Origin of the sequence: Winogradskyella immobilis (genome assembly GCF_021887715.1) — a bacterium.
Taxonomy (GTDB): domain Bacteria; phylum Bacteroidota; class Bacteroidia; order Flavobacteriales; family Flavobacteriaceae; genus Winogradskyella; species Winogradskyella immobilis.
On record NZ_JAIQXX010000009.1, the window covers coordinates 1 to 115,343 of the forward strand.

General features: G+C 31.7%; 96 protein-coding genes (1 of these 96 running past the window's edge). 61 read left to right on the plus strand and 35 right to left on the minus strand.

Annotation, left to right across the window (positions count from 1 at the left end):
- The coding region (locus K8Z87_RS08115; RefSeq protein ID WP_227476999.1) for a T9SS type A sorting domain-containing protein at window positions 1–2,190 on the plus strand (2,190 nt) is incomplete at its 5' end.
- A gap of 398 nt (window positions 2,191–2,588) precedes the next feature.
- On the opposite strand, the gene K8Z87_RS08120 is transcribed toward K8Z87_RS08115, so the two are convergent.
- Window positions 2,589–5,141 carry an ATP-dependent Clp protease ATP-binding subunit gene (locus K8Z87_RS08120; RefSeq protein WP_227477000.1) on the minus strand — a complete coding sequence of 851 codons (2,553 nt, stop codon included), beginning with the start codon at window positions 5,139–5,141 and terminating at the stop codon, window positions 2,589–2,591.
- Between the two features lie 260 nt (window positions 5,142–5,401).
- Between K8Z87_RS08120 and gyrA the strand changes: the two genes are divergently transcribed.
- Together gyrA and K8Z87_RS08130 are read left to right on the plus strand one after the other, a co-directional pair.
- Complete coding sequence (gyrA, locus tag K8Z87_RS08125; protein WP_227477001.1) at window positions 5,402–7,933, plus strand: DNA gyrase subunit A; 2,532 nt, start codon at window positions 5,402–5,404, stop codon at window positions 7,931–7,933.
- Between the two features lie 18 nt (window positions 7,934–7,951).
- Window positions 7,952–9,238 carry a tetratricopeptide repeat protein gene (locus K8Z87_RS08130; protein ID WP_227477002.1) on the plus strand — a complete coding sequence of 429 codons (1,287 nt, stop codon included), beginning with the start codon at window positions 7,952–7,954 and terminating at the stop codon, window positions 9,236–9,238.
- A gap of 58 nt (window positions 9,239–9,296) precedes the next feature.
- Here the strand turns inward: K8Z87_RS08130 and K8Z87_RS08135 are convergent, their stop codons facing one another.
- Complete coding sequence (locus K8Z87_RS08135; RefSeq protein ID WP_227477003.1) at window positions 9,297–10,049, minus strand: C40 family peptidase; 753 nt, start codon at window positions 10,047–10,049, stop codon at window positions 9,297–9,299.
- Window positions 10,050–10,058: 9 nt separating this feature from the next.
- Window positions 10,059–11,237 (minus strand): acetyl-CoA C-acyltransferase, encoded by a 1,179-nt coding sequence (locus tag K8Z87_RS08140; RefSeq protein ID WP_227477004.1) that lies wholly within the window; start codon window positions 11,235–11,237, stop codon window positions 10,059–10,061.
- Window positions 11,238–11,351: 114 nt separating this feature from the next.
- Between K8Z87_RS08140 and K8Z87_RS08145 the strand changes: the two genes are divergently transcribed.
- Window positions 11,352–13,403, plus strand: a complete 2,052-nt coding sequence (locus K8Z87_RS08145) for an HD family phosphohydrolase (protein ID WP_227477005.1) — start codon at window positions 11,352–11,354, stop codon at window positions 13,401–13,403.
- A 57-nt stretch (window positions 13,404–13,460) separates the two neighbouring features.
- On the opposite strand, the gene K8Z87_RS08150 is transcribed toward K8Z87_RS08145, so the two are convergent.
- On the minus strand, window positions 13,461–14,612 hold the full coding sequence (locus tag K8Z87_RS08150) for a TlpA disulfide reductase family protein (RefSeq protein ID WP_227477006.1): 1,152 nt from the start codon (window positions 14,610–14,612) through the stop codon (window positions 13,461–13,463).
- A gap of 138 nt (window positions 14,613–14,750) precedes the next feature.
- Between K8Z87_RS08150 and mnmE the strand changes: the two genes are divergently transcribed.
- The 7 genes from mnmE (at window position 14,751) to K8Z87_RS08185 (ending at window position 31,459) form a co-directional block, all read left to right on the plus strand.
- Entirely contained in the window at window positions 14,751–16,142 is a 1,392-nt protein-coding gene (mnmE, locus tag K8Z87_RS08155) for a tRNA uridine-5-carboxymethylaminomethyl(34) synthesis GTPase MnmE (protein ID WP_227477007.1), read from the plus strand.
- 187 nt (window positions 16,143–16,329) lie between these two features.
- A complete protein-coding gene (locus K8Z87_RS08160) occupies window positions 16,330–16,770 on the plus strand; it encodes a hypothetical protein (protein WP_227477008.1) in 441 nt (146 codons plus the stop codon).
- A 306-nt stretch (window positions 16,771–17,076) separates the two neighbouring features.
- Complete coding sequence (locus tag K8Z87_RS08165) at window positions 17,077–18,402, plus strand: hypothetical protein (protein ID WP_227477009.1); 1,326 nt, start codon at window positions 17,077–17,079, stop codon at window positions 18,400–18,402.
- Between the two features lie 183 nt (window positions 18,403–18,585).
- Window positions 18,586–20,022: a T9SS type B sorting domain-containing protein gene (locus K8Z87_RS08170; protein WP_227477010.1), complete on the plus strand. Its 1,437-nt coding sequence runs from the start codon at window positions 18,586–18,588 to the stop codon at window positions 20,020–20,022.
- 1 nt (window position 20,023) lies between these two features.
- Entirely contained in the window at window positions 20,024–22,237 is a 2,214-nt protein-coding gene (locus tag K8Z87_RS08175) for a PorP/SprF family type IX secretion system membrane protein (RefSeq protein WP_227477011.1), read from the plus strand.
- 66 nt (window positions 22,238–22,303) lie between these two features.
- Complete coding sequence (locus K8Z87_RS08180; protein WP_227477012.1) at window positions 22,304–30,445, plus strand: T9SS type B sorting domain-containing protein; 8,142 nt, start codon at window positions 22,304–22,306, stop codon at window positions 30,443–30,445.
- Between the two features lie 21 nt (window positions 30,446–30,466).
- Window positions 30,467–31,459, plus strand: a complete 993-nt coding sequence (locus tag K8Z87_RS08185) for a PorP/SprF family type IX secretion system membrane protein (protein ID WP_227477013.1) — start codon at window positions 30,467–30,469, stop codon at window positions 31,457–31,459.
- 142 nt (window positions 31,460–31,601) lie between these two features.
- On the opposite strand, the gene K8Z87_RS08190 is transcribed toward K8Z87_RS08185, so the two are convergent.
- The gene (locus K8Z87_RS08190) at window positions 31,602–32,237 is read right to left on the minus strand and encodes a peroxiredoxin (protein ID WP_227477014.1); all 636 of its coding nucleotides are present in this window, start codon (window positions 32,235–32,237) and stop codon (window positions 31,602–31,604) included.
- A 157-nt stretch (window positions 32,238–32,394) separates the two neighbouring features.
- Here K8Z87_RS08190 and K8Z87_RS08195 point away from each other — a divergent pair, with 157 nt between their 5' ends.
- On the plus strand, window positions 32,395–32,757 hold the full coding sequence (locus tag K8Z87_RS08195; protein WP_227477015.1) for a DUF4870 domain-containing protein: 363 nt from the start codon (window positions 32,395–32,397) through the stop codon (window positions 32,755–32,757).
- Between the two features lie 74 nt (window positions 32,758–32,831).
- Here the strand turns inward: K8Z87_RS08195 and K8Z87_RS08200 are convergent, their stop codons facing one another.
- From K8Z87_RS08200 to K8Z87_RS08230, 7 genes are all read right to left on the minus strand, one after another.
- The gene (locus K8Z87_RS08200; RefSeq protein ID WP_227477016.1) at window positions 32,832–33,890 is read right to left on the minus strand and encodes a proline iminopeptidase-family hydrolase; all 1,059 of its coding nucleotides are present in this window, start codon (window positions 33,888–33,890) and stop codon (window positions 32,832–32,834) included.
- Window positions 33,891–33,991: 101 nt separating this feature from the next.
- Window positions 33,992–35,110 carry a DNA polymerase III subunit beta gene (dnaN, locus tag K8Z87_RS08205; RefSeq protein WP_227477017.1) on the minus strand — a complete coding sequence of 373 codons (1,119 nt, stop codon included), beginning with the start codon at window positions 35,108–35,110 and terminating at the stop codon, window positions 33,992–33,994.
- A gap of 188 nt (window positions 35,111–35,298) precedes the next feature.
- On the minus strand, window positions 35,299–36,972 hold the full coding sequence (gene gldG, locus K8Z87_RS08210) for a gliding motility-associated ABC transporter substrate-binding protein GldG (RefSeq protein WP_227477018.1): 1,674 nt from the start codon (window positions 36,970–36,972) through the stop codon (window positions 35,299–35,301).
- The gene (locus K8Z87_RS08215; protein ID WP_227477019.1) at window positions 36,953–37,453 is read right to left on the minus strand and encodes an outer membrane protein assembly factor BamE; all 501 of its coding nucleotides are present in this window, start codon (window positions 37,451–37,453) and stop codon (window positions 36,953–36,955) included. The genes gldG and K8Z87_RS08215 overlap by 20 nt, the downstream gene beginning before the upstream one ends.
- A 1-nt stretch (window position 37,454) precedes the next feature.
- A complete protein-coding gene (gldF, locus tag K8Z87_RS08220) occupies window positions 37,455–38,177 on the minus strand; it encodes a gliding motility-associated ABC transporter permease subunit GldF (protein ID WP_227477020.1) in 723 nt (240 codons plus the stop codon).
- 50 nt (window positions 38,178–38,227) lie between these two features.
- Window positions 38,228–38,524 (minus strand): putative quinol monooxygenase, encoded by a 297-nt coding sequence (locus K8Z87_RS08225; RefSeq protein WP_227477021.1) that lies wholly within the window; start codon window positions 38,522–38,524, stop codon window positions 38,228–38,230.
- A 44-nt stretch (window positions 38,525–38,568) separates the two neighbouring features.
- On the minus strand, window positions 38,569–39,405 hold the full coding sequence (locus K8Z87_RS08230) for an SAM hydrolase/SAM-dependent halogenase family protein (protein ID WP_227477022.1): 837 nt from the start codon (window positions 39,403–39,405) through the stop codon (window positions 38,569–38,571).
- A 110-nt stretch (window positions 39,406–39,515) separates the two neighbouring features.
- Here K8Z87_RS08230 and K8Z87_RS08235 point away from each other — a divergent pair, with 110 nt between their 5' ends.
- Window positions 39,516–40,469 carry a PhoH family protein gene (locus tag K8Z87_RS08235; protein WP_227477023.1) on the plus strand — a complete coding sequence of 318 codons (954 nt, stop codon included), beginning with the start codon at window positions 39,516–39,518 and terminating at the stop codon, window positions 40,467–40,469.
- A gap of 14 nt (window positions 40,470–40,483) precedes the next feature.
- Entirely contained in the window at window positions 40,484–41,434 is a 951-nt protein-coding gene (locus tag K8Z87_RS08240; protein ID WP_227477024.1) for a phosphoribosylaminoimidazolesuccinocarboxamide synthase, read from the plus strand.
- On the opposite strand, the gene K8Z87_RS08245 is transcribed toward K8Z87_RS08240, so the two are convergent.
- A complete protein-coding gene (locus K8Z87_RS08245; protein ID WP_227477025.1) occupies window positions 41,431–42,324 on the minus strand; it encodes an alpha/beta hydrolase in 894 nt (297 codons plus the stop codon). The genes K8Z87_RS08240 and K8Z87_RS08245 overlap by 4 nt on opposite strands.
- 23 nt (window positions 42,325–42,347) lie before the next feature.
- Window positions 42,348–43,442, minus strand: a complete 1,095-nt coding sequence (locus K8Z87_RS08250; RefSeq protein WP_227477026.1) for a heparan-alpha-glucosaminide N-acetyltransferase domain-containing protein — start codon at window positions 43,440–43,442, stop codon at window positions 42,348–42,350.
- A gap of 93 nt (window positions 43,443–43,535) precedes the next feature.
- On the opposite strand from K8Z87_RS08250, the gene K8Z87_RS08255 reads away from it, so the two are divergent.
- The 5 genes from K8Z87_RS08255 to K8Z87_RS08275 all read left to right on the plus strand — a co-directional run bounded on the left by K8Z87_RS08255 (window position 43,536) and on the right by K8Z87_RS08275 (window position 49,865).
- On the plus strand, window positions 43,536–44,912 hold the full coding sequence (locus tag K8Z87_RS08255; protein ID WP_227477027.1) for an alanine/glycine:cation symporter family protein: 1,377 nt from the start codon (window positions 43,536–43,538) through the stop codon (window positions 44,910–44,912).
- Window positions 44,913–45,074: 162 nt separating this feature from the next.
- Window positions 45,075–45,791, plus strand: a complete 717-nt coding sequence (locus K8Z87_RS08260; protein WP_227477028.1) for a sulfite exporter TauE/SafE family protein — start codon at window positions 45,075–45,077, stop codon at window positions 45,789–45,791.
- 84 nt (window positions 45,792–45,875) lie between these two features.
- The gene (acs, locus tag K8Z87_RS08265) at window positions 45,876–47,783 is read left to right on the plus strand and encodes an acetate--CoA ligase (RefSeq protein WP_227477029.1); all 1,908 of its coding nucleotides are present in this window, start codon (window positions 45,876–45,878) and stop codon (window positions 47,781–47,783) included.
- A gap of 9 nt (window positions 47,784–47,792) precedes the next feature.
- A complete protein-coding gene (locus K8Z87_RS08270) occupies window positions 47,793–48,452 on the plus strand; it encodes an HAD family hydrolase (protein WP_227477030.1) in 660 nt (219 codons plus the stop codon).
- Between the two features lie 51 nt (window positions 48,453–48,503).
- Entirely contained in the window at window positions 48,504–49,865 is a 1,362-nt protein-coding gene (locus K8Z87_RS08275; RefSeq protein WP_227477031.1) for a serine hydrolase, read from the plus strand.
- Between the two features lie 12 nt (window positions 49,866–49,877).
- Here K8Z87_RS08275 and K8Z87_RS08280 read toward each other — a convergent pair whose 3' ends face one another.
- The 3 genes from K8Z87_RS08280 to prfB all read right to left on the minus strand — a co-directional run bounded on the left by K8Z87_RS08280 (window position 49,878) and on the right by prfB (window position 51,868).
- Window positions 49,878–50,375 (minus strand): hypothetical protein, encoded by a 498-nt coding sequence (locus tag K8Z87_RS08280; protein WP_227477032.1) that lies wholly within the window; start codon window positions 50,373–50,375, stop codon window positions 49,878–49,880.
- A gap of 12 nt (window positions 50,376–50,387) precedes the next feature.
- Complete coding sequence (arsC, locus tag K8Z87_RS08285) at window positions 50,388–50,729, minus strand: arsenate reductase (glutaredoxin) (RefSeq protein ID WP_227477033.1); 342 nt, start codon at window positions 50,727–50,729, stop codon at window positions 50,388–50,390.
- A 40-nt stretch (window positions 50,730–50,769) separates the two neighbouring features.
- A protein-coding gene (gene prfB, locus K8Z87_RS08290) for a peptide chain release factor 2 (protein WP_227477034.1) occupies window positions 50,770–51,868 on the minus strand; the annotation gives its coding sequence in 2 pieces (ribosomal slippage) (window positions 50,770–51,804 and window positions 51,806–51,868; 1,098 coding nt in all).
- 105 nt (window positions 51,869–51,973) lie between these two features.
- Here prfB and K8Z87_RS08295 point away from each other — a divergent pair.
- Together K8Z87_RS08295 and K8Z87_RS08300 are read left to right on the plus strand one after the other, a co-directional pair.
- A complete protein-coding gene (locus tag K8Z87_RS08295) occupies window positions 51,974–54,370 on the plus strand; it encodes a zinc-dependent metalloprotease (RefSeq protein ID WP_227477035.1) in 2,397 nt (798 codons plus the stop codon).
- Window positions 54,371–54,397: 27 nt separating this feature from the next.
- Window positions 54,398–55,417 (plus strand): threonine aldolase family protein, encoded by a 1,020-nt coding sequence (locus tag K8Z87_RS08300; protein WP_227477036.1) that lies wholly within the window; start codon window positions 54,398–54,400, stop codon window positions 55,415–55,417.
- A gap of 29 nt (window positions 55,418–55,446) precedes the next feature.
- Here K8Z87_RS08300 and K8Z87_RS08305 read toward each other — a convergent pair whose 3' ends face one another.
- A complete protein-coding gene (locus tag K8Z87_RS08305; RefSeq protein WP_227477037.1) occupies window positions 55,447–55,758 on the minus strand; it encodes a YbaB/EbfC family nucleoid-associated protein in 312 nt (103 codons plus the stop codon).
- Window positions 55,759–55,836: 78 nt separating this feature from the next.
- Here K8Z87_RS08305 and K8Z87_RS08310 point away from each other — a divergent pair, with 78 nt between their 5' ends.
- From K8Z87_RS08310 to K8Z87_RS08320, 3 genes are all read left to right on the plus strand, one after another.
- Window positions 55,837–57,897 carry a S9 family peptidase gene (locus K8Z87_RS08310; RefSeq protein ID WP_227477038.1) on the plus strand — a complete coding sequence of 687 codons (2,061 nt, stop codon included), beginning with the start codon at window positions 55,837–55,839 and terminating at the stop codon, window positions 57,895–57,897.
- Between the two features lie 70 nt (window positions 57,898–57,967).
- A complete protein-coding gene (locus K8Z87_RS08315) occupies window positions 57,968–59,005 on the plus strand; it encodes a PLP-dependent cysteine synthase family protein (RefSeq protein WP_227477039.1) in 1,038 nt (345 codons plus the stop codon).
- Between the two features lie 206 nt (window positions 59,006–59,211).
- Window positions 59,212–60,471 carry an aminotransferase class I/II-fold pyridoxal phosphate-dependent enzyme gene (locus K8Z87_RS08320; RefSeq protein ID WP_227477040.1) on the plus strand — a complete coding sequence of 420 codons (1,260 nt, stop codon included), beginning with the start codon at window positions 59,212–59,214 and terminating at the stop codon, window positions 60,469–60,471.
- Window positions 60,472–60,523: 52 nt separating this feature from the next.
- Here K8Z87_RS08320 and K8Z87_RS08325 read toward each other — a convergent pair whose 3' ends face one another.
- Window positions 60,524–61,645: a GNAT family N-acetyltransferase gene (locus K8Z87_RS08325; RefSeq protein ID WP_227477041.1), complete on the minus strand. Its 1,122-nt coding sequence runs from the start codon at window positions 61,643–61,645 to the stop codon at window positions 60,524–60,526.
- Between the two features lie 78 nt (window positions 61,646–61,723).
- Window positions 61,724–62,629: a transporter gene (locus tag K8Z87_RS08330; RefSeq protein WP_227477042.1), complete on the minus strand. Its 906-nt coding sequence runs from the start codon at window positions 62,627–62,629 to the stop codon at window positions 61,724–61,726.
- A gap of 84 nt (window positions 62,630–62,713) precedes the next feature.
- On the opposite strand from K8Z87_RS08330, the gene K8Z87_RS08335 reads away from it, so the two are divergent.
- The 4 genes from K8Z87_RS08335 (at window position 62,714) to K8Z87_RS08350 (ending at window position 68,355) form a co-directional block, all read left to right on the plus strand.
- Window positions 62,714–63,001: a DUF4834 family protein gene (locus tag K8Z87_RS08335; RefSeq protein WP_227477043.1), complete on the plus strand. Its 288-nt coding sequence runs from the start codon at window positions 62,714–62,716 to the stop codon at window positions 62,999–63,001.
- 80 nt (window positions 63,002–63,081) lie between these two features.
- The gene (locus tag K8Z87_RS08340; protein ID WP_227477044.1) at window positions 63,082–65,508 is read left to right on the plus strand and encodes a YfhO family protein; all 2,427 of its coding nucleotides are present in this window, start codon (window positions 63,082–63,084) and stop codon (window positions 65,506–65,508) included.
- Window positions 65,509–65,584: 76 nt separating this feature from the next.
- Complete coding sequence (locus K8Z87_RS08345; protein WP_227477045.1) at window positions 65,585–66,877, plus strand: glycosyltransferase family 4 protein; 1,293 nt, start codon at window positions 65,585–65,587, stop codon at window positions 66,875–66,877.
- 20 nt (window positions 66,878–66,897) lie between these two features.
- The gene (locus K8Z87_RS08350; RefSeq protein ID WP_227477046.1) at window positions 66,898–68,355 is read left to right on the plus strand and encodes a lipopolysaccharide biosynthesis protein; all 1,458 of its coding nucleotides are present in this window, start codon (window positions 66,898–66,900) and stop codon (window positions 68,353–68,355) included.
- 87 nt (window positions 68,356–68,442) lie between these two features.
- Here the strand turns inward: K8Z87_RS08350 and K8Z87_RS08355 are convergent, their stop codons facing one another.
- Window positions 68,443–69,675, minus strand: coding sequence for a hypothetical protein (locus K8Z87_RS08355; RefSeq protein ID WP_227477047.1), 1,233 nt, complete (start codon window positions 69,673–69,675; stop codon window positions 68,443–68,445).
- Window positions 69,676–69,906: 231 nt separating this feature from the next.
- Between K8Z87_RS08355 and K8Z87_RS08360 the strand changes: the two genes are divergently transcribed.
- Complete coding sequence (locus tag K8Z87_RS08360; RefSeq protein WP_227477048.1) at window positions 69,907–71,010, plus strand: DUF3667 domain-containing protein; 1,104 nt, start codon at window positions 69,907–69,909, stop codon at window positions 71,008–71,010.
- On the opposite strand, the gene aroB is transcribed toward K8Z87_RS08360, so the two are convergent.
- On the minus strand, window positions 71,007–72,080 hold the full coding sequence (gene aroB / locus K8Z87_RS08365) for a 3-dehydroquinate synthase (protein WP_227477049.1): 1,074 nt from the start codon (window positions 72,078–72,080) through the stop codon (window positions 71,007–71,009). The two genes, K8Z87_RS08360 and aroB, sit on opposite strands and share 4 nt — an antisense overlap.
- 100 nt (window positions 72,081–72,180) lie before the next feature.
- Between aroB and K8Z87_RS08370 the strand changes: the two genes are divergently transcribed.
- Window positions 72,181–73,347 carry a proline dehydrogenase family protein gene (locus K8Z87_RS08370; protein WP_227477100.1) on the plus strand — a complete coding sequence of 389 codons (1,167 nt, stop codon included), beginning with the start codon at window positions 72,181–72,183 and terminating at the stop codon, window positions 73,345–73,347.
- Window positions 73,348–73,425: 78 nt separating this feature from the next.
- Here the strand turns inward: K8Z87_RS08370 and K8Z87_RS08375 are convergent, their stop codons facing one another.
- The 6 genes from K8Z87_RS08375 to porX all read right to left on the minus strand — a co-directional run bounded on the left by K8Z87_RS08375 (window position 73,426) and on the right by porX (window position 78,076).
- Window positions 73,426–73,797, minus strand: a complete 372-nt coding sequence (locus K8Z87_RS08375) for a hypothetical protein (RefSeq protein WP_227477050.1) — start codon at window positions 73,795–73,797, stop codon at window positions 73,426–73,428.
- 77 nt (window positions 73,798–73,874) lie between these two features.
- Window positions 73,875–75,068 (minus strand): alanine dehydrogenase, encoded by a 1,194-nt coding sequence (locus K8Z87_RS08380; protein WP_227477051.1) that lies wholly within the window; start codon window positions 75,066–75,068, stop codon window positions 73,875–73,877.
- 96 nt (window positions 75,069–75,164) lie between these two features.
- Window positions 75,165–75,698: a hypothetical protein gene (locus K8Z87_RS08385; RefSeq protein WP_227477052.1), complete on the minus strand. Its 534-nt coding sequence runs from the start codon at window positions 75,696–75,698 to the stop codon at window positions 75,165–75,167.
- Window positions 75,661–75,804 carry a hypothetical protein gene (locus tag K8Z87_RS08390; RefSeq protein ID WP_227477053.1) on the minus strand — a complete coding sequence of 48 codons (144 nt, stop codon included), beginning with the start codon at window positions 75,802–75,804 and terminating at the stop codon, window positions 75,661–75,663. The genes K8Z87_RS08385 and K8Z87_RS08390 overlap by 38 nt, the downstream gene beginning before the upstream one ends.
- A gap of 161 nt (window positions 75,805–75,965) precedes the next feature.
- On the minus strand, window positions 75,966–76,424 hold the full coding sequence (tsaE, locus tag K8Z87_RS08395) for a tRNA (adenosine(37)-N6)-threonylcarbamoyltransferase complex ATPase subunit type 1 TsaE (RefSeq protein WP_227477054.1): 459 nt from the start codon (window positions 76,422–76,424) through the stop codon (window positions 75,966–75,968).
- A gap of 98 nt (window positions 76,425–76,522) precedes the next feature.
- Window positions 76,523–78,076, minus strand: coding sequence for a T9SS response regulator signal transducer PorX (gene porX / locus K8Z87_RS08400; protein ID WP_227477055.1), 1,554 nt, complete (start codon window positions 78,074–78,076; stop codon window positions 76,523–76,525).
- A 36-nt stretch (window positions 78,077–78,112) separates the two neighbouring features.
- Here porX and K8Z87_RS08405 point away from each other — a divergent pair, with 36 nt between their 5' ends.
- The 20 genes from K8Z87_RS08405 (at window position 78,113) to K8Z87_RS08500 (ending at window position 97,938) form a co-directional block, all read left to right on the plus strand.
- Complete coding sequence (locus K8Z87_RS08405; RefSeq protein ID WP_227477056.1) at window positions 78,113–79,342, plus strand: HD domain-containing protein; 1,230 nt, start codon at window positions 78,113–78,115, stop codon at window positions 79,340–79,342.
- Window positions 79,343–79,394: 52 nt separating this feature from the next.
- Complete coding sequence (gene lpxD, locus K8Z87_RS08410; protein ID WP_227477057.1) at window positions 79,395–80,423, plus strand: UDP-3-O-(3-hydroxymyristoyl)glucosamine N-acyltransferase; 1,029 nt, start codon at window positions 79,395–79,397, stop codon at window positions 80,421–80,423.
- The gene (locus K8Z87_RS08415) at window positions 80,410–81,822 is read left to right on the plus strand and encodes a bifunctional UDP-3-O-[3-hydroxymyristoyl] N-acetylglucosamine deacetylase/3-hydroxyacyl-ACP dehydratase (protein WP_227477058.1); all 1,413 of its coding nucleotides are present in this window, start codon (window positions 80,410–80,412) and stop codon (window positions 81,820–81,822) included. Before lpxD ends, K8Z87_RS08415 begins: the two co-directional genes overlap by 14 nt.
- Window positions 81,823–81,824: 2 nt before the next feature.
- Complete coding sequence (gene lpxA / locus K8Z87_RS08420; protein ID WP_227477059.1) at window positions 81,825–82,610, plus strand: acyl-ACP--UDP-N-acetylglucosamine O-acyltransferase; 786 nt, start codon at window positions 81,825–81,827, stop codon at window positions 82,608–82,610.
- Between the two features lie 19 nt (window positions 82,611–82,629).
- On the plus strand, window positions 82,630–83,196 hold the full coding sequence (gene efp, locus K8Z87_RS08425) for an elongation factor P (RefSeq protein ID WP_227477060.1): 567 nt from the start codon (window positions 82,630–82,632) through the stop codon (window positions 83,194–83,196).
- Between the two features lie 3 nt (window positions 83,197–83,199).
- Window positions 83,200–84,135, plus strand: coding sequence for a UDP-3-O-(3-hydroxymyristoyl)glucosamine N-acyltransferase (locus tag K8Z87_RS08430; protein ID WP_227477061.1), 936 nt, complete (start codon window positions 83,200–83,202; stop codon window positions 84,133–84,135).
- 134 nt (window positions 84,136–84,269) lie between these two features.
- On the plus strand, window positions 84,270–85,142 hold the full coding sequence (gene sucD / locus K8Z87_RS08435; RefSeq protein ID WP_227477062.1) for a succinate--CoA ligase subunit alpha: 873 nt from the start codon (window positions 84,270–84,272) through the stop codon (window positions 85,140–85,142).
- Between the two features lie 136 nt (window positions 85,143–85,278).
- On the plus strand, window positions 85,279–86,025 hold the full coding sequence (fabG, locus tag K8Z87_RS08440; RefSeq protein WP_227477063.1) for a 3-oxoacyl-[acyl-carrier-protein] reductase: 747 nt from the start codon (window positions 85,279–85,281) through the stop codon (window positions 86,023–86,025).
- Window positions 86,026–86,049: 24 nt separating this feature from the next.
- A complete protein-coding gene (locus tag K8Z87_RS08445) occupies window positions 86,050–88,083 on the plus strand; it encodes a VWA domain-containing protein (protein WP_227477064.1) in 2,034 nt (677 codons plus the stop codon).
- Between the two features lie 11 nt (window positions 88,084–88,094).
- Window positions 88,095–88,910: a prohibitin family protein gene (locus tag K8Z87_RS08450; RefSeq protein WP_227477065.1), complete on the plus strand. Its 816-nt coding sequence runs from the start codon at window positions 88,095–88,097 to the stop codon at window positions 88,908–88,910.
- A gap of 252 nt (window positions 88,911–89,162) precedes the next feature.
- Window positions 89,163–90,020, plus strand: coding sequence for an ATP phosphoribosyltransferase (gene hisG, locus K8Z87_RS08455; protein WP_227477066.1), 858 nt, complete (start codon window positions 89,163–89,165; stop codon window positions 90,018–90,020).
- A 38-nt stretch (window positions 90,021–90,058) separates the two neighbouring features.
- Entirely contained in the window at window positions 90,059–91,345 is a 1,287-nt protein-coding gene (gene hisD, locus K8Z87_RS08460; RefSeq protein ID WP_227477067.1) for a histidinol dehydrogenase, read from the plus strand.
- The gene (hisC, locus tag K8Z87_RS08465; RefSeq protein ID WP_227477068.1) at window positions 91,342–92,379 is read left to right on the plus strand and encodes a histidinol-phosphate transaminase; all 1,038 of its coding nucleotides are present in this window, start codon (window positions 91,342–91,344) and stop codon (window positions 92,377–92,379) included. The genes hisD and hisC overlap by 4 nt, the downstream gene beginning before the upstream one ends.
- 151 nt (window positions 92,380–92,530) lie before the next feature.
- Window positions 92,531–93,667 (plus strand): bifunctional histidinol-phosphatase/imidazoleglycerol-phosphate dehydratase HisB, encoded by a 1,137-nt coding sequence (gene hisB, locus K8Z87_RS08470; RefSeq protein ID WP_227477069.1) that lies wholly within the window; start codon window positions 92,531–92,533, stop codon window positions 93,665–93,667.
- Between the two features lie 118 nt (window positions 93,668–93,785).
- Complete coding sequence (gene hisH / locus K8Z87_RS08475; RefSeq protein WP_227477070.1) at window positions 93,786–94,367, plus strand: imidazole glycerol phosphate synthase subunit HisH; 582 nt, start codon at window positions 93,786–93,788, stop codon at window positions 94,365–94,367.
- A gap of 62 nt (window positions 94,368–94,429) precedes the next feature.
- Window positions 94,430–95,146, plus strand: a complete 717-nt coding sequence (gene hisA / locus K8Z87_RS08480) for a 1-(5-phosphoribosyl)-5-[(5-phosphoribosylamino)methylideneamino]imidazole-4-carboxamide isomerase (RefSeq protein WP_227477071.1) — start codon at window positions 94,430–94,432, stop codon at window positions 95,144–95,146.
- A gap of 48 nt (window positions 95,147–95,194) precedes the next feature.
- Window positions 95,195–95,950: an imidazole glycerol phosphate synthase subunit HisF gene (gene hisF / locus K8Z87_RS08485; RefSeq protein WP_227477072.1), complete on the plus strand. Its 756-nt coding sequence runs from the start codon at window positions 95,195–95,197 to the stop codon at window positions 95,948–95,950.
- Window positions 95,951–96,039: 89 nt separating this feature from the next.
- Window positions 96,040–96,654 carry a bifunctional phosphoribosyl-AMP cyclohydrolase/phosphoribosyl-ATP diphosphatase HisIE gene (gene hisIE, locus K8Z87_RS08490; protein WP_262905862.1) on the plus strand — a complete coding sequence of 205 codons (615 nt, stop codon included), beginning with the start codon at window positions 96,040–96,042 and terminating at the stop codon, window positions 96,652–96,654.
- Between the two features lie 93 nt (window positions 96,655–96,747).
- Window positions 96,748–97,116 carry a hypothetical protein gene (locus K8Z87_RS08495; protein ID WP_227477074.1) on the plus strand — a complete coding sequence of 123 codons (369 nt, stop codon included), beginning with the start codon at window positions 96,748–96,750 and terminating at the stop codon, window positions 97,114–97,116.
- Between the two features lie 36 nt (window positions 97,117–97,152).
- Window positions 97,153–97,938, plus strand: a complete 786-nt coding sequence (locus tag K8Z87_RS08500) for a tRNA pseudouridine synthase A (RefSeq protein WP_227477075.1) — start codon at window positions 97,153–97,155, stop codon at window positions 97,936–97,938.
- 55 nt (window positions 97,939–97,993) lie between these two features.
- On the opposite strand, the gene K8Z87_RS08505 is transcribed toward K8Z87_RS08500, so the two are convergent.
- On the minus strand, window positions 97,994–98,431 hold the full coding sequence (locus K8Z87_RS08505) for a DUF4293 family protein (RefSeq protein ID WP_227477076.1): 438 nt from the start codon (window positions 98,429–98,431) through the stop codon (window positions 97,994–97,996).
- Between the two features lie 130 nt (window positions 98,432–98,561).
- Window positions 98,562–98,783 carry a hypothetical protein gene (locus K8Z87_RS08510; protein WP_227477077.1) on the minus strand — a complete coding sequence of 74 codons (222 nt, stop codon included), beginning with the start codon at window positions 98,781–98,783 and terminating at the stop codon, window positions 98,562–98,564.
- A 159-nt stretch (window positions 98,784–98,942) separates the two neighbouring features.
- Here K8Z87_RS08510 and K8Z87_RS08515 point away from each other — a divergent pair, with 159 nt between their 5' ends.
- Entirely contained in the window at window positions 98,943–99,620 is a 678-nt protein-coding gene (locus tag K8Z87_RS08515) for a DUF2461 domain-containing protein (RefSeq protein WP_227477078.1), read from the plus strand.
- Here the strand turns inward: K8Z87_RS08515 and K8Z87_RS08520 are convergent.
- Window positions 99,617–100,033 carry a glyoxalase gene (locus K8Z87_RS08520; RefSeq protein ID WP_227477079.1) on the minus strand — a complete coding sequence of 139 codons (417 nt, stop codon included), beginning with the start codon at window positions 100,031–100,033 and terminating at the stop codon, window positions 99,617–99,619. The genes K8Z87_RS08515 and K8Z87_RS08520 overlap by 4 nt on opposite strands.
- Window positions 100,034–100,188: 155 nt before the next feature.
- On the opposite strand from K8Z87_RS08520, the gene K8Z87_RS08525 reads away from it, so the two are divergent.
- The 4 genes from K8Z87_RS08525 to K8Z87_RS08540 all read left to right on the plus strand — a co-directional run bounded on the left by K8Z87_RS08525 (window position 100,189) and on the right by K8Z87_RS08540 (window position 103,891).
- Complete coding sequence (locus K8Z87_RS08525; protein WP_227477080.1) at window positions 100,189–101,076, plus strand: DUF72 domain-containing protein; 888 nt, start codon at window positions 100,189–100,191, stop codon at window positions 101,074–101,076.
- A 104-nt stretch (window positions 101,077–101,180) separates the two neighbouring features.
- Window positions 101,181–101,573 carry an acyl-CoA thioesterase gene (locus K8Z87_RS08530; protein WP_227477081.1) on the plus strand — a complete coding sequence of 131 codons (393 nt, stop codon included), beginning with the start codon at window positions 101,181–101,183 and terminating at the stop codon, window positions 101,571–101,573.
- 132 nt (window positions 101,574–101,705) lie between these two features.
- Complete coding sequence (locus K8Z87_RS08535; RefSeq protein WP_227477082.1) at window positions 101,706–102,830, plus strand: hypothetical protein; 1,125 nt, start codon at window positions 101,706–101,708, stop codon at window positions 102,828–102,830.
- Entirely contained in the window at window positions 102,830–103,891 is a 1,062-nt protein-coding gene (locus K8Z87_RS08540; protein WP_227477083.1) for a hypothetical protein, read from the plus strand. Before K8Z87_RS08535 ends, K8Z87_RS08540 begins: the two co-directional genes overlap by 1 nt.
- Here the strand turns inward: K8Z87_RS08540 and K8Z87_RS08545 are convergent.
- Together K8Z87_RS08545 and K8Z87_RS08550 are read right to left on the minus strand one after the other, a co-directional pair.
- A complete protein-coding gene (locus K8Z87_RS08545) occupies window positions 103,878–105,125 on the minus strand; it encodes a mechanosensitive ion channel family protein (RefSeq protein ID WP_227477084.1) in 1,248 nt (415 codons plus the stop codon). The two genes, K8Z87_RS08540 and K8Z87_RS08545, sit on opposite strands and share 14 nt — an antisense overlap.
- 1 nt (window position 105,126) lies before the next feature.
- Window positions 105,127–105,408: a DUF3817 domain-containing protein gene (locus K8Z87_RS08550; RefSeq protein ID WP_227477085.1), complete on the minus strand. Its 282-nt coding sequence runs from the start codon at window positions 105,406–105,408 to the stop codon at window positions 105,127–105,129.
- Window positions 105,409–105,554: 146 nt separating this feature from the next.
- On the opposite strand from K8Z87_RS08550, the gene K8Z87_RS08555 reads away from it, so the two are divergent.
- The 4 genes from K8Z87_RS08555 (at window position 105,555) to K8Z87_RS08570 (ending at window position 109,675) form a co-directional block, all read left to right on the plus strand.
- Complete coding sequence (locus tag K8Z87_RS08555; RefSeq protein ID WP_227477086.1) at window positions 105,555–108,032, plus strand: zinc-dependent metalloprotease; 2,478 nt, start codon at window positions 105,555–105,557, stop codon at window positions 108,030–108,032.
- A 201-nt stretch (window positions 108,033–108,233) separates the two neighbouring features.
- The gene (locus K8Z87_RS08560) at window positions 108,234–108,695 is read left to right on the plus strand and encodes a cold-shock protein (protein WP_227477087.1); all 462 of its coding nucleotides are present in this window, start codon (window positions 108,234–108,236) and stop codon (window positions 108,693–108,695) included.
- Window positions 108,696–108,764: 69 nt separating this feature from the next.
- On the plus strand, window positions 108,765–109,202 hold the full coding sequence (locus K8Z87_RS08565) for a DUF1801 domain-containing protein (protein ID WP_227477088.1): 438 nt from the start codon (window positions 108,765–108,767) through the stop codon (window positions 109,200–109,202).
- A gap of 2 nt (window positions 109,203–109,204) precedes the next feature.
- Window positions 109,205–109,675: a GyrI-like domain-containing protein gene (locus K8Z87_RS08570; RefSeq protein WP_227477089.1), complete on the plus strand. Its 471-nt coding sequence runs from the start codon at window positions 109,205–109,207 to the stop codon at window positions 109,673–109,675.
- Between the two features lie 3 nt (window positions 109,676–109,678).
- Here K8Z87_RS08570 and K8Z87_RS08575 read toward each other — a convergent pair whose 3' ends face one another.
- Window positions 109,679–110,380: a LytR/AlgR family response regulator transcription factor gene (locus K8Z87_RS08575; RefSeq protein ID WP_227477090.1), complete on the minus strand. Its 702-nt coding sequence runs from the start codon at window positions 110,378–110,380 to the stop codon at window positions 109,679–109,681.
- The gene (locus K8Z87_RS08580) at window positions 110,377–111,171 is read right to left on the minus strand and encodes a sensor histidine kinase (RefSeq protein ID WP_227477091.1); all 795 of its coding nucleotides are present in this window, start codon (window positions 111,169–111,171) and stop codon (window positions 110,377–110,379) included. Before K8Z87_RS08580 ends, K8Z87_RS08575 begins: the two co-directional genes overlap by 4 nt.
- 208 nt (window positions 111,172–111,379) lie before the next feature.
- Between K8Z87_RS08580 and K8Z87_RS08585 the strand changes: the two genes are divergently transcribed.
- A complete protein-coding gene (locus K8Z87_RS08585) occupies window positions 111,380–112,267 on the plus strand; it encodes an ABC transporter ATP-binding protein (protein WP_227477092.1) in 888 nt (295 codons plus the stop codon).
- A gap of 2 nt (window positions 112,268–112,269) precedes the next feature.
- Window positions 112,270–115,343, plus strand: the 5' portion of a protein-coding gene (locus K8Z87_RS08590) for a M1 family aminopeptidase (protein WP_227477093.1). 232 nt of this gene lie beyond the right edge of the window; 3,074 of the gene's 3,306 nt are visible here — the first part of the coding sequence; the start codon lies at window positions 112,270–112,272; its stop codon lies beyond the right edge, outside the window.

The window sequence follows — 115,343 nt, forward strand, 5'->3', positions numbered from 1 at the left end:
GTGCCAGTATTTACATTAACAGAGGCATGTAGCCCAGGCGATATAGTAATAACTGATACAGGTGTTGTTGCAGATGCAGAAGGTTGTGGTGTAAGTCAAACTTGGACAGCAAACTTCACAGATGATTGTGGAAATGTAGCAGAGGAAGTAAGTATCACTTACACATGGACAGTAGATGAAGAACTACCAACAGTATCAATATCAGGACATGGACTAGGTGGAGATCTAGGATGTAATCCAACAGCAATACCAGATGGTCAGAGCTTAATAATGTATGAAAGAATCATAGCAGATGATAATTGTGGAGTAGCTTCAATAGAGTTTGAAGCAGGAGATATTGAAATTGATGATTGTGGTAGAAGTATAACGTATACATATTTTGCAATAGACAACTGTGGTAATGAGACAGCTGAAGAAGATAGAATAGATGTTACATACACATGGACAGTAGATACAGAAAGACCAAGTATTTGGGTTTCTGCAGACGAAGAAACTGACTTAGGGTGTAATCCAGAAACAATACCAAGTGGAGAGAGCCTAATAGCGAAAGGGAAAGTTGCAGGAATGGATAATTGCGGTATTATGGCAGTAGATTTTACAACAGAAGGTGATTATGAAGGATGTGATAGAAGTGTTACGTATACGTATTTCGCTAAAGATAACTGTGGCAATAGAACAGCAAGACAAGACAGAATAAGTGTAACTTATAGATGGACTGTTGATGAAGATGGACCAGAGTTAATACCATACTGTTCAGAACCAACATTAGATTTATATACTAGTGATGGTGCTGTTTGTCCTGATGAAGCGACTACAGATGTTAAAGCAGGTGATGTTATAGACTTAGATGATTTATTCTCTGTTGCAGGTATAGATTTAGGAGCTATAGACGGATTGGAATTACAATTATGTTTTGAAGATGGTTGTTCTGAAGATTTAACTTATAGAGTAAGATCTGTGAATAATAGTGATTCTGACGGATGTGAGCGTATAATCTCTATACGTATAGAAGCAGTTGATGCATGTGGTAACGTATCAGAAGATACTATGCTATGTAAGTTTAGAATTAATGATGATATAGCACCAGTAATAGCATGTCCATCAACAGATGAAGGTTCAGATTCTATATTCTTGGGTTGTGATCCAGTAAGTACAAATGGAATTCCTAATGCTATTATTACAAGTGTAGATTATACCGATAATTGTAGTGAAAGCGGAACTACATACGATTTCTATGATGGAGAAGGAGTTACTTTTAATGAAGAAACACACGAGTATAGTTTAACAAGAACATTTAGCGCGGAGGATCGCTGCGGAAACGAAGGTAATTGTAGTATTACCTATACATGGAAAATACCAGAAACAGAAACTGCTTATGGTGTGTTTGTTGATAATGATAGGGTTTCTTCAGAGTTTAGTCAATGCTTTATTCCAGACTTTAGTCGTTGGGGATGGACTAATAGTATTTATTTTGATGCAGAACAAGGACTTACTAGTTATGCTATGGATATCTATGCAGGAGCATCTGGTTGTAACATAGCTAACGGCGACGATGCTGGTACAGTTAATATAGAATATAATGAATATGATAGTTCAATTACATTCAACTATAATTTAGAAGGATTTGCATTAAGCCAAGCACATATATATGTTGGCCCATGTGAACAACCATATCCTACTAATGGTGGTTCAGAAACGGTGGCACCAGGACAATATACATTTGTAGATGAGAATATTGGTTTTGTTGAAAATTACTCTGTAACTATACCAGTAACAGGTAAAGCATTTAGTGTTATTGTTCATGCAGTGACATCAGAATCGAAAGCTTCTTGTTTAACAGAAACAAGTGCAGATAATCCATTAGTAGGTAACTACGATGGACCTACAATTGAAGGATGTGAATATCAAGATGCTGAAGCTACTAGTAGTGTTGACTTTAGTGCGTCTCCAGTGCCTTTTGAAGATACTTTAAATGTTAATTATAGATTCGATTATAATACCGATGTAAAAATAGATGTTTATGATATGAGAGGATCGTTAGTATCTACAACTACTAATTATAAATATCTAGCAGGTAGAAATGGCAGAACAACTTTAGATATGAGTCGTTTGCAAAACGCAGTATATTTAGTTCGTGTGACTACAAATAAAGGTACTCTTGCTAAAAAAGTAATCTCTGCAAAGAAGTAAATAGATTAATAGATGATTAGCTGATAGATAGCTAACAATTAAAAGAAGAAGACTCGTAAAATTATTTTACGAGTCTTTTTTAATAATTATAAATGAAATGAATATACAATCTGTTATTACTAATATAGATATCAACAAAAAGTGCAACTACCACTTTGAACACAGTCGAAAGCGTTTAATAATAAAATTTAGATTTTGCTTGTGAACATGTGAGTTCGCCTTGTTCAATTTCTCGAACTAAATCTAACTTAAAAGACATAGGATAGTCCTTCTGAGTACGCTTTACATAATTGTTTTTCATTATACTTAAGTTTTAGTGTAACACTATTTCAGGATGAGACAATATAAAAAGAGCCTCTTATATAAGAGACTCTTTTTTATAAAGGATAATAAGAGGTTTATGATTCTGTCTTTTTATTAGAAGATTTCACGGTTACCTTTAGGCTGTCAGACTTAGCGTCAAAATCCATAGAAATAGTATCACCTTCTTGAATTTTAGAACTAATAATCTCTTCTGCCAGGGCATCCTCAATGTACTTTTGTATCGCTCTATTTAAAGGACGCGCACCATATTGTTGATCGAAACCTTTATCTGCAATATAATCTTTAGCTTTTGCAGATAGTTTAAGGGTATAACCTAGGTTTTTAATACGCTCAATAAGCTTTACCAATTCTATGTCTATAATCTTATTAATATCTTCTTTTTCAAGTGTATTAAAGACAACAACATCATCTATACGATTTAAAAATTCAGGTGCAAATGCTTTTTTAAGTGCATTTTCAATAACTCCTTTTGCATGGTCAGAGGCTTGTGCTTCTTTAGCAGAAGTACCAAAACCAACTCCTTGACCGAAATCTTTTAATTTACGAGCGCCAATATTAGAGGTCATAATAATAATTGTATTTCTAAAATCAATTTTACGACCAAGACTATCTGTTAAATAGCCATCGTCTAATACTTGAAGTAACATATTAAACACATCTGGATGCGCTTTTTCAATTTCATCGAGTAAAACTACAGCATAAGGTTTACGTCTTATTTTTTCTGTAAGTTGACCACCTTCTTCATACCCAACGTACCCTGGAGGTGCGCCAATTAAACGAGATATAGCAAATTTTTCCATGTATTCACTCATGTCTATTCTTACAAGAGCGTCATCATTATCAAATAACTCATTAGCTAAGACTTTAGCTAATTGTGTTTTACCAACACCTGTTTGCCCTAAAAATATAAACGACCCAATTGGCTTATTAGGGTCTTTAAGTCCAGCTCTGTTTCTCTGAATGGCTTTTACGACCTTAGCAACAGCTTGATCTTGACCAATAACACGTCCTTTAATAAGATTTGGTAGTTCTGCCAGTTTATTAATTTCTGTTTGCGCAATTTTATTAACAGGAATACCTGTCATCATAGAAACGACATCAGCTACATTATCTTCAGTAACCACTTCACGATGCTGTTTGGTTTCTTCTTCCCATTTTTCTTGCGCAGTAGCCAATTCTTTTTCTAAACGTTTTTCATCGTCTCTAAGCTTTGCAGCTTCTTCATACTTCTGTTTTTTAACAGCAGAATCTTTAACACTTTTTATGTCTTCAACTTTCTTTTCTAATTCAAGAATCTGTTTAGGAACATCAATATTTGTAATATGAACACGAGAACCGGCTTCATCTAAAGCATCAATAGCTTTGTCTGGCAGAAAGCGCTCAGTCATATATCTGTTGGTTAACTTTACACAAGCTTCAATAGCTTCATCTGTATATTCAACATTATGATGTTCTTCGTATTTGCTTTTAATATTATTTAGAATTTCAATAGTTTCTTCTACAGAAGTTGGTTCAACGATAACTTTTTGAAAACGACGTTCTAATGCTCCATCTTTTTCAATATATTGTCTGTATTCATCTAATGTAGTAGCTCCTATACATTGTATTTCGCCTCTTGCTAAGGCAGGTTTAAACATATTTGAAGCATCTAAACTTCCTGTAGCTCCACCAGCTCCAACAATTGTATGAATTTCATCAATAAAAAGAATGATATCGTCATTCTTTTCAAGCTCATTCATTACTGCTTTCATGCGTTCTTCAAATTGTCCTCGATACTTTGTGCCAGCAACTAAACTTGCTAAGTCTAAAGTGACTACACGTTTGTTAAAAAGTGTACGCGACACTTTACGTTTAACAATTCTTAAAGCTAAACCTTCAGCAATGGCAGATTTACCTACACCAGGTTCACCTATTAATAAAGGGTTATTCTTTTTTCTTCGACTTAGTATTTGCGAAACACGCTGTATTTCAGCTTCTCGACCCACTACAGGGTCTAATTTACCGTCTTCGGCTAAGACTGTTAAATCTCTTCCAAAGTTGTCTAAAACAGGTGTTTTAGACTTTTTATTGGTTTTAGAAGTTTGACTACCAAAAGGATTTTGCTTGTCATCTTCTTCATTTTCGTTTGTATCATCATCAGAAAAAGATTCTGCTTTTGGTGTTTCTAAATAATCATCTTCGCTTGTAATCATAGATTTAAATTCTTCTTTTACATTATCATAATCTACTTTAAGTTTATTTAAAAGCTTAGTTGTAGGATCATTCTCGTTTCTTAAAATACACAATAATAAATGTGCAGTATTAATCGAGGTACTCTGAAAGAGTTTAGCTTCTAAAAATGTTGTTTTTAAAGCACGCTCAGCTTGGCGTGTTAAATGCAAGTTTTTTTTATCATTAGAAACTATTGAGACATTTGGATTTGCTGGGCTTAAAATTTCAACTTTTCGCCTTAAATGATTTAAGTCTATATCTAAAGAACTTAAGATGTCAATAGCTTTGCCATTTCCATCTCTAAGTAAGCCTAGCATTAAATGCTCGGTTCCTATAAAATCATGACCTAGACGTAGCGCTTCTTCTTTGCTATAAGCAATTACATCTTTAACTCTTGGGGAAAAATTATCATCCATAATAAACTCCTTTCTGCATTAAAAATAATAAATTCAAAGTATACTTATTCAAAAACTATACCTAATTAATATGTATTTAACGAATAGAATAAAAATGCATTGTAAATCAAAATGAAATAGCACATACTTATTAACGAAAATAGCCTTAAAATTTGTTAATAAATACTGCGAAATAGGCTGTTTTAAAATAGAGTAAAACTTGGTAAAATACTTATATTAGCACGTTATGAAAAACCTACAAAAATCTAATTAAATATAATATGGCAGAAGGCGAAAAATTGATCCCTATTAACATTGAAGACGAAATGAAATCCGCTTACATCGATTATTCGATGTCAGTCATTGTGTCACGTGCCTTACCAGATGTTAGGGATGGTTTAAAACCTGTGCATAGACGTGTTTTATACGGTATGCACGAACTTGGTGTTAGAGCAAATACTGCTCATAAAAAATCAGCAAGAATAGTTGGTGAAGTATTAGGTAAATATCATCCACATGGGGATACATCTGTTTATGATACTATGGTACGTATGGCTCAAGAATGGAGTTTACGTTATATGTTAGTAGATGGCCAAGGAAATTTTGGATCTATCGATGGTGATAGTCCTGCAGCTATGCGTTATACTGAAGCTAGAATGCGTAAGATATCTGAAGATATGTTGGCAGATATTGAGAAAGATACAGTAGACCATAAACTAAACTTTGATGACACCTTAAAAGAACCAACAGTTCTTCCGACTAGAATTCCTGGTTTGTTGGTAAATGGTGCGTCTGGTATAGCAGTAGGTATGGCAACAAATATGCCTCCACATAATTTGAGTGAAGTTGTAGATGGTACTGTTGCGTATATAGAGAATAGAGACATTGATATTGATGAATTGATGACCTACATTAAAGCGCCAGATTTTCCTACTGGAGGAACAATTTACGGCTATGATGGTGTTAAAGAAGCTTTTCATACAGGGAGAGGACGAGTTGTGCTAAGAGGAAAAGCAAATATTGAAGAAGTAAATGGGAGAGAATGCATCATAGTTGAAGAGATACCTTATCAAGTTAATAAAGCAGATATGATTAAAAAAACTGCTGATTTAGTAAATGATAAAAAAATCGATGGTATTTCTACAATTAGAGATGAATCAGATAGAAATGGTATGCGTATCGTTTATGTTTTAAAGCGCGATGCAATACCTAATATAGTATTAAATAAACTGTATAAATACACAGCATTACAGTCATCTTTTAGTGTTAATAATATTGCACTGGTAAATGGTAGACCAGAAATGTTGAATTTAAAGGATTTAATTCATCATTTTGTAGAGCATAGACATGATGTAGTTGTAAGACGTACAAAATATGAATTAAAGAAAGCAGAAGAGCGTGCTCATATATTAGAAGGTTTAATTATAGCTTCAGACAATATAGATGAAGTTATAGCTTTAATTAGAGCATCTTCTAATGCAGATGAAGCAAGAGCCAAATTGATAGAACGTTTTGAGTTAACTGAGATTCAAGCCAAGGCTATTGTAGAAATGCGATTACGTCAGTTAACTGGTTTAGAACAAGATAAGCTTAGAGCTGAATATGATGAGTTAATGAAAACGATTGAAGATCTAAAAGATATTTTAGATAAAGAAGATCGAAGAATGGATATTATTAAAGAAGAATTACTTGTTGTAAAAGATAAGTATGGAGATGATAGACGTTCTCTTATAGAATATGCTGGAGGTGATTTAAGTATTGAAGATATGATTCCGGATGAAAAAGTAGTCATTACTATTTCGCATGCTGGTTATATTAAAAGAACATCGCTTACAGAATATAAAACACAAAATAGAGGAGGAGTTGGACAAAAAGCATCAACAACACGTAATGAAGATTTCTTAGAACATTTATTTGTAGGAACCAACCACCAATACATGTTATTTTTCACACAAAAAGGAAAATGTTTCTGGATGCGTGTTTATGAAATTCCAGAAGGTGCTAAAACATCAAAGGGAAGAGCAATACAAAACCTTATTAATATAGAACAAGACGATAAGGTAATGGCATTTATTTGTACCCAAGATTTAAAAGATGAAGATTATATTAATAATCATTATGTAATCATGGCAACTAAAAATGGTCAAGTAAAGAAAACATCTTTAGAACAATATTCTCGACCTAGAACAAATGGTATTAATGCAATTACCATTAGAGAAGAAGATGAATTACTTGAAGCTAAATTAACGACAGGAGAAAGCCAAGTGATGTTAGCACTTAAATCTGGTAAAGCTATTCGTTTTGAAGAAGCTAAAACTAGACCAATGGGGCGTAATGCATCTGGTGTAAGAGGAATTACACTTCAAAGTAAAAATGACGAAGTTATAGGTATGATTGCTGTTGATGATATGGAAAGTAATATACTTGTAGTTTCTGAAAACGGTTACGGAAAACGTTCTAGCCTCGAAGATTATAGAGTTACAAATAGAGGTGGTAAAGGTGTAAAAACCATTTCTATTACAGAAAAAACTGGTAACTTAGTGGCCATAAAAAATGTAACTGATGAAGATGATTTAATGATCATTAATAAGTCAGGTATTGCAATTAGAATGGCTGTTGCTGATTTAAGAGTTATGGGAAGAGCAACTCAAGGAGTAAAATTAATTAACCTTAAAGGAAACGATTCTATAGCTGCGGTAGCAAAAGTAATGAAGGATGATGAAGATCCAGAATTAGAAGACGAAAACATTGATAATGAGAGTGCTACTGAAAACGGCACAACTCTTGATAATACTACTAAAAACGAAGATTAACTAAAATTGATTATAAAAATGAGAAAATTAATAACTTTAATGTGTGCTATTTTAATTAGCTCAATGTCTTATGCTCAAAAAAACGAGATTAAGGCACTAGAAAAGGCGCTGAAAAGTAACAACTTTGCTGCGGCTAAAACATCTGTTGCATCTGCAGATGCTTTAATAGGTAATATGGATGATAAAACTAAGGCCAAGTTTTATTTTCTAAAAGCTCAAGCTTTGTATGCTAGTGGTGCAGGAACAAATGATGATATAAGTAAGGCAATAAAAAGCTTAGACGATCTTAAAGATTTAGAATCTAAGGTAGGTAAGTTAAAGTATACTGAAGAAGCAAATACAATTAAAGCTTCAATGCTTCAAAATTTCTTACAACGAGCAGACAAAGCACTTACAAATAAAAATTATTTAATTGCTTCTAAAAATTTTGAAACAGCATATAAGCTTTCTCCAAAAGATACAACATATTTATATTATGCGGCATCTACTGCAGTAAATGCGCAAGATTATGAGACTTCTTTAGCACAATACCTTCAGTTAAAAAATATGGGTTATACAGGGATAAAAACCAATTATTTAGCTACAAATAAAGAAACTGGTGTGGAAGAAAATTTTTCTGACAAGAAAACGAGAGATATAGCAATAGTCTCTAAGACATATATTAATCCAAGAGTAGAATTATCTAAATCTAAATCTGCAGAGATTATAAAGAATATTGCATTAATTTATGTTGCTCAAAATGAAAATGAAAAAGCTATAGCAGCTATGGCGGATGCTCGTAAAGAAAACCCTAACGACTTAGGTTTAATATTATCTGAAGCTAATGTGCAATTAAAAATGGGAAATAGGGATAAGTTTAAGGATTTGATGGAAATTGCAACAACAATGGATCCTGAAAATGCAGAGTTGCAATTTAATTTGGGAGCTTTAGCAGCTGAAGGAGGAAATGTTGATTCTGCTAAAAAATATTATAAGAAAGCAATAGAATTAGACCCAAACTATGCTGATGCATACACTAATATGGCTGTAGCAATATTAAATGGTGAATTAGCAATTGTTGAAGAAATGAACGGATTAGGAAGCAGTTCGGCAGATAATGAGCGATATGACACTTTATTAGAAAAGCGTAAAGGTCTGTATAGTGAAGCTATCCCTTTTTTAGAAAAAGCATTGGAGTTAAATAAGACTAATGTTGAGGCAGCTAGAACTTTGATGAATATTTACAGTACATTAGGTGAAACTGATAAATTTAAAGCTATGAAAGCAAAAGTTGCTGAATTAGATGCAAAAGCTTCAGGTAATTAAACATAGAAAAGTAATAAGTAGTATAAAAAAGCGAATCGTATTGATTCGCTTTTTTATTTTAAAATATTTTTTTAATAACTCTTAACTTATGAGTATGTAAGCCAGATTCTATATTGTAAATACCACTATGATCTATACGGTCTATCCGTACTTTACCATGCGCATGAATAATATAATTATTCTCTAAAATAATACCTACATGTATTATGTGCCCTTCATTATTGTCAAAAAAAGCTAAATCTCCAGGCTCACTTTCTTCAATAAAACTTAAGGCTTCTCCTTGAGTAGCTTGTTGCGAGGCGTCTCTTAATAATTGATGTCCGTTAAGTTTATAAACCATTTGGGTAAATCCAGAACAATCAATACCAAAAGGGGTTTTTCCTCCCCATAAATAAGGAGTGTTTAAATACAAATAAGCGGTTTTGATTAACCCTGCTTTTTCATTTTTAGAATTTACAGAATTACCATCAAAAACATGATTTAAAAGATGCAAACCATTAATGCAAGATCCTAGGGGTATTGTATAAATGGCGTGGTTAGAGTCATCAGAAACAAACTCAACTAAATCAGTTGACAATACGGGTTCAGAATTAGATAGAAACGTATAGTGTTTTTCATCTATTTCTTTATACTGCTTATTATCTAACCAACCTTCATAATTATCAAAAGCAATACGAATACGACTCCATTTTTTTCGTTGTTCTAAAACCTTAAAATGTTCGCCATATAAGACTTGAGATACCATCTCAGAGTCATCGTTAGGTTCTAATCGTAATGGTACAATTCCAAGATTGCAAATTCCGTATTGCATAAAAAGATTTTATGAACGCTCTAACACCATTGCAGAAGCTCCGCCACCTCCATTACAAATAGCTGCAGCACCTAGCTTAGCATCATTTTGTTCTAATACATTTATTAATGTAACTAATATCCTAGCTCCAGAGCAGCCTAAGGGATGACCTAACGAAACAGCGCCACCATTGACATTAACATTACTATCATTAAGTCCTAAAATTTTCATATTAGCTAAACCAACTACAGAGAACGCTTCATTAAACTCAAAGAAATCAATGTCGTCAATAGAAATTCCAGCTTTAGATATTGCTTTTGGTAATGCTTTTGCAGGTGCAGTTGTAAACCATTTAGGTTCTTGAGCAGCATCAGCATAGCTTTTAATTGTAGCAATAGGTGTTAAGCCTAATTCTTCGGCTTTATCTCTACTCATTAATACCATAGCTGCAGCGCCATCATTTATAGTAGATGCATTAGCTGCAGTAACAGTACCTTCTTTTGTAAAAGCCGGCCTCAATGCAGGGATTTTTTCCATTTTAACACTAGTATATTCTTGATCTTTATCAACAATTATAGCGTCACCACGTCTCTGTGGTACTTCTACAGGTATAACTTCGTTATTAAATTTTCCGGAATCCCAAGCTGCGGTAGATCTATTATATGATTGAATGGCATATGCATCTTGGTCTTCTCTAGAAAACTTATGTTCTATTGCACAAGCGTCTGCACAAACTCCCATGGCATTTTTATCGTAAGCATCTACTAATCCGTCTTTTTGCATACCATCTTCAAATGTGGCAGATCCAAATTTTGTGGATGTTCTAGCATGATAGTAATGAGGGATTAAACTCATGTTTTCCATACCACCAGCAACTATAATATTTGCATCACCCAATTGAATCGACTGTGCAGCTTGCATTACAGCTTTCATGCCAGAAGCACAAACTTTATTTATAGTTGTACAAGGCACCGAATCAGGAATGCCAGCAAAAATGGCAGCTTGTCTTGCAGGTGCTTGACCAGTACCAGCTTGCACCACATTACCCATTAATACCTCTTCAACTAATCTTGGTTCTAAATTTATTTTATTTAAAGCTGCTTTAATCGCCATAGCACCTAATTTTGGAGCTGGGATTGTAGATAATGCTCCCATAAAACTTCCTATAGGAGTTCTTACAGCAGAAACAATTACGACATCTTTATTCATTATAATTTATTTTAAATTTCTAGTAGCGAAATTAATCAATTTTTGAGAGAATTTAGAGTGAAATAAAAATTATACAAGTCTTAAAATTTATATATTTAGTACTTTTGGTTATATATGAAAGAACTTATTAATAAATGGTACCGCAATCATGCGTTAATTTATAAACTGCTTTTATTTTTAGCGACGACTTTATTCATTGTCTATCTATTCCCTAAAACAGGGAAATTTAAATATTCTTTTGAAAAAGGGAAACCATGGCAATCAGAAAATTTATATGCTCCTTTTGATTTTGCCATTAAAAAAACAGATCAAGAGCTAAATCTCGAAAAGGCACAGATTACTCAATCTAGCGAGATATACTTTAATATAGATTCAGAAATAAAAAATGAAGTCCTAGATAATTATTTAGAAACATTTAATATCGTTTTTAAAGACTCTGTTTCAGTACTAAATGAAAGATTCTCACTCTTTGAAAAAGGACAAAACGCTATAAATGAATATTATAAATATGGAATTTTAAATTCAGTATATGCATATGATAGTGAACGTACCGTAATTTTAATTGAAAATAACATTCAAAAAGAAAAAATTCAATTTAAAGATTTATATAAGCAAAGTGAAATAAGGTCTAGTATAGAAAACATACTGAATGATGGATCTCTTTATATATATAAAGATGATTTTGTGTCTTTATTTTTTGATATAATAAAACCTAACATAACTATAAATAAATCGTTAACAGACAATTTACTTGAAGAAGAACTTTCAAAAATATCACCTACAAGAGGCAGTATAATTAATGGAACACTTATAATCTCTAAAGGGCAAGTTGTAGAAGATGAGCAATTTAATATTTTATCATCCTTAAAAACAGAATATGAATCTCAAGTATGGAATACTGCAAATTATAATTGGGTTTTATTTGCTTACACGCTTTTGGTTGCGTTAACACTATTGATGTTATTACTGTTTTTAAAAAAATATAGATTAGATGTGTTTTCGAACAATACTAAAGTAACATTTATATTTTTCAATATAGTTGTTATGATAGTATTGACAACGTTAGTTATTAATTATAATTCTCAATACCTATATGTTGTTCCTTTATGTATACTTCCACTAGTTTTAAAAGCTTTTTTTGATGCTAGATTAGGTCTTTTTGCTCATGTACTTACGGTGTTGCTTTTAGGGTTTATTGTGCCTAACAGTTATGAGTATATGTTTTTACAAATTATAGCAGGTATCGTAACGATTCTTACTGTATCTGAATTATATAAAAGAGCTAATTTATTTATCTCTGTAGGCCAAATAACATTAATTTATATTATAGCCTATTTTGCTTTTTTTGTAATACATGAAGGGCAAATTACAACGCTTAAATTAGATACATTTGGGTTATTTGTTTTATGTGGTTTAGCTACACTATTTGTTCAGCCATTAATTTATATATATGAAAAGATTTTTGGTTTAGTATCTGATGTCTCTTTATTAGAATTATCGGACACCAATACAAAGCTTTTAAAAGAATTATCAAATAAAGCACCAGGGACTTTCCATCATTCATTAAATGTAGCAAACTTGGCAGAAGCATCTGCTAATGAAATTGGTGCTAATGCAATGTTAGTTAGAGTAGGAGCATTATACCATGATATTGGCAAAATGAAAAACCCAACATATTTTACAGAGAATCAATCTACAGGTATTAATCCTCATGAAGAGTTATCTTCAAAAGAAAGTTCAGATATTATAATAAACCATGTATTAGACGGAATAGAAATTGCTAAAAAGAATAATCTCCCAGATCGAGTTATAGATTTTATTCGTACGCATCATGGAACAAGCGTTGTATATTATTTTTATATGAAAGAAAAGACTTTAGATGATAAAACTATGGTATCTGATTTTTCATATCCAGGACCAAAACCGTTTAGTAAAGAAACAGCCATTTTAATGATGTGTGATAGTGTAGAGGCTGCTTCTAAAAGTTTAAAAGCTCCTACCAGTTCTAAGATTAATGATTTTGTAGAAAATATTATTAATAAACAAATGGATATGGGGCAATTTTTAAATGCTGATATTACGTTTAAAGAGATTCAAGCTATAAAGAAAGTCCTTAAATTAAAACTTGCAAATATTTATCATTTGCGTATTGAATATCCAGAATAAAAAAAACCTATTAAATAATTTTAGTAGGCTTTTCTATATACTATGTATGTTAGTGTGTTAATTTAAGAGTTCAGCAACTTTGAGTTCTAGAGCTTTACCTCTTAGATTTTTTGCAATTATAGCACCTTTATCATCTAAAATAAACATAGCAGGAATAGCGTTAACATTGTACGATTGCGCTATTTTATCAAAGTAAGTTAAATTTGAAACATGATTCCAAGTTAATTTATCATCTTCAATAGCCTTTATCCATGCTTCTTTAGGGTTTTGTTGACCGCGACGACCATCTAGCGAAACACCAATAATTTCTAGCCCTTTATCGTGATATTGGTCATATATTTTTACTAGGTTAGGGTTTTCTCTTCGGCATGGCCCACACCAAGCCGCCCAAAAATCTATGATAGTAATTTTACCTTTACTATACACCTCAGATATAGCCAGTTCTTTCCCTTCAGGATCTGGTGCAGAAAACGGAGGTGCTATTGCACCAATAGCTGTGTTTTTTTGTGCTTCTATTTTGGCTATAGTTTGCTCGATAATACTCTTTATTGTGATCCCTTTTTGTGTGATTTTTACAGATTGATCTAAGTTATCAAAGAGAGTTTTAATTTTAGGATAATCAGCATTTGCAACACGTAATTGTGATTGAAAAATTTCTAAAACAGTATTACTATTACTATGTTCTTCAATAAAATCAAATGGATAATTTGCTAATTTTTCTTGCAATTTTTCAAGCACAACTTTATCAGACTTCATATTAACCGAATCTCTTAAAAATTGTGCATCACTATAGTTTTTACTTACGGTATTTAAATCTTCTTTAATTTTATTTAAAGTAGTATTAAATTCATGTAATAAATCATGTGAATCGGATCCTGATAATATAGAATTACTTAATATTTTTTTATCAACATCTAAGGTCATTTTTGTATTCTCAATCATTAAAGGGATGCGTCCTGGTGATCCATTCATGGTAAGGAAATAAAGTTTAGGATAAGGTACTTTTCCATTAAAAGTAAAAGATCCATTTAATACTATAGCAGTATCAACAGGCACAGGTCTGCCTCTTTGATCCAATTCATTTAAATACACTCGTATACCATTGTAGACATCTTTAGCAGTACCTTCAATAATGTAATCTGTTCTAACTTCTTTTTGACATGAAGACATCATTATGCCAATAAGAATAATAGGAAGCAACTTTTTCATTTTTCATAGTTTTGAGATGTACAAATATAAAAAGTAAGTTGAAAGTTTTACACTTGCAAGTGTAAATTATATCATAAAAAGAATTCAATATCAATGTAGACTTATAATATTTGCAATATTTTTGTAAAAAGATTTGTTATGCTTCAAAATGATACAATTGTAGCTTTAGCTACTGCCTCTGGTACAGGAGCTATAGCAGTTATTAGACTTTCTGGAGTTGATGCTATAAGTATAACAGATTCTTGTTTTCGTTCTATAAAAAAAACGAAACAATTAAAAGATCAAAAAACGCATACTATTCATTTAGGACATATAATTGATAGAGATAGAGTTGTAGATGAAGTTTTAGTAACTGTTTTTAAAGGTCCAAATTCATATACTGGCGAGGACGTTATAGAAATTTCTTGTCACGGATCATCATATATTCAACAAGAAATCATTCAATTGTTTTTACGAAGTGGCTGCAGAATGGCAACCGCAGGTGAGTTTACCTTACGTGCGTTTTTAAATGGTAAGTTAGATTTAAGTCAAGCTGAAGCAGTTGCAGATTTAATATCTAGTGATAATGAAGCATCTCACCAAATTGCTATGCAGCAAATGCGTGGAGGTTTTTCTTCAGAAATCGCTAAGTTACGTGAAGAGTTATTAAACTTTGCGTCTTTAATAGAGCTAGAACTCGATTTTGCTGAAGAAGATGTTGAATTTGCAGATAGAACACAATTTAAAGAATTGATAGAACGTATCGGTTTTGTTTTAAAACGTCTCATTGATTCGTTTGCAGTAGGAAATGTCATTAAAAATGGGATTCCTATAGCTATTGTTGGTGAGCCAAATGTTGGGAAATCAACATTATTAAATGCTTTATTAAATGAAGATAGAGCGATTGTTTCTGAAATAGCTGGTACAACGAGAGATACTATTGAAGATGAAATCTCAATTGGAGGCATAGGTTTTCGATTTATTGATACTGCAGGAATCCGAGAAACCAAAGATGTTGTGGAATCTATTGGAATTAAAAAAACTTTTGAAAAAATAGAACAGTCACAGGTAACTATCTATCTTTTTGATGCTCAAAAAAATATTGATAATCTCGAAGCTGTAAGAATTGAGATTGAAAAAATAAGAAATAGATACCCTCAAAAACCTTTATTAGTTATCGCAAACAAAATAGATACACTAACTGACACGCAACTTTCTGAAATAAATAAAACTATAGTAGATGTACTTATGCTATCTGCTAAAACAGGTTTTGGAGTTGAAGAATTAACCAATTCACTTCTTAATCTTATTAACACAGGTGCACTTCGTAATAATGAGACTATTGTTGCAAATTCTCGTCATTACGATGCTTTATTAAAAGCTTTTGAAGAAACTCAGAAAGTGAGCTACGGTTTAGACTCAGGACTTTCTGGCGACTTATTGGCTATAGATATTAGACAAGCATTATATCATTTTGGTGAGATTACAGGTGAAATAACTACAGATGATTTATTAGGTAATATTTTTGCTAATTTTTGTATCGGTAAATAGAAAACGTCTAAGCATTCATAAATAGAAATGCACTGATGTTAATTCAATTAATTTACTACTTTAAAAAGCAATTCTCTCATTGAATATCCTTGCTTTTTATATACATTAAAATCAAATTAATCGTCAAAACGCTTGTTTTTGACGATTAATTACATAAATTTGTAATATAACCCCATACAACCTACTTATGAAAATTAAAATTATTCTATTCAGTTTACTCTTAGCTGTTAATATTGGCTTTGCACAAAAAAAGAAAGACCCTAAGAGTATTATCGATCGAGATGTAAGTATATCGAAATACCATAGTTTAGATGATCTTCAAAGCATGAAAAAAGGTGAACTTTTAGTTTTATACAGAGAACGTATACAGAGTATCGTAAAAATTTTACCATATATAGCATTTGCTACTAAACCAGGAGTTACGATGTCTACTTTGGGAATACCTGATAATAATGATAATAAAAAAACTTTAGTAAAACAGCACAAAGCTAGTGATGAATTTCTTGAAAATACGTTAGATTTTCAGAGTGTAATATTGCCTTATTCAGATACAGATAAATTAATTGCAGCAATTTTATTCTATGAAGAAACATTAAAATCATTACATGAGTACAATGATTTTAATTAAAGTTTATTAGATAATTCTTAATATAAAATTTAAGTCAATGTTAATTAACATTGACTTTTTTTATGTGATAGTTTTTATACTAATTGATTAATTTTTAATGCTATAAGTTATTAATAAGTCCTATTAATCGTTATTTTTACAAATCATTTAAACGAAGATATTTGCGTTTAATCTATTTTATTTTATTTAAAATTAAAATTTTAAGCATTTCATCGAAAAAATTGGTATTTTGTAGTGTTCGCTTATATATTTGGTAAAGACAATAAGATTAATACTTATTTAATGTCTAACAAATTATATAAGCTTATGAAAAAAAATACTCTTATAACATTACTTACTGTATTTACTTTTTTTTGTGCTAATGCTCAACAAGAAAAAGGGATATTCGGTATTAATAATTGGTTGCATAATTGGACAGATTTTCAATCTAATACAGCTACTTATAATGAGCCTACTGAAATTTTAACAGGGCATATATCTAAAGATATTAAATTATCTAAAAAATATGTTTATTTATTGCTGGGTAATGTATTTGTGACGGATAGTGTAACAATTTCTATAGAACCAGGTACGGTTATTATAGGAGACTATGCTACAAAAGGATCGTTAACAATTTCTAAAGGGGCTACAATAATAGCTAATGGTACAGAAACAGATCCTATTGTTTTTACTTCAAATAGAAGTAGAAAACGCCAAGGAGATTGGGGCGGATTAATAATTCTTGGTGATGCCCCAACCAATAAATTTGGGAATGGATCATTATCTAACCTATATTCTAATCTCTCAACAAAGTCATATCAATACACAAATTATGGAGGTGAAAACCTAGAAAGTAGTTCAGGTGTATTACGTTTTGTAAGAATTGAGTATGCTGGTAAAAGAACTTCAAAAGATAACTATTTTAATGCATTAACACTAGCAGGTGTTGGTAGTAAAACGGTAATAGAAAACATTATGGTAAGTTATTCTGAGAGTAATTCGTTTGAAATACTTGGAGGTAAAACAAACTTATACAAACTTGTGTCATACAAAGCAGGTAGTGCCGATTTTAAATTCAACTTTGGCGCCCAAAGCCATATCCAGAATTCACTGGCAATACGCACACCATATACATCTAATAGTAACGGACCTAGATGCATGCAGTTATTTTCTTACGATAAATCAAGTGAAGTAGATTTTACAAAAAAAGGTACTTCAGTAATTGCAGAAAATATAACACTGTTTAACTGGTCAGAAGATTTAGAAGCAGATTTAGATAAAGATCTTATTGCAGAAGCATTATATGTTGGTAATAATACAACAATAGATATGAGCAAAAGTGTTATTTCTGGTTTTAATCCTGCAATTATATTAGATGATCAGATTAAAATAAATCAAGAAAGTTTAGAACAAATTAAATTTTCTGAAATGTATTTTAATAATTGTAGAGGAAATATCTTTTTAGAAAACAATTCTAATAATGCAGATCTAGAGAATTGGTATGGAAATCTATCTTTTTTCAATGTATACTCTAAAGGTAAAGATTCTGAAACTTTTATAAATATACTGAACACTAAACTACCAGATTTTAGATTAAGGATTAATAAAATAATAGCAACAAATGATTATGAAGATGATGATAATGATGATTAATATAAGAGCTTATAAAGTAAATAAACGTTAACCATACATTTAAAGAAAACAGATCAACGTTTAATCTCTCATAAGCGTATTTCTTAAATGTAATAATAACTCGTATAGGTTTAATAGATGTCGTAGCACACTATGTGTTAGGGTTAGATATTTATGTCCTTTTCTAAACTAAAATTATTGATTATGTTAAGTTTTACAAAACCATATTTTACGTTTATTCTTGTAATAGTATTCGCTTCAATTTCTCATGCTCAAATAGTTATTAGCACACCTAATTTACAATTCAGTAAAGCTTGTGCTAGCCCTACATTTAATACCTTTAATTTAACGTTTACGTTTTCGCCAGAAAGTAACCTAAGTGAGACAAACCAGTTTAACATAGAATTGTCTGATGCCTCAGGTAGTTTTACTAATAGTGAAATAATTTATACAACAGCTCAAGGTGCTATAACTAGTTCTCCAGCAACATTAAGTTTTTCAATGCCTACAACTGTAGCAGGAGAAAACTATAAAATTAGAATTAAAAGTTCTTCATCTGCAGCAAATAGTACAGGTTCTGTAGATTTTGCAGCATATTATAAACTGCATGATATTCCGTTTTCTATTAATAACTTAATAGAGACGGCAGCATATTGTTCTAACGGAGGTTATCTTTTAACTATAGATAGTCCAGAAAGTAATAATAGTTCTCCACTACAATATCCATCATTAACATACAATTGGTATAGAGAAACAAGTGCTACAACTTCTGTTTTTGTAGCATCTAGTGAAACTTTATTAGTAAACACGCCTGGAATCTATTTTGCAGAAACTAATTATGGCACCTGTACTTCAGAATCATTTTCTAATAGAGTTACAGTAACTGAGCTTACTTCAGATACCGAAGTTTCTATAAACTCTAGTATGGATAATCCATTTTGCGCAAGTGAAGGAGCAACAATTTTAACGACTATAAATGCAGAAAACTATCAATGGTTTAAAGACGGAGAAGAGGTTACTGACGCTACAGAACAAACTTATACTACTGATGAGCCAGGTTTTTATTCGGTAAATATTGATTTAGGAGAGTGTACTACAAATGCTGAAATAGATTTACTAACTAATGATTTTGAAAGCAGTATAAATGTTTTAGAAACGAATTCTATATCTGAAGGAGAAAGTTTATTTGTAACCGTAACTACAGATGCGATTGATCCTATATTTAGATGGTATTTTAATGGCGAGCTTATTGATAGTGCTATAACAGAAAGTTATGAAGCTACCGAAATAGGTAATTATAAAGTTAGTGTTACGCAGACTGATGGTTGTATAAGTTCTAAAGAATTTTTATTTACCATAATAGAACCATTTCCAGATGTTGCCGAAATTCCAAATATAATAAGCCCTGATGGAGATGGTATTAATGATACATGGATTATTCCTCAAGCATTTGTTGATGGAACAGACACAGAAGTTACTCTTTATTCAGCACAAGGTAAAGTTGTTTTTACAACTAAGAATTATCAAAATAATTGGCCTTTAAATCAATTACGATTCCAAGATATTAATCCTGTTTATTATTATGTAATTACGACGTCAAATAATAGAACGAGAAAAGGATCTATAACAGTTATAAAATAGTGTGAAAAAACTTATACTACATATAGTCTTTTATTCCTCGATTATTATAAGCGTTAAAGCTCAAGATAATGGTGTAGCATCTTTTTCGTTACCGATTAGAAATTCTATTACATTTAATAAATACGCCATTAATCCTACATTTAGTTTTGTTAGAGAACAATATAAATATGCAAGTGTTTCTAATAAACGACAATGGGTTGAGTTTACAGATGCTCCGCAGACTTATAAATTTAGTTATGCAGGAAGATTAAACGAAAACATGGGGTTTGGTGTTGGTTTTTTTCAACAAAATTTTGGTCTATTAAATACTTTTGGAGGTGTTTTAAACTATGCATATAATGTTGTTTTAGGTAGAGATAGTAATTTAACTTTTGGATCTAATCTTGGTTTTTACAATAGTGGAATTAATGAAGGAAGAATAATAACAAATACCCAAGATCCTTTATTAAATAGCTTAGATTCTAATCTTTTGATAACCTTTAATCCTGGTATTAACTACGGAACTACCTTTTTTGATTTTGGATTGGTATTAAACAATTTTGCTCTGTATAATTTTACAACTTCGAGTTTAGTTGAAAATGATCTAGAAAAAGGTATCCAAGCACATGTAATGTATACAGGCTTTATTGATAGTTATGGTTTTTTTGATGAAGCCAAATTTACAGGATTATTACGATCAGAATTTCTTAGAGATAACACCATTTTATCTACAATACTAATGTTAACTGTACCTAAAGGTATTTGGGCACAAGTAGGCTATAATTCTTTATATGGTGCATCAGGAGGATTAGGATTAAATATTACTACTGAAATTGCCATCGAATATAATTTTGAAAAAACGATAGGCGAGTTAATTGATTTTGGACCATCTCATGAAATTACATTAGCATATCGTTTCAAAAATAAAAAACGCTATTTGTATAGTGACGATCAAGAATTATCATCTGTAATTTCTAAAAACAAATTCAAAAAGAAATCTAGAATAGCTTCTAAAATTAATGCAGCGAATAGAAAGAATCAGCCACAGTCAAAAAAAGAGAATACTAAAAATGCATTAGTAATTAAAAAAGAAGAAACTACTATTGTAAACAAAGAAGAAAATTTAAAACAACAACAAGATTCTATTGCCAATACTGTAAAAGCAGATATTGAGAGAAAAACTAGTGCTAAAGTTTTAACTGATGAAAAATCTAAAAAAATTAAAACGAAGAGTGAAACACAACCTATAGTTAATAAGGAGACTAAAACTGAAATAGAAGTAATAGGGAATACTAAAAATGTAACTAAAACAAGTAAAGACGAACAAGTAGAAGTTTCAGAAAAAGAAAATCAAATAAAAGAAAATTTATTTGATTCTATAACTAAACCTATAGATACTATAAGGTTGTCAGCTACGGTAATAAAAACAAGAAAAGTATTAAGCCGTATTAAAGAAACTATTGCAGAACGCACAAAAGATCTTAGAGATTTAAAAGAAGAGAATGACCTTGGTGATCAAGGTATCTATAAAGCTCCAAAACCATTTAAGAGTTTGTCTTCGCAAGAAGCCAAATTAGTAGAATTAAGAATAGATATTAATAATTTAATAAAATCTCAAGATCAAAGAATAAGAGAATTAAAGGCGTCGTATGATCAACGACTGAAAAATAATTCTAATCAAGAAGATTCTATAGCTACAATCTATTTAGACGAAATTATAATCATACAATCTGTTCAAAAAGAAACTAAACGCTCTTTATTAGATATGGAAAGAGAACTAGAAAAAATAAAACTTGCTACAGATTTTGAAAGAAGCCGAAGAATAAAAAGAGCAGCATATGATAATCAAGAAGATCGCTACCAAAAAGATTTAGCAACTTTAAATAGAATTAAACAAACCACAGATATAGGTTCTGAAACATTTAATCCTGAAGAATTTGATTTTGGCGAAGATCAAGGATCAAATATTAAAATTTTAAAAGATGTAAAACACACCGAAAGTGGTTACTATGTTGTTTTAGCAGTACACAGTGATGTGACTAGGAGAGATGAATTTATAAGAATGGCTATAACATCAGGGCAATCTAACATTCAATTCTTTTTTGATTTAAGCACAAGTAATTATTATATCTATTACGAAAAGTTTAGTGATTTGGATGCTGCAACTAATGCATTAGAATTTAACAATTCAGCGCCATATAATAGAAAAAGATCTATAATAAAAATTGAAAACTAATATGTAGAAAACAGACAATACTTTTTTATTAACCCCAAATAATAAAGAAAGTAAAGCCATAATACCATGAAAAAGCCTACTAACATAAAGACCATAGTTGTTCCTGTATTACTTCTAGTAAGTTCGTATTTATTTGCTCAAAATTATGAGCCATTCACTCCTCGATTTAATGAAGATTTAAAAGGAGATATTGTATTAATTGGTAATAATATTCTTGGCCCAGATAATAATGCATTTAATGATAATACAGTTTTTAATCATAATGTTAATATGCGTTATATAGACATTGATGGAGACCCTACAACTTATAGTTCTTCAAGTGCAGATTTAGATATACCAAATTCTGGTTGTTATCAAATTATATATGCGGGTTTATATTGGAGTGCTGTAACTAACGGACCAGAGTCTATTACCGATGTAAAATTTAGAGGACCAACTGGTGGATATAATGATGTTTCTGGTACAATTATATATGAGGCAAACGGTGTTTCAGTTGATGGTGGTAATAGTTTTTCTTACGCTTGTTTTGCAGATGTAACAGATATTGTAAGAAATTTAGGAACAGATCTAGGAACTTATACTGTGGCAAATGTTTCTAGTGCAGAAGGTGAGACGGCTACTTTTACACCTTTCAATGGTACAGGTTACTCAGCTGGTTGGTCACTTTTTGTGGTCTATGAAGATCCTGTTTTGCCAGGTAAATCGATTACTAGCTTTGATGGATTTAGCGCTATAAGCGTTGCTGGTGGCAATCCACAATTAGATATTCCTGTTTCAGGATTTAGAACAATTCCGGCACCAGCGCCAGTAAGAGCTAATTTTGCTTTTGCTACAATTGAAGGTGATAATCCTATTCCTGGTGATGGTCTATCATTAAATGGTGTTAGTCTATCTACAGTAGATAGACCTGTTGATAATTTTTTCAATAGTTCTGTAACTCAATTAAATGCAACACCAGTTAATAATAGAATGCCCAATAGTACCAATACATTAGGCTTTGATACTGGAGTTATGGCAGTACCTAACCCTAATAATAGTGTTATAGCTAATGATGCAACTTCAGCAACCATAAGTTTAGAGACTAGTGGTGATACCTATTTTCAATACTTTTTTGCTCTTGCAGTAGATATTATTGAACCTAATATAGTTTTAACTAAGGTTGTAGAAGACCCTATGGGTAATGACATAGGAGGCCAATTGGTTAATCTTGGAGACGAATTAAACTATGTTATTGGTTTTCAAAATACAGGAAATGACGATGCTACCAATTTAATAATTAGAGACATATTACCTATCAATATAGAATTTAATTACCCAGAAGATATTGTGTCTTTACCAGCAGGAGTTACGGTTCAGAGTTACGACGTTGTCACTAGAGAATTGATTTTTAGCGTTGATAATTCGGTAGTTGAAGAAAATGATCCTGTTTTAGAAATTATATTTAAAGTACAAGTAGTTTCCAGTTGTAGTTTATTAACCGACGCATGTTCTAATATAATAAGTAATCAGGCATTTTCAATATATAATGGAACGTTAAATCCAGCTTTTACAATTTCAGATGATCCTAGTTTTTCTAGTAATACAGGATGTTTATTTACACCTGGAGCAACAAACTTTTTAGCAGATTTAAATTGTACATTTAATGAAGATGTAATTTTATGTGGAGCAAGTACAACATTAACTGCAGGTGATGGTTATGATTCTTATTCATGGTCTACAAACCCATCAGGAACACCAGTTATAGGAACAAGCCAAACTATTACTGTAACCGAAACAGGCATTTATTACGTTCAAAATACTGCAATAGCTCCATGTCAATCTACTAGTCAACAATTTAATGTTATTACTTTTGGAGCCAATGTAACTAATCCTGTTCTTGCATATGCAGACCAAATAGTAACATGCCCAGATGACGGTAAATTATTGCCTAATATTTTCTTATGTGGTGCCAATGATTTAAGATTTATCCAAACCGGAATAACAGATACCACATCTATAATATGGGAACGATTAGATGAAACAAGTTGTGCAGCCGTAGTAAACCCCGATTGTGCTAATGAAGATTCTTCTTGTGTTTGGAACGAAGTTGCAAATGGACCTGATTATTTGGTAGACACTGCAGGTCAATATCGATTGACTTTAAACTATTCAGGTGGTTGTTTTAATCAGTTCTTTTTTAATGTATATGAAAACCTATTAGTACCAAATGTTAATGCACAAGATATTATTTGTACAACTCCAGGTCAAATAACAGTTGGTGGAGTTCCAAGTGGTTATGAATTTAGTATTGATGGGACTAATTACCAACCAAGCAATGTGTTTTCGGTAGCAGTAGCTGGTATATATACCGTTTATATAAGACAAATAGGAGTAACTCCAAACCCATGTATTTTTACAGTGCCAGATGTTCAAATTAGAGATCGTGATTTTACAGTTTCTACTATTATAGAACAACCACTATGTTATGGTGAGTTAGGAAATGTTACCATTGCAGCCAATGATGTAGATCCGCAATATTCGTTTTCTATATCTAATGGAGGAACTTTAGTTAATAGCGTTGGGCCAATTCAAGAAAGTGACTATACATTTAATAACCTTAATCCAGGAATATATACTGTTAACGTTTCTACAGAAAACGGATGTGTATATAGTGGAGATATTGAAATTATTGAGCCACCATTATTAACAGTAACAGCTGCTTTAACAACACCTTTAACATGTACGGATGGTGAAATAACAATATACCCTGAAGGAGGAACACCTCCTTATTTTTATTTTATAAATAGTACAACAGATTTTCAAACCACTCCGATTGTTCCAGTAACTTCTCCTGGAGTTTATGACATTACTGTAATAGATTCTAACAATTGTTCTGCCATGACTTCTATTACGGTAGAAGTTATTCCAGAGCCAGATTTTACCATTTCGCAAACTAACATTTTATGTTCAGGTTCTGATAATGGAAGTATTAATATAGATGTTATTAATGCAAATGGAAATAGTATAATGTATAGTATTGATAACGGAGTCACATATGTAAATTCATCAGTCTTTACAGAATTACCAGCAGGAAACTATGAAGTAATTATTCAATATTCTGTAAATACACAGGTTTGTATTACAGAGCCACAAACAATAATAATCACCGAAACATCTCCAATTGTAGGCGGAGTATCTCTTTCAGCTCCATATACATGTAATAGTACTGGTACACTTACGGTAACCGGAGTTTCAGGCGGTATTGCACCTTATACTTACAGCTTAGATGGTGTAAATTACCAAACGTCAAACAATTTTACAGGACTTACTTCAGGCACATATACAGTTACTATTCAAGATAGTAACAACTGTTTTTCTGCACTGTCACCAATAACTATTGATAATTTAGATCCACCAACCGATTTAGAATTTAATCATACACCTTTATCATGTCCTACAAATACATCTTCTATAACAATAGATTCAGTAACAGGAGGAGTTACTCCTCTTGAATATCAAATTATAGCGCCAGCAGCTTCAGTAACAGCTTACCAATCTTCAAATGTATTTACAGGATTGTCACCTAATACATATACAATTCAGGTGAGAGATTCTAATAATTGTGTGTATAGCGAATCATACACAATTCCACCATTACCAGAATTAGGAATTAGTACTAATATAGCCAAAGGTTTAGATTGCTCAATAAATCCTGAAGGAATAATAACTGGTATCATATTAAATGGAACAGCTCCATTTACTTATGCAGTTTCATTTAACGGAGGAGCTTATACAAATTTAGGAACGGTGACTAGTCCTTTTGCGTACAATGCTACAAGTGCAGGGGCATATCAATTTGAAATTACGGATGCAAATGGTTGTATTGTAGAATCTAGCATAAACACTATTAATGCTATAAATCCTGTAACAGCATCGATAAATACTATAAACCCTACATGTAATGGTGACTCTAATGGATCAATAGATATTTCTGCATCAACTGGACAAGCTCCTTTTTTATATAGTATAGATGGTGGTGCGACATTTGTAACGACTTCTGTTTTTGGAGGATTATCTGCTGGGAGCTATAGCTATGTTGTAAGAGATGATTTAGGTTGTGAAGCTTTAGGTACAATAAATTTAGTAGATCCATTACCAATAGATGTATCTATTGTTAGAAACCCTATTCAGTGTAATTCAAACATTCCAGGAAGTATAGATGTAACTATTAATTCTGGTGGTGTAGCCCCATTTACATATAGATTATTTGATAATACATCAACCCAAGTTGATTCCAATGTTAATACTACATCTTTAACTCATAGTTTTACAGGTTTATCATTTGGTGATTATACAGTTACTATAGTAGATAGTAACGGGTGTGAATTTAGAAGTAATACACTTAGAATAGAAACACCTCCAAATATTAATTTAACAGGAAATGCATCTACAGGTTCATGCGCAACAGGAGCTACTGTAGATATAGAAGTCATTACAGGTGTAGCACCATATACATATTCTATTTTTGGACAACCAGCAACAACTTTTGGTCCAACATCATCTACAACCCATTCATTTACAGGGTTAAATCATGGAGTTACTTATCAATTTCAAGTTGTAGATGCAGGAGGTTGTTTTTCAATTATAGAAGTTACTACGCCTGTATTATCTCCAATAAATGTTAGTGCTTTAACAGCTTCAAATGTTAGTTGTAATGGAGCAGATGATGGAACATTAGATTTTACAATTTCTAATTATGATTCATCTGTAACTTCAATCTATTATGAAATTCAAGACGCGTTAACAAATACTCCAATTATTCCTGCAATTAATGGGACTATTAATGGTTTAACAGGCGCTCCAACAAATGCTACCATTACAGGTTTGTCGGCAGGAAATTACACACTATTTGTTAGAGAAGCTGATGGTACACTATGTACAACAGCACAATCTTTTCAAATTACAGAACCGATTCAACCTTTAATAGCCAGTGTAACATCAATAACTAATGCGACATGTAACATTGATGCACAATTAACCATAACGGCATCTGGAGGAACAGCACCATATATGTATGCAGTAGGCGCGCCAGGATTTATTCCAATAACGGGCGATTTTAATTCTAATAATGTTGTAGAATTAGATTATAATATTCAAACAATTTGGGATATAGTAATACGGGATGCAAATGGTTGTGAATTTAGATTAAATGAAACAATAGATATTGATCTAGAACCTGTTATTCAAGCTATGGTCAATAACGAATGCTCAGCAGTTGAAGGTAATTTTGAAATAGATGTTACCTTAACCTCTCCAGGAATTCCACCTTATACATATAGCATTGATGGTGGAGCCTTTCAAACGCAATCGGCACCATTTACAATTACAAATGTGTTCTCTGGGAATCATACTATAGAAGTAAGTGACGCTAATGGTTGCGGAAACATAATAAACGTAAGTATTACAGCACCAATAGATTTAATTCCTAGTATTACAAATTTGCCTAGTTGTAATAATAATGATGGCGAGATTACTATAAATGGAGTAGGCGGTAGTGGTAATTATACATATTCCATTAGCCCTAACCTTAGCTCAATAAACCTAATAGGCAATATTTTTTCAGGTGTGCCTTCAGGAACTTATACTGTGACGATTACTGATGCAACAACAACATGTTTTAATACCGTTGAGGTTTTAATACCAGAAGCCATACCAGCAATATTTACCACTAATATTACTGATGTAGCATGCTTTGGAGATACTACTGGTGCTTTTGATATTAATGTAAGTGGTTATACAGGTGCTTATACTTATGAAGTATTTGATGATTTGGGTAATTCAGTATTAGGACCAATAGCAACTAACACGTCAACGAATCCAGAAACAGTTTCAGGATTACCAGCAGGAATGTTTACTATAATTATTAACGAGACTGAAAGTCCATTTTGTACTTCAACAGGTAATGTAATCATTTCTTCACCAGCTGAAGTAGTTTCAGTAATTGCAACTAAGACATCTAACGTTACGTGTAATAATGACAGTGGTACTATAGTTGCTTCTGCATCAGGTGGAACTGGTAATTACGAATATGAATTAACAGGCCCAATTTCAGTAGCATATTCTTCAAATTCAACATTTGAAAATCTATCTTCAGGTACATATACTGTTAGTGTTAGAGACGCTAATGGTTGTGTAAATTCAGATACTATTATATTATCTGTACCACCACCGATAGATGGAACAGTTACACCAAGTACAACATTATTATCTTGTTTTGGTGATACTAATGCGGAGATTACAATTACGAATGTTACAGGTGGTCAGGGTTTAAATTATTTATACACATTAAATACCTTATCTCCTACAGTAACCTCTTCGGGACCACAAACTTATCCAACATTTAATGGTTTAGGTGCTGGTACTTATACAATAGATATTACTGATGGCTTAGATTGTACATATACTTCAGTTGAAGTTACTATTACAGAGCCATTACCAGTTGTAGCGTCATTAGTAAAAGAAACAAGCCAAACATGTTTTACGGAATCTACATTAACATTAACAGCTTCCGGAGGAACAGGTTCTTATACATATAGTAGTGATGAAACATTTACAACAGTACTTGGGACATTTGCTAATTCTGTAACGTTTTCTGTTCCAGCAGGGACATATCAATATTATGTTAGAGATGCTAATGGTTGTGATGCATTGGTGTCTAATGAAATTATTATTGATCCATTACCAAGCCTAGAGGTTAATATAGATGCTACTAATGCTGAAATTAATTGTGTAGGTGATAATACAGGTGTTATTATAGCTAATGCTCAAGGCGGTTTAGGGAATTACACTTATACTTTACAGGATAGTTCTGGTAACGATATTGTCGGAGCAATACAAAATAGCCCAGGAGTCTTTACAGAACTTCCTGTAGGTAATTATCAGGTATACGTTACCAGTGGAGATTGTGATGCGATTTCTGTGCCTGAATCTATTACAGAGCCTAATGCACCACTTGTTGTAAACTTTACAATAACAGAAATTACATGCTCTGGAAATAATGATGGAATGTTAACTATAAATGCATCTGGTGGTACAGGTATTATCAAATATGCCATTTCACCACAATTAAATCAATTTTTTGACGAACCTATTTTTGAAAATTTAGCTTCAGGAGATTATCAATTTATTGCTCAAGACGAATTGGGTTGTTTTCAATTATTTGATTTTACTATTGAAGAACCAGTACCTGTTTCGCTTTCAATTGTACCTAATTCTATCTTTCCAGAAGTATGTTCTGGTGAAGTAAACGGAGAGTTCAGTATAGAGATTTCTGGCGGAAACTTGCCATATAGTGTTAGTTTAGATGATATAAATGGTAATTATATTACAGGGACAGCTACACAAACTCAATTTGATTTTATAAATCTTGAAGGTGGAGATCATGTGGTTTATGTAAGAGATAGTCAAGGATGCGAGTCTGAATGGAATATTACATTCCCAGAATCCGTATTGCTCAGTCCAGAATTGACTATAGAATATACCTGTGAAAACAATATAACGAGAAATACAGTAACAGTTACAATAGATGGCAGTAATGCCAATACTTCAGATATTGACTATTCTTTAAATAACGGACCATATCAACCTAGTAACGTTTTTGTTAATGTTACTCCTGGTATAGATCATTATATAGATGTCCGACATACAAACGGATGTATTCAGAGAACCGAAGTATTTGATATTACAGAATTTGAACCTGTAGAGCTTGTTTTGGGTGGCGAAAATTTAAATGAAATTGTAGCCATAGCTTCGGGTGGTTCGGGTATTTACGAGTTTACTTTAAACGGCGAATCACAAGGAAATACAAATACCTTCATAATTTTTGAATCAGGTAATTATACTGTAACCGTAACAGATAGCAATGGCTGTATGGCTAGTGCAACACGATTTTATGAATTTGTAGATATATGCATCCCAGATTATTTTACACCAAATGGAGATGGAGTATTAGATGGTTTTGGACCTGGATGTGCTGAGCAGTATAGAAATTTAACCTTCGATATTTTTGACCGCTATGGACGAAAAATAGCGACACTAAATGTGGATGAAAAATGGGATGGTAAATATAATGGGGTAGAATTACCTACTGGCGATTATTGGTACGTGATTAATTTGAATGATAATAGAGATGCTAGAAATTTTGTAGGACACTTTACACTTTATAGATAATAAATAATAAAATCACTAGACATGAAAAATTTATATATATATATAGTAGTATTGATAGCTGTTAAAGGCTATAGTCAAGAGTTAAATCTACCTGTATTTACACAATACTTAGCAGACAATAACTTTGTTATTTCTCCAACTTTTGCAGGTATTGGTGATAATCTTAAAATTAGAGCAAATGGATTAACACAATGGGTTGGTATCAAAGGAGCACCAGATAATCAATCTATATATACAGATATTAGAGTTGGTGATCGTTCTGGTTTGGGAGTCTCTGCATACAATGATAGAAACGGTAACACCATACAAACAGGAGCCAAATTTTCATTTGCTCATCATTTAATTTTAAATGAAAAAACAGAACAGTATTTATCATTAGGCTTATCGTTTAATGTCAACAATTTTAGAATTGATATTAACAATTTTAATACAACTATTGAGAACCCAACTATAGATCCATTTGTTACAGACGATAGACGAACAACGAACTCTAATTTTGATATAGGAGCTTTATACCGTTATCGTAATGTCTATGTTAGTCTTAACGCTAATAATATTATTGAGAAAAAAATTGATGAAGATGTTAGAGTATTTGAACCGAATCAACTTTTAAATTTTCAGTTGTATTCTGGATTTGTCTTTGGAAGTAATAAAAAATATGGTATTGAATACGAACCCTCTATATTTTATCAACTATTTGTAAGTGATAAACGTTCTAGTACGGATCTTAATTTTAAAGTAAGGAAGTATGGTAGAAATGACAACTATTTTTGGGGAGGAGTTTCTTACCGTTTTTTAAATGATCAATTGTTAAAGCCACTTAATGTAGGACCTATGGCAGGATTTAGTCAATCTATTTTTTATTTTGGATATGCTTATCAAGTCACTACAAACGACTTATCTGCGTTTAATTCTGGTACACACGTTATTACTGTTGGAGTAAACTTATTGCGTTCTATTAGTAATTGTGCTTGTACAAGAGGACAACGAAAGTATTGGCAGATGGGAAATTAATTTTTATTTTATATTTTAAATTAATCACTAGCAGTTCTAATAATCCTAATTTTTAAATTGAGGCTTCAGTTTTAGTATTTGCATCTATAAAAAAGAGCAATAACTTAATTTTATTGCTCTTCATTTATTAATATTCAATTTTTCAACTCGGATCAGGAGTCATACGTAAATAAGGTTTTACCTCAGTATGTCCTTTAGGAAATAATTCTGGTATTTCTTCATTTGTAACTGAAGGAACAATAACACAATCATCACCATTGTTCCAATTTGCAGGTGTTGCTAATTTATGATATGCTGTTAATTGTAAAGAATCGATAACACGGATAATTTCATCAAAATTACGTCCTGTAGATGCAGGATATGTAATAATAAGTTTCACCGTTTTATCTGGTGCAATTACAAAAACAGAACGTACAGTCAATTTACTATCTGCGTTTGGGTGAATCATGTCGTAAAGTTCAGATACGTTTCGATCTTCGTCTGCTATAATAGGAAAGTTAACCGTAGTTCCTTGTGTTTCGTTGATATCACTAATCCAACCGTGGTGCGAAGTGATACCGTCAACACTTAATGCTACAACTTTAGTATTACGTTTTTCAAATTCTGGTTTATATTTTGCTACAGTTCCTAATTCTGTTGTACATACAGGTGTGTAATCTGCTGGGTGAGAAAATAACACACACCAGCTATCACCTAGCCATTCGTGAAAATTAATAGTACCTTCTGTAGATTTTGCACTAAAATCTGGTGCAATATCTCCTAATCTAATTACTGCCATAATGATTATTTGTTTTATTTATTAATAACTTAATTCGGAGGTCTAATTTATTGATTATTAATAAATCATATAATACAAATATTGTTAATTAATTTATAAAGCTGATTTATTTTTTCAATATTATGTAACATTTTAAATCCATCGGCGTCACATAAGCATGGAATCAAATTATTATACCGCTAAGCGCGAAGACCGTCAGTTATTATTTATTACACATCTATGCCAATTGCTCACTTTTGCAACTGGATTTGGTGGACTTGTAGTACCCTTAATTTTATGGTTAATACAACGTGATAAAATTGTTGATATGAATGAACATGGCAAAGCAATTGTTAACTTTCAATTGAGTTTAATTGTGTTTTATATTGTTTGCATTCCATTAATTTTATTTTTTGGACTAGGAATTATTGGCTGGGTACTATTATGTATAGCCGGATTTATATACCCAATTATTAATGCTATTAGAGCTAGTAATGGGGAATACCCAAGATACCCTTTATCTCTTAATTTTGTTAGTTAGTTATTTTGTAAAGAGGTAAATAAAAACGCTCACCTTGGTCGGATGAGCGTTTTTTCTTTTATAGTATATTGTAATTATAAAGCTTCTCCTTTATCTACATCTTTTATAAATTTTATTAAACCTGGAAAGAAATGTTCTTGGTCATCGTATTGCGATAAATGACTACCATTTGGGCAATGCAAATAACGCCCGTTTTGTACTTCGGTAGAAATCCATTCCATATGCTTAGGATTCATAGTATCGTATTGTGCACCAATACTTAATGTTGGTACTTTAATTTCTTTTAAGCGATCCATAATATCCCAATTTTTTAAAGTAGCATCTCCTTTTATACCAAATTCACTAGGGCCTTGCATGGTGACGTATACATCTGGATTTACATGCTGAAACGTACGATTTACAGAATTTGGCCATTCACTAGGCTTCATTCTGAGGACATGTTTTGGATAATAATGCTCTGTGATTAAAGACAAATAACGTTCGTTTCCATAATCTTCTTTTGCTTCATACTCTAATATTTCTTTTAATACATCTGGTGGCAATTGAGGTGCTAAAACTTCATCAGAGTATTTTTGATATTCTGGTATAGACATTACCATATTAGAAATAATTAAACCTTTTAAATGATCTTGATATTTTAAAGCATATTGTGCTCCTAAAATACCTCCCCAAGATTGTCCAAATAAGTAAAAATTATCTTTATTCAACCCTAAAGCAACACGTACCTGTTCTACTTCTTCAACAAAACGATCTAAATCCCATAGTGATAAATCTTTTGGTTGATCGCTATAATAAGAGCCTAACTGATCGTAATAATAAAACTCAATACCTTCTTGCGGAAGATAGCCTTCAAAACTTTCATAGATCTCATGGGTAACTCCTGGTCCGCCATGTAGTAATAAAACTTTCATTTTAGGGTTATGACCAATACGTTTCGTCCACACTTTAAATTCACCTTTTGGTGTAGTTATAGGAATCATTTTAATACCTCCAGTAAACTGGTCATTATGAGACTCAGGATTATGGTATTCTTTCACAGATAAATCTGTAGTTGCCTTAACAACTTCTTCATTTTCTGTTTTACAAGAAATAAAAACTATAACTATGGCTAATAGGCTTAAATATTTTTTCATTTTGCGATTATTTACTTACTAAAGTACTAAAATTGAATTATAATTTGGACAATAAAAAAGCCCGATTAATCGGGCTTTAGGATATGTATATGTAATTATTATTAATTATTAAGCATTACAGGCATAACAAGCATTGTAACTTGTTCGCCTTCATCTAAACCATCAATAGGTGTTAAAATCCCAGCACGATTAGGTAAACTCATTTCTAACTGAACATCACTAGAATTTAAATTGTTTATCATTTCTGTTAAAAAACGAGAATTAAAACCAATCTGCATATCGTCTCCTTGGTAATCGCAACTTAAACGCTCTTCTGCTTTATTGCTGTAATCGATATCTTCTGCTGATATATTTAATTCAGCACCAGCAATCTTTAAACGTATTTGATGCGTGGTTTTGTTAGAGAAAATACTAACACGACGTACAGAATTTAAAAACTGTGTACGATCTATAACTAATTTATTAGGGTTTTCTTTAGGTATTACAGCTTCGTAATTAGGATATTTACCATCAATTAAACGACAAACCAGTTCAGAGTTTTCAAACGTAAATTTAGCATTAGAGTCATTATACTCTATAGTTACGTTATCATCACTTCCTGTTAAAATCCCTTTTAAAAGATTTAATGGCTTTTTGGGCATTATAAATTCTGCAACTTCACTAGCAGAAACATCAGCTCTAGTATACTTTACTAATTTATGAGCATCAGTAGCAACAAAGGTTAAATTCTCTTGAGAGAATTGAAAAAACACACCACTCATTACAGGTCTTAAATCATCATTACCAGCAGCAAAAATAGTTTTACTAATAGCTGTAGCTAAAATATCTCCCATTATGGTTGTTGTGCTTGGATCTTCTAAAGATACTGCCTTAGGGAACTCAGCACCATCTGCATATGCTAATGCATATTTACCGTGATTAGAACTAATTTCTACAGTATTGTTTTCTTCAACAACAAAGGTTAAGGGTTGCTCAGGAAACGTTTTTAAAGTATCTAATAATAAACGAGCAGGTAATGCAATACTTCCTTTAGAGTCACTTTCTACATTGATTTCTGAAGACATAGTTGTTTCTAAATCACTAGCAGAAACTGTAAGATTAGAATGATCTAATTCAAATAAAAAGTTATCTAAAATTGGCAATGTATTATTGCTATTTATAACTCCTCCTAAGACTTGCAATTGCTTAAGTAAGTATGTGCTTGATACTATAAACTTCATTTGTTGTTTTTTTATGAATTTTTAATGGTCAATACCAAAAACCATTAAATAGTTTTGTTGATTTTACGTTATGCTATTAATGATTTATTCTGAGTAACCATTAGTGTTACAAATATATCTTAATACATGGGTTTTATGAAACAAACTTATTAACAAAAAACAGATCTATTTTCTGAATAAGCACCAAGTTATTTTGAGTATTTTCTCTTTCTAAAATAATTAAAACCAAAACCAAAAACACCCAAGAGCACTAGTGGTAAAGCGATATTTAATAATTGCCAATTTAACTTGTTAGATTCAATTTTATCAGAATTTAAAAACGCAATTTCTATATTTTTGGATCGTATGTTTATAAGTCCGGTGTCATCTAAAAGGTAATTAACTGTATTGAGTAAAAACTCTTTATTACCATAAGTTCTACCTGTAAATTGATCAAATCCTAATTGAATCGGTCGGTTTCTGGACACTTCATTTTTTATAACATCCCCATCAGAAATGACAACCATTTTTGTAGCACTGCCAGCTTCCTTAAAATTATTAACTTTAAAAGGCAAGATTCTATTTTTATATACAGAATTGAAACGACCTTCTAATAGCACGGCTAAGTTTTGTGGTGCTTTATTATAGCTATCTTCATCGGGCTGTTGTGTTACACTAGCTAAAGATACGGTTTGCAATGCTCCTTCTAATTTAGAACGTCCAGAAGTTTGTAATAATACAGTTTTAGAAATATTATTTTTTAAGGTATCGATCTGACTGGCAAAATCAAATTTCACCAAATCAATATTGTTACTAATAGGGTTTTCTATATTGGCCGTAGCTAATGGCGAATATTGCCATTGTATAGGTTGAAATTGTGTGTTGTTACCTTCTCCAACAGCTAGAGTAATAGGAGCGGAGTATAGATCTTTTACTAAATTTTGATTGATACGAACTCCATATTGAAAAAAGAAATCATTTAGGTTTAAATCTCTAGCAATGGTAACAGAACTGCCTGAAGCATTATAGAGGCTATCTTTATCCATAACCATAGCTTCTGTGAGCCAAATACTCTTTCCACCATTCATGGTATATTGGTCGAGGACTAATTTTTCTTCTTCAGAGAAAGGTTTTGTCGGTTTTGCAGAAATTATAAGATCATATTTATTAAGGTCATTTAATGTCTTTTGAGGATTAGAAGCTACAGAATCTAACGTAAATGGTCCTATATTATAATAGGGTTGAATAGTAGTTAAGAAATCAGCTATATTAATGTCAGCTAATTGTCCATTTCCTTTTAATATGGCAATTTTTTTGCTTTTTTGTTTTGTTATTTTATTAAAGCCATCTGCAAAATGATATTCTAATTGTTGTATAGAATTTGCAATCTGTGTTTGTAAATCTGTTGTTAAACTCTTTTTAAATAAAGGAATCTTTTGCGTGTTTCCTTTATAACTGGCAAATGCCCAACCAAAAATAAGTTCTTGTGTTACTTTACCACTAGTTTTATTACTATTGATATACGGTTCTAAACCACTTTTTCTTAATTCTTGTATGTTACGTTCGCGAGTAGTTTCGTCTTCTAGTGGATTTATATAGTTAACTTTTACAAGCGAATTTAATACTTGGAATTCTTCAATAAGCTGTTTGGTTTCGGTTTGGAGTAACCTAAACTCAGAAGGTAATTCACCTTCTAGAAACACATCAATAATTAGTGGTGCTTCCACAGAATTTATAATGTCTTTTGTGGTTATAGAAAGCGTATAACGCTGATCTTTAGTTAAATCAAAACGTTTGTATATGGTATTGCTTATAAGATTTAAAATCACTAACCCTATAAGTGCAAATACAATGTGTTTTATATTAGTTTTGTTTTTCAGCATCAAATACAATAGCTTCTTTATATGTTCTTAATTCGGTAGTTTTATTGTTTTTAAATGTAATTTCTATAACATCTTTTTCGTCAGTAAATGCGCCAGGTTCTATGCCAAGACTATAATTCCAACGGTTAGTATCACCAATTTTATTCGTATCATCCCAAGTCAGCCATTCTGCCTTTCCAAGTAGTATTTCAACCTCGGCTTTAGTCATTCCAATTAAAGTGTCACTTTCTATAGCATTATCAATCATTTCATAGCGTAAAGCAGGTTTTTCTACCCAAGTTTTAGCATTAAAATATTTTTGATGATGATAATTACTAACAATGTTTATAAACGGATATGCTAGATAAAAATAAACTAAAGGTGTTAAGGCTAAACTAATGATAAAGGTTAACCATTTTCGTTTATCTACTGTTTTTAAAAATAAAAAGAGTAGTACAAAAACAACTAACATAAAAATAACAAGTAATGGAGTAATAATCATGCTACGTCTTTTTTATATTTAATTTAGTAAGTAGAAGAAAGAAAAATGCAATACTAATAAAATAGATAAGGTCTCTGGTATCTATAACACCACGACTCATGCTTTTAAAATGCGAAGCCATACCTAAAGATTCCAAATAAATAGTATCTCCAAAAAAGTTATAATTAGCCAAGCCATCAAATCCAAAATAGAAAAAGAAACATATAAAAACGGCAATTATAAATGCTACAATTTGGTTGTCTGATAATGTAGAAGTGAATATTCCAATAGCTGTATAAGCGCATATCAAAAATAACAAACCAAAATACGACCCAATAATGCTACCAATATCTAAGTTGCCTTCTGGGTTTCCTAATTTAGAAATAGTAAACACATATAGTAATGTAGGTATAACGGCAATAATTATAAGAATAAGAGCACCAAAATATTTACCCAATACAATTTGAAAATGCGAAATAGGTTTAGTAAGTAGCAGCTCTAAAGTGCCTTGTTTTTTTTCATCACTAAAGCTGCGCATTGTTACTGCAGGCACAAGAAAAATAAGAATCCAAGGAGTTAATAAAAAGAAAGAGGATAAATCGGCATAACCGTTATCTAAAATATTAAACTCTCCTTTAAACAACCATAGAAATAAGCCATTAAGAACTAAGAAAACAGCAATAACCAAATAGCCAATTGGTGATGCAAAAAACGTATTTATTTCTTTTTTTAGTATAGCTAGCATTTATCTAGTTCAGTATTTTAAATTTCTTATCACTTATCACTTATCACTTATCACTTGAGCGAAGCGACCTTGTCAACACTCCAAGCTTCAGGTTTTGCGTTAAATAAGGGCTTTGTCTTTGCCCAAACATTTTTAAAAACATCAGAATGTCTGTAATTATTTAAATCTGTTTCAGAGCGCCAATAACTATACGTAAAAAAAATATTTGTATTGTTTTGATCTCTGTATAATTCTAAAAATTGACAGCCTTCAAAATGTCTTATTTTTGTTTTATTGGCTTCAAAATTAGCTAAGAATTCTTCAGTTTTATCATCTCGAAAACTCATTTTTACAATTCTTACTAACATTTTTCAGTGTTTAAATTATAATTATCGTTGTCTTTTAGCATCGTTTAAACTTTATTGAAAGTTACGGTAACTGTATCCATAGCTCTTAACCCCATTAGAGTAGATGCACTACCAACAGTAGCGCAATTACTTTTATAAACGGCAATCTCTAAATAACCAGAAGCATTAAATACAACTAAACCTCGACCTTGGTCATTGCGTTTCTCTTCTGGTATTTCAAAATTTACAATTTCACTATACTTGGTATATATTTTTCTAAACTTATAATTGCGTGCAGAAATTTCGTAAGACCTTGTTTTCTGTATAGATTCAAAAAACTTCTGTTTAATATTAGTAATTACATTTCCGTAATTATCAATATAAATAACACTACCAATAATTTGGTTTTGCTCGTCATTAACAAACGGTATTAAATTCTTTATAGGTTTTATGGTGTTAATAACTTTTCCGATGACTTCTAATGTTCCACCTCGAGCAATGTGGCATGCTACTTTTACAAACACATCAAGTACAGGAAAACTACTTTCAATTTTATCGTGGATATTAATCTCTACAATTTTTTCAGGAGCAATCTCTTGGCAAATCATACTCATAATACCATTGTTAGCGCAGATAAAGTAATGCTCATCTAACTTAATGGCAATATGCTTATTTTCAAGGTTTAACTCAGAATCTATTCCTATTATATGTATAGTACCTTTAGGGAAACTACTGTATGCATTTAATATAATATATGCCGCTTCAGAAATATTAAAAGGAGATATTGAGTGCGAAATATCTACAATTCTAACATCAGAAAGCTCACTATATATAGATCCTTTTACGGCGCCAGCAAAGTGATCTTTCTCTCCAAAATCTGTGGTTAAAGTAATTATTGGCATTAGCGAATTGTTAATATTTTTTTAAAATTCGATATTATAAAATTGTTAGATTTGTTAAACACAAAACTAATAAAACTTAATAGATATATTCACTAAATCCTATGTAGCTTTTGAACGAACTTATCCTAGAACTTGAAGAAATTTCCCCGAAAGAATTTTTTGGTGCACAGAATGCCAATATAGTATTACTTAAAAAGTATTATCCTAAATTAAAAATCGTCGCTAGAGGCAATAAAATTAAAGCCTATGGTGATGAAGATTTGTTAGAAGAGTTTGATCTTCGGATGACAATGCTTATGAAACATTTTGGGAAGTATAATAAACTTGATGAAAATGTTATAGAACGTGTGCTAACAAGTCAAAGTAGCGACGATTATGCAACGTCTAAACAAAGTGGTGAAGTTATAGTACATGGAGTTGGAGGTAAACTGATAAAAGCGCAAACAGCTAACCAAAGAAAATTGGTGGAAAGCATGCGTAAAAACGATATGGTTTTTGCTATAGGACCTGCAGGAACAGGAAAAACCTATACTGGCGTAGCATTAGCTGTACAGGCATTAAAAAACAAAGAAGTTAAACGAATTATACTAACGCGTCCTGCAGTTGAAGCTGGTGAAAATTTAGGGTTTTTACCTGGAGATTTAAAAGAAAAATTAGATCCGTATATGCAACCTTTATATGATGCATTACGCGATATGATTCCTGCTGAAAAATTGGAGAGCTATATCGAAAAAGGCGTGATTCAAATAGCACCTTTGGCTTTTATGCGTGGTAGAACATTGGATAATGCTTTTGTTATTTTAGATGAAGGACAGAATACAACGCACAATCAAATGAAGATGTTTTTGACTCGTATGGGTAAACATGCTAAATTTCTATTAACAGGAGATCCAGGTCAGATTGATTTACCAAGACGAACGATTTCTGGGTTAAAAGAAGCTTTGTTAGTATTGAAAAATGTAGAAGGTGTTGGCATGATCTTTTTGGACGATAAAGATGTGATTCGTCATAAATTGGTTAAGAAAATTATTGCAGCATATAAAGAAATAGAAAATAGAGATTAAGAGCGTATAGAGTTATGAGTAATACTATAATAGATAGTAATTTTAATTTTCCTAATCAAAAAAGTGTATATAAAGGTAAGGTACGTGCGGTTTATAATTTAGCTGATGATATGTTGGTTATGGTCGCTACAGATCGTTTAAGTGCTTTTGATGTAGTGATGCCTAAAGGTATTCCGTATAAAGGGCAAATCTTAAACCAGATAGCAACTCAGATGATGAAAGCTACCGAAGATATAGTTCCTAATTGGTTATTAGCGACACCAGATCCTAATGTTGCTGTAGGTCATTTATGCGAGCCTTTTAAAGTAGAAATGGTGATTAGAGGTTATATGTCTGGCCATGCAGCACGTGAATATAAATTAGGAAAACGCATGTTGTGTGGCGTATCTATGCCCGAAGGCATGAAAGAAAATGACAAATTTCCATCTCCAATAATTACACCAGCGACAAAGGCTGAAATGGGTGACCATGATGAGGATATATCTAGAGAGGATATTTTAAGAAAAGGTATTGTATCTGAAGAAGATTATCTCATCTTAGAAGATTATACACGTAAATTATTTCAACGCGGCACTGAAATTGCGGCCAGTAGAGGTTTAATACTTGTAGATACTAAATATGAGTTTGGTAAAACTAAAAATGGGAAAATTGTATTAATTGATGAAATACACACGCCAGACTCTTCACGTTATTTCTATGCTGATGGATACCAAGAGCGTCAAGATAACGGAGAGGCACAAAAGCAACTCTCTAAAGAGTTTGTAAGACAATGGTTAATTTCTAATGGTTTTCAAGGTTTAGAAGGACAAACTGTACCTTTTATGTCTGATGATTACATAGAATCTGTAAGTGAGCGTTATATTGAACTTTATGAAAATATTACAGGAGAAACTTTTGTAAAAGCGGATGTAACAGATATTCAAAATAGAATTCAAAAAAACGTAGAAGCGTATTTGTCCAATTAAAAACCTATAGTACGTTCTGTTTGTCGTTTAGCATCTTTTATAACATCATAATATAAAAAATCAACGACTTCACTGACAGAACGATGCATTGGTATCCCAGACCAACTATGTGTACCTCCATGAATTGAAAACATGTAATAAGATTTGCCAAGACCTTTCAAACGATCTGCAATAGCTCTAGACCCGTATAGAATCATATATCCATCTGATTCAGGAGAACAATAGTGATGTGCTGCTATATGATAAGGTACTAGATTATCATTGGTTCCATGAAATAATTGGGTAGGTATAGCTTTGTCTTTATCTATATATTTTAAAGTAGTTATAGCACCAGCCATACTAATAATACCAGCAAACTTAAAATCTTTAGGCAATATATTGTCGTTATATACATAAGCCAAATTTAATACTGCTTCACCACCAGCACTTGTGCCAGAAATTATTATTTTTTCAGGATTGATATTAAACAGAGAATCGTTATCTATTAGATATTTTACAGCTAAGCTTAAATCTTCAGATGCAGTATTAAAAGCTTCAATCTTATTTTCTGTTTTTGTATTGCAGTCAAAACCGAGTTTCTTCATAATTAAGCGATAAGAAATGGATGCTACTGCATAACCACGCTCAGCAATTCGGTTAGCAAATTGTACAGAGTTAGCATCATCGCGTTGTCCACCAGAAAATCCGCCACCATGAACATAAACTAAAAGTGGAGTAGGTTCATTAATTAATGTTGGTTTATAAAAATCGAGTTGAAGACTGTCTTTTTTACTAAACGTATGATAAGTATGTGTTGTTTTTAAAACAGGAGAAACACTATCTAAATATCGAGTTTGTGCTAAACTAAACTGTAGTATAAAAAAAGCTATAAATAAGAGTTTTAACCTCATGTTTTTGTAATATGTCGAAACGATTAGCGATTACCTTTCACGTTTTTAAATAAACGTCTTAAATGCGAATAAACATAGGCATTTGTTTTAATATAATAAAATGAAATAAAACAAACCAGTATTAAGAAAAGGATAGCGCCAATGATAGCTTGCCATGGAGATAATGTTTTACCGATAAGATAGCTTAAGCCAAAACCAGTAAAACTGCCATATATAATTATAAAATGTATAACGTATATAGATAATGTTTTTTGCCCAATTTTTAAAAGTAACGGAAACTTTATATAGCGTTCAAAACCATAGAAAAATGCAAAATATAAAAAAACGTTACCTAGACGTGTAAAGAGATAATTGTAATTAGCAGATTGATAGAGTAATTCTATATTAGTGAGTTTATAAATTTCATTAAGTATAAATGAGGAATACTCTATAAGCACAAAACCAATAGTTGTTAAACTTAAGACTGTAAGTAATTTAAATCGTTTTTTATTAAGGTGCCAATAAAAACTAGTAGCTAAGTATGCACCAAAAGCCATATATCCAAACCAAGGTATAATTGTAAATATTGAACCATTATTTTTTGAAATATAATTCGCGAAAACTAAAGGTATATTTTCTACGTTTAAATTTCTGTATAGGGGTTCAGAAAGAAATATGCCAATACCTAGTATTAATATGCTTATAGAGAAGATTAAGCAATTTTTACGACACAAATAATATATTAAAACAATTATAATTAAGGATAACCCAATGCATTGTAAAACATCAATAACAAGAAAATAAGTATTAAACTCACCAATTAACCATGTAAAAAAAGGAATTCGTAAAAGATAACCTAAAGCAATAAGAACGATGCCTCTATTAATCCCTTTACGCATGCGCATTTTTTCTTGCCCTTTTTCTTTAGCCTTTAATAATAGATATGTAAAGATTAATCCAGATATAGTGAAGAATGTTGGGGCGGTAATACCTCTAAAATAAGACCAAGTTTTAAATGCTATGTTAGACATGTCTCTATGCGTTTCCGCTAAAAGACTATCTATAAAATGACCTTGCAGCATCATTAATATGGCAAATGCACGTACGGCATCAATAAAATAAAGGCGATTGGTGTTCAAAAACTATTAATTGAGCCTGCAATTTAAGAAAATTTTAACAATACTGTTTTTGCATATTATATCTTATATTTAGGCTTTTAAATTTTTAAGATATTGGAAACATTAGATAAAATTATTGCAGAGTTCTCATCATTAGCTTGGGGTTTACCATTATTAATATTGTTAATTGGTGGCGGTTTATACCTCTTAATTCGATCTCGGTTTCTACCATTTAGATATATTGGTCATGCCATAAGTATATTACGAGGCAAGTATGATGATCCTAATGACCCTGGTCAAATTTCTCATTTTCAAGCTTTAACAACAGCATTGTCGGCTACAGTTGGTATGGGAAATATAGCAGGAGTTGCAGTGGCTATTTCTATTGGTGGTCCTGGAGCTGTATTTTGGATGTGGGTTAGCGCAGTAATAGGTATGTCTACAAAGTTTTTTACATCAACTCTAGCCATTTTATATAGAGGAAAAGATAGTGCAGGCGAATTGCAAGGAGGCCCAATGTATTTTATAATGGAAGGCCTTGGTAAATCATGGAAACCATTAGCCGTATTTTTTAGTTTTGCAGGCCTAATCGGTGCATTGCCAGTATTTAACGTTAATCAATTAACACAAGCGTTAAATGATATTTTATTAATTCCTAATGGAGTAGAAGTAGGTTTAGGTTCTAATATTGTAATAGGTTTAATTCTAGTAGGTATAACGGCATTAGTTATTCTTGGAGGTATAAAACGTATTAGTTTAGTAGCTTGTCGGTTAGTGCCTAGTATGGTTTTGCTTTACTTTATTTTAGTGTTAATTATTCTTATTTCTAATAGTGATGTTCTATTAAAATATTTAAGCCTAATTTTTACAGATGCTTTTGCTGCTAATAATTTTAAAGGGGATCCTTTCTTAGGTGGTGTAATAGGAGCTTTAATTTTACACGGTATTAAACGTGGAGCGTTTTCAAATGAAGCAGGTATTGGTACAGCACCAATGGCACACGGAGCGGCAAAGACAGATGAACCTGTAAGAGAAGGTTTAGTTGCAATGTTAGGTCCTGCAATAGATACATTAGTAGTTTGTACATTAACAGCTTTAGCGATTTTAGTTACTGGAGTATGGGAAACAACAGGAGATAATGGTGTAAGCTTAACTGCATCTGCTTTTGGAAGCGTTATGCCAACATATGGTAAATATGCTTTACTTATTTGTATCACAGTGTTTAGTATGAGCTCATTATTCTCATATTCATATTACGGAACTAAATGTATGTCTTTCTTATTTGGAGCTGATAAAAAAAAATACTACAATTACTTCTATATCCTTAGTATTTTAATTGGAGCAACAACATCACTAAGTATGATGATTAACCTTATTGATGGAGTTTTTGCATTAATGGCTATACCTACTATGATAGCTACTATAGTTTTAGCTCCTAAAGTTATTACTGAGACGAAAGCATATGTTTCTAGATTAAAATCTAATCCATAATGTTAGAAAAAATAGAGCTAAGTCATATTGTATATAGATTTAACATTTTAGATACTTAAAGCTAAACAATACTTTATCATTTTATAATTATAAAACAGTGTTAAAATTAAAAAACACTATTGTATAACTTCTACTTTTGCCTTTCTCAAAAAAAAAGAATAGATGACAACAGCCGCATTAATTATTATAATCATCGGTATTTTTTGTGGTTTTTTTGTACAAACCGTTGTTGGTTTTGCAGGCGCATTAGTAGCTATGCCTATATTGCTGTTTGTATTAGATTTGCCAGAAGCAATTTCATATATCACAATATTTTATGCCATAGCAAGTATTTATCTGGTATATATAGAACGTAAAAATATCAACCGCAAAGTTGTTTTAAGACTAATAATATCCTCGTTTATAGGTACTGGTATTGGTACATCGCTATTAACGTTGGGTAGCCCTGATGTTCTTAAAAGAGCTTTAGGGGTATTTATAATAGCTTATGTTATATATGCATTTTTTAATAACAATAAAAAAAGAAATTGGTCTAAGCTAGAATTTTTGTTTGGTTTATTAGGAGGCTTTTTTTCTGGTTTATTTTCAATTGGCGGCCCATTATATGTAATAATTGTTAAAAATGTTACTCCAGATATTAATACTTTTAGAGCGACAATGTTCGGTGTTTTAGGCGCAGTAACATTTATACGAATTCCGTTTTTAACATATTCTGGCGTAATGACATTAGAACATTTGTATTATTCCTTATACATTTTACCATTCTTTATTTTAGCTATTATTCTAGGAAAAAAAATGTATTCAGTTTTAAATGAAAATCTATTAAAAAAAGGACTTTTAGCTCTGCTTCTTGTATCTGGAATTGTTCTAACATTTTAAAGTATAAAGTTTTCGTATTTTTAGGTGCTTTTAACTTTAAAGCAAAAACTATTGTGTTTTAATAAGTTTTATTAATTAGTAGTAATGAGTAATTATCATATAAAACATTTAGAAGAATATTTTCAAGTATATAGAAAGTCAGTTAATAATCCTGAAGAATTTTGGGAAGAGATAGCTGAAGAACATTTTATTTGGAGAAAAAAATGGGATTCAATTTTAGAATGGGATTTTTCTAAACCAGAAGTAAAGTGGTTTGAAGGAGCGCAACTCAATATTACTGAGAATTGTTTAGATAGGCATTTAACAACCCGAGCAGATAAAACAGCAATTTTATTTGAACCCAATAATCCAGAGGAACCTTCAGAGCATATTACATATAGACAGTTACACGAGCGTGTATGTCGATTTGCAAATGTGCTTCATGATAAAGGGATAAAAAAAGGGGATCGTGTATGTGTTTATTTGCCAATGATTCCTGAATTAGCAATCTCTATTCTAGCTTGCGCACGTATTGGCGCCATACATTCTGTTGTATTTGCAGGATTTTCCTCTACAGCATTATCAACACGTATTAATGATTGTGATGCTAAAATGGTGATAACATCAGATGGTGGCTATCGTGGAGCAAAAACTATAGATTTAAAAACAATTGTCGATGAGGCTTTGGAAGATTGTCCCGGAGTAAAAGATGTATTAGTAGCTAAACGTATTCACTCTGAAGTTGATATGAAATCAGGAAGAGATCATTGGTTACAACCTTTATTAGAAGAGGCTTATAGTGATTATACTGCAGAGATTATGAATGCAGAAGATCCTTTATTTATTTTATATACGTCAGGATCAACAGGAAAACCAAAAGGAATGCTTCATACCACAGCTGGTTATATGGTATATTCAGCATATACATTTAAAAACGTATTCCAATATAAAGAAAATGATGTGTATTGGTGCACTGCTGATATTGGATGGATTACAGGACATAGCTATATTGTATACGGACCATTAGCAAACGGAGCAACTACAGTTATGTTCGAAGGTGTTCCTAGCTATCCAGATTACGGACGCTTTTGGAATATTGTTCAAAAACATAAAGTCACTCAATTTTATACAGCACCAACAGCAATTAGAGCATTAGCCAAACAAGGCACAGAGTTGGTAGATAAATACGATTTATCATCACTTAAAGTATTAGGTACAGTTGGTGAACCTATTAATGAAGAAGCATGGCATTGGTATAACGATAATGTAGGTAAAAAGAAAAGCCCAATTGTAGATACATGGTGGCAAACAGAAACAGGTGGAATTATGATTACCCCAATTCCGTTTTCTACACCAACCAAACCTACCTATGCCACTCTGCCTTTTATAGGTATACAACCAACATTAATGGATGAGAAAGGGAATGAGATAAAAGGAAACAAAGTAGATGGACGTTTATGTATTAAATTTCCATGGCCGTCTATGGCAAGAACGATATGGGGAAATCATCAGCGTTATAAAGACACTTATTTTTCTGCATTTGAAAACATGTATTTTACTGGAGACGGAGCATTGCGAGACGAAGTAGGTTATTATAGAATTACGGGTCGTGTAGATGATGTTATTATTGTTTCAGGTCATAATATAGGGACAGCACCTATAGAAGATGCAATTAACGAGCATCCTGCTGTAGCTGAGTCTGCTATTGTTGGTTTCCCTCATGATGTTAAAGGCAGTGCGCTCTATGGCTACGTAACACTTAAAGATATGAGTGAAGACAGAAATCATGATAATCTCAGAAAAGAAATTAACCAAGTGATTACTGAACATATTGGACCTATTGCTAAACTCGATAAAATTCAATTTACCGATGGTTTACCAAAAACGCGCTCTGGTAAGATTATGCGTCGAATCTTGAGAAAGATAGCCTGTAAAGAAGCAGATCAATTGGGAGATATTAGCACATTGCTTAATCCTGAGGTAGTACAAAATATTATGGATGAAGCCTTATAAAATAGATAGATGTTAAAAGCGGTATTATTTGATATGGATGGAGTGGTTGTAAATACAGAACCATTACATCATAAAGCATATTACAAAATGTTTTCAGATGTAAACATAGAAGTATCTCAAGCATTATACGAATCGTTTACAGGTCAATCTACTATTACTATTTGTAGGTACTTAGTAGATCACTTTAATTTAAAACACGAACCAGAAATTTTAGTGCAATTAAAACGTAAACATTTTAAGTATTTGTTTGAAAATGATACATCACTTACATTAATTGATGGCGTATTAGAACGTATTAAAGATTACTATAATAATGGATTAACTTTAGTTTTGGCATCATCCGCATCAATGCCTAATATTAATAGAATATTTGAGCGTTTTGATTTAAATCAATATTTTATAGCTAAACTTAGTGGTGCAGATTTAAAAGCATCAAAACCGCATCCTGAAATTTTTATAAATGCAGCAAAAGTTTCGGGTTACAAAACGGAAGAGTGTGTTGTTATTGAAGATTCAACTAATGGGATGTTAGCATCTAAAGCAGCTGGTATTTTTTGTATCGGATATCACGGTGATATTAAATCAACTCAAGACTTTAGTTTAGCAGATTATGTGATTAAAGATTTTTCTGAAATTGAATATTTAAAATTAAAGTCAATTTTCGCATAAAACTTGTAACAATTTCGGTTATAAATCGTCTTACAAGAAATTCTTATCGTTATGAAAAAAGCTACCATTCTATTATTGCTAATGTTGATCACTTCAGTAATAAGCGCTCAAAATAAAATTCCTCAAGATGTAAAAGATCATATTAAAACTAGAGTGGATCAAGGATTTAATATGGGTATAGCTGTAGCGCATATTGATGGTGACGAAGTAGAATATTTTAATTATGGAAAAACAGCTAAAAATGGATCCGACGTAACAAATACAACAGTATTTGAAATAGGCTCTATTTCTAAAACATTTACAACAATACTGTTAGCTGAGCAACTATTAAATGGTAGTATGAGTTTAGATGATCCGGTGTCTAAATATTTACCTAAAGATAAAAAAGTTCCATCAAGAAATGAGAGACAAATTACTTTAAAAGATATAGCAACACATTCATCTGCTTTACCTAGAATGCCAAACAATTTTAATCCAGCTGATGGAAATGATCCATTTGCAGATTATGGTGCTGAGGAGCTTTTTACATTTTTATCATCTTATGAGTTGACAAGAGATATTGGAGCTCAATACGAATATTCAAACTTGGCTATGGGTTTACTTGGTTACATTTTAGAACTTCATACAGGAAAAACATATCAAGAACTGATAACAGAGAGAATAGGAAACCCGTTAAAGATGAACGATATAAACGTAAGAGTCTCTCAAGATATGCAAAAACGATTGGCTATTGGTCATAATGAAGAAGGTAATGCAGTAGCAAATTGGAATTTTGATGTATTAGCTGGTGCTGGAGCATTAAAATCTACAACTGAAGATATGGTAAAATTTATTAAAGCTAATATTAATGGAGATGATTCAGATTTAGCTAACGCGATGAAATTAACACACCAAGCTACTTATAGTGCGCCATCTCAAAATCTTGAAATAGGATTAGCATGGCATTATGCGGTTAATAATACTATTGTATGGCATAATGGTGGTACAGGTGGTTATAGAGCTTTTGCAGGATTTGTAAAAGGAACAAACAAAGGAGTAGTAGTCTTAACTAACAGCTCTGAGTCTGTTGATCAAATAGGTTTAAAATTATTAAATCCATCATTACAACTTACGTTACCTAAAAAACAAGTTCATAAGGAAGAAATTGAAATGTCTAATGAAATTTTAGACACATATGTTGGTGAATATGAATTAGCTCCAAATTTTATAATAACTGTAACACGTAAGGATAACAACTTATTTCTTCAAGCTACAGGACAACCAGAATTTCAGGTTTTTGCATCAGCAAAAAACGAGTTTTTCTTAAAAGTAGTAGAGGCTAGTATAACGTTTAATGTAAATGACCAAGGGAAAGTAGAAAGTCTAACTTTACATCAAAATGGACAAAATGCTCCTGGAAAAAAGATTAAATAGAAAAAACAAAGATTAATTATCCTTTTTCTTTTTCTTCTTTTTCTTCTTCTTTTTGATGTTTTTCTTTGCGTCACTCTCACTAAATTTACCAGTGATAAAATCATTAACCTTAACCATGTCGGCTTCAGATATTATAGTTTTTAACTCGGCAAAATGAGCTTCATTAAATAATTTCTCAGCATCTTCACGCTCTCTAGTAGAAGCAAAAGGAAATTTGTAAAACTCATTCTTTTTTTCAAAATAATCATTAAGCGTTTGCTTTATAATTTCTTTTTGAAATTCATCAGCTTTCAAAGTGCTTAAAAAATTAGTAATTAATTCTTCCTTACGTTCTTCAAGTTTCTTTGCAAATCTTTCTTTTTGTGCTTCTGAAGGTGGTTGATTTTGAGTAGCTGCCGATTGTGTGCGTCTTAAAGGATCAATACCTCTTCTACTACGGTTATTGTATTGACCAAATACCGTGATGCTAATCATTGCAAAACATACAAATAATAAAATTTTCTTATTCATAATATATAGCATTTATATAATATCTAATATTTTTTCAGGTGGACGACCTATAATAGCTTTATTTTCATTAATAACTATTGGGCGCTCTATAAGTTTTGGATATTTTACCATAGCAGTTACAATATCACTGTCACTTAATGTTTTCCCTTTATATTGTTCTTTCCAAATAGCTTCATTAGTTCTTACTAAATCTATTGGATTGATGCCCAATTTACTAATAATTTCATTAAGTTCTTTTTCTGTAGGTATATTTTCTAAATAAGTAACAACTTCAAAATCGACATTGGCGTCTTTTAGCAACTCTAATCCTTGCCTAGATTTTGAACATCTTGAGTTGTGGTAAATAGTAATCATTTTATGCTGAATTTATTTCGTAGCTTTTATTAAACAATTATTATGCCGTATCTTTTTGCCCCATCATCATTAGGTAAGCTTTTAGAAACGGTTCTAAATCTCCATCCATAACAGCATCTACATTGCCAGTTTCATGAGTAGAACGCACATCTTTAACTAACTTATAAGGATGCATAACATAGTTGCGAATTTGACTGCCCCATTCAATTTTCATTTTGCTAGCTTCTATATCTTCACGTTGCGCCATTTGTTTTTGTAATTCTATTTCGTATAACTGTGACTTAAGCATTTGCATAGCCCGAGTTCTATTATCGTGCTGAGAACGGGTTTCAGAACATTGAATTTGTATACCTGAAGGTTTATGTAATAGCTGAACTTTAGTTTCTACTTTATTTACATTTTGTCCTCCAGCACCACTAGATCTAGCAGTAGTAATTTCAATATCAGCAGGATTAATTTCTATTTCTATAGTATCATCAACTAACGGATAGACATACACAGAGGCGAAACTGGTATGGCGTTTAGCATTGCTGTCAAACGGTGATATGCGTACCAAACGGTGTACACCATTTTCACCTTTTAACCAACCAAAAGCATATGCGCCTTCTATCTCTAATGTTACAGTTTTTATCCCAGCAACATCTCCTTCTTGCAAGTTGAGTTCTTTAACTTTAAATCCACTTTTTTCTGCGTACATTAAATACATACGCATTAGCATGCTCGCCCAATCACAACTTTCAGTGCCACCAGCACCAGCAGTTATTTGTAATACAGCACTAAGACTGTCTCCTTCATCAGAAAGCATGTTTTTAAATTCTAACTTTTCAATAGCATGTGTCGCTTTTTTATAGCGAGATTCAACATCTTCTAAAGTGGCTTCATCCTCTTTATAGAATTCGTAAATAATCTCTAAATCTTCATGTAAAGTTTGTGCGCTACCAAAATCGTTAACCCAACTTTTCTTTTCTCGTAATGATTTCATAACAGCTTCAGCTTTTTTAGAATCATTCCAAAAATTTGGATCAAACGTTTGCTCTTCTTCGTTACTAATTTCTATGCGTTTAGCATCTAAGTCAAAGATACTGTCTAAGTGCGTCTAGACGGGAATTAAGATCTTTTATTTGATCTGATGTAATCATGTATTGTTATAATTTTCACAAATATAATGACGTGTTTTAAAAGCACACTATTTTTGAATCACTTTTTATAAGATTTTCCGTAGTTTTAAGCTTCAAAATTTTAAAATGAAAAACAAACTTCTAACCGCCGTTATTTTGCTTGCTTGTTTTAGTCTGCATGCTCAAATTCTTAAAAAAACCAATTTAAAATCCTATTCAGGTTATTTCGATTTTTATTACGAAGATTCTACGGATAAAATTTACTTAAAAGTTAAAAAACTAAACGAAGATTTTCTCTATGTAAACTCTTTAGCTTCTGGTGTTGGTAGTAATGACATAGGTTTAGATAGAGGACAATTAGGGAGTACACGTGTAGTACATTTTAAAAAAGCAGGTAATAAGTTATTATTAGTTCAGCCTAACCAAAATTATAGAGCTATAACTGACAATATATTAGAGAAAAAAAGTATAGAGCAAGCATTTGCGAAATCTGTATTGTTTGGCTTCAAAATTTTATCTCAAGACAAATCAGAATACGTTATAGATATTACACCATTTTTAATGCAAGACGCACATGGCGTTGCTGGTCGATTAAGAGGTCGAGGAGAAGGATCGTATAAAGTAGATGCTTCAAAAAGCGCATTGGCTTTAGAACGTACTAAAGCATTTCCTGAAAATGTTGAATTTGAATCTTTATTAACTTTATCTGGTCAACCAACAGGAAGAAATTTAAGAAGTGTTACTCCTACGGGTTCATTGGTAACCGTAATTCAACACCACTCATTTGTAAAATTACCAGACAGTAATTACAAACCAAGAGCGTTTGATCCTCGTAGTGGATCCATTTCCATATCGTATTTAGATTATGCAACACCGATACAAGAGCCGATTAGAAAACGCTATATCACACGTCACCGTTTAGAAAAGAAAAACCCAAACGAAGCTATTAGTGAGGCTAAAGAGCCTATTATTTATTATTTAGATCCAGGTACTCCAGAGCCTGTACGTTCTGCTTTGTTAGAAGGAGCACGTTGGTGGAATGAAGCTTATGAAGCTATTGGTTTTAAAAATGCATTTCAAGTTAAGATGCTTCCAGCTGATGCGGACCCTATGGATTGCCGCTACAACGTCATTCAGTGGGTACACCGTTCCACTCGCGGTTGGAGTTATGGTGCTTCTGTAACTGACCCAAGAACCGGTGAGATTATAAAAGGTCATGTGAGTTTAGGGAGTTTACGCATTCGGCAAGACTTTATGATTGCTCAAGCTTTAATGAATAAACCTTTTGCAGAACGTGATGATAATTATCAACCGATGTTAAATATGGCATTAGCCCGTATTAGACAATTAAGTGCTCATGAAGTTGGCCATACTATTGGGTTTGCTCACAATTTTGCTGCAAGTACAAACAATAGAGCATCAGTTATGGATTATCCACATCCTAAATTGTCTATGGTTAATGGAAATCTAGATATAAGTAATGCTTACGATACAGGTATTGGTAATTGGGATAAAGTGACTGTTGCTTATAGCTATTCAGATTTTGGAAATATTACAAATGAAAAAGGTGTTTTAAATACTATTTTAAAGAAAGCTCAAGACGACGGTTTACGCTTTATTTCAGATTCAGATGCTAGAGCTGCTGGAGGAGCTCATGCTTTAGCACATTTATGGGATAATGGCAGTAGTGCAGCTGAAGAATTAAATAATGCCTTAGAGTTAAGACAAAATGCAATTTCAAATTTCTCTAAAGATAATATTAGAAGTTACGAACCTTATTCAGTTCTAGAAGATGTATTTGTGCCTTTATATTTTTATCACCGTTATCAAGTTGAAGCAGCTACTAAAGTTATTGGAGGTTTAGATTATAACTATGCTGTAAAAGGAGACGGACAATTAATTACAGCACCAGTACCACCAAAATTACAAAAAGAAACACTCGATGCTATTTTAAAAACCTTATCTGCAAAAACCATAGCTATTCCAAAAGATAAACTAAGATTATTTCCACCAAGAGCTTTTGGTTATGGACGTTCTAGAGAATCTTTTTCGAGTAAAACAGGAGTTGCTTTTGATCCGTTGAGTGCGGCTAATACTGCTAGTGACATGACTTTACGCTTTTTATTACATCCACAACGAGCAAATCGTATGGTTCAGCAAAAAAGTTTGGATGACAGTCAAGTTGGATTACTAGATGTATTGAATACTTTAATTAAAAATTCATTTCAAAAAAGACAGTCTGAAGCTTATCTAAACGAAGTTCAACAGCAAGTCAATGGTAATGTGTTAAAATACATAATGAATTTGGCGGTAAATAATCAAGGGTATTTTCAGGTTAATGCTATTGCTAACAAAGCAATTAATGATTTAGAAGCTAGTTTATCAAATTCAGTTTACGATATGCAATTCAAAGCAATTATAAAAGAATTTAGAACACATCCAGAAAAGTTTAAATTAGAAATTTCTCCAAGAATACCTGATGGTTCCCCAATAGGGAGTGATATCTGTACTTATAATAATTAAAATAAAATCCATTTCTCAGAGAATAATATGGTTATAGATTTAAGAAGTGATACGGTAACAAAACCAACTAAAGGCATGTTAGATGCTATGCTTAATGCAAATGTTGGTGATGATGTATATAAAGAAGACCCAACTGTTAATGCCTTAGAAGAGCGTCTTGCCAATATGTTTGGTATGGATCAAGCTTTGTTTTTTCCTACGGGTAGCATGGCAAATCAAGCGGCTTTGAACTTGCACACTAATCCTGGTGAACAAGTGATATGCGATAAATATGCACATATTTTTAATTATGAAGGTGGCGGAGCTTCTTTTAATAGTGGTTTGTCTTGTAAATTAATAGATGGTGATCGTGGTATGTATACAGCGGAACAAGCTAAAGCGGCTATAAACCCACCAGATTTTTATCACAGCCCATTAACATCATTGATAGAGATTGAGAATACAACAAATAAAGGAGGAGGAGCATGTTGGGACTTTGAAGAATTAAAACGTATTCAAAATGTAGCTAAAGACAATGGCTTAGGTTATCATTTAGATGGAGCTAGACTTTGGAACGCTTTGGTTACTAAAAATGAAACAGCTTTGCAATATGGCAAATTGTTCGATACTGTCTCGGTGTGTTTAAGTAAAGGCTTGGGTTGTCCAATAGGCTCTGTATTAATAGGCAGTAAAGAATTGATGCAAGGAGCATTACGCGTACGAAAGATATTAGGTGGAGGCATGAGACAAGTTGGTTATTTAGCAGCAGCAGGTTTATACGCTTTAGATCATCATTTAAATCGTTTAACAGAGGATCATAAAAAGGCAACAGAAATAGGTGAGGTGCTTTCTAAACTACCAGCGATTAAAAAAGTAGAACCTATTGAAACTAATATTGTCATTTTTGAAGTACAATCGCATATAGACGATACAGAGTTTGTCAATACTTTAAAAGAAAAGGATATTCAGATTATAGGTATGGGAAGCGGTAAATTGCGAATGGTAACACACTTAGATTATACCGATGCTATGCATGAAAAATTATTAGACACTTTAAGCAAAATGTAACGATTAAGCCACTAACTGGTATAAAAGTATTATAATCCTGGAATATTTGGCATGCCTTCTTTAGCGACAGCTGCAATTTCCGCTTCATTAATATTAGTAGCTTTTTCTATAGCTTTATTAAGTGTAAGAATTAAATAATCTTCTAACATTTCTTTATCTGCTAGTAGATCTTCGTTTATATCTATGGTTTTAAGTGTTCTATTAGCGGTTATGGTTACTTTTAATTTGCCATCATTACTAGCCTCATCTATTAAAACGGTATGTAATCGTTCTTTTGTTTCTTCTACTTTCTTTTGGGCTTCTTTTAATTTATTCATCATGCCCATCATATCACCAAACATAATCGTGTCTTTTAAAATTAATATGATGTAAAATTAGTAAATTGCTCAGCTTTTTAGATTAAAAAATATCATAAAATAATGACTAAGATTTCAGAAGTTAAACCACCTATAGCAAAGAAGATTCCAAAAACATTACAAGCGCATAATGACGCTAGAGTAGATAATTACTTTTGGATGAATGATAGAGAAGATGAAAATGTTATTTCTTATCTAAATTCAGAGAATGCCTATTGCGAAGCTAAAATGGCACATACCAAAGACTTTCAAGCTGATTTATTTAAAGAAATGAAAGCAAGAATTAAAGAAGATGATGAGTCGGTGCCCTATAAATATAATGGCTATTGGTATATTACTAGATTTGAGAAAGGTAAAGATTACCCTATTTACGCTAGAAAGAAAGAAAGTTTAGATAATCCTGAAGAGTTACTTTTTGACTGTAACAAAATGGCAGAAGGTCAAAGTTATTTTAAACTTGCGGGTATTAGTATAAGTCCAGATAATAAAAAAGTAGCATACGGCATCGATCTTACAGGAAGGCGTAACTACACCATACAAGTTAAAGAAATATGGACAGATAGACTTTTAGAAGATACAATATTAAACACAACAGGATCTTCTAGTTGGGCTAATGATAATGAAACTTTATTTTACACAAAAAAGGATGAAAAAACTTTAAGAGCTTTCCAGATTTTAAAACACAAACTCGGGCAAAAAGAAGATAGATTAATGTATGAAGAAAATGATGACACCTTTGGTGTAACAGTATACAAATCTAAATCTCGAAAATATATTATTATAGCTTGTTACAGTACGCTAACTAATGAATATCATATATTAAATGCGGATACACCAAACGAAAATTTCAAGATTTTTCAACCAAGGAAAAGAGGATTAGAGTATAGTATATCGCATTATAATGGTCATTTTTATATTCTTACCAATAAAGATGAATCTACCAATTTTAAATTGATGAAAACATCAGAATCTCAGCATAATATTGAGAATTGGGTAGATGTCATTCCGCATAGAGAAGAGACTTTATTAGAAGACCTCAATATTTTTAAAAACTATTTAGTTCTTAGCGAGCGTACTAATGGTCTTAATAAAATTAGAGTGATACGATGGGATGGCACTGATGACTATTATTTGCCATTTGCATCCGAAACATATACTTGCTTTACAAGTACAAATGTAGATTTTGATACAGAGGTGCTTAGATATAGCTATAATTCTATGACAACACCAGCTTCTGTAATAGATTTTAATATGGCCGATAAAACAGAAGTGGTTTTAAAAGAACAAGAAGTTTTAGGAGGAGCTTTTAATAAAGAGAATTATACAGAAGAGCGTATTTGGGCAACAGCCGAGGATGGAACAAAAATCCCTATGTCTGTTGTTTATAAAAAAGGGATTATAAAAGATGGCAGCAATCCTGTTTTGCAATATGCCTATGGATCATATGGGTCAACTGTAGATCCTTATTTTTCAACCGTAAGGTTAAGTTTGCTTGATCGAGGTTTTATATATGTTATTTCGCACATTAGAGGTAGTGAATATCTAGGTAGGCATTGGTATGAAAACGGAAAATTATTAAATAAAAAGAATACATTTTCAGATTTTATAGCGTGTTCTAAACATTTAATAAAAGAAGGTTATACATCAGCAAAACATTTGTATGCTATGGGAGGCAGCGCAGGAGGTTTATTAATGGGAGTTGTAATTAACAATGCACCAGAATTGTATAATGGTGTTGTAGCAGCTGTACCATTTGTAGATGTTATGACAACAATGTTAGATGATTCTATCCCTTTAACTACAGGCGAATATGACGAATGGGGAAACCCTAACGAATTAGAATATTATGAGTATATGAAATCGTATTCTCCATATGATAATATTGAGCAAAAAGGATATCCAAACCTTTTAGTTACAGCTGGTTTACATGATTCTCAAGTGCAATATTGGGAACCCGCAAAATGGGTAGCTAAACTTAGAGAGTTAAAAACGGACAATAATCAGTTGTTTTTAAAAACTAATATGGATGCTGGCCATGGAGGTGCTTCAGGACGTTTTGAGTCGCTTAAAGAAGACGCACTAGAGTTTGCCTTTTTGTTAGATTTAGAAAATGTTAAAGCCTAGTTAAAAAAAATGTTATTTTTGCCCGATTTTAGATTACAATGATTTAATTTGTAACTGATTAATAGCTTTTATGAAAGAAAATAATAATGTTTATAACAGTGTGCTTCAATTAATTGGTAGTACGCCGCTTATTAAATTGAATAAGATAACAGAAGGATTTAAAGGTGATTTCTATGCTAAAGTAGAAGCTTTTAACCCTGGTCATTCATCTAAAGACCGTATTGCACTTCATATTATAGAGGAGGCAGAACGCCAAGGTATTCTAAAACCAAATGATACAATAATAGAAACTACATCTGGTAATACAGGCTTTAGTTTAGCAATGGTAAGTATTATAAAAGGGTATAAATGTATTTTAGCAGTAAGTTCTAAATCGTCTCCAGATAAGATAGATATGCTTAAATCTATGGGAGCAAAAGTATACGTTTGTCCTGCTCATGTTAAAGCAGATGATCCAAGATCGTATTATGAGGTAGCAAAACGTTTACATAGTGAAACCAAAGGTTCAATATACATTAATCAATACTTTAATAAATTAAATATTGATGCACACTACAAAACTACTGGTCCTGAAATATGGAAACAAACAGAAGGTCAACTAACACATCTTGTAGCTTGCGGAGGAACAGGTGGAACTATTTCAGGAATTTCTAAATATTTAAAAGAACAGAATCCAGATATTAAAGTTATTGGTGTAGATGCTTATGGTTCTGTGATAAAAAAGTTTCATGAAACTGGTGAGTTTGATGAAAAAGAGATATACCCTTATCGTATAGAAGGTTTAGGGAAAAACTTAATACCATCTTCTATGGATTTTGACGTCATAGATAAATTTGTAAAAGTTACAGATTCTGATAGTGCTCACACAGCGAGAGAAATTTCGCAAACAGAAGGCTTATTTATTGGGTATACTAGTGGTGCTGCAATGCAAGCTTTAAAACAATTAAATGAAGAGGAAGAATTTAATGAAGGAGATAAAGTTGTTGTTGTATTTCCAGACCATGGATCAAGGTATATGAGTAAGATTTATAATGACAAATGGATGGAAGACCAAGGGTTTTTAGATAAGGATCCTGTTATTTCTTCTAATATTGAATATATTAAATAGAAAAAACAAAATTATTAAAAGACCTATTAGAATTGATTTTTAATAGGCTTTTTTGTGATAATATTAGAGAGACAGAAAGCATAAATAAATTATGCAGTCATAATATTATTACCTAATTTTGCCTAACTAATTGACTATTTTAACTAAAATTATTTATTTAAAACTTAAAATAACTATAAATTTAAGTTTTGAACCAGAAACGATGTATGAAGGATTTATTTGAAAAGATTTACAGAGATAAAGGCCCTTTAGGTAAATGGGCTGCACAAGCTGAAGGTTATTTTGTTTTTCCAAAATTGGAAGGACAAATTTCTAACCGAATGAAGTTTCAAGGAAAAGATGTTATTACATGGAGTATTAATGATTATTTAGGCTTAGCTAATCATCCTGAAGTTCGTAAAGTAGACGCTGAAGCTGCTGCTCAGTATGGCTCTGCTTACCCTATGGGAGCACGAATGATGTCTGGACATACAGATCTTCATGAAAAATTGCAAAATGAATTAGCTGCATTTGTTAATAAAGAAGCTGCTTACTTATTAAATTTCGGTTATCAAGGTATGGTATCAACTGTTGATGCTTTAGTATCTAAAGATGATATTATTGTTTATGACGTTGATGCCCATGCATGTATTATTGACGGTGTGCGTTTGCATATGGGTAAACGTTTTACATATAAGCATAATGATGTTGAAAGCCTTGAAAAAAACCTTGAACGTGCTACTAAAATGGCAGAGCAAACTGGAGGAGGTATATTGGTTATTTCTGAAGGTGTTTTTGGTATGCGAGGTGAACAAGGTCGACTAAAAGAAATTGTTGCCCTTAAAAAGAAATTTAATTTTAGATTATTTGTCGATGATGCTCATGGTTTTGGAACTTTGGGTGCTACGGGAGCTGGTGCTGGTGAAGAACAAGGTGTTCAAGATGATATAGATGTGTACTTTGCTACGTTTGCTAAATCTTTAGCAAGTACAGGGGCATTTATTGCAGCAGATAAGGAAATTATTGATTATTTAAAATATAATTTACGATCTCAAATGTTTGCAAAGTCTCTACAAATGCAATTGGTAGTAGGTGCTTTAAAGCGTTTAGATATGTTAAGGACAATGCCAGAGTTAAAACAAAATCTTTGGAAAATTGTTGATGCATTACAATCGGGATTAAAATCTCGTGGATTTAATATTGGTACAACTCAAAGTTGCGTTACTCCTGTATACCTAAAAGGTAGTATCCCTGAAGCTATGGCTTTAGTTAGAGATTTAAGAGAAAATCACGGAATATTCTGTTCTATAGTGGTTTATCCTGTTATACCTAAAGGAATGATTTTACTAAGAATGATTCCTACCGCAACACATACATTGCAAGATGTAGAAGAAACTTTAGATGCTTTTGACGCTATTAGAGATCGATTAGATAATGGAACTTATAAACGTATGTCAGCTGCTTTAATTGCTGCTATGGGTGAGTAGTTATTATAATATAAAACTTATGAAAAAGAGCTATTAATTAATAGCTCTTTTTTTATACAATATTCTTTTTGAATGTACATCTACGTTTATTGACAACCGGTTTAAAGTTTTTCCAGAGTTGTTGTATCGCAATATTGTCATCTAATTCAGGACCTCTAACACAAAGTTCAATATTTTTTGCTTTGAAAGTCTTGTGGAATTCTTCAAAGATAATAGCTGTAACTCCTTTATTCTGGTATTCGGGCAAAACACCTATAAGATAAAATGTTACTGTTTTTGCATGTTTTTTTGCATTTAACAAATGCATAAACCCTAAAGGAAACAACCTACCATTAATTTTTTGAAGTGCTTTAGCATAAGAAGGTGTTACAATGCCAAAGCCTACAACCTTATCATCTTTGTCTAAAACAAATTTCACATATTCAGGATTTAAGAAGCTAATGAATTTATTTTTAAAATACTCACGTTGTTCTTTATTAATCTCAACAAAAGATGATAATACTGAATGCGATTTTGAAAACACATCAAACATCTCATCCGCATAATTCATAATGTCTTTACTATTATCAAAATTAAGCGGACGTAGCTGGTAACGCCTTTTTACCATATTTTGAACTCTGGAAAAAAATTCTGGCAAGATATTTTTAAATTCCATAACATTTTCAGAATAGGTTTTACCAACACTATAATCAAGAGATTTAAAGTGTTCTGCATAATAAGGATGATTATGCCAAGTAATCATACTTCCCATTTGATCAAATCCTTCAGTAAGTACGCCAACCTTATCTAAATTAGAAAAACCTACTGGACCTTCAACATATTTCAATTGTTTTTGTTTTCCTATTTCATGTACTTTATCGAGTAGTACTTTAGTAACTTCAATATCATCAATAACATCAAACCAACCAAAACGCATTTTTGGTTCGTTTTGCCCTTTAACTTCTAACCAATTGATAATAGCAGCAATTCTACCTACTACAGTATTGTTTTTATAGGCGAGAAAGAAATACGCTTCAGCATCCTTAAAAACAGGATTAATATCCTTATTAAATGTTCTTAGTTCTTCTGCTATTATTGGTGGTACCCAATATTTAGAATTTTTGTAAAGTGTAAAAGGAAACTTAACAAAAGCTTTTAATTCTTTTTTGGATGTGGCTTCTTTAATTGTAATCATAAGATGATTTATAAATTAATAGAACCAAAAAATCTAAATGTTTTTTAATATTTATTTGAATCATATGTATTATAGATCTCATTGTTCAGTTTTATATTTATGAAAATCTAAACGATAAGAAGCTCCAAAACCAATATTAAATACAGAAGGTGTGTCTTTAGTATTAAAAGCGACATTAGCATCCAATTGAAAATTTTTAGTCCATAGATATGCACCGCCAAATCTAAAAAGATTATCAGAATAAAAATCACCTTTTATACCTTGGGCTTCCCCAAATACGACCCATTGGGGTGAAAAGGAATGTGTTAATGTTAAAACATATTGAAACTCAGAAAAATCATTGCCAATACGATCAAAAATTAAATTAGTTACAAATACCCAACCTCCATTAAAATTATTCTGAGTTGCCACCATTACTTTAGGGCTAAAGCCATCAGCATCTGGCGGAGTTATAGGATTATCTTCAGTATCAAAATTTGCCCCTGCAAATACCGCTACAGCTGGTATTAAAGATTTCCATTTAAATTTATTATTTGCATGGTAACTATATAGGTTTGGTTTTTCTTCTTCTGCATTTTTATAAGGATCATATACTAAGTATTTTGCGCCAATTGTAAAATTTCTTAAGTTAGCTCGGTCTCTTTCAAAAGGAATAGAAGAAGTGTTACTTGTAAACGTGTCATTTTGGTAAACACCATCTAAACTTAATTCTAATTGTTCTAATAAAAAACCATATCGGACAGCAAAGTCCACACCGAAACCATTAATTTCAAAATTTAGTGGGGTATGTTCTTCATCAATACTAAAGCCTCCTAGTTCAAATTGTACAACATTAGTACCAACAGAAAAGGCTGATTTTGAAACACCTGGACGATTAGAATTTATAACCTCTGTGTATTGCGCGTTTGCTGAGCAGGATAAAAACAGCAATGCAACTATAAAAAATGATTTTTGTAATGTCATTTGCTTTGGGTTTGTTTTCAAATATAGATATTTTATACTTTTTTTATAGAATTATAACGGATTATAAATTTTGTTAATTGTATTTTTGAAATATAATTTGAGATTATGATTTACACAGCATCTATAGTAGGTTTGGCAAGAACATTACTTTGGATCTTTTTATTTTATTTTGCATTTAAAATATTAGCACGCTTACTCGCGCCGTTTTTAGTAAAATTTGCTGCTAAAAAAATGGAGCAACGTTTTGGACAACAATTTGGTGGATTTCAAAACCAATCTCAACATCAGCAAAAGCATAAAGAAGGTGAAACAGTTATAGATAAAGTTCCTAATAGAGAAAAAACATCTAATAATAATGTTGGGGAATATATAGATTATGAAGAGGTAGATTAACCTTTCCTAAAACTTATAAAGTTTCTGTCTTTTAAAAATTATGCCTATTTTTCATAATAATTTAGTTCTAAAATAATTTCATGTCGTTTTCTATAAAAAAAGTTCTACCGCATTTACTTGTATTACTAGGTTTTATTGTATTGTCTTTAGCCTATTTTAGTCCAGTTTTAAAAGGAAAGAAAATATACCAAAGTGATATTATGCATTACATTGGTATGGCACAACAGCAGAAAGAGTTTAGTGCTAAAGAAAATAAAGAAACATATTGGACTAATAGTGCTTTTGGAGGAATGCCTACATATCAATTAGGTGCAAAATATCCTCACAATTATATTAAAAAACTGGATTTAACGTTACGGTTTTTACCGAGACCAGCAGATTATTTATTCTTATACTTTATTGGGTTTTATATTTTACTCCTATGCTTAAAAGTCGATTTTAAATTGGCCGCACTAGGGGCTTTAGCTTTTGGTTTTTCCACCTATCTAATTATTATTTTAGGAGTTGGCCATAATAGTAAAGCACATGCTATAGCTTACATGCCATTAGTATTAAGTGGTATTGTATTAGTGTTTAGGAAGAAATACATCTTTGGATTTCTCTTAACCGTTGTTGCTATGGGATTAGAGATAGTTACTAATCACTTTCAAATGACTTATTATTTACTGCTTTTGGTTTTGGTTATGGGAGTAGCATATCTTGTAGATGCTTATCAAAAAAAGCAGTTGCCTCATTTTTTTAAATCTGTCGGTATTTTAACAGTAGCAGTGACAATAGGAGTAGCTTTGAATGCTACTAATATTTTAGCAACTCAAGAGTACGCAAAAGAGAGTACAAGAGGAAAGGGTGAGTTAACTATAAACACTGATGGCTCACCAAGAGAAGTAACTTCGGGCTTAAGTAGAGAATACATCACAGAATACAGTTATGGCTTAGCAGAATCTTTTAATTTATTTATTCCACGTTTTATGGGAGGTGGAAATACAGAAGATATAGGCAAAGATTCTGAAACTTATAAAACATATGTATCTATGGGAGCATCTCCAATAGATGCTATAGAACTTTCTAAAAACGCTCCCATGTATTGGGGTGACCAAACTATAGTAGAAGCGCCAGCTTATGTAGGAGCAGTTATCATTTTTCTGTTTGTTTTAGGATTGTTTTTAGTGAAAGGAAGACTAAAATGGTGGTTAGTTGGTGGCACATTACTTTCTCTATTTTTATCTTATGGTAAGAATTTTGGAATACTTACAGATTTCTTTATCGATTACGTGCCATTATATAACAAATTTAGAGCAGTCAGTTCTATACAGGTTATCTTAGAACTGTGCATTCCAATTCTAGGGATTTTTGCATTAGTACGTTTGTTTAATGATTTTCAAAACGATGATGAAAAATTAAAGGCATTAAAATATGCTTCTGCTATTACGGCTGGTTTATGTTTAATCTTTTTAATTTTTAAATCTTCCTTCTTTGATTTTAGAAGTTTTAGAGATGATGGTATCCCTGAGCCATTAATTGATGCTATAATAAGTGATAGGAAAGCCATATTTAATATAGATACGATTAGAGCTTTGATTCTTATTTTACTGTCAGTAGGTGCTATCTATATGTTTTTAAAGAAGAAAATATCAGAACAGCGTGTTGTCATAGTATTTGCTGTATTAATTTTATTTGATCTCGTTACTGTCAACCGAAATTATGTAAATAATGATAATTTTATCTCAGCACGACAAGTAGATAAACCCTATGTAAAAACACCTGCAGATGAAGTTATACATAAAGATAAAACGCATTTTAGAATTTTAGATGCATCACAAGAAGGACAACAGAGACCAGCTAGAGCAGCATATTTTCATAATTCTTTATCTGGTTATCATGCTGCAAAATTGAAACGTTTTGACGCTTTATTTGATTTTCATATTGCAAAGAGTAATCCAGAAGTGTTGAACATGCTAAATACAAAATATATTATTGTAAGTGATGAAAATGGTAGAGTAGAAGCCACAACACGTTATACAGATCCTAACGGCAATGCCTGGTTTATAAATGATTTTAAAGTTGTAAAAGATGCAAATGCAGAAATTTTAGCTTTAGACAGCCTAAATACTAAAACTAGTGCAGTAATTAAAAAGTCAATTTTTGATAATGCCAACTTAATTACTACTTATGCAAAAGACTCTTTGGCTAACATACAATTAGATAGTTTTAAACCTAACGCTTTAAAATACACATCTAATAATACCTATGATGGTTTTGCTGTTTTTTCTGAAATCTATTATGAAAATGGATGGAATGCATACATCGACGGTGACTTAGTACCTCACCAGCGTGTTAATTATGCATTACGTGGTTTGTCGATTCCAAAAGGGAATCATACTATAGAGTTTAAGTTTGAACCTAAAGTTATTGAGACAGGTAGCAAGATTGCTTTAGCAAGTTCCGCATTGTATGGAATTTTGTTAGTGTTGGGAATATTTTTTATGTTTAAGAAAAAAGAAGACTAATTGTCATTCCTGCTAATGCAGGAATCTACATTCTAGATCAATTAAATAGATTCCTGTCTTAGCAGGAATGACAGAAATGAGTAAACAAAAGGTTTTAATAATTTGCTATTATTGGCCACCAGCAGGAGGTCCAGGAGTACAACGTTGGTTGAAATTTGTGAAATATCTCCCCGATTTTGATATCGAACCCATAGTTTATTGCCCTAAAAACCCTAATTACCCAATTACAGATCAAAGTTTAGTAAACGAAATACCTGATGATATCACGGTTTTAAAACATCCAATTTCGGAGCCATATAGATATGCCAAATTGTTTTCAAAAAAGAATACAAAAACGATTAGTTCTGGTGTAATCCCTGAAAAAAAGAAACAATCTTTAGTTGAGAAATTAATGCTTTATATACGGGGTAATTTCTTTATTCCAGATGCACGTAAAAATTGGCTAAAACCATCGGTAAATTTTCTTTCAAACTATATAAAAGAGAATAATATAAACACCATTATAACCACTGGTCCACCGCATAGTTTACATCTTATAGGTTTACAATTAAAAAAACAATTAGGAGTTAATTGGTTAACAGATTTTAGAGATCCTTGGACAACCATTGGTTATCATAAAGATTTAAAATTAACGACAGTATCGCAAAAAAAGCATATAGAATTAGAACGTAGTGTTTTAAATACGTCAGATCAAATTATTGTAACCAGTCATCATACTAAAAATGAATTTGAAACAAAAACGAAGCAACCAATAGCAGTGATAACTAATGGTTACGATTCACATTCAGTAGTATTAAAAAACAAAGATGCAAAATTCTCATTATCGCATATTGGATCCTTATTATCTGAACGAAACCCTAAAGTGCTTTGGGAAGTGCTTTCAGAATTAATTAAAGAAAACAAAGATTTTGCTAATGATTTTGAGTTGAAATTAATAGGAATAGTTAGTGAAAAAGTTATTGCTTCAATTGAAGCATACAATTTAGATGATTATATAAATGTTCTTGGATATGTTTCTCATAATGAAGCTATACACGCACAAATGGCTTCTCAAATTTTACTGCTTATTGAAATAGATTCTGAAACGACTAAAGCAATTATACCCGGTAAATTGTTTGAGTATATGCAATCTAAAACTCCAATTTTAGCTCTAGGTCCAAATGATTCAGATGTAGAACAAATCATAAAAACAACAAATACAGGAACGTATTTTAATTATAATTCTAAGGCTGCACTTAAAAATCAAATTTTATCATATTATAAAATGTATAAAAAAGAAAGTTTAAAAGCATGCCCTATTGGTATAGAAAAGTACAGTAGAAAACAGATTACCAAACAACTTTCAGAACTCATACTTGCCAATAATTAAAAATTGTACATTAGTTGTGTATGGGCATCGTAATTAATCAATCTTTTAAAAATACCATAAGTACCTATTTGGGGTTTGGTATTGGTGCTATAAATACATTATTTCTTTACACTAGTTTTTTAACAGATACACATTATGGTTTGGTTGCTTTTATTTTATCTACAGCCAATATTCTAATGCCATTTATGGCATTTGGAGTTCATAATGCGATTATTAAATTTTATTCAACATTTAAAACTAAAAACAGCCTTAATAGCTTTTTAACTTTAATGCTATTTCTACCATTTGTATTAGTTATTCCTGCAGGTTTTATAGGATATATTGGTTATGAAAACATAGGCAATCTATTATCTGCTGAAAACCCTATAATTAAAAATTACTTGTGGCAAATGTATAGTATAGCTATTACTATGGCTTATTTTGAAATCTTTTTTGCCTGGTCTAAAACACAATTAAAAACAGTTTTTGGTAATCTAATGCGAGAAGTATTTCATCGTATTGGTATTATGATTTTATTGTTTTGTGTTTATTTTAATTGGGTTACTGTAGATCAGTTTATTATTGGGATTGTTAGTGTTTACCTATTACGTATGTTAATAATGATGTGTTATGCGTTTACAGTCCGTATTCCTGTTTTAAAATTTAGTAAACCCAACGGTCTATCTTCCATACTAAAATATTGTATGCTAATTATTATAGCGGGTTCAGTGGCTATGTTTATTTTAGATATAGATAAGTTTATGATTGGTCAATATTTAGAAATTGAAACTGTAGCTTATTATAGTGTTGCCATTTTTATAGCTACGGTAATTGCAGTACCACAACGAGCTATGCATCAAATAATGATGCCATTAACAGCAAAGTTTTTAAATAACAAAGACGATGAGTCTTTAAAAGATTTATATACACGGAGTTCCTTAAACTTATTAATTATTAGTGGTTTTATTTTTCTGCTAATTGTATTAAACATTAATACGTTATATCTATTACTTCCCGAGAAATTTACAGGCGGTTTATTTGTTGTCATTATAATAAGTTTAGCCAAACTCTATGACAATTGCTTAGGTAATAATAATGCTATTTTGTTTAACAGCAATTATTACAGAATGGTATTATTTTTTGGGGTATTATTAGCTATAATGGCTGTTGTGTTAAACGTTATATTTATTCCATTATATGGTATTGAAGGTTCTGCACTTGCTACTTTCTTGGCTATTTTTATTTATAATTCAATAAAATTAATTTTTGTAAAACAAAAATTTAATATGCAGCCTTTTAATATCAAAACTATTAAAGTTTTGTTACTATTAACACTACTAAGTTTTGGGTTATATTTTATTGAATTTCCGTTTCCTACAATTATTAGCATAATTACAAAGTCTATAGTAATAACACTACTTTATTTTATGTTGGTTTACAAACTAAACCTTTCTGAAGATATTTCCATTCAAATCAAAAAGTATTTAAAACTAAGCTAACTACATAGTGCCTTAAAATGAGAACATCCCGCAATGTGCTTTGAGGCATACATTTGCAGGATATTCTACTAACCAACCAAGGTTTTTTTATCCACGACGTCTAGTATTAGAACTTGTAGATTTGCTTGAGCTTCTATTTGAATTCGACCTTGTCTTTACAGACGACGATTTTCTTTTACTCTGTGATACGGTACTTCTAGATTTCGTTTGCGTTTTAGGCTTTGAAACCTGACGTGGTTTAGATATACTTTGTTTTCTTGACGAAGTATTCGAACTACGTGTTACTCTATTAGACACAGAAGGTTTTGTTTTGGTCACATTTTTTCTAGTAACCGTTCTATTTACAGTACGTTGTGTATTAGAGTTACGTCTTACATTAGTGTTAGATGCTATTCTATTAGAACGTGTATTGTTAGAAGAACGTTCTACGCTTCTGCTAGATCTTCCGTTATTAGCGTTTACAACTCTATTTTGACGACTATTGGTATTACTAACACTAGTTCTGTTTTGTCTTCCTGAGTTATTACTAGCCAAACGAGATGACCTATTACGAGATATCGTTTTATTTCTCTGTTCTACACGACGTTGAATACTTCTTTCTCTAGCATTTCTTGGAGACTGTACATAACGGTTAGTGTATCTATTATTTGTTCTTCGCCCAAAATTTGCATTGCTCCTTCTGCTGTTAACATTTACATAGCGTACATTGTTTCTGTACGGTCTATAATATGTATATCTAGTTGGTGTATAAAACTGTCTATAAGGTCTTGTGTTAACGATACAGTAGTTTACTGCAGGAACAGAATAATATCTGTGCCAAGGTCTATATGTATAACTTCTGTTGTATATATTTATAAAACCTGTATGATATGCATATGCATTATTTCTATAAAAAATATTTAATCCACCAATTCTTTGTACACGTCCAAAACCATTATAGTTAATAAAGATATTCCCGATTTGAGAGATTCTACCATAATAATCATAGTATAGTGGTGTGTTTTCAATTTGAATTACAGCACCATAATCATCATATTGTACGTATGGATTATAATCGTATCCAGAATTAAAACTGAATCTAAAACCTCTTGTGTTAATGCCCAAACTTACATTTGGCCCATAATTTGAAGCATAGAAATCAAATTGTCCATCCGGAAAAACCGAAAATTCTACACCACCTTCAACAAAAATGAAAGAATTACCATAACCTCTTACATAATTTGTTGCAGAAGCATTAGCTTCTATAGTTGTGTTGGTTACTGCGAAAGCTGTATTTCCTACCAGGAACATACTTGCTAAAAAAAATAGAATCCTTTTCATAATTATTTGATTTTAAATTAAACGTATTATGTTAATTACAAACAGCGTGCCAAAAAAATAACATGCTTATTATCAGCGGTTTATTATAATTTTAGATAAATTAGAGTAGAATAGAAGCTATAATGATTTGTAACATTTTATAATTTTAGTCTTCTTAATAGTATAAGATGCTCTAAAATGATTTTTAATTTTAGATTTTTCGTAATTTTAAATCCAGACTAACCATCATTAATGGAAACAAAAACACCAACTTGTCAAAACTGTGAAAAACCTTATGAAGAAGGTTTTGAATTTTGCCCGCATTGTGGACAAAAGACGAACGAAGATTTAACTATTGGCGTACTTTTCTACAACACCATTAGTAATTACTTTTCTTTTGACGCGCGTTTTTTAAAGAGTTTTATTCCTTTAATGTTTCGTCCAGGTTATCTAGCTAGGAAGTTTTTAGAAGGGAAACGGCTTTTGTTTTTGCATCCGGCACAGATGTATTTATTTGTATCTGTAATTTTCTTTTTTATTTTATCGTTTAGTACAAGGGAATTTGTGGCAAGAGCAGACAAAGTCAATAAAGATGTTGTTAATTCAGACAAGGTCAATAAAACATTAGATTCTATGCAATTAGAAAAAGTTGCTTTAGACTCTATTAAAACTAGTAAAGTTATAAAATCTATAAAGGATAATAAAGAATTACTGGGTCTTACAGATGAAGATTTTAAAGCGTCAGATTCAATTATAAATGCAGCTATTGCAAATAATAATAGTGGCCCAAGTTTTGCGTGGGACTTTAATGAAAAAAAGGTAGACTCTTTAATTTCAATAAATGCAGAAGAAAAATTGATTTTTAAAGAGATGGGTATGAAAGACGATGTCGAAGAAGATGGTTTTCAATATAAATTTTTCAAGTATATGTTGGATAGAAAAAAAGATAGAGGCAAAGGGTTTGGGTCTGTGATACAAGGCTTTTTTGACGCGATACCTATATCTATGTTTTTCTTGTTACCTATGTTTGCTCTATTTTTAAAACTATTCTATTTTAGAAGCGGGACTTATGCGCATCATTTAGTATTTAGTTTTTATTATTTCTCTTATTTATTTACAACTTTAAGTTTAATTTTTGGAATTAATCGATTTATATATGACATTCCTAATTGGATAGATTGGCTAGTAGCGCTATCAGCATTTCTATACTTTTATATAGCATTGCTAAATTTTTATAAACGTAATTGGTTTTTCACCTTAATTAAAAGTAGCATTATTACATTTTTATTTTTTATGGCGGTTATACCAGTAGCATTATTAATAATAGCCTTTACATTATACTGGGAAATAAACTAAAAGTTTTTATAATATTCAAAAGCTTCTATAATCAATTCATTAGTAGCTTCGCAATCTATTTTTGCTTTACCAATAGCTTCAAGTAATACAAATTTTATAATACCATGACTATTTTTTTTGTCATGTAACATAAGTTTCATAATAGGTGCATAATCTTCTAAACTGATATCAACTTTAGAAAATGTTTTTGAAATTTCAGACGTTATAGATTTTAGATCATTTGTAGATAAGCCACATATTTTGGTAGATAAATATGCTTCTAATATCATACCAACAGCAATGGCCTCACCATGTAATAAGGTTGGTTTTTCCGTATAATCTAAAAAATAGCTTTCTATAGCATGGCCAAGTGTATGTCCAAAATTCAATATTTTTCGTAAACCTTGTTCTGTTGGATCTTCAGAAACTATTTTATTTTTTATAACTACAGAATCATATATTAATTGATCTAGATCAGAAACATCTAATTGTTCAAGATTGGTTAGTGTATTCCAATACGTCTTGTCATAGATTAAACCATGTTTAAGCATTTCAGCAAAACCAGAAATCATTTGGTTTTTTGGTAATGTAGAAAGAAATGAGACATCTATACCTACCATATCACCTTCGCTAATAACGCCGACTTGATTTTTAAGATTACCTAAATCTACACCCGTTTTTCCGCCAACAGAAGCGTCAACCATAGCCAACAAAGACGTCGGAATGTTTATATATTTTACACCTCGCATATAGGTACTTGCCACAAAGCCACCTAAGTCGGTAACTACGCCACCACCTAAATTGATAAGTAAACTTTTACGGTCAGCTCCATATTCAGATAAAGCTTCCCAAACTCCCATACAGATATCTATAGTTTTACTTTCTTCACCATCTGGCATTTCCATAACTTCAACTTGGATATCACCAGATTCTAATTGCGATAAAAATTGAGGTAGACAATCATCATGAGTATTTATATCTACAAGAATAAATATAATTGAAGGGTTGTTCTCTTTTATATAGACTTTTAATTCTTCGTAAATATTTGAATTAAAATGAACTATAGCGTTTTTGGTAGTTATCGATTCCATTTTAGAAAGGCTCTCATTTTGAGTTGTGAAAATACTTCCTTTTTTCAAAAAAAATCAGAGATCTAATACATATTTTTGTATAAAATATTATAAGATGTCTATCAACTCACTTTTTGAAAACACAGAAATAGCGTTTAAACTAAAAACAGATTCAGAACTAGAGCGTGCTTATTTTTTGTTTAAAATGATATCAAAACAACCACTAGTGCGTATCGGAACAGCTGCGACAAACTTTGCGTTAAAAGCTAAATTACCAGTTGAAGGCTTAATACGTTCAACGGTATTTGATCATTTTTGTGGTGGTATCAATGAAGAAGATTGTATGCCCGTTATAGATAAAATGTATACAAGGCAAGTCAGTTCGGTACTGGACTATTCTGTAGAGGGAAAAGAAACTGAAGAACAGTTTGATAGTGCTTTAGAAAAAATATTAAAAATTATAGATTTCTCTGAACATAAAAACGCTATGCCGATAGCTGTATTTAAGCCAACAGCATTTGGACGTATAGATTTATACGAAAAAAAATCTGATGGTAAAGCTTTTACAGAAGAAGAACAGCAAGAATGGGATAGAGTAGTAGCTCGTTACCATAAAGTATGTAAACGTTCCAAGGCAAAAGACATTGAAGTCTTAATAGATGGAGAAGAAAGTTGGATGCAAACAGCAGCCGATGATTTGGTAGAAGAAATGATGCGAACATATAACACCGATAAAGCTATTGTTTATAATACATTACAACTCTATCGTTGGGATCGATTAAATTATTTAAAAGGTTTACATAAACGTGCCAAAACTGATGGATTTATTATAGGAATGAAAATTGTCCGTGGCGCTTATATGGAGAAAGAGCGTAAACGTGCTTCTGAAAATGCTTATAAATCGCCTATATGTGAAACAAAAGAAGCTACAGACACTAATTTTAATGGAGGTCTTCGTTATATTTTAAATAATAACAAAGAGATTGCTTTATTTATAGGAACGCATAATGAAGATAGTTGTCACTTAGCCATGCAACTCATGAATGAAGTCGGTATTTCTAAATCTGATAATAATGTGTGGTTTGGACAATTGTATGGTATGAGTGATCATATCAGTTTTAATTTGGCTGAAGCTGGTTATAATGTCGCTAAGTATTTACCATTTGGACCAGTAAAAGATGTAATGCCTTATTTAATTCGTCGTGCAGAAGAAAACACTTCTGTTGCTGGCCAAACCAATAGAGAATTAGAATTACTGAAAACTGAACGTAAGCGTAGGAAAATATAATGAATTCCTGCGAAGGCAGGAATCTGTTAAGTTTAATTCCTAATTATTAATGCCACGCATACTTGCATCGGGAAGTTGTTAATTGAATTTAAAACTAATGACTTTTGCAATAGAATCACAGTTTTCAACTTTTAGAATCACATCACGTTCCTTGTAGCTATTTTCTATATGATAGATTTTACAAGGTTCGGATTTAATGTCACTTTCTGAAAAATCAACACTTCCATACCTTATAAGTTGACGAACTATAGTCGAATCCATCTCATTATTTTTGAAAGTTTGTTCAATAGTCTCATTATAGACTATTCGTTTTGATGCGATGTTTTTTACAGTTCTTGCATTTGGTCCATAATCACAAGAAGCATCTTTACCATTTAAAAAGAATAATAAAAGGATTAGTCCTATAGCAAACCCACCAAGATAATAGCCTAAACGTTGTACAAATTTCATGTTACTTCCTGCGAAAGCAGGAATCTATTTTTAATTAAACAAAGCACAAAGATACTATTTAGCTAAGGAATTTGGTTCTAAAAAATCAATAAATTAGCGTCGCTAAAATCTAAGCCAAACCAATCGGCAACAGATTTGTTGGTTAAGATGCCATGATAAAAATACAAGCCATTTCTTAGACCTTTATCAAAACGTAATGTGTTTTCAATACCGCCATTTTCGCCAATTTCTAAAAGATAAGGAGTGAAAATGTTACTTATAGATACCGAAGCCGATCTTGAGTAACGCGCAGGAATATTAGGCACACAATAATGAGTTACTCCATTATATTCAAAAGTTGGGTGATCATGTGTGGTAACTTCACTACTCTCAAAACAACCTCCCATATCAATACTAACATCGATAACTACTGAACCCGGTTTCATTTGTTCTACCATGGGTTTTGTAACCACAACAGGTGCTCTATTATTTCCTCTTATGGCACCAATAGCCACATCGCAACGTTTTAAAGCTTTCAATAAGTTTTTAGGCTGCATGGTTGATGTATATATCGTCTGGTTTAAGTTAGACTGTACACAACGTAGTTTCGTAATAGAATTGTCAAATACTTTTACGTTAGCTCCAAGACCAATGGCCGAGCGTGCAGCAAACTCTCCAACAGTACCAGCTCCAAGAATAACCACTTCGGTTGGCGGTACACCACTAATATTACCAAGCATTAACCCATTGCCACCATTGACATTAGATAGTAACTCAGAAGCAATAAGAATAGAAGCTGTACCAGCAATTTCACTAAGACAACGTACCGCAGGATACGCGCCATCATCGTCTTTAATAAATTCAAAAGCTAAAGCAGTGATACGCTTTTTAGCTAAAGCTTCAAAATAGGCCTTGCTTTGCGTTTTTAATTGTAATGCAGAAATTAATATGGTTTGCGGATTAATAAGAGAAATTTCGTCTATTGAAGGTGGTTCTACTTTAAGAATAATGGGGCATGAATATACTTTTGCAGAATCTTTAGTGACTTCAGCACCAGCGTCACTATATTCTTTATCGTTAAAATTAGAACCTATACCAGCGCCAGACTCTATCATTACACGATGTCCATTAGCTGTTAATGCAGAAACCGCATCTGGCGTTAAACACACGCGTTTTTCTTGAAAATGCGTTTCTTTAGGGATGCCTATAAAAAGTTCTCCTTTTTGTTTAAGGATTTCTAATGTTTCTTCTTGAGGTAATAATTGCGCTTTGGTAAAAGGTGAATTAGGCATTGAGTTGATTTTATAAGTAATAAAGTTACTTAAAACATATTGGTTTAATAACTCAAATTACAAATAAAATTTGAATAGCTCTAATAAAAGTTTAGTTTAAAAATATTGCTTTACATTGTTCCAAATGCCTTTTGGTTTTATCATAAACTCAGCCTCAAGTTCTTCCATTGTTTTATCAGCATAGTTTATTTTATTAAACATCTTTGCTCTTATAAGATAAACAGAAGGAATTACTAAAGCCATAAATGGCAATAACCAAATAATGTGGAGTTCATCAATAAATATTATTGTATCACTAAATGCCCCAATGGTTTGTATAGAAAACATGGCAATAGGAATTATTAACACATGGTACCACCAATGTTTGCATGTAAAAAACCAAATTAAAGAAAGTAATAAAGGAACTAACTTCATCATTAAAACCCAAACACCAACATTAGCACTTTCATAATAATTGCTATCATATACGCCAAACCATGTAACCCATGTTTTTGTGTCTGGCACATATTCATATATGTAAAATAAAAAAGGAATACCCGCTACTATTGTAGCAATGATACTCCCATTTAAAATCTTTCGATTATATGAGGTTTTATCCCCATTTAGCGATTTTGATTTTTCTTTTGTCAACTTTGTTAATAGCTTGTCCATCTAAGTCAATAATGTTAGTTGCTGAAACAGTAAATAACATTCCTCCGAAAATAGCCATTGCTAGGATTAATTTTTTGCTTTTCATAATTCAAGGGATTTAATTAATTATACTACAAATGTATAGTGCAACTTAGAAGGTGCAAAATGCATTTGTGTTAAAATCCGATGAATTTTGAGTTTGCAATTACGGTTTTTCCGTACTAGCACTACTTTGTTTCGGTGAATGTTGTTAGATTTTTCTAGAATCTATAGACTGTTTTCGGCATATTGTTCGGTTAAATTGTTTTTATTTATAGTTAATTTGAGGGATCTTGTATTATCGTTATTTGTTTCAATAGTAATAGTTTGCGCATTATCTGGTAATAAAGGTTCTATGCGCTCTGGCCATTCCATAAATAACCAATGTTTACTATCTAAATAATCTTCTATACCAAAGTTATAAGCTTCGTCTATGGATTCTATTCTGTAGAAATCAAAATGAAAAACTTTGTCGTTTGGTATATTATATTCATTTACAATTGAAAACGTTGGGCTCGTGGCAACATCCTCACTTTTCATCGCTTTTAATAAAGCGTTGATAAAAGTAGTTTTTCCAGCTCCCATAGTACCATAGAACAATACTGTTTTAGAATTTAATTGCTCTAAAACTTCAACTGCGATTGCGTCTATTTGTTCTAATTGATATGTATATTCTACAGTCTTCAACTAATTTATGAATTAATTATAATACAATAGTACACATAATAATCTATAAAACCAAGAAAAAAGTGTATTTCATCGGATTTTTATGCTTTACACGGATGTTATTTAGGGTCTAAAACCACAAAAGGAATAATCATTTCTTCTAATGAAACACCTCCATGTTGGTAGGTATTTCTATAATAACTGACATAATGATTAAAATTATTTGGATAGGCTAAAAACAAGTCGCCTTTAGCAAAAATAAAAGAGCTACTCATGCTTAATGATGGTAGATGTACCGATTTAGGCTCTTTAATAGCCAATACATCTTTGTCTTGATAGGTTAGACTTCTACCTGTTTTATAGCGTAAGTTTAAACTGGTGTCTCTATCTCCTATAACTTTAGAAGGAGCTTTTACATTAATGGTACCATGATCTGTAGTTAATATTAACTTAAAACCTAGTTGTTGACCTAATTGTATCATTTCTAATAGTGGAGAGTTTTTAAACCAACTTTGTGTTAATGAACGATAAGCTTTATCATTAGAAGCTAATTCTTTAACCACTTCCATTTCAGTTTTAGAATGTGATAACATGTCTACAAAATTGTAGACAATAACATTAAGGTCATTATCTTTTAGGCTTCTAAAATTATCAACTAACTTTTTACCAGCTCTTAAATTAGTGATTTTATGATACTCATGCTTAATATGAGTTAAGCCTAAACGTTTTAATTGTGCTTTTAAAAAATCATCTTCATGCATATTTTTACCACCTTCGTCAGTGTCATTTTTCCAGAATTGAGGATATAACTTTTCCATATCCGAAGGCATTAAGCCTGAGAAAATAGCATTTCTCGCATACTGTGTGGCAGTTGGTAAGATGCTATAGAATGAAGACTCTGATGCTTTTTTATAATAATTATTGACAATAGGTTCAAAAGCACGCCATTGATCATATCTTAAATTGTCAATAACTATTAATAGTGTTGGCTGTTTATCACTTAATTCTGGAACGACTTTTTCTTTAAATAAATTATGAGACATTAAAGGAGCATCAACATTAGGCCCAAACCAATCGGAATAATTTTTTTCTATAAACTTTCCAAATTGCATATTAGCTTCTGTCTTTTGAGACTCTAAAATATCAGTCATACCTACATCTTCAATATCTTCAAGTTCTAGCTCCCAATAAATTAGTTTTTGGTACAATTCTGCCCATTCTTCATAGGTATTTACCATAGATAAATCCATTGCAATTTTTCTGAACTCTTGTTGGTAATTAGAAGTGGTTTTTTCAGACACTAAACGCGAATGATCTAAATTCTTTTTTAAGCTCAATAAAATCTGATTAGGATTTACAGGCTTAATTAAATAATCTGCAATTTTACTTCCAATGGCTTCTTCCATAATATATTCTTCTTCACTTTTAGTTATCATTACCACAGGAAGGTTTGGTCGACGTTCTTTAATTTCGTGCAATGTTTCAAGACCAGTTAATCCTGGCATGTTTTCATCTAAGAACACGATGTCAAAATTGGTGTCATCTAATATTTCTAAAGCTTCAGTTCCGCTTTGACATTTAGTAACGGCATATTGTTTTTGTTCTAAAAATAAGATATGCGGTTTTAGTAAATCGATTTCATCGTCAACCCAAAGAATATTTATTTGGTTCATGTATATTTGTTTTCTGATTAATAAAAATGATGCGGTTTGCCATTAAATAACAAACTTAAAATATTTAACGACCCAATTTACGGTTTTATTACCATTCCAAATGCTTTAATTTTTGACCTTATAGCGCATAAATATTTTCAAAGACTACGTCGAATAAGTCAAATGGGCTTATCTTACTTAGTTTATCCTGGTGCACATCATACAAGATTTCATCATGCTTTAGGATGTATGCATTTAATGCAGAAGACAGTAAATGTGCTTCGTTTTAAGGGAGTTAATATTTCTGAAGACGAAGAAGTTGCGCTTTATATAGCTATACTTTTGCATGATATAGGTCATGGTCCATTTTCTCATGCTATGGAGCATAGTATTGTAAATGGAATATCTCACGAAACGATTTCGCTTCATTTTATGGAGAAGCTTAATGAAGAGTTTAACGGAAGTTTAACTTTAGCTATAAAGATATTTAAAGGAGAATATCACAGAAAATTCATGTACCAATTAATTTCTAGTCAGCTAGACATGGATAGAGCAGATTATTTAAAACGTGATAGTTTTTATACTGGAGTAGCTGAAGGCAATATAAATAGTGAACGTTTAATAACAATGCTCAATGTTGTTAATGACGAGATTGTAGTAGAAGAAAAAGGGATTTATAGTATTGAAAAGTTTTTGGTAGCTAGACGTTTAATGTATTGGCAGGTTTATCTACATAAAACAGGTTTAGTGGCAGAGCAATTATTAACTAGAGTGCTAAAACGTGCAAAAGAATTGAGTAATATGGGTGTTTTACTCACTGCTAGCGAACCATTACAATACTTTTTGAATACAGATATAAATTCCGAAAACTTTACAATGGATAGCTTAGAGGTGTTTTCAAAGTTAGACGATTATGATATTATCTCAGCAATGAAATCATGGCAATACCATGAAGATTTCGTACTAAGAAATTTGTGCGAAATGATTATTAACAGAGATTTGTTGAAAATTAAATTAAAGAATAAACCTATAAAAACTTCAGATTTAGAAGGTCATTCTCAAGCTTTAATTGTAAAATATGGCATTACTAAGTATGAAGCAGATTATTTTGTATTTAAAGGAAGTATTTCAAACCAAGCATATCAAATTAAAAAACAACACATAAACATTCTATTAAAAACGGGGAAAATTAAAGATATTGTTAAGGTTTCAGATCAATTAAATTTTAAAGCATTGAGTAAACCGGTTACAAAATATTATATATGTTATCCTAAAAACAAAATGTGATACATTTTTTCTATTTTTGTCTCAACCAAAATTTAGACATAAAACTAATCATTTGAAATTCACGGCGCAGCAAATTGCAGGTATACTAGAAGGAGAAGTTATAGGTAACCCCAATATTGAGGTATCAAAACTAGCTAAGATAGAAGAAGGAACTCAAGGTTCACTAACCTTTTTAGCAAATCCTAAGTATAAATCCTACATATATAAAACTCAGGCATCTATAACAATAGTAAATTCTGATTTCGAACCTGAAGAACGTTTAACGACTACTTTAATAAAAGTTGAAGATGCTTATAAAGCATTTTCTAAATTACTAGAATATTATAATCAAGTAAAAAACAATAAATCAGGTATAGAAGAGCCAAGTTTTAGAGCAGACACAGCAATTTATGGTGAAAATGTATATTTAGGAGCTTTCTCATACTTAGGAGAGAATGTCGTATTAGGGGATAATGTAAAAATTTATCCTAATTCCTATATAGGAGATAATGTAAAAGTTGGAGACAATACAACTGTTTTTTCAGGGGTTAAATTGTATTCAGAAACGATAGTTGGAAATAATTGTATTATTAATTCAGGTGCTATTATTGGAGCTGATGGTTTTGGGTTTACACCAGATGAAAATGGAGAATTTCAAAAAATACCTCAAACAGGCAATGTTATTATAGAAGATAATGTAGATATAGGTTCTGCGACAACTATAGATCGTGCTACTTTAGGATCTACTATCATTAGAAAAGGAGTGAAATTAGATAATCAAATTCAAATTGCACACAATGTAGAAATTGGTGAAAACACTGTTATTGCAGCACAAACAGGTATTGCAGGTTCTACTAAAATTGGCAAATATTGCATGATTGGTGGGCAAGTAGGAATTGCTGGACACTTAACAATTGGTGATAAAGTTAAAGTACAAGCTCAAACAGGTATTGGACACCGTGTAAAAGATGGAGAAAAATTATATGGTTCTCCAGCTATTGATTATGGAAATTATGTTAAATCATATGTACACTTTAAAAATTTACCTAAAATTGTTAAAACTGTTAATGATTTAGAAAAGAAAATAAATGGGAATAGTTAAAACAGAATTTAAACAGAAAACCATTGAAAATGAAGCAACACTAAAAGGTGTTGGCCTTCATACAGGAGCCCAAGTTACATTAACATTTAAACCTGCGCCTGAAAACTCAGGGTTTTCATTTAAACGTGTCGATTTAGAAGGTAGCCCTATAATTGCTGCTGATGCTAATTATGTAACAAATACACAAAGAGGAACTTGCCTAGAAAGAAATGGTGTAACCATACAAACATGCGAACATGTTTTAGCTGCTTTAGTAGGCTTAGATATCGATAATGCTATTGTAGAATTAGATGCATCTGAACCTCCAATAATGGATGGTTCTTCTAAGTTTTTTATTGAAGCTATAGAGTCAGCTAATGTTATTGAGCAATCTGCATTTAGAGAAGTATTTGTTATTAATGATATAGTTTCATATACAGATGAAGAAACGGGTAGCGAAATTATAGTAATGCCATCAAAAGAATACCAAATTACTACTATGGTAGATTTTGGTACTAAAGTTCTAGGCACTCAAAACGCAACATTAAATCATTTATCTGATTTTAAAGACGATATAGCAGACTCCAGAACGTTTAGCTTTTTACATGAATTAGAAATGCTTCTAGAGCATGGATTAATAAAAGGTGGTGATCTTAATAATGCTATTGTATATGTTGATAAAGAAATTTCACCAGAAACAGTTGACAAACTTAAAATAGCTTTCAACAAAGATAGTATTGCAGTTAAACCAAATGGTATTTTAGACAATTTAACATTGCATTACCCTAATGAAGCTGCAAGACACAAATTACTCGATGTTATTGGAGATTTAGCATTAATAGGCACAAGAATTCAAGGAAAAGTTATTGCAAATAAACCAGGTCATTTTGTGAATACACAATTCGCAAAAAAAATGAGTAAAATCATTAAGAACGAAAGGCGCAATAATGTACCAATTGTAGATTTAAATGCTAAACCATTAATGGATATCAATAAAATAATGTCAATGTTACCGCATCGACCTCCATTTTTATTGGTTGACAAAATTTTCGAATTATCCGATACTCATGTTATAGGTATTAAAAATGTAACAATGAATGAACCATTTTTTGTTGGACATTTTCCTGGAGCTCCAGTAATGCCTGGTGTTCTACAAATAGAAGCAATGGCACAAACAGGAGGTATTTTAGTATTAAGCACAGTGCCAGATCCAGAGAATTACCTTACTTATTTACTAAAAATAGATAATGTAAAATACAAACATCAAGTAGTACCTGGTGATACTTTGATCTTTAAATTAGATTTAATGCAACCTATAAGAAGAGGTATCTGTCAAATGCACGCAAAAACTTATGCTAATGGCAAATTAGTAAGTGAAGCAGAAATAATGGCGCAAATTGCAAAAGTTAAAAACAACTAAAAATGAATCAACCCTTAGCATACGTGCATCCTGGAGCTAAAATAGCTAAGAATGTAGTTATTGAACCTTTTACAACAATAAATAACAATGTTACTATAGGAGAAGGAACATGGATTGGTAGTAATGTTACCATAATGGAAGGAGCTCGCATTGGAAAAAATTGTAATATCTTTCCTGGAGCAGTAATTTCTGCTGTTCCTCAAGATTTAAAATATAATGACGAAGATACTACTGTAGAGATAGGCAATAATGTTACCATTAGAGAATGTGTTACAATAAATAGAGGAACAACAGATAAAATGAAAACCGTTATTGGTAATAACTGTTTAATTATGGCATATTGCCATATAGCACATGATTGTATTGTGGGTAACAATTGCATCTTTTCTAATAATAGTACACTCGCAGGTCACATAAATGTAGGTGATTATGTTGTATTAGCAGGTATGACCGCAGTACATCAATTCTGTTCTATTGGTAATCATGCATTTGTAACAGGTGGTTCTTTGGTAAGAAAAGATGTACCACCTTATGTTAAGGCAGCAAGAGAGCCATTATCGTATGTAGGAATTAATTCTGTAGGATTAAGACGTAGAGGATATACTACAGAAAAAATAAGAGAGATTCAAAGTTTGTACAGAATATTGTATCAAAAAAATTATAACAATACACAAGCTTCAGAGATTATTGAAGCAGAAATGGAAGCGACACCAGAACGCGATGAGGTGCTTCAATTTATTAAAAATTCTCATCGAGGTATTATGAAAGGATATTTCAAATCAAATTAATAGAACAAGATATAAGTATATGGCAAGCACATCAGATATTAGAAACGGACTTTGTATTCGATATAATCATGATATATTCAAAATTATAGAGTTTTTACATGTAAAACCAGGTAAAGGTCCAGCATTTGTAAGAACAAAATTAAAGAGTGTTACTACAGGTAAAGTAGTTGATAACACCTTTTCTGCGGGACATAAAATTGAAGAAGTAAGAGTAGAAACACATAAGTTTCAGTATTTATATAATGATGGAGATACATATCATTTTATGAATACTTCAGATTATTCTCAAATTCAACTTCAAAAAGCAGTTTTGGATTCACCAGATTTAATGAAAGAAGGTGAAGTTGTAACTGTACTAATTAATACAGAAGATGACTCTCCGTTATCAGTAGATTTGCCTGCAAGTGTTATTTTAGAGGTTACGCATACAGAACCTGGCGTAAAAGGAAATACAGCAACTAATGCAACTAAGCCTGCGACTGTTGAAACCGGAGCTTCAGTAAATGTACCATTATTTATAAATGAAGGAGATAAAATTAAAATAGAGACTGACAAAGGAACGTATAAAGAACGCGTAAAAGACTAAGCATTGAAATTTCCTAGACAATACACATTAAAAGAAATAGCAGAAATCATTAACTCTAATTATGTTGGACTTGATGATTTTACTGTTTTAGGCATGAACGAAATTCATGTTGTTACACCAGGTGACATTGTTTTTGTAGATCATCCTAAATATTACAATAAAGCTTTAAATTCTGCTGCTACAATTATTTTAATTAATAAAGAAGTAGAATGTCCAGAAGGTAAAGCTTTACTAGTATCCGATGACCCATTTAGAGATTTTAATACATTGACCAATCATTTTAAACCGTTTCAGGTTTCTAATTCTATAATTTCTGACACAGCAGTTATAGGCGAAAACTCGGTTATTCAACCTAATACATTTATAGGACATAATGTGCAAATTGGTAAAAATTGCACCATACATTCTAATGTTAGTATATACGATGATTGCATTATTGGAGACAATGTAACACTACACGCAGGTGTGGTATTAGGAGCTAATGCATTTTATTATAAAAAACGTGAGGATGGTTATGACCGCTTAAAATCTAGTGGTCGTGTTGTTGTTAAAGACAATGTCGATATAGGAGCGTCATGTACTATAGACAGAGGCGTTACAGCAGATACTATAATTGGAGAAGGCTCTAAACTTGATAATCAAATTCAAATAGGGCATGATACGGTAATAGGTAAAAAATGCCTAATAGCTTCACAAACAGGAATTGCAGGATGTGTTATTATAGAGGATGAAGTAACTATTTGGGGCCAAGTAGGCATAACAAGTGGTATTACTATTGGTAAAAAAGCAATAGTTTCTGCAAAAGCTGGAGTAAGTAAATCCCTAGAAGGAGGAAAACATTACTTTGGTATTCCTGCTGAAGATTTTAGGACTAAATACAAAGAATTAGCTTCAATTAAAAAAATTCCTGAAGTTCTAGAAAAGTTAAAAAACTTATAGAGAATTGTATTATAGTGTTAATAGACGTTAAAGCGATTCACTATAGTATATATCCGTTAATAAAATTTTAAAAAGCAGTCGTAAATAAGTCTTAAAACTCTTACTTTTGCACCTTTAAATGAAAATTAAAAAACATGAGCGTTTTAGTAAATAAAGATTCAAATATTATAGTTCAAGGTTTTACTGGTAGTGAAGGTACTTTTCATGCTGGTCAAATGATAGAATATGGAACAAATGTTGTAGGTGGAGTTACGCCAGGAAAAGGTGGGCAAACCCATTTAGATCGTCCAGTTTTTAATACAGTTGCTGAAGCTGTAGAAAAAGTTGCTGCTGATACAACAATCATTTTTGTGCCGCCAGCATTTGCTGCAGATGCTATTATGGAAGCTGCAGAAGCAGGAATTAAAGTTATTATTACAATAACAGAAGGTATTCCTGTTGCAGATATGATAAAAGCATCAGATTACATAAAAAATAGAGATTGTAGATTAATTGGTCCTAATTGCCCAGGTGTAATTACGCCAGGTGAAGCCAAAGTAGGAATTATGCCAGGTTTTGTATTTAAAAAAGGTAAAATAGGTATTGTGTCTAAATCAGGAACATTAACTTATGAAGCTGCTGACCAAGTCGTAAAACAAGGTTTAGGGATTACCACAGCAATAGGTATTGGTGGAGATCCAATTATTGGCACAACAACTAAAGAAGCTGTAGAATTATTAATCAACGACCCAGAAACTGAAGCTGTTGTTATGATAGGTGAAATAGGTGGTCAATTAGAAGCCGATGCTGCAAATTGGTATAAAGCCAGTGGAAGCAAAAAACCTATTGTAGGATTTATTGCTGGAGAAACAGCACCTGCTGGACGTACAATGGGACATGCTGGAGCTATTGTTGGTGGAAGTGATGATACTGCTCAGGCTAAAAAACGAATTATGAGAGAATGTGGAATTTACGTTGTAGATTCTCCTGCAGAAATAGGAAAAAAAGTAGCTGAAGTTATAGGCTAGTATTTTTATAAAAATTGTTAAAAACCTTACAAAATCTTGTGAGGTTTTTTTATTTGATGCAATTTGTAATTCATATATTTGAAAGTAATCAACTATAGTAAATCTATAGTTTTTATAGTACAATAAATATAACGACATGAAACTATTAGAAGGAAAAACGGCAATTATAACTGGTGCTAGTAGAGGCATTGGTAAAGGTATAGCAGAGGTATTTGCGCAACACGGTGCAAACATTGCTTTTACATATAGTTCTTCTGCGGAAGCAGCAAATGCTTTAGAGAACGATTTAAATGCTCAAGGAATTAAAGCCAAAGCTTATCAGAGTAATGCTGCAAGTTTTGATGAAGCGCAACAATTAGCTGAGAATGTTTTAACTGAATTTGGAGGCATAGATATTTTAATAAATAATGCAGGCATAACAAAAGATAATCTCCTTATGCGTATGGGAGAAGAAGATTTTGATAAAGTAATAGAAGTTAATTTAAAATCTGTTTTTAATATGACCAAAGCTGTACAACGCACCATGTTAAAGCAGCGTAAAGGTTCTATTATAAATATGAGTTCTGTGGTTGGCGTAAAAGGTAATGCTGGTCAAACTAACTATGCGGCATCTAAAGCCGGAATTATTGGGTTTTCTAAATCTGTAGCTTTAGAGTTAGGCTCTCGTAATATTAGAAGTAATGTTATTGCACCAGGATTTATAGAAACAGAAATGACAGCAAAACTAGATGAAGATACCGTAAAAGGGTGGAGAAATGCCATTCCATTAAAACGTGGTGGCTCACCTGAAGATATTGCTAACGCCTGTGTGTTCTTGGCGAGTGATTTAAGTGCATACGTAACAGGTCAGACACTAAATGTAGATGGAGGAATGCTTACCTAATTATAAATTAGGGTAATTTAAAGAATGCAAACAGATACAATTATCTATATAATTATTGCTGGAATTACGGCGCTTTTATTAGCGCTGTTTCAGTATATGTATAAATCTAAAAGACAATCAAAACTTAATTATATACTAACGCTTTTGCGGTTTATTTCAATTTTCGGAATTTTAATTTTATTAATTAATCCAAAATTTGAAACTACAAGTTTTTACGATGTAAAACCTAATTTAGTTATTGCACTAGACAATTCTGAATCTGTAAAATATTTAAAACAAGATCAGAAAGCAAAAGATTTATATGATCAGTTAATTTCTAATACAGATATACAGAACCATTTTAATGTAATCTCATACACGTTCGGAAAAAATTTTAAAACCATAGATTCTATAACATTTAATGAAAATCAATCCAACTTGTCCGAGGTGTTTAAAAGCCATTCCGAAGTTTATAAAAATACCATTTCACCAATTGTTTTTATAACAGATGGGAACCAAACATTTGGATCAGATTACCAATACAGCGCTGCAAAATTAAAACAGCCTATATATCCAGTTATATTAGGAGACACTATAATATTTTCAGATTTACGTATCCAACAATTAAATGTCAATCGTTTTGCTTATTTAAAGAATAAGTTTCCTGTTGAGATTATTGCAAATTATAATGGAGTAGAATCTATAAATAGTATAATTCGTATTTATTCAGGTAATGCTGTTTTGTTTTCTAAACCAGTAGCATTTAGTGCTTCAAAAACTTCAGAAATTATAACAACAACTTTACCTGCAAATAATGTTGGAGTAAAAGCATATCGTGTAGAAGTTGAACCATTGACAAATGAACGAAATACAATTAACAATTCTAAAAATTTTGCTGTAGAAGTTATAGACCAAAAAACCAATGTAGCTATAGTGTCTGAAGGTTCTCACCCAGATTTAGGAGCGCTTAAAAAATCTATAGAAACTAATGAACAACGTAGCGCAACCATTTTAAGTCCTTCAGAATATTTAAGTAAAATAAATGATTTTCAATTAGTAATTTTATTTCAGCCTAATAATTCATTTACAGAAATTTTGACGGAAATTAAACGCCTAAAGCTAAATACATTTACTATTACAGGAAAAACAACAAATTGGAACTTATTAAACACATCTCAAGATTATTATAAACAAGAAATTACGAGTCAAACAGAAGATTATCAACCCAATTTAAATATTAATTATAGCACTTTTATAATAAACAACTTAGACTTTGAAAGCTATCCGCCATTGCATTCAGAATTTGGTCAAGTGTCATTTATTGTTCCTCAAGAAACCATTCTGTATAAAACTATAAATGGAAATATAACAAATGAATCTTTACTTAGTACATTTGAAATTAATGAACAAAAACATGCGCTTTTAAATGGTGAAGGTATTTGGAGATGGAGAGCACAAGCTTTTTTAAACTCTGAGAGTTTTAATGATTTCGATAATTTTATAGGAAAGCTTGTTCAGTATTTAAGTTCTAATAAAAAACGCAACCGTATTAATGCAGATTATAAGTCCTTTTATAATGGTAATGAAAGCATTAATATTAGTGCACAATTCTTCAATAAAAATTACGAATTCGATCCTAATGCCAATCTATTGATTACTTTAAAAAATGAAGATGACCAATCGATACAAAGTTTACCATTGTTATTAAAAAACACAAGCTATTCTATCGATTTAAGTGGTATTAATCCCGGTAATTATAATTTTACTATTAAAAACACGGACGAGCCTATTTCTATTTCGGGTCAATTTAAAATTTTAGAGTACAATGTGGAACAACAATTTTTAAATGCAGATGTGACAAAACTTAAAACATTAGCTACTAATAGTCAAGGCGAAAGTTTCTTTATAGATAGAACAGAGGCTTTAACGTCTAAATTGCTCAATGATAATCGATTTGCAACAATACAAAAAAGTACAAAAAGTAATATGCCATTAATTGATTGGCAATACCTTCTTGGTTTAATTGCATTAACCTTATCTTTGGAGTGGTTTATAAGAAAATATAACGGACTAATTTAAAACTAAAAAAAATGGAAAAGTTACCAAAGATTGGATTACCAATTTTAATTGTAGTAATTATAGGTGTTATTGTCATAGCAAAATCAGCAACAACTATAGACTCTGGTGAAGCAGGAGTATTATTCGAAACATTTGGAGATGGCGTAGTTACTGATGAGCCTCCAATGAGTGAAGGTTTTCATATTGTAGCGCCTTGGAATAAAGTATTTGTTTATGAAGTACGTCAGCAAGAACTTTTCGAAAAAATGAAAGTATTATCATCAAACGGGTTAGAGATTCAGATTGATGCATCAGCTTGGTATGAGCCTGTTTATGACGAATTAGGGAATCTTCATCAATCTCTAGGTCAAAATTATTTACAGCGTGTTATTCAGCCTGCTATACGTTCAGCAGCACGTAGTGTAATTGGACGTTATACACCAGACGATTTGTATTCTACTAAACGTGACGCTATTCAAGTTGAGATTTATGAAGAAACTAAAAAGATACTTGACAAACAGTATGTTCAATTAAATGAAGTATTAGTAAGAGATGTAACACTACCTCCTACAATTAAAGATGCTATTGAGCGTAAATTAAAGCAAGAACAAGAATCTTTAGAATATGAGTTTAGGTTGGTTACAGCAGCTAAAGAAGCAGAAAAAGTAATTATTGAAGCACAAGGTAAAGCTGACGCCAACCGTATTTTAAGTGCGTCTTTAACAGATAAAATTTTACAAGATAAAGGTATTGAAGCAACTGTAAAATTAGCGGAATCTCCAAACAGTAAAGTTATTGTTATAGGTTCTGGTGAGAGCGGATTGCCAATTATTCTTGGTAATCAATAACGTTAACAGAAATTTAATAAGTTGGAATTAGGATTTATACACTAATTTTTACGATCTTTGCACAGCAAAAAAAGAAACATGACTTTTATTCATTTACATCATCATTTTCATACTAGCTTTCAAGCGAGTTGATCATGTATTGAATAAAATCAAGACATATATAAAAACCCGTTTGAGTTATCAGATGGGTTTTTTATTTTTTAAAATTCATGATGTCTTAAACATTAAACCAACCGTTAATTCGGTAAAATTATGAGTAAATTAAAAATCGCAGTACAAAAATCAGGACGCCTTAATGAAGACTCCATGCGTATTTTAAAGGAAGTTGGTATATCTATAGATAATGGTAAAGATCAACTTAAAGCATCCGCAAGAAATTTCCCACTAGAAGTCTTCTATCTTAGAAACGGTGATATTCCTCAATATTTAAGAGATGGAGTAGTAGATGCGGCTATTATAGGTGAGAATGTATTAATAGAAAAAGGGAATGACCTCAATATTATAGAACGTCTTGGGTTCTCTAAATGTAAAGTTTCAATTGCGGTGCCTAAATCGTCTACTGCAAAAACTTTAAAAGATTTAGAAGGTAAACGTATAGCAACATCCTATCCAAATACAGTCAATCAATTTTTAGATAAGGCAAGTATAGATGCGCAATTACATATTATTAACGGCTCAGTTGAAATTGCACCAAATATTGGTTTAGCAGATGGCATTTGTGATATCGTATCTAGTGGAAGTACGCTGTTTAAAAATGGATTAAAAGAAATAGAAGTTTTATTAAAATCTGAAGCTGTTTTAGCTACTTCTCCTCGTATTTCTCAAGAAAACCAGACCATTATAGATCGCTTACAGTTTAGATTGCAATCGGTATTAAAAGGACGAGCAAATAAATATGTTTTACTTAATGCGCCTAACGATAAACTAGAAGAAATTATAAAAATATTACCAGGAATGAATAGCCCAACAGTATTGCCTTTAGCAAAAGAAGGTTGGAGCTCATTACATTCGGTGATTAATAAAAATGATTTTTGGGAAGTTATAGATGAATTAAAAGCAAAAGGTGCCGAAGGCATTTTAGTTTGTCCAATTGAAAATATGGTGCTTTAGTATGTTCAATTTGTTTCAATATCTCATAACATGATAATATGAAAACGATTAAATTCCCAAAAAGAGAAGATTGGTCAGAGATCTTAAAAAGACCTACACAAACTGTAGATGATATTGAGTCGACTGTAATTAAAATCTTTGATGATGTAAAAAATGATGGAGATAAAGCCATTGCAAAATATACTTCAAAATTTGATGGTGTTATTTTAGATGATAATAGTGTTACTGAAATTGAAATAGAGAATGCGATTAATGCCATTCCAGAAAATTTAAAATCAGCCATTCAACTTGCTAAATCAAATATTGAAGCATTTCATAGAGCACAAAAAACAGGAAGAGTTTTTGTAGAAACGCTCAATGGTGTAGAATGCTGGCAAGAAAAACGTCCTATAGAAAAAGTAGGGTTATATATCCCTGGCGGAACAGCGCCATTGTTTTCTACGGTATTAATGTTAGCAGTACCAGCAGTTATTGCGGGTTGCAAAGAATTAATTTTATGCACACCACCAAATAAAGAAGGAAAAGTAGCAGATGCCATTTTGTATACAGCACAGCTTTGTGGAGTGACTAAGATTATTAAAGTAGGAGGAATACAAGCTATAGCAGGTCTTACATTCGGAACCGATAGTATTCCTCAAGTGTATAAGATTTTTGGACCAGGAAATCAATTTGTAACGGTAGCAAAACAATTGGCTACAAAATATGGAGTTGCTATTGATATGCCTGCTGGCCCAAGCGAATTATTAATAGTCGCTGATGATTCTGCAAATGCGTCTTATGTAGCTTCAGATTTGTTAAGTCAGGCAGAACACGGAACAGATAGTCAAGTCATTCTAGTATCTACTTCAAAAAACTTAATAGAAGCTGTAGCGAGTGAAATACAAACTCAACTCATAGAATTACCAAGAAAAGCAATCGCAGAGAAAGCCATTTCTAATTCAAAATTTATATATGTTGAAGATGATAAAACGGCATTAGATTTAATAAACATGTATGGACCAGAACATTTTATTATCTGTTGTACAAATGAAGATGTATATATAAATGGAATTGTAAATGCAGGTTCTGTTTTTATAGGTAATTATACACCAGAAAGTGCAGGTGATTATGCTTCTGGGACAAACCATACATTACCAACTAATGGATATAGCAAAGCGTATTCAGGAGTAAACCTAGATAGTTTTACAAAAAGTATGACTTTTCAGAAAATATCTAAAAACGGTCTCCAAAACATTGGTAATGCTATAGAATTAATGGCAGAAGCAGAAGGATTATATGCGCATAAAAATGCAGTAACATTACGATTAAAAGACCTGAAATCATGAATATAGAAGGTCTAATAAGAGAAAATATTAAGGATTTACAGCCGTATTCATCGGCTAGAGATGAGTTTAAAGACATGTCTTCAGAAATGGTTTTTATTGATGCTAATGAGAATCCGTTTAATACAGGATTGAATCGTTATCCAGATCCGCAGCAGAGTTTGGTGAAAGAAGAACTATCAAAAATTAAGAGTGTTTCTAAAGAACAAATTTTGTTAGGGAATGGAAGTGATGAAGTATTAGATTTAATTTTTAGAGTGTTTTGCGAACCAAAACAAGATGCTGCCATTGCTTTACCACCAACATACGGAATGTATAAAGTGTTAGCAAACACTAATGCTGTTGAATTAGTTAATATCCCGCTATTAGAAAGTTTTCAACCCAATGTAGATACAATTTTAAATGCTCAAAACAAAGAAACTAAATTGTTGTTTTTGTGTTCGCCAAACAATCCTACAGCTAATAGTTTCGAAGCTAAAAAAGTGGAAAAATTGATTAGAGAATTTCAAGGGATCGTAGTTATTGACGAAGCCTATATCGATTTTTCTACTCAAGAAAGTTGGTTAAGCCGCTTAAATGAATTCTCAAACCTAATTGTTACGCAAACCTTATCAAAAGCCTATGGTTTAGCAGGTATTCGTTTAGGAATATGTTACGCTTCAGAGGAAATCATTTCAATATTGAACAAAATCAAGCCTCCATATAATGTCAACCAACTAACACAAGAAGTAGCATTAAAGGCATTACAAAATACTGTAAAAACAAAAGAAGAAATAGCAATAATTATTTCGGAAAGAAATCAATTAATCATCGATTTAGAAAATATTGAATTGGTAGAAAAAGTATATGCATCAGACGCAAACTTCTTGTTAGTAAAAGTAGATGATGCTAACCAACGTTACAATCAATTAGTAAAACAAGGCATTGTAGTCCGTAATAGGAGTAATCAAATTTTATGTAAAAACTGTTTACGTTTTACAGTAGGTACAAAAATGGAGAATGAGAAATTGATAGAAGTATTAAAAGAATTAAAATAAATGTCATTCCGACAGAGCTGTCAGACTGAGCTTGTCGGAGTCAAAGTGACGAGGAACCTCTTAAATAGATTCCTCTTATACATTCGAAATGACAATAAAATAATGAAACATTAAAAATATCCTGAAATAAATTCAGGATTCATAACAAGTTATGAAGAAAGTATTATTTATAGATAGAGACGGAACCTTGGCCATAGAACCACCTGTAAATTATCAACTAGATAGTTTTGAGAAATTAGAATTCTACCCAAAAGTGTTTCAATATTTAGGGAAGATAGCCAAAGAATTAGACTATGAATTGGTTATGGTAACCAATCAAGATGGTTTGGGGACAGATAGTTTTCCTGAAGACACCTTTTGGCCAGTACATAACTTCTTAATCAAAACTTTTGAGCAAGAAGGTATTGTTTTTACTGAACAAATCATCGATAAAACATTTGCTAAAGACAATGCTCCAACTCGCAAGCCAAATACAGGATTACTAACACAGTATTTTTCTGATGTGTACGATCTAACAAACTCATTTGTAATTGGAGATCGTATGACAGATATTGAATTGGCTAAAAATATAGGATCAAAAGGCATTTTTATTAATAATAACAATAAAGAAGGAGATGATGAATTAACGATGAGTAAAAATGATTTAGAACAATGTATAGCTTTAGAAAGCAACGATTGGTCTAAAATCTATGAGTTTTTAAAAGTACAAGACAGAACAGGAAGTATTACGCGTAATACTAATGAAACAAAGATTCAAATTGATTTAAATTTAGATGGAACTGGTAAAAGTGATATTTCTACAGGAATTGCATTTTTTGACCATATGTTAGATCAAATAGCCAGGCATGGACAATTAGATTTAATTTTAAAAGTTGATGGAGATTTAGAAGTAGATGAACACCATACTATTGAAGATACAGCAATTGCTTTGGGTGAAGTATTTGCAGAAACTTTAGGTAATAAATTAGGAATAGAACGCTATGGTTTCTGTTTACCAATGGATGATTGTTTAGCGCAAGCTGCAATCGATTTTGGAGGACGCAATTGGTTGGTTTGGGAAGCAGATTTTAAAAGAGAAATGGTAGGAAAAATGCCAACAGAAATGTTTTTTCACTTTTTTAAATCATTTACAGATGGTGCCAAATGTAATTTAAACATCAAAGCAGAAGGAACTAATGAACATCATAAGATAGAAGCTATTTTTAAAGCTTTTTCAAAAGCAATTAAGATGGCTGTAAAAAGAGATGTAGAGAAAATGATTTTACCATCAACAAAAGGAATGTTGTAAAGAGTTTTGTCATTCTTGCATAGACAAGAATCTCATGATAATATAAACAATAAAAAGATCTTTTCCGGATAACTATCGGGATTGACAAAAAAAGTTAATGAAATAAATTCAGCATAAAATGAAATTAGTCATTATAGATTATGGAGCCGGAAATATAAAAAGCATACAATTTGCTTTTAAACGATTAGGAATCGATGCTGTTTTATCAAGTGATGCAGAGGAAATAAAAACTGCTGATAAGGTAATTTTTCCTGGTGTTGGTGAAGCAAGTTCTGCAATGCATAAACTCAGAGAATCTGGGTTGGATGAGATTATTCCTCAATTAAAACAACCTGTTTTAGGCATTTGTTTGGGAATGCAATTGATGTGTAATAAAACAGAAGAAGGAAATACAAAGGGTTTAGGGGTTTTTGATGCTGATGTAAAACGATTTTCTAATGCTGTAAAGGTCCCACAAATGGGATGGAATACGATAGCAAATTTAAAATCAGATTTATTTAAAGGTATAAAAGAGAATGCTTATATGTATCTTGTACATAGTTATTATGCAGAGAACACAAAGACTTCAATTGCTACGACTGCTTACGAATTAGAATATACATCAGCAATACAGAATAATAATTTTTATGGAGTGCAATTTCACCCTGAAAAGAGCGGAGAAATAGGAGCACAAGTACTAAATAATTTTTTGAGCCTTTAAATAATAATGTCAGCACGTACTGTAATTTTAATTAATAAGAACCCCGTTTTAAGGGAAATAAGATGAGAATAATACCAGCCATAGATATTATAGACGGAAAATGTGTACGCTTAACAAAAGGCGATTATAGCACAAAGAAAGTTTATAATGAAAATCCTCTTGAAATTGCTAAGCAATTTGAAGCTTCGGGTATAGAATACTTGCATCTAGTAGATTTAGATGGTGCTAAAGCAAAGCATATTGTAAATTATAAAGTATTAGAACAAATTGCTTCAAAAACAAGTTTAAAAATTGATTTTGGAGGTGGTTTAAAATCTAATGAAGATTTATATATAGCGTTTAATTCTGGAGCACGTCAAATTACAGGAGGCAGTATTGCTGTTAATGATAGAGAAACATTTGAAGGCTGGTTATCAAAATACGGTGGACAAAAAATTATTTTAGGAGCAGATAGTAATGATGGAAAAATAGCAATTAATGGTTGGCAAGATAATAGCACAGAAGATGTAATTCCTTTTATAAAAAACTATCAAAGAAAGAATGTGCAATATGTTATTTGTACGGACATAGCTAAAGATGGTATGCTAGAAGGTCCTTCTTTTGAGTTGTATACACAGATTTTAGAACAGGCTAGAGGTGTAAAACTAATTGCTTCAGGAGGCATTTCTACTATAGAAGAATTACCAAAGCTTAAAGCTATGGGTTGCGAAGGAGTTATTATCGGCAAAGCCATATACGAGAACAAAATTGACCTAAAAGAATTAGAACGATTTGTGTAATAAAAAAGATTCCTTCCCGATAACTATAGGGATTGGTTAAAAATAAATATGCTTACAAAAAGAATAATCCCTTGTTTAGATATTAAACACGGAAGAACCGTTAAAGGAGTTAATTTCGTAAACTTAAGAGATGCAGGAGATCCTGTAGAATTGGCAAAACAATATGCAGAGATTGGTGCTGACGAGTTGGTGTTTTTAGATATTTCTGCAACATTAGAAAATAGAAAAACCATGCACGATATGGTTTTACGCGTTGCAGAGCAAGTTAATATTCCATTTACAGTAGGTGGCGGAATTTCATCTGTAGAAGATGTTGATGCTTTATTACATTGTGGAGCAGATAAAATATCCATTAATTCTTCAGCAGTAAAAAGACCTGAATTAATTAATGAATTATCACAAAAATTCGGAAGCCAATGCGTAGTTGTTGCTATTGATGCAAAACAGATTGACGGAAAATGGTTTGTGCATTTGGCAGGAGGAACGATTCCTACAGAATTAAATTTGTTTGAATGGGCAAAAGAAGTTGAAGAACGTGGTGCAGGCGAAATTTTATTTACCTCAATGGATCACGATGGGACAAAAGCAGGATTTGCTAATAAGGCTTTAGCTAAATTATCAGGTTTGGTAAATATTCCTATTATAGCTTCTGGTGGTGCTGGTAATGTTCAGCATTTTGTAGATACATTTACGGAAGGAAAATCTGATGCAGCCTTGGCAGCAAGTGTATTTCATTTTGGCGAAATTCCTATTCCAGATTTAAAGCAAGAGTTAAAACAGAACAATATAGAAGTACGGCTTTAGTCGCTATGCTGAACTGTCACACTGAGCGCAGTCGAAGTGTAGTTTCAGTATCTCAAAAAATAAATAACAGATTCCGTATCAAGTACGGAATGACAAACAAGTTTGTAATGAAAATAGATTTCAATAAAAATAACGACGGATTAATCCCGGCAATTATACAAGATGCGCAAACTAAAACGGTATTAATGCTAGGCTATATGAATGCAGAAGCACTCGAAAAAACGAAGGCAACAAACCTCGTAACTTTTTATAGTAGAAGCAAACAACGCCTATGGACAAAAGGCGAAGAAAGTGGTAACGTACTTAATCTTGTAAGTATTAAAAACGATTGCGATAATGACACCTTGCTAATTACTGTAAATCCAAAAGGACCAACATGTCACAAAGGTACTGATACCTGTTGGGCAGAATCTAATACTGAGGATTATGGTTTTATTTCAAAATTAGAAAACACTATTACATCGCGTATAAATTCTGCTGATGCAGAAAAATCTTATGTCGCTTCACTTTTTAAAAAAGGAATTAATAAAATAGCTCAAAAAGTGGGTGAGGAAGCCGTAGAAGTGGTTATTGAAGCTAAAGACAATAATGATGAGCTTTTTTTAAACGAAAGTGCAGATTTACTGTTTCATTATTTAATGTTATTACAAGCTAAGGGTTATAAATTAAATGATGTTGTAGATGTTTTAAAATCTCGTCGTTAGTTGTAAAAATACCTTTATAGTAATACTAGTATAAATTATTAAATCACTATTTATTTAATAACTTAGTACAGTACTATTAATAACTTAATATTGATGAGTTTAGATGATTACCTTTTTATAGGATTACTTGTAATTACCATTATTCTCTATATTAGTTTCTTTACTAAAGCATTTCAATGGTTTTTTAAAGATAAAGATGAAGTTATATATAAAATGATTTGTAAGCCATTTGAAAAAAGAGGATTTCAGGTGCTAAAATTAGATATAGTAAGTGAGCTAGAATTAAAGAAAATCAACAGAAATTTTTCAAATCAATATAGCAGGAAAGAATTCTACAGCGTAGATCTTTTTAGAAAAATTAAATTAAGAAAAGAAGGAAAAATAGTTTGGTTGATCATAAAGGTTTATGAGTATCCTTGTTGCACAGATATAAAAATTCTAAAGTCAATTAAATCAAAATAATAAGTTTCCTTTTTAGTTCTATTAATATATTTCATAATGTTCCAAAAACGATTTTACTATCTTATAAAAATTCAATACTTAGGCTATCGTTTTCATGGTTGGCAAAAACAACCCGATGTAAAAACGATTCACTTAATGATAGATCGTACGCTAAAGTTTATTCTTAAAGATCAAAAATTTAAAACCTTAGGTGCCGGACGTACAGATGCTATGGTTTCTGCTAATGAAGCTGCATTAGAGTTGTTTTTACACGATACACCTATTGATGATTTTGAGGCTTTTTTAGAATTGTTTAATCATAATTTACCACAAGACATAAGAGCGTTATCTATTATAGAAGTAGATAAAGCATTTAATGTTATCCAAGACTCAAAACTTAAAGAATACCATTATGTATTTTCTCAAGGGCAAAAAAACCATCCGTTTTGTGCTCCTATATTAACTACAATTCTAGAACCTTTAGATGTAGAGTTAATGAAGCAAGGAGCTAAACTATTTGAAGGTTCTCATTATTTTAAAACGTATTGTTATCGTGCTACAGACAATGGTGAATATCATAGAACTATTCAATCTTCAGAGATTATAGCTAATGATTTGTATATCGCTAATTTCTTTCCAGAACATTCTTATATATTTAAGGTCGTTGGCAAAGGTTTTATGCGAAATCAAATTCGGTTAATGTTTGGTGCATTAATAAAGTTAGGTCGAGGAGAAATAACTTTAGATAATATTAGATCTACATTAAAAGACGACAGTACAGAAGTTATGGATTATATAGCGCCAGCTTCTGGGCTGATATTACATTCTGTAAATTTTCAATAAAAAAAGCATCAGTATTTACCGATGCTCTTTTATCACTTTGGTTGGTTGGCGTATTTTATTTAAGCCAGCCTTTTGCAATACCTTTATTAGATAGTAAAATCATTAAAATACAAATTACAGGAATTGCAATTTGCATAGACCATTCAAAAGCACCGGCATCTTTCAGATTACTATTCTGAATTAAATTATAATACATTTGAACTAGGACAGCTATAAATGAACATATAAACAATAATTTTGCAAATCTTTTTCTAAGCAGCAATGCTATACAGCCTAATGCTCCACAAAACACAGCTATAGCAAAAGCGGTAGTATACCAAGCAGGTTGTTGCGAAATTACATCTAACTGTTCGGCAGTATATAAAGCTCTATGGGCTTCTGTATCATAAGCTTGTTGTAGATAGGCATTAACTCCCATGCCATTCCAGATTAATGCTAACACAGAGACAATCCAAAACCAAACAGGAGGTTTACTTGTAGATAAATTTGTCATAATAAAAGTGATTAATTGGTTAATATTATGGTGTAAATTATCACCATGAATTAATCAACAATTTATAAAAAAATAAACAAATGCTTAATATATGCTAAAAATGCTATGCTATAAAATGAAAGAAAATTCGCTAATCAACAACGTGTAACACAGGTTGTTTATCTACAAATTTACCGTTAACAGACTCTCCAAGAATTAAAACTTCTTTAGAACGTTCGTACATTTTTATTGCACGATGCATCTGAAGTTTAGAATGACTGTATAGTTTAATACCTGATCTTGAACCTTTATTTCTGATTTCAATGTAGTATCCATCCTTTAGTTTGGTCGGTTTAGTTGCTGGTCTACCCATAAATATAATGTCTGTTTTAAAAGTTTTGCATTATAGTGAAAATATAGGACATAGACAAGTTTATAGCATCTTATTATTACCGTTATAAAAAGATGATTTTTTAATATAAAATGTGTCTTTTTCTTTTTGTAATTTTAAACCCTTATAAGGTAAGATTTTATGAACATTACAATACCAAAATCAACGTTTACTTTTTTAAAAAAATTAAGCGCAAATAATAATAGAGAATGGTTTACAGAGCATAAACCAGACTTTAAAAGCATAGAGGCAGAGATAAAAAAAGCGTATCATCATATAGATGAATTAATGAATACGCACGACCATATCGATAAAACTAAAATTTTTAGGATTTATAGAGATGTCCGATTTTCAAAAAACAAAACACCATATAAAACACATTTTGGCGGTTCTTTTTTGAGACGAAAACCCGATTTAAGAGGTGGATACTATTTACATATTCAGCCTAACAATGAATCGTTTATTGCAACAGGGTTTTGGGAGCCAAATAAAGAAGATCTATTGCGTATTCGTAAAGAGTTTGAAATGGATGATGATGAAATCCGTGATATTTTAAACGATAAAACCTTTAAATCGGTTTGGGGAGATATGGTAGGTGACGAATTAAAAACAGCGCCTAAAGGCTTTGATAAAGAACATTCTGCCATAGATCTTATCCGTAAAAAACAATTTATCTTCACAAAAAAGTACACAGATAAAGAGGTATTATCCGATAATTTTTTAAACGAAGTTAACGATGCTTTTATAGCAATACGCCCATATTTCGATTATATGAGTAGTGTTTTAACTACTAATCTTAATGGTGAGTCTTTAATTTAAATGGCTTTTAATATTTCGGGTTTAAGAAAAAGTTGAATGCTATTTACTAAGCGTTCTTTTACAATAGTCATCATACGTTTGTTTAATGCTGATGAGTTGGTGATGTACAATGTATATTCTTCTGTAGTAAACTGACCGATAATCATACCCTTAACAGAATTTCTAAATTTCATGTCTTTGTGTATGGCATTTTCAATATAATCTAGCTGTTTTTGTAACGAGAGTTCGTGAAACACATTTTTATGTTTAGTGATGTAATTTTTAAAAACAGCAATAAGCAAATCATGCTGTAGTTTAATGATTGGTCTTAAAGTTTTATTCTGAAAAGCTTCTTCAGGACTCATATTATCGTAGATCTTTGCAGAAGGAATTAAAGGACGAATGCTTAGTAGATGGTTTGATCGGGTATCCATAAATACTTAGAGTTTAGCATTAATATGGAATTAAATTTAGGGATTAACACCTCAGTAATATTGAAACGATAATTATGTTGTTAACGGTTTTATTAACAACGATTATTTTTAGTAGGATTGCTGAATAGTAATTATCTTTATTCAAAATTTAAATTATGAAGTTTGGACGTGTTGACAATCCAGAACTAATAGATTTTACTTTACCTAAAGATCATAAAGATACTAGTAGTGTTTTAAAAAAATCATCTTCAAAATCTACAAATATTTATGTAGGTTGTGCTAAATGGAATAGAGCAGATCTTAAAGGGTTTTATCCTAGAGGCACAAAAGATGAATTAGAATATTATTCGCGTCAATTTAATTCTATAGAGCTTAATGCAACTTTTTATAGAATTTTTCCTCCAGAACAATTTCAAAAATGGTATGATAAGACACCAGACAACTTTCGGTTTTTTCCAAAACTCAATCAAGAAATTAGTCATTGGAAACGTTTAACAGAAGTAAAAGAAGTTGTAGAACATTATTTGTATAGCGCTATACATCTAAAGGAAAAATTAGGATGTTTGTTTCTGCAAATGCACAGTAATTTTGCGCCGAAAGATTTTAATCGTGTTATCGATTTTATGGAATCATGGCCAAAAGAAATGCCTTTAGCAGTTGAGTTTAGGCATACTGATTGGTATAATGATGCTTCTATAGCAGAAGAATTATTTAAATTGTTAGAAGAAAATAACATTTCTAATATTATTGTAGATTCTGCAGGTCGACGCGATATTATGCATATGCGATTAACCAATTCTAGAGCGTTTATAAGATATGTTGGAGCTAACCATGCTTCAGATTATTCGCGGTTAGACGATTGGGTAGATCGCTTAAAACAATGGCAAGATGCCGGAATTGAAGAGATAGATTTTTTTGTACATCAAAATATAGAAAAAGAATCCCCTTTATTATCAACGTATTTAATACAACAATTAAATGAAAATCTAGGTATGTCACTAAAAATACCAAATGATGATGGGCAACAAACAACTTTACTTTAAGTATTTAAATAAAAAATAATAATTAACCTAACATATCACACTGAGCTTGCCGAAGTGCCTAACATGTCACACTGAGCTTGCCGAAGTGCCTAACACCTAAACATATGAGATTCCACACACGCAAATGGGTAAAACCCGAAGATTTAAATCCTAATGGCACTTTATTTGGAGGTCAATTATTGGCTTGGATTGATGAAGAAGCAGCATTATATACAATAATACAATTAGAAAATTCTAAAATTGTAACCAAGTACATTTCAGAAATTAATTTTATGGCATCTGCCAAACAAGGAGATATTGTTGAAATAGGCATGGAGGTCATTAAGTTTGGAAAGTCTTCATTGACAATGAAGTGTGAAGCCCGTAACAAAATGACCAGAGAAACCATTTTAACGGTAGATAATATTATTATGGTAAACTTAGGGCCAGATGGAAAACCAGCACCGCACGGAAAGACAGAAGTAGAGTTTGTGAAAGATCGTCTTGATAACAAATAATTTATAATTATAACGATACATTTCACCTGTTAAAATAGAGTTAATTGAATAAGGATAGCGTTTTAGAATTTGAATAAACAGTATTTTTATAACATCATATAACTAATTATCAATAAATTAAAAACAAATAAAATGAAAAAATTAATATTAAGTGTGTCTTTATGTGCACTAGCATTAATTACGCTTGTTGCTGTAAGTAAAAACAATACCGAAAATACATCGCCACTTACTGCGGATTTTATTGAAGGAGATACAGGTATCGCTTCAATCAATGCTTTAAGTTTTGGACCAGAAGGCATTCTTTTTGTAGGTGACTCTAAAAATGCAGCAATCTATGCTATTGATACAAAAGATAATACTTCAAAACAAAACTCTGAACGTGTAGTTTTAAGAGAAGTTGACAATAAGATTGCAGCTTCATTAGGTACAACTACAGACAAAATTAGAGTTACTGACATGGCTGTAAACCCAGTATCTAAAGCTGTTTATTTTTCAGTTAACACAGCTGATGGAACTCCTGTTATTTTAAAGTTGAACGGAGAGAACTTTGAGAATGTAAACCTAAAAGATGCTAGCTATTCTAAAATAGATTTAACAAATCCAATTTCTGCTGATAAGAAAGATAGAAGAGGACGTTCGCAACGTGCTTCAGCGATCTCTGATTTAAAATACCACAATGGTAAAGTGATGGTAACTGGTTTGTCTAATGAAGAATTTAGTTCTACATTTAGAAGTATGCCTTTTCCTTTTACTAATGCGCAAGATCATGCATCTTTAAAAATATATCATGCTGCACACGCACGTTTTGAAACTTATGCGCCAATTAGAACGTTTAGTGTTATAAATATAGAAAATAAAGATTATTTAATGGCGAGTTATACATGCACGCCTTTAGTATTATTTCCGATGGATGAACTAAAAGGTGGTACACATGTAACAGGTAGAACTGTAGCTGAATTAGGCGCAGGAAATGCTCCAATAGATATGATTACTTTTGAAAGAGATGGGAAACCTCATTTTTTAATGTCTAATTCTAATCGTCCAGTAATGAGCATTGATTATAATGACATCATCAATTTTAAATCTCAGTTAACAGAGCCAGTTAAAGGTTATAATACTGAAGGAGTACAATACACAAATTTACCAATGGTAAACGTATTACAACTAGATAATTTAGATGCTAACAATATTGTGTATTTACAACGTACTTCAGGAGGAGAACTTATTTTAGTTAGCCGACCTACAAATAGAGTATAATGGTACATCATACATTTACAAAAACGACTAAGGTTTTCTTGGTCGTTTTTTGTTTTTTATTAAGTTGTAAAACTGAGAATAAAGAAGATATAGAAGTCATTTATCAGTCTGGCAAGGCTGTTTCTATTACATATTCATCTCAACTAGCAACACAAAAAGCAAAAGTGTTCTTAAGTACTAATTTAAATACTCCTCTTCTCGGTTCATATAATTTTAAGGGAGATGATTATACATTTGAACCCGTCGTCCCGTTTTCAGCTGGTATTACATATATATTGAAAGAAAATGGAGAGCAAAAATCCAGTTTTACAATATATAAAAATGATGATGTAGAAGCTCCAACACTTATCGCTATTTATCCATCTACCAATACTCTGCCTGAAAATTTATTGAAGATGTATTTCCAATTTTCAAAACCTATGCAAGAAGTTGGTTCTGCTTTAGATTTTATAAAAGTTACCAATAATAATACGGGAAAAGAAGTAGATGTGTTTTTAGAACTTAATACAGAACTTTGGAATAAAGAACATACACGATTAACCTTATGGTTAGATCCAGGACGAATTAAAACAGACTTGATTCCTAATAAAGAAAAAGGGTTGCCTATTTTAAAAGGGAATGAATACACTTTGACTATTGATTCTAACTGGGGAGATGCTCAAGGTAATACTTTAGGAAAACCGTATCAAAAAACATTTAATGTCGTAGAGCGTGATGTTAAAATGCTACATATAGAAGATTGGGAGTTATTAGTAAATCTAGATGTATTAACTGTTCATTTTAAAGAACCTTTAGATGGTGTTCTAGCTAGCAAATCATTTCATATTGAAAATTCTAATAAAGATATTGTTAGTGGTGATTTTAGATTAATTAACCAAGAGCAAACGCTTAAATTTCAACCAGAGCATCCATTTGCCTTGGGAGAATATACACTAGTGGTGCAATCTAAATTAGAAGATTTAGCAGGTAATAATCTCAATCATCCATTTGATAAAGATTTAACACAAACAAATTCTGAGAAAGAAACAGAATTTAAAGCTATAAAATTTACTGTTGATTAAAATCTGAAATAGCAGAGAGTTCATAAACCTCTAAATCAAAATAGGAAACAGAGGCTAATACATGATCAAAGATATCACCGATAATAAACTCATAGTTTTCCCAACGTTGATCGTTGCTAAAGGCATAGATTTCCATAGGTATACCTTGTGGAGTAGGCGCTAATTGACGAACCATCATGGTCATGTCTTTTTTTATCTCCGAATGATTTTTAATATATGTTTCTAGATACTTTCTAAAGACTCCAAAATTGGTCAAATTTCGGCCATTAATTAATAAAGATTTATCAATACTATGCGATTGATTATGTGTATTAATTTCAACTTCTTTATCTAATATATAGTTAGAAATCAATTCAATCTTTTTAAATTTTCGAATATCTTCTGAAGATAAAAAATGAATAGTCGATGCTTTAATAATTACTGAGCGTTTAATACGTCGGCCTCCAGAAGCTTGCATACCACGCCAATTTTTAAAAGAGTCAGAAATTAAAGCGTATGTTGGTATTGTTGTTATGGTTTTATCCCAATTCTGTACTTTAACCGTTGAAAGGTTAATCTCTATGACATCACCATCGGCACCATATTTTTCAAAAGTTACCCAATCTCCAATACGCACCATATCATTTATTGACACTTGTATGCTGGCAACAAACCCTAAAATAGTATCTCTAAACACTAATATTATAATAGCCGAAACCGCGCCTAAAGTGGTAACAAACTTTATAAATCCAGTGCCGGTGATTATTGCAAATGCAGAAAAAATACCTATAACCCATGCAAAAATCATAAAAACTTGTATATAACTATCTATAGGTTTATCCTTAAAGTTAGGAAGCGTTTTTAGGTAATCTTTAATAGAATTTAATAAACTACGCACAATCCATAGAATTAGTACAATGCCAAAGACTTTCATCGCTGTTTCTACAGGGTTTTCTATAGCATCATAATCTTTAAAAATGATTGGGATTAATTCTATAAAGAGTACTACAGGGATAATATGTGCTATATTTCTCGGTAGCTTATTTTGTACAAGAATATCATCAAAACTAGATTTAGTACGTTTAGCAATACCAGAAAAAATACGTCTTAAAACCCGGCGTATTATATAATCGATAATAAATACAATGATAATAGAGCCAATAAGCCAAATCAGCATATTTAATAGCTGAGCGTTTTGTGTGCTTACTCCAGATGCTATAAGTTTATCGTAAACAAAAGACTTTATATTCTCCATTTTATTTTAAATATTTCCGATCCACGTAAAAGGTTCCAAAAGGGATTATTGAAGCTAACAATATAAACATAAACGTTTTGTTAGGCCAGTTTCTTTCTGGTTTTAAAAAGAACGCAAGTACAATATAGGCCATAAACAATATGCCATGTGGCATGCCTAGTAATTTCACGTATTGCGGATCGTCCATTAAATACTTAACAGGTGTAGCAATACCTAATAATAATATATACGATAAGCCTTCTAAAAAAGCTACAATTCTAAAGATGTTGAAAAGCGAAAACATAACTCATAATTTATTACAAAAATAAGTTAGAAAAGTGGATAGACCACATGATTTTAACAGCTTTTAAGAAATTTTGAAAAACTAAAAATCTATTATTTACCTTTAACGAAAATTAACCGAAATTATTAACTACTATCTCATTTAAAATGCGAAAAATTATTTCACTAATGATCTGTTTTGTTATTGCTATTAGCCTTAATGATATAGATGCACAATCTAAAAGAAAACGAAAAAAAGAAGCTGCTACTGCAGTTAAACCAACACCTCCACCAAAGAAAAAACAAGGTAAAATTAAAGATTACAACAAAGTAATTACTAAAGATGCAAAGACTGACAACGGATTGTTTGATGTCCATACGGTTGGTGATAAATTCTACTTTGAAATCCCTAACGAATATCTAAATACAGATATGCTTTTAGTAAGTCGTTTTGCAAAATTACCTGCTAATTTTGGCGGTGGCTTTGTTAATGCAGGTACAAAAACCAATACCCGTTTAGTGCGTTGGGAGCGTTTTAAAGACAAAATCTTAATCAAAGAAAAATCGTATAGTGCTATTGCTGATGAAGAACTACCTATCAATATTTCTGTAGAATCTAATAATTACGAGCCTACATTATATGCGTTCGATATTCAAGCAATCTCTAAAGATTCTACCAAAGTAGTGATTGATGTTACTAACTTTTATGGCTCTGACGTAAAAGCATTAAGTGGGTTGTCTTCTAGAGCAAGAACTCAATATAGAGTTCGTAATTTAGATAAATCAAGAAGTTTTATCAACTCAATGAAAAGCTTTCCTGAGAATATAGAAGTCATCCAAGACTTTACATATAATGCTTCTCAGCCACCAGGAAATAATGGAGATGAGACGATTAGTGTGCAAATGAATCAGTCTATGATTTTATTACCTAAAGACAAAATGCAACCGCGTTTGTTTGATGAGCGTGTCGGTTGGTTTACATTAAGTAAATTCGATTATGGAAGTGAAGAGTTAAAAGCAGACCGTAAAACATATCTTCGTCGTTGGAGACTTGTTCCTAAAGACATTGAAGCTTATAAAAGAGGTGAGTTGGTAGAGCCAATAAAGCCAATAGTCTATTATTTAGATCCTGCTACTCCAGAAAAATTTAGATCTTATATGAAAGAAGGAGTAGAGTTATGGCAAAAAGCATTTGAGGCTGCGGGCTTTAAAAATGCAATTATCGCTAAAGACCCGCCAAGTAAAGAAGAAGATCCAGATTTTAGTCCTGAAGATATTAGATATTCAGTAATACGCTATGTGGCGAGTACTACACGTAATGCAACAGGACCAAGTGTTTCTGATCCGCGTACTGGTGAAATTATAGAGAGTGATATTATCTGGTATCATAACCATTTGCGTTCATACCGTAACCGCTATCTTTTAGAAACAGGTGCAGCAAATCCTTCAGCGCGTACATTAAATACACCTGAAGCAGAAATTGGAGAAATGATGAAAATGGTAATTGCTCACGAAGTTGGTCATACTTTAGGTTTGCCTCATAATATGGCTGCGAGTTATGCTTACGATGTAGAGAGTTATAGAAATGGCCCATTCACACAAAAAAATGGCATTGCAGCTACAATAATGGATTATGCGCGTTATAATTATATAGCGCAACCAGGAGATATAGGTGTACGTTTTGTGAGACAATTAGGACCTTATGATGATTATGCTATTAATTTTGGATACCGTTATTTACCTAATGCAAATTCACCAGAAGCAGAACGTTCTACATTAAATAAATGGGTAACTGAAAAGGCAGGAGATCCTATTTATAAATTTGGAAGTCAAGGCAGTAATTTTGATCCAACAACACAAACTGAAGATATTGGTAACAATAGTGTAAAAGCAAGTACTTATGGGCTTAAAAACTTAAAAATAGTTGCTGCTAATTTACCTGCATGGACGAGTGATCAAACAAATAACTACGATGACTTAGGAGAGTTGTATGGAGAATTGTTAGGAGTATGGAACCGTTATATTACACATGTAACACGCCATGTAGGAGGTGTTTATGACGATACTAAAAACCCTTCGCAATCGGGCTCGGTATATAGTATGGTGTCTAAAGAAGATCAGAAAACAGCATTGCAATGGTTACAAAAAAATGCTTTTGCAACACCAACATGGTTACTAGATAAAAACATTTTAACGAATATAGATTATGCGGGTTACACAGAGCGTTTAAGAGGTTTGCAAGCACGTCAGTTAAATATCCTTTTAGATTTTGAGCGTATTGGACGTTTAATCGATTACAGTGCTTTAGATTCTAGTAATTACAAGGCTTTAGATATGCTAAGAGATTTAAGAAAAGGCATTTGGTCCGAAATGAATTCTGGATCTAATGTAGATGTGTATCGCAGAAACTTACAGCGTGCACATATAGATCGCTTAGGATTTTTAATGACAGGAGAGATGAATAGACAATTCTCAAGAAAGTTTTATAATGTAAATCAATCTGACGTAAGATCAATTGTACGTGGAGAATTAAATGTAATGAAACAAGCATTACGAAGTGCCGCTAATGGAGCAGTAAATACAGAAACAAAATACCATTATAGAGATTGTATTGAACGTATCAATGCCATTTTAGACCCTAAATAATTAAAAAAATCGTCGTGTTATTTTGACGCTGCTAAATCTAATTTGCAGATAAAAAATAGCACGATTTTTTTTGCAATAAAGCGAGACTATTAAAATTTAGGAGATTAAAAAATCATTAAGAGTTAAAGAAAAATCAATAAACATAGGACTTCTCTTAACTAAAAACCTATCTTTACAGCAATATAATTTTTATAATCATACATGGCAAAATCGCAACAAACCTTTAATAAAAGCGAAAAAGAAAAAAAACGTTTAAAGAAAAGAGAAGATAAGCGCAAAAAAATGGAAGCGCGTAAATTAGAAAAAGAAGCTAACGGAGGCACAGGTGGTATACCTATAGCATATGTAGATTTTAATGGTAATTTAACAGATACACCGCCAGATCCAACTCAAAAAATAGAAGTTGAAGCAGAGAATATAGAAGTCAGTATCCCAAAAACACTTCCAGGTGAAAAAGTAGAATTTGATCCTATTCGAAAAGGAAAAGTATCATTCTTTGATTCTTCTAAAGGTTTCGGATTTATCATTGATGCTGAGAATAATGAAAAATACTTTACACATGTTAGTGGTATTCTTGATGAGATTACAGAAAATGACAATGTACAGTTTGAGCTAGAAAAAGGACAACGAGGAATGAATGCTGTTAAAGTAAAACAAGCATAATATTATACGTTCTACAATTATATAACCATCTTAATGTACATTAAGATGGTTTTTTTATATTTTTAAGTTATGAGTTTAAATAAAGATGTACATCCACATTTTCTGAATGTGCTTAAGTACAAAGATCAAGAGCTTATAGATTTGTATATAGAGTTAAGAACATTTGTTTTAAGTCATTATCCTATGTCAACAGAATTGTTGTACCATACACATGCTTTGACATCAGTTTATTCTTTATCTGAAAAGTTAGGTGATAGTTTCTGCATGATTCCGATTTATACAAGCCATTTAAATTTAGGTTTTAATAAAGGAGCTCTATTATCTGATCCAAAACAATTACTAAAAGGCACAGGGAAATTAATTCGTCATATTCCCATAACTAGTGTTGAAGATTTTAAAAATAATTCAGTTAAAGCTTTGATTAAAGAAGCTATAGAATTAGCTCAAAGTGAATCAAAATCATCTCAAAATCAATCATTTAAGGTTGTTTCAAAAATTAAAAAGTAATAATGAACCCCAGAATTATACAACTTCCGGAGAAGAAACTAATTGGCATGAAAAGCAAGATGCATCATGGTCAATTCGGCAATATAGTTGCGTTGTGGAAACGTTTTATGCCAAATCGAATAACCATTAAAAATACTGTAAACAATGAATTTATTGCATTGCAAGAATATTCTGATTTTAAGAATTTTGATGCGTCTTTTAATATTTGGGCCAGTGTTGAAGTTTCTGATATAGAGCTGATACCCGAAGGAATGCATGCCTTTGCGATACCTGAAGGTACATATGCTGTTTTTCTCCAAAAAGGTATGGATGCTGGTGCAACTTACCAAGGTATAATGACCGAATGGCTACCATCATCAGGCTATGCAATTGACGATAGACCACACTTCCAAGTGATGGGAGACAAGTATAAAAATGGAAGTGAAGATTCTGAGGAGGATTTTTATGTACCGATAAAGTCTCTTAATTTCTAAACTTTATTTTAATAACCTATTAACATTAGCCTTATACAATTTCCCAATAGGCACAATATGATCTCCCATATAGATTCGATTCCCTTCAATACGATGTATATGTTTTTTTGCAACTGCAAATGATTTATGGACTTGAAGAAAATCAGTATCAGATAAAAGAGCTATCGTATCAGATATTTTTTCACGAATACTTATGGTATTGTCATTAGTAATAATCTTGGTGTAATTGCCAGAAGCTTCAATAAATAAGATAGAATCTATATCTACCTGAATATGACTATTATTTTGCTTTAAAAAAACATGTCTTCCTTCAGGATTTAGTTTGATCTTACTTTCATCTTTATTTGAAGTATTAGAAGAGTTTGTGACTTTATTTACAGCACTTAAAAAGCGTTCAAAACTAAACGGCTTTAATAAATAATCAACAATATTTAATTCGTAGCCTTCTATGGCGAATTCACTATACGCCGTCGTCACAATAACTTTAGGAGGAGATGACAAGGTTTTTAAAAATTCAAATCCTTTTAACTTGGGCATGTTTAAATCTAAAAAAATGAGATCTACTGTGTGTTTACTCAAATAGTCAATAGCTTCAATGGCATCATAGCAATCTGCTTTGAATTCTAAATTTGGAAGCATATCACAATAGCCTTTTATAATATCGTGAGCAATATGTTCGTCGTCTATAATAAGATATTTAATCATAAGCCATTAATATTCAATTTAGCGCTATAGATATTATCTGTTTTTGATTTCGTGAGCATATGATTTTTGGGATATACCAACTCTAATCTACGTTTTAAGTTTTTTAAACCAATTCCTGATTCTTCTTTATCTTCTGTAACATCAAAATTATTTTCTATCTCAAATATCACTTCATTATTATGTGCCACTAAATTTATATGAACATAAGCATTTTCTCTTAAATTTTCAACACCATGCTTAAATGCATTTTCTAATAGAATAATAAAAAGTAGTGGCATTATTTCATAATCGTTGTCGTTTGTCTCAATATTGAATTGTACATCAATAACTTTATGATACCGCATTTTATGAAGTTCTATATAATTCTCTAAATACGTAATTTCTTCAGACAATAAAACGGTATCTTTTTCCCCATCATATATGCTATAGCGCATCATGTCAGAAAGTTTCAAGATAAGCTCTTGAGCCTTTTTAGAATCTTTATCGACTAAACCGTATAAGTTGTTAAGCATATTAAAAAAGAAATGTGGATTAACTTGACTTTTTAAATGCATCAATTCTGTTTTTGATTTTTCATTCTTTAATCTAATAATGAATTTGATTTGCTTAAAAAGCCAACGTGCAATAGTGATAAATATGATTATAAAATATAATGCTATAAATTCTACAAACCCATCTAATTTACCAAAAGTGTCATTAAAAATGACAACAATTAGACCAATAAGAACAAGTGCAATTTTATAAAGTCGCTTAATCATTTTCTTTTTTCTATCTGGAATTTTGAAATTCATAAATCAATATTAGTTAAATAAAACACGGCTTACAAATTAGTTGATAAACAGTATGTAGTTGATGATAAACGATCACAAATGTGTTACATGAAGCCTTTGTAGTCCTAGATAATCTGTTTACCCCTAATTTATCTATTTGTATCACTATCAGTTTTTAAAGGCCAAAAACGGCTATATGTTTGTCCTCATCAATCAAAAAACGAACATTATGAAACTCATCATTGATAATCTTTCTAAAACATATGCTAACGGAATTGAAGCCTTGCAAAATGTTTCTTTAGAAATACCAAAAGGCATGTTTGGCTTATTAGGTCCAAATGGAGCTGGTAAATCCACTTTAATGAGAACTATTGCAACATTACAAGAAGCTGACAGCGGTACTGTTGCTTTAGGAGATATTAATGTTTTAAAACAGAAAAATGAGTTACGACAGGTATTGGGATACTTACCACAACAATTTGGTTTGTATCCTAAAATATCTGCCGAAGTATTACTCAATCATTTTGCAGTACTAAAAGGAATTACCAATAAAAGCGAACGTAAAAACTTAGTAAAAGCACTTTTGCATAAAACCAATTTGTATGATGTTCGAAAACAAAACCTTAAAGGATATTCAGGTGGAATGAAACAACGTTTTGGCATAGCACAAGCCTTACTGAATAACCCGAAGTTACTTATTGTAGATGAGCCTACTGCAGGATTAGATCCTGTTGAACGTAATCGATTCTACAATGTATTAAGTGAATTAGGAGAACATACCGTTGTTATTTTATCTACGCATATAGTTGATGATGTTAAAGAGCTTTGTACGAACATGGCGATTATTAATCAAGGGCAGGTTTGCTTAAAGGGAAATCCTCTACAAATCTTAGAGGAACTAAAAGGGAAGGTCTATAAGAAAACAATAGAAAAGTCTGAATTAAGTTTCTATAAACAAAATTACAAGGTCATTAGTGAAAAGTTATTTCTTGGAAAACCAACCATTCACATCTTAAGTGATGTGAATCCAAGAGATGGCTTTACGCTTATCAATGCCGAATTAGAGGATGTGTATTTTTCTGAAATATTTAATCATTCGAACTCTAAATCTATATAATTATGTGGTACCATATTTTTAAGTTCGAAATACAATATCGTATCAAACGACCAGACACTTATGTGTTTTTTTTGTTTCTATTTTTATTCTCAATTGTTGGAGTCGACTTTATTTTTCAAGGCACTGATTTAGGGCTTATGAAAAAAAACTCGCCCTTGGTAGTTGCAAAATCTATGGGAGCAATTACAGGTTTGTTCATGATTTTAGCTTCTATGATAATGGGAGTCTCGGTGTTAAGAGACTTTGAATACAACATAGAATCACTTATGTTTTCTACTCCAATTCACAAAAGAGATTACTTGTTAGGTCGATTTTTGGGATCGTTTACAGTTTTGTTATTTGTGTTTAGTGGCATTCCTTTGGGAATGATGCTAGGTGAATTGATGCCTTGGATTGCTGCGGATGAATTATTAACTTTTAATGGATTGGTCTATTTAAAGACCTTTTTATTAGTAACCTTACCTACTGTATTTTTTGGAGCTGCGTTATTTTTTGTAACAGGTGCATTAAGTAGAAATCTTGTAGTAGTGTATACACAAGGTATCTTCTTATTTGTTGTATTTATGTTAACCAAAGCTATAACTAACGAGTTTTGGCAAGCTATCTTAGATCCGTTCTCATTAACCACAACAACTTTTATCACAAAATCCTGGACTACTCTAGAGAAGAGCACTCAAGACCTTCCTTTTATAGGAGCGCTTTTGTATAACAAACTATTTTGGTTTTCTCTTGGGATAGCAGCATTAGTATATGGTTATCATAAATTCAATTTTAATGTTGTTAAAGAAAAACGCTCTAAAGGAAAACGAAAACAAATATCAAAGACTAATATCAATGATGGCAATGAAGTCATTATACCAGATGCTAAAAAGCAATACGATTTAAGATCAAAGTGGGCACAATTAAAACAGTTTTCTTGGTTTTATTTTATGGGTATTTGCAAGCAACCTTCCTTTTGGGCTATTGTTATATGTGGTATGATTATTATTCTTGTTAACTCTGTAAACTTGGGTACTGTTTATGGTGTTGATAGTTATCCTGCTACGTATTTTATAGTTGAGGAACTTCAAGAAACATCCATATTTTTTTTCATAATTATTTTAGTTTTTTATTCAGGAGAATTGGTATGGAAAGAAAGAGGTGCAAAACTAAATTTAATTTATGACGCTACAGCGATGTCGAGTTTTATAAAGTTAGCTGGCAAGTATGTTGGTTTAAACTTAATTTATATAGTGCTAATGCTCGCCTTAATTAGTTCAGGCATTATATTTCAAACATTGAGTGGCTATTATAAATATGAACTACACGTCTATTTTTATGGTTTCTTTTTAGAGATTTTACCATTTCTAGCATTATATACTTGTGTAGCCTTTTTTATTCAATCTGTTGTAAATCATAAATTTGTAGGAATCATGCTGGTCATAACCTTCTTTATTGCCAATACTGCTCTTGGTGCATTTGGCTTTGATCATGATTTATATCTGTTTGGTGGTAATACTATAGGTACGTATTCTGAAATGAATGGTTATGGTCATTTTTTAAAACCATACCTATTTATTAAATCATACTGGTTGCTCTTCGGAATACTATTACTGATTATAGCATCTTTGGTATCCGTTAGAGGCATTGAAACTAACTTGGTAAAGCGTTTTAAAACTGGCAAATACCGATTAAGCAAACCACTTTTTAAGTTAGCTTCAATCGTGTTTTTAATGGTTATAGCCATTGGGAGTTTTATATTTTACAACACTAATGTGTTGAATGACTATTGGACAGCTTCTGAGGCTACTGCCTTTAGAGTAGACTATGAAAAAGAACTTAAACAGTTTGAATATCTGCCGCAACCTAAAATTGTAGATGTTAATTTAAAATTGGAGTTGTATCCTTCAACTAGAGATTATACAGTAGAAGGCTATTATATTTTGAAGAATACTAACACGGAAGACATAGCATCTATTCATATTCAAAAACTTCTAGAAGGGAATATCACAATAGATAGCTTATCCTTTGAAGGTGGAGCCACGCGAGACAATCAATATAAAAAGTTTGATTATTCAATTTTCAATCTAAATAAAGTCTTAAAGCCAGGGGATTCTATAAAAATGTACTTTAAGCAAAACTTTATGACAAAAGGTTTTGAATCAGGGAGTTCTAATGTGAATATCAACAAAAATGGAACATTTTTTAGTAATTCAGATTTACCAACCATAGGATATACTAGAAAATATGAACTAAATGATCCTAGTGATCGTGAAGACTATAATTTACCTTTACGATCTAATAAAGCAGAAAGAGAAAATGTTAATGAGCTTGTAAATGCGAGGTCAGGTAGTGATTCTGACGGCTTAAATTTTGAAATGATTATTGGTACATCCAAATCGCAAACCGCTTTAGTTCCTGGAGAGTTGTTAGAGCAATGGACAGAAAATGAACGTAACTATTTTCATTATAAAATGAAAATTCCAATCATAAATTTTTATTCTATTGTTTCTGCGGAATATGAGATAAAAAAAGATCAATGGATGTCTCAAAAGGATTCAATAACAACACCTATTGACCTAGAGATATACTATCATAAAGGACATGATTATAATCTAGATAGAATGCTATCGTCTATGAAAGCATCTCTAAACTATTTCACTAAAAATTTTAGTCCTTACCAATATGAGCACTTACGAATCATGGAGTTTCCACGTTATGCGCAATTTGCACAATCATTTCCTGGAACCATACCTTTTTCAGAATCTATAGGTTTTGTATTAGATATAGATGATGAAAACGATGTAGATATGGCATTTTATGTTACTGCTCACGAAATTGCGCACCAATGGTTTGGAATGCAAGTAGAAGCCGCAAATGTAAAAGGAAGACACTTTATTTTAGAAACATTATCACAATATGCTGCGATGATGGTTTTAAAAGAACACTATTCTGAAGACAAACTACTTCAATTTTTAGAGTTGCAAAACGAGACTTATAAAAAAGGTCAAGATAGAGAAGCTTTAAAGGAACCTTCATTGGCTTTAGTAGAAAATCAAGACTATGTGTACTATGCCAAAGGTGCCATCCAAATGTA

Bases quoted from the DNA above. Each gene is read 5' to 3' on its own strand.
- K8Z87_RS08555 (WP_227477086.1), top strand. From the start codon at position 105,555: ATGCGAAAAATTATTTCACTAATGATCTGTTTTGTTATTGCTATTAGC.
- K8Z87_RS08280 (WP_227477032.1), bottom strand. From the start codon at position 50,375: ATGAATAAGAAAATTTTATTATTTGTATGTTTTGCAATGATTAGCATC.
- K8Z87_RS08200 (WP_227477016.1), bottom strand. From the start codon at position 33,890: ATGAAAAAATATTTAAGCCTATTAGCCATAGTTATAGTTTTTATTTCT.
- porX (WP_227477055.1), bottom strand. From the start codon at position 78,076: ATGAACCAAATAAATATTCTTTGGGTTGACGATGAAATCGATTTACTA.
- hisG (WP_227477066.1), top strand. From the start codon at position 89,163: ATGAGTAAATTAAAAATCGCAGTACAAAAATCAGGACGCCTTAATGAA.
- K8Z87_RS08225 (WP_227477021.1), bottom strand. From the start codon at position 38,524: ATGTTAGTAAGAATTGTAAAAATGAGTTTTCGAGATGATAAAACTGAA.
- K8Z87_RS08240 (WP_227477024.1), top strand. From the start codon at position 40,484: ATGAGTAATACTATAATAGATAGTAATTTTAATTTTCCTAATCAAAAA.
- K8Z87_RS08215 (WP_227477019.1), bottom strand. From the start codon at position 37,453: ATGATTATTACTCCATTACTTGTTATTTTTATGTTAGTTGTTTTTGTA.
- K8Z87_RS08135 (WP_227477003.1), bottom strand. From the start codon at position 10,049: ATGCAATACGGAATTTGCAATCTTGGAATTGTACCATTACGATTAGAA.
- dnaN (WP_227477017.1), bottom strand. From the start codon at position 35,110: ATGAAGTTTATAGTATCAAGCACATACTTACTTAAGCAATTGCAAGTC.
- K8Z87_RS08315 (WP_227477039.1), top strand. From the start codon at position 57,968: ATGAAAGAAAATAATAATGTTTATAACAGTGTGCTTCAATTAATTGGT.
- mnmE (WP_227477007.1), top strand. From the start codon at position 14,751: ATGCTTCAAAATGATACAATTGTAGCTTTAGCTACTGCCTCTGGTACA.
- K8Z87_RS08170 (WP_227477010.1), top strand. From the start codon at position 18,586: ATGTTAAGTTTTACAAAACCATATTTTACGTTTATTCTTGTAATAGTA.
- K8Z87_RS08355 (WP_227477047.1), bottom strand. From the start codon at position 69,675: ATGAAAAGGATTCTATTTTTTTTAGCAAGTATGTTCCTGGTAGGAAAT.
- K8Z87_RS08580 (WP_227477091.1), bottom strand. From the start codon at position 111,171: ATGAATTTCAAAATTCCAGATAGAAAAAAGAAAATGATTAAGCGACTT.
- hisF (WP_227477072.1), top strand. From the start codon at position 95,195: ATGCTTACAAAAAGAATAATCCCTTGTTTAGATATTAAACACGGAAGA.
- K8Z87_RS08230 (WP_227477022.1), bottom strand. From the start codon at position 39,405: ATGCCAATAATTACTTTAACCACAGATTTTGGAGAGAAAGATCACTTT.
- hisD (WP_227477067.1), top strand. From the start codon at position 90,059: ATGAAAACGATTAAATTCCCAAAAAGAGAAGATTGGTCAGAGATCTTA.
- K8Z87_RS08495 (WP_227477074.1), top strand. From the start codon at position 96,748: ATGAGTTTAGATGATTACCTTTTTATAGGATTACTTGTAATTACCATT.
- K8Z87_RS08530 (WP_227477081.1), top strand. From the start codon at position 101,181: ATGAGATTCCACACACGCAAATGGGTAAAACCCGAAGATTTAAATCCT.
- K8Z87_RS08350 (WP_227477046.1), top strand. From the start codon at position 66,898: ATGGGCATCGTAATTAATCAATCTTTTAAAAATACCATAAGTACCTAT.
- fabG (WP_227477063.1), top strand. From the start codon at position 85,279: ATGAAACTATTAGAAGGAAAAACGGCAATTATAACTGGTGCTAGTAGA.
- K8Z87_RS08390 (WP_227477053.1), bottom strand. From the start codon at position 75,804: ATGAAAAGCAAAAAATTAATCCTAGCAATGGCTATTTTCGGAGGAATG.
- K8Z87_RS08120 (WP_227477000.1), bottom strand. From the start codon at position 5,141: ATGGATGATAATTTTTCCCCAAGAGTTAAAGATGTAATTGCTTATAGC.
- K8Z87_RS08305 (WP_227477037.1), bottom strand. From the start codon at position 55,758: ATGTTTGGTGATATGATGGGCATGATGAATAAATTAAAAGAAGCCCAA.
- hisH (WP_227477070.1), top strand. From the start codon at position 93,786: ATGAAATTAGTCATTATAGATTATGGAGCCGGAAATATAAAAAGCATA.
- K8Z87_RS08160 (WP_227477008.1), top strand. From the start codon at position 16,330: ATGAAAATTAAAATTATTCTATTCAGTTTACTCTTAGCTGTTAATATT.
- K8Z87_RS08295 (WP_227477035.1), top strand. From the start codon at position 51,974: ATGAAAAACAAACTTCTAACCGCCGTTATTTTGCTTGCTTGTTTTAGT.
- gyrA (WP_227477001.1), top strand. From the start codon at position 5,402: ATGGCAGAAGGCGAAAAATTGATCCCTATTAACATTGAAGACGAAATG.
- K8Z87_RS08360 (WP_227477048.1), top strand. From the start codon at position 69,907: ATGGAAACAAAAACACCAACTTGTCAAAACTGTGAAAAACCTTATGAA.
- K8Z87_RS08180 (WP_227477012.1), top strand. From the start codon at position 22,304: ATGAAAAAGCCTACTAACATAAAGACCATAGTTGTTCCTGTATTACTT.
- hisB (WP_227477069.1), top strand. From the start codon at position 92,531: ATGAAGAAAGTATTATTTATAGATAGAGACGGAACCTTGGCCATAGAA.
- K8Z87_RS08195 (WP_227477015.1), top strand. From the start codon at position 32,395: ATGGAATCAAATTATTATACCGCTAAGCGCGAAGACCGTCAGTTATTA.
- K8Z87_RS08525 (WP_227477080.1), top strand. From the start codon at position 100,189: ATGAAGTTTGGACGTGTTGACAATCCAGAACTAATAGATTTTACTTTA.
- arsC (WP_227477033.1), bottom strand. From the start codon at position 50,729: ATGATTACTATTTACCACAACTCAAGATGTTCAAAATCTAGGCAAGGA.
- K8Z87_RS08515 (WP_227477078.1), top strand. From the start codon at position 98,943: ATGAACATTACAATACCAAAATCAACGTTTACTTTTTTAAAAAAATTA.
- K8Z87_RS08260 (WP_227477028.1), top strand. From the start codon at position 45,075: ATGACAACAGCCGCATTAATTATTATAATCATCGGTATTTTTTGTGGT.
- K8Z87_RS08545 (WP_227477084.1), bottom strand. From the start codon at position 105,125: ATGGAGAATATAAAGTCTTTTGTTTACGATAAACTTATAGCATCTGGA.
- gldG (WP_227477018.1), bottom strand. From the start codon at position 36,972: ATGCTGAAAAACAAAACTAATATAAAACACATTGTATTTGCACTTATA.
- hisA (WP_227477071.1), top strand. From the start codon at position 94,430: ATGAGAATAATACCAGCCATAGATATTATAGACGGAAAATGTGTACGC.
- K8Z87_RS08190 (WP_227477014.1), bottom strand. From the start codon at position 32,237: ATGGCAGTAATTAGATTAGGAGATATTGCACCAGATTTTAGTGCAAAA.
- K8Z87_RS08165 (WP_227477009.1), top strand. From the start codon at position 17,077: ATGAAAAAAAATACTCTTATAACATTACTTACTGTATTTACTTTTTTT.
- K8Z87_RS08565 (WP_227477088.1), top strand. From the start codon at position 108,765: ATGAGTTTAAATAAAGATGTACATCCACATTTTCTGAATGTGCTTAAG.
- K8Z87_RS08575 (WP_227477090.1), bottom strand. From the start codon at position 110,380: ATGATTAAATATCTTATTATAGACGACGAACATATTGCTCACGATATT.
- K8Z87_RS08140 (WP_227477004.1), bottom strand. From the start codon at position 11,237: ATGAATAAAGATGTCGTAATTGTTTCTGCTGTAAGAACTCCTATAGGA.
- K8Z87_RS08340 (WP_227477044.1), top strand. From the start codon at position 63,082: ATGTCGTTTTCTATAAAAAAAGTTCTACCGCATTTACTTGTATTACTA.
- K8Z87_RS08550 (WP_227477085.1), bottom strand. From the start codon at position 105,408: ATGTTTTCGCTTTTCAACATCTTTAGAATTGTAGCTTTTTTAGAAGGC.
- K8Z87_RS08300 (WP_227477036.1), top strand. From the start codon at position 54,398: ATGGTTATAGATTTAAGAAGTGATACGGTAACAAAACCAACTAAAGGC.
- K8Z87_RS08450 (WP_227477065.1), top strand. From the start codon at position 88,095: ATGGAAAAGTTACCAAAGATTGGATTACCAATTTTAATTGTAGTAATT.
- sucD (WP_227477062.1), top strand. From the start codon at position 84,270: ATGAGCGTTTTAGTAAATAAAGATTCAAATATTATAGTTCAAGGTTTT.
- K8Z87_RS08520 (WP_227477079.1), bottom strand. From the start codon at position 100,033: ATGGATACCCGATCAAACCATCTACTAAGCATTCGTCCTTTAATTCCT.
- K8Z87_RS08275 (WP_227477031.1), top strand. From the start codon at position 48,504: ATGAAAAAAGCTACCATTCTATTATTGCTAATGTTGATCACTTCAGTA.
- hisIE (WP_262905862.1), top strand. From the start codon at position 96,040: ATGACAAACAAGTTTGTAATGAAAATAGATTTCAATAAAAATAACGAC.
- K8Z87_RS08145 (WP_227477005.1), top strand. From the start codon at position 11,352: ATGAAAGAACTTATTAATAAATGGTACCGCAATCATGCGTTAATTTAT.
- K8Z87_RS08270 (WP_227477030.1), top strand. From the start codon at position 47,793: ATGTTAAAAGCGGTATTATTTGATATGGATGGAGTGGTTGTAAATACA.
- efp (WP_227477060.1), top strand. From the start codon at position 82,630: ATGGCAAGCACATCAGATATTAGAAACGGACTTTGTATTCGATATAAT.
- K8Z87_RS08585 (WP_227477092.1), top strand. From the start codon at position 111,380: ATGAAACTCATCATTGATAATCTTTCTAAAACATATGCTAACGGAATT.
- K8Z87_RS08320 (WP_227477040.1), top strand. From the start codon at position 59,212: ATGAAGGATTTATTTGAAAAGATTTACAGAGATAAAGGCCCTTTAGGT.
- K8Z87_RS08345 (WP_227477045.1), top strand. From the start codon at position 65,585: ATGAGTAAACAAAAGGTTTTAATAATTTGCTATTATTGGCCACCAGCA.
- hisC (WP_227477068.1), top strand. From the start codon at position 91,342: ATGAATATAGAAGGTCTAATAAGAGAAAATATTAAGGATTTACAGCCG.
- K8Z87_RS08310 (WP_227477038.1), top strand. From the start codon at position 55,837: ATGACTAAGATTTCAGAAGTTAAACCACCTATAGCAAAGAAGATTCCA.
- K8Z87_RS08505 (WP_227477076.1), bottom strand. From the start codon at position 98,431: ATGACAAATTTATCTACAAGTAAACCTCCTGTTTGGTTTTGGATTGTC.
- acs (WP_227477029.1), top strand. From the start codon at position 45,876: ATGAGTAATTATCATATAAAACATTTAGAAGAATATTTTCAAGTATAT.
- K8Z87_RS08535 (WP_227477082.1), top strand. From the start codon at position 101,706: ATGAAAAAATTAATATTAAGTGTGTCTTTATGTGCACTAGCATTAATT.
- K8Z87_RS08185 (WP_227477013.1), top strand. From the start codon at position 30,467: ATGAAAAATTTATATATATATATAGTAGTATTGATAGCTGTTAAAGGC.
- lpxA (WP_227477059.1), top strand. From the start codon at position 81,825: ATGAATCAACCCTTAGCATACGTGCATCCTGGAGCTAAAATAGCTAAG.
- K8Z87_RS08500 (WP_227477075.1), top strand. From the start codon at position 97,153: ATGTTCCAAAAACGATTTTACTATCTTATAAAAATTCAATACTTAGGC.
- K8Z87_RS08375 (WP_227477050.1), bottom strand. From the start codon at position 73,797: ATGAAATTTGTACAACGTTTAGGCTATTATCTTGGTGGGTTTGCTATA.
- K8Z87_RS08325 (WP_227477041.1), bottom strand. From the start codon at position 61,645: ATGATTACAATTAAAGAAGCCACATCCAAAAAAGAATTAAAAGCTTTT.
- K8Z87_RS08130 (WP_227477002.1), top strand. From the start codon at position 7,952: ATGAGAAAATTAATAACTTTAATGTGTGCTATTTTAATTAGCTCAATG.
- K8Z87_RS08510 (WP_227477077.1), bottom strand. From the start codon at position 98,783: ATGGGTAGACCAGCAACTAAACCGACCAAACTAAAGGATGGATACTAC.
- K8Z87_RS08380 (WP_227477051.1), bottom strand. From the start codon at position 75,068: ATGCCTAATTCACCTTTTACCAAAGCGCAATTATTACCTCAAGAAGAA.
- K8Z87_RS08540 (WP_227477083.1), top strand. From the start codon at position 102,830: ATGGTACATCATACATTTACAAAAACGACTAAGGTTTTCTTGGTCGTT.
- gldF (WP_227477020.1), bottom strand. From the start codon at position 38,177: ATGCTAGCTATACTAAAAAAAGAAATAAATACGTTTTTTGCATCACCA.
- K8Z87_RS08150 (WP_227477006.1), bottom strand. From the start codon at position 14,612: ATGAAAAAGTTGCTTCCTATTATTCTTATTGGCATAATGATGTCTTCA.
- K8Z87_RS08445 (WP_227477064.1), top strand. From the start codon at position 86,050: ATGCAAACAGATACAATTATCTATATAATTATTGCTGGAATTACGGCG.
- K8Z87_RS08560 (WP_227477087.1), top strand. From the start codon at position 108,234: ATGGCAAAATCGCAACAAACCTTTAATAAAAGCGAAAAAGAAAAAAAA.
- K8Z87_RS08415 (WP_227477058.1), top strand. From the start codon at position 80,410: ATGGGAATAGTTAAAACAGAATTTAAACAGAAAACCATTGAAAATGAA.
- K8Z87_RS08335 (WP_227477043.1), top strand. From the start codon at position 62,714: ATGATTTACACAGCATCTATAGTAGGTTTGGCAAGAACATTACTTTGG.
- aroB (WP_227477049.1), bottom strand. From the start codon at position 72,080: ATGGAATCGATAACTACCAAAAACGCTATAGTTCATTTTAATTCAAAT.
- K8Z87_RS08245 (WP_227477025.1), bottom strand. From the start codon at position 42,324: ATGAGGTTAAAACTCTTATTTATAGCTTTTTTTATACTACAGTTTAGT.
- K8Z87_RS08570 (WP_227477089.1), top strand. From the start codon at position 109,205: ATGAACCCCAGAATTATACAACTTCCGGAGAAGAAACTAATTGGCATG.